The sequence below is a fragment of the Bacillus sp. FJAT-22090 genome, from assembly GCF_007676755.1.
Classification (GTDB): Bacteria; Bacillota; Bacilli; order Bacillales_A; family Planococcaceae; genus Psychrobacillus.
Genome location: NZ_VEBK01000010.1, coordinates 1 through 115,343, shown reverse-complemented (window position 1 = coordinate 115,343; position 115,343 = coordinate 1). Strand labels below are relative to the sequence as shown.

Below are 115,343 nucleotides of genomic sequence, written 5' to 3'. Positions count from 1 at the left end.
TTTTTTTGAATTCCCTTATCTGCTATAGTGTTGTACGCTTTTGTCATATCCAAAAGAGATATTTCTGGTGTTCCAAGTGCTGTTGCAGGTGTGTCTTCGATCTTCATATCAATATCAAATCGATCGATTATTTGTTGAAGTGGTTTGTAGCCGATTTGTTCTAGTGTTTTTACTGCATAAATATTATCGGAGATGGCAAGGGCTTGTGCCATTGAAATGGGATGTTCTGCAAATTCACCATTTACATTTTTCGGCTCATATTCACGACGCCCATCATCATAAGTAAAAATAGTTCGCTCACTCTTCATATATGTCAGTGGGGAAAAACCATTTTCAAGGGCAGCCGCATACAATAATGCTTTTATCGTAGAGCCTGTTTGCCTTTTTGCTTGGGTCACTCGATTAAATGGACTTTCCGTAAAACTTTTTCCACCAACCATGGCAGTAACATAACCAGTTTTCGGTTCTATACTGACAAATCCAATTTGGAGCTCTCCATCTGGCATCCATTTTTTGATTGTTTCTTCAGCAACTTGCTGATGCTTTCTATTTAAAGTAGTTTCAATTGTCCAACCGCCTTCTTCAATACGATGGCCTTTTTTCTTAACAATGTCTGTTGCCTCTTTCCAAACTTCTTCTAAAAAGTAAGGTGCTGTTTTTTGAGTTACAACGGAATCCTCCGTCTTTAATACGTATTGCTCGTCCACTGCGCGTTCCCGTTGCTCTGCAGTGATAAATTGCTCATTTTCCATTAATTTTAAAATGAGTTGTTGACGATTTACCGCCTTTTCCTCATCGACTAATGGGGAATAATAGGTAGGACCTTTTGGAATTCCCATCATTAATGCAGATTCCGCTAGCGTTAAATCCTTTGCGCTTTTTCCAAAATAAAATCGACTTGCAGCTTCTACACCGTACATACCATGACCAAAATAAACTGTATTCAAAAATCCTTCGAGCAAATCATCCTTCTCATAAAAAATCTCTAAACGATAGGCGTATAACGCTTCATTAATTTTTCGGTTCCAAGATTTTTCATGTGTTAAAAATAGATTTCGAGCGTATTGCTGTGTAATAGTACTTGCACCTTCGACTTTTCTACCTGCTTTTATATCTTTTAAAAGAGCAGAAGCAATACGAGAATAATCAAATCCGTGGTGCTCATAAAATTCTTGGTCTTCTACGGCTATAACTGCCTGTGATATGAACGGGGAAATTTCATCTAAGGAAACCCAATAACGCCTCTGCTCTTTAAAGCGATCCCCAATAACATTTCCCTGGTTATCTAAAAACACAGAAGAAATAGGCACTTGAACAATAGGTGCGCCAACGATTTGAGCATAAACTCGGAGCGTCACAAGTGCACCAATCAAAGCAAAGCTAGCAACAATACTTAATAGAAAAAACCTTTTCAACCGTTTAGATCTATTGGCTTTTTTTCGGTATTGCACACGCCCCATAATAATCTCCTCCGTTCTGTTTTATGTTTTCATTAGTATGAGAACAATAGAATCAAATTAAACGGAAAAAGAAAAAACTATTGCACTTTTGTAAAAAAGCACTATACTTTCTTTGTATTATTTTTTTTAATACATTCCATATAAATCATATTGGTAAGGGAGATAGATAAATGGCTGGATTTTGGTTTACAGAAAAGCAAACCGAGAACTTTGGCATCACAATGAAGGTAAAACGTACACTTCATACGGAGCAAACGGACTTTCAATTATTAGAAATGGCGGAAACAGAAGAGTGGGGAAATATGCTCTTTTTAGATGGAATGGTGATGACTTCTCAAAAAGATGAGTTCGTATACCATGAGATGGTTGCACATGTTCCTTTATTCACACATCCAAATCCAGAAAACGTATTAGTCGTTGGAGGCGGTGATGGTGGAGTAATCCGTGAGATTATGAAACATCCAAAAGTAAAGAAAGCAACACTTGTTGATATAGATGGAAAAGTTATTGAGTATTCGAAGAAATATTTACCGGAAATCGCATGTGAGTTAGAAAATCCACGCGTGGATGTACAAGTTGGCGACGGATTTATGCACATCGCTGAATCGGAAAACGAATATGACGTGATTATGGTTGACTCTACGGAACCAGTTGGACCTGCTGTGAATTTATTTACAAAAGGATTTTATGCTGGAATTTCAAAAGCATTGAAAGAGGATGGATTATTTGTTGCACAATCGGACAATCCTTGGTTCAAAGCAGATTTGATCCGCCAAGTGCAAAAAGATGTGAAGGAAATTTTCCCAATAACTAATATGTATTTGGCGAACATTCCGACATATCCGAGTGGTCTTTGGTGCTTCACAATCGGTTCTAAAAAATATGATCCACTTCAAGTGCCAGACGAGCATTTCCATGAAATCGATACAAAATATTATACAAAAGAACTTCACAAAGCAGCATTTGTATTGCCGAAATTTGTGAAGGACCTAGCAGGAGAGTAAGCCAATGCGATTTGATGAAGCTTATTCAGGTAATGTGTTTATTAAAAGTAAGCCAAGCTATGACAAGGCGCAAGCGGTTATCTACGGTATGCCGATGGACTGGACAGTAAGTTACCGTCCGGGTTCACGTTTTGGTCCACAGCGTATTCGCGAAGTATCAATTGGGTTAGAGGAATATAGTCCTTACCTTGACCGCGAACTGGATGATGTAAATTATTTTGATGCGGGAGATATTCCGCTTCCATTTGGTAATGCGGAAAAAAGTATTGATTTAATCGCTGGTTTTATACGCCAGCTAATGCAAGATGGAAAAATTCCTGTTGGTATGGGCGGAGAGCATTTAGTTTCTTGGCCAGTAATGAAAACAGTGGCGGACAATTATAAAGACCTTGCAATTATCCATATGGATGCGCATACAGATTTACGTGTGGAATATGAGGGAGAACCACTTTCTCACTCAACACCAATCCGTAAAATTGCCGAATATATTGGACCAAAAAACGTATACTCTTTTGGAATCCGTTCTGGAATGAAAGAAGAGTTCGATTGGGCAAAAGAAAATGGTATGCATATTTCGAAGTTCGATGTATTAGAACCTTTAAAAGAAATTCTACCAACACTTGCTGGGCGTCCTGTCTATGTAACAATCGATATTGATGTATTAGATCCGGCACATGCACCTGGTACAGGAACAGTAGATTGTGGCGGCATCACAAGCCGTGAGCTACTTGCTTCCATTCATGCCATTGCAAACTCGGGAGTAAATGTAGTTGGTTTCGATCTTGTAGAAGTTGCACCAATATATGATTCGTCGGAGCAAACAGCAAATACCGCTTCTAAGCTCTTACGCGAAATGATATTAGGCTGGGTAAAATAGAAAGCAATATTAAGGGTTACTGCGACGAGCTTTGCGCAGGAGCAAACAGCCAACACAGAATCGAAGCTACTACGTGAAATGATTTTAGGCTGGGTGAAATAATAAGCAAACGTGTTGTCCACTTCGGGCATCACGTTTTTTTAGGTTTTGTTGTAATTATCATGCTTTTAGCTTTATAATATAAAGGTTATAGCAAAAAATGCACTAAAGGATGAACGCAATGTCTCAACCGATAAAGAAATCAGTAAATGTCCGATTAATATCTACGATTCAACATCCGGACGCCGCATCAGAAACTATTCATATTCAAACAACAGGTGAGCTAACGATAAAAGGGAAGCAGCCTTATTTAGTTTACGAGGAAATGCAGAACGAAAAGTCAGTTCGAACAACGGTAAAGCTAAGCAGTGATTCTGCTTTGATATTACGCAGTGGTGGCGTGAAAATGCGGTTGCCATTCCGCTTAGGAGAGCCACAGGTAGGAAGCTACGACACTGATTATGGCACAATGATGATCACGATAAATACGAAACAGCTAAAAGTTGAAGTTGGGCAATTTCGAGTAGAGTATGAACTCTTAATAAATGAAGAAGTAGTTGGTACATATACATTAGAACTAATTTATACGGAGGCGGATTAAATGAACGCAGTAGAAAAAGTGCAACAATCCATTAAAACGGCGTTGCAGCAAGCAATAGTAAAAGCGGAACTTGTAACAGAAGAGCAGATTCCTTCTGTTCATCTAGAAACACCGAAAGATAAAGCAAATGGGGATTATGCAACTAATATTGCGATGCAATTAACTAAGATTGCAAAAAGAAATCCACGTCAAATTGCAGAAGCGATTGTAGAAAACTTAGACATGAGTGGAACAATGATGGAGAAAATCGATATCGCTGGTCCAGGATTTATGAATATCACAGTTCGTAAGGATTACTTACAGGACGTAGTAAAAGCAGTGCTTGCTGAACAAGCAGACTATGGTCGCACAGCATCAGGTGCTGGTGAAAAAATCCAAGTCGAGTTCGTTTCTGCAAATCCAACAGGTGATTTGCACCTAGGGCATGCTCGTGGTGCGTCTGTAGGCGATTCATTATGTAATGTTTTGGATTTTGCAGGATACGATGTGGAACGCGAATATTATATCAATGACGCTGGCAATCAAATCCACAACTTAGCAGTTTCGATTGAAGTTCGCTATTTTGAGGCGTTAGGATTAGAAAAAGAAATGCCGGAAGATGGATACCGCGGCCAAGATATTATCGATATCGCAGCTAAACTTGTAAAAGAGCATGGAGATAAGTTTGTTCAAATGTCAGATGAGGAACGTTATAAAGCATTCCGTTCACATGGCTTAAAAGTAGAGCTTGCTAAATTACAAAAAGACCTAGCAGATTTCCGAGTTGGTTTTGATAATTGGTTCTCTGAAACTTCTTTATATGAAGAGGGGAAAATTGAAGTAGCGTTGGATAAATTAAAAGCGAACGGTCATATTTTTGAAGAAGAGGGAGCGACCTGGTTCCGTTCTACAACATTTGGAGATGACAAAGATCGTGTATTGATTAAAAGCGATGGATCATTCACTTATTTATTGCCAGATATTGCATACCATGAAGATAAATTAGTACGTGGATTCGACCAGCTGATTAATATTTGGGGAGCAGACCACCACGGCTATATCCCACGTATGAAAGCAGCGATTGAAGCACTTGGATACGAGCGTGAAAAACTAGAAGTTTCCGTTATTCAAATGGTACAGCTGTACAAAGACGGCGAAAAAATGAAAATGAGTAAACGTACTGGAAAAGCTGTTACGATGCGTGAGTTAGTAGAAGAAGTAGGATTAGACGCAGTTCGTTATTTCTTTGGTATGCGCTCAGGCGATTCACATATGGATTTCGACTTGGATTTAGCGGTTTCCCAGTCAAATGAAAACCCAGTGTATTATGCACAATATGCACATGCACGTATTTGCTCGATTTTGCGTTCCGCGGAGACACAAGGCTTGAACGCTTCTATAGATTCACTTGAATTATTGCAAAGTGAAAAAGAAATGGACTTATTGAAAAAAATCGGTGACTTCCCGCAAGTAGTGGCAGATGCTGCAAAACTTCGCGCACCTCACCGCGTAGCAACTTATATTCAAGAGCTTGCTGCGACTTTCCACAGTTTCTACAATGCGGATAAAGTACTGGATGCAGAAAATGTAGCACTAACAGGTGCCCGTTTAGCATTAGTAACTGCTGCACGCCAAACAATTGCCAATGCTCTACGCTTAATCGGTGTAGCTGCTCCGGAAAAAATGTAATAATATTTCTTTAAACACTTCGACTTCGGTCGAAGTGTTTTTTTGTCGTTGGGAGATGTAGAACTCGCAGAAGACATTCGTAAAAAAAATATTGATTTTATACAAACGATATATTAATATGTTAGTAACTAAATAGACAAATTAATAATATGTTTGTTTTTTTATGGAAAAGAGGTTTTTATATGAATGTAACGGAAGAGTCAAAAAGTAATACATTAAAAAAATCAATGATTTTATTTTTGATTCCGGTTATTTTTGCGAGTGTATTGCAGTCATTAGGACAGGTATTTGGAATTATTGTTGTAGGGAAAACGCTTGGAGTAGATGCACTCGCTGCTCTATCAGCATTTTTTCCGCTTTTCTTTTTTCTTGTTTCATTTGCCATCGGAATTGGTTCGGGAAGCTCGATTTTAGTGGGACAATCTTTTGGGGGAGGAAATATCCCAAAAATGAAGGAAATTGTTGGTGTCACTTTATCTTTCACCTTGATTCTTTCTGTTATTGTTGCCATCTTGGGGAGTTTTTTCACAAATTATATACTGGAACTAATGGGGACACCTAAAAATATACTTAATGAGAGTGCGGGCTATGCAAGGATATTGTTTGTAACATTACCTATTACATTTTTATATATGGTTTATACAACTTTCTTACGTGGAGTTGGAGATTCGAAGACGCCATTTTATTTTTTATTGATCAGCACTATATTAAATATTGTATTGCTTCCTCCACTACTTTTTGGTTGGTTTGGGTTACCGGAATTCGGACTGAACGGTGCAGCCTATGCAGCTGTGGTTTCAAGTTTATTGACATTTATTCTACTGCTAGGTTATTTGCAAAGAAAAAAACATGTCCTCAAATTAGATGCTACTATTTTAAAGAGTTTTAAGTGGAATGGGTCCGTATTGAAAAACTTGCTTCGCTTAGCAATTCCTACAAGTGTTAGTATGGTTGCTATTTCTTTGTCTGAAGTGGCTGTTATATCTTTTGTAAACGAGTATGGATCAAATGCGACAGCAGCATATGGTATTGTCAATCAAATAGCAAGCTATGTGCAAATCCCAGCAATAAGTATTTCTATTGCGGTGTCCGTTTTTGTTTCACAATTTATAGGCTCTGGTAAGACTTTAAATATTAAACAAGTTACAAAAACGGGTATTATACTAAATTACCTATTAGTGGGGGTACTCATACTATTAGTGTATTTGTTTTCGAATCCTATTCTTAATGTCTTTTTGGATAATACAGAGACAGTGGAAATTGCTCAAGGACTGATTCTTATCTCTTTTTGGAGTTACGTTATTTTAGGTAACACACAGACGCTATCTGCGACAATGAGAGCAACAGGCTCAGTGTTATGGCCGACATTTTTCACTATTTCAAGTATTATTCTCGTTCAAGTTCCGGTAGCATATATACTCTCGCATTTTACGGATATGGGTATTAATGGTATATGGCTGGCATATCCGATTGCATTTTTAGTCAATTTAATCGCACAGTATTTGTATTATCATTTTAATTGGAAACGAAAATCACTAAAGGCAATATTAGAATAATCTTTCTGAAAATTTGCTAGTCGACAGGTGGATGATTTCATGTATAATGAAATCGATGCATCAATAATAATTTTTAACATAAAGGTGCTTACTAATAGACTAGTAAGTTAAAAGGGAAGCTGGTTCGAATCCAGCACGGTCCCGCCACTGTAAGTGATAGAAACCTATCATAAGTCAGAAAACCTGCCTTTATGTGTCTACACATTTATGCCTACGAGGATAGGTTTCGTGTAAGTCGGCTTGGCAATTGGTTACCTTGCAGATTTATACCTATTCTATCTCTCGTTCATTGTGGACGAGAGTTTTTTATTTTGGAGAATAATGGGGGAAAAAGCACATGAAGAAACTATGGCAATTATGGATGACAACCGCGATTGCAGTACTATTGCTAGTCGGATGCGGACAAAAAGAAGAAACACCTATCGCAGATAAAGGCAACACACAAGAGGAAGTAGTTGTAGATGAAACAACATTCCCAATGACGATAACGGATGCAGTTGGCGAAGAGATCACGTTAGAGGAAGCGCCAAAAACGATTGTTTCGATGTTACCAAGCAACACGGAAATTTTATTTGCACTTGGTTTGAATGATGAAATCGTCGGCGTGAATGACTTTGATAATTATCCAGAAGAAGCACTTGAAAAAGAGAAAATTGGCGGAATGGAATTCAATGTCGAAAAAATCTTATCGATGAACCCAGATATTGTATTCGCGCATGAGTCCATGTTAGGTATGGGCGAAGCTGGATTGCAACAAATTCGTGATGCCGGTGTGAAAGTATTTGTAGTGAAAAATGCTGTGGACTTCAATGAAACATATACTACAATCGAGCAAATTGGACGTGCTACTGGTAAGTTTGAAGAAGCACAAAAAATTGTAGAAGACATGAAAGCAAAAGTAGAAGAAGTAAAAGAGAAAGTAGCAAAAGTAGAAACGAAGAAGACAGTATTCGTTGAAACTTCGGATGTCCCAGAAATTTATACACCAGGTAAAGGAACATTCATGCAAGAAATTTTAGATATGGTGAATGCAGAAAATATTGCTGCTGACCAAGAAGGCTGGTTTAAAATCGAGCCAGAAGAAATTGTTAAACGCAACCCGGATGTAATTATAGTTATGTATAGCTATGTAGAAGGAATTGTGGATAAAGTGAAAGCTCGTGACGGGTTTGATTCTATTACAGCTGTGACAAACAATGCGGTTGTACAAGTAGATGAAAACTTAACAAGTCGTACAGGCCCACGTCTAGCAGAAGGTCTAGAAGAAGTTGCGAAAGCAATTTATCCAGAGGCGTTTAGTGAGTAAAGCTATGATCGGCTACATCTTGTCGATTGCAGCTCTTTTAATAGCAATCTGGCTTGGTGTATCGGTCGGATCCGTTAAGGTACCGATCAGCACATTATGGGATACGGGAGCAGATAAAATAGCAACGAATATTGTTTGGAAAATTCGCATGCCACGTGTGGTGCTTGCAGGTTTAGTTGGTGCATCACTAGCCATTGCAGGTGCTGCATTTCAAGGGCTGTTAAAAAATCCGCTTGCCGATCCTTATACGTTAGGAGTGTCGTCCGGTGCCTCAGTAGGTGCCGTGGCTACGCTCTTTTTCGGTATTTCGGTACCATTTCTAGGAATATTCACATTACCCATTTTCAGCATGATTGGTGCATTAGTTACAATGCTACTGGTGATTACCTTTGCCAAGCTAGTTGACCGGGCAATGAAGATGGAAACGATTATTTTAACTGGTATTATTTTTAGTTCGTTTTTAGGATCTGTAATTTCGTTAATGATTGCACTAACAGGAGAAGAATTAAGGCAAATAATAGGCTGGCTGCTCGGAAGTGTTTCGATGCGCGGTTGGAGCTTTGTACAAATGGCGTTACCGTTTGTATTAATAGGTACGTTTTTATTGTGGTTAAACAGAAGAGAGTTAAATGCGATGCTCTTTGGAGAAGAACGGGCAAAGCATTTAGGGGTCAATGTGAAGCAACGAAAAATGATGATTTTAATAGGAGGCTCCATGCTGACAGGAACGGCTGTTGCAGTGTCTGGAACGATTGGCTTTGTAGGGCTTGTCGTCCCTCATATGACGAGGTTATTATTTGGTTCCGACAATCGTCACGTACTGCCGCTTAGCTTTATAAACGGAGCGGCACTATTGATCATTTGCGATTTAGTGTCTCGTACGATAATTTCACCAACGGAGCTACCAATTGGTGTAATAACTGCTTTTATTGGGGCACCCGTTTTTGCATTCATCTTCTTTAGACAACGGAAAAAAGGAGGCATCTAATTATGCTGCAAGTGGAAAACGTGTCAGGTGGCTATGATCGAAAAATGATCGTGAAAAACGTCTCCTTTGAAGTTGAAAAAGGAGAAATGCTTGGCATACTTGGTCCGAATGGTAGCGGAAAGTCAACGCTGCTAAAGGTGATAAGTGGAATATTAAATATGGAGTCTGGGGATGTCCTAGTAGACGGAAGATCGTTAAAATCGTATACCTCAAAAGAGCTTGCTAAAAAAATGGCAGTTTTACCGCAATTACATAGCCATGCATTTTCGCATACGGTGAGGGATACGATTGCACTTGGTCGTTATCCCCATCAAAGTGGATTGTTCTCTTCTTGGTCGGATGAAGATGAAACGGCAGTAGCTGAAGCGATGAAACTTACGGCAATGGAAAGATACGAGCATCAAATGCTAGACCTTTTATCGGGTGGAGAGCAGCAACGTGTATTTGTTGCCCAAGCCCTTGCGCAACAGGCACCGATACTACTACTGGATGAACCGACCAATCATCTAGACATTGCCCACCAAAAACAATTGCTTGATACGATTAAAACACAGGCAATTGAGAAGGGAATTACGATTATTAGTATATTCCATGATATTAATCTTGCATCACTATATTGTGATCGCCTGCTACTAATGGATCGAGGGGAAGTTAAAGTAATAGGTGCACCGCATGAAGTAGTACAGAAAGATCAAATTGAAACGGTGTACGAAGCAAGGATTAGCACAAATCCACATCCAGAGCGTCCGAAGCCCCAAATCACCATTCTTCCTGATGTAATTGAAAAACCGAATAATAAACGAATCACTACAGAAAACTTCCAAATTACAGGTGAGTTAGTTATTTTTGAAGCGGAAACGCAACTCAAAACATGGTCATCCGCAGTGATCAATGCTGGAAGTGGATGGTATAAAAACTTCGTCAATAGAAGAGTGGATGCCAACTACGCTTGTGATAATGTGCAAAAAGAAATGCTCGAGTATTTGGCAAAGGAAGGGTTTTCGGAAGCAGATACAGTAGGGATGATGACTGCTGTTAATACGAAGGATGCTATTATTAAAGAATATGATACACCATTTGGGAGCATCGTTATCATGGTAACGGCTGGAGTAGGGAACGCGGTGGACGTATCCAGAGCACATGAAGTAGAAATGCTCCCTGCAATTGGAACGATTAATACATGGATAGTCGTAAACGGAGAACTTTCTGACGAAGCTTTTATTCAATCGGTCATTACAGCTACTGAGGCAAAAACGAAAGCTCTTGCATTTGAGCAAGTTAAGGATCCTCGTACAGGAACAATCGCTACTGGAACATCAACCGATAGCATACTAATAGCAGCAACTCAAACAGGCACGCATATTCCATATGCAGGACCAATCACCGAAGTAGGTAAGAAAATCGGATTTGGTGTATATGAGTGTACAGTGGAAGCTATTCAAATCTATAAAAAAGCAAAAGGATGGAAATAGGAATGGGCCCACATATAATTGCTATTGCGATTGGATTGATATTGGATCGAATAATTGGCGATCCACCAAGCTGGCCCCATCCAGTAAAATTTATTGGCACCCTTATTTCTAAATTGACAGCATGGTTGAATAAAGGAAAAGCGCGGAAGGCGAAAGGTTTTTTACTCGTTTTTATCGTCATCGGGATAACATTCTCCGTTACGGTTGCTATTCTAATAGGAGCTTACGCTATTCATATATGGGTTGGAATCGCACTAGAAAGTATACTGATTGCATCTGGACTCGCTCAGAAAAGTTTAAAAGAGGCAGCACTGGATGTATATAAACCGTTGGTAGCAAAAGACTTACCTTCCGCTAGACAAAAGCTTTCCTGGATCGTTGGCCGAGATACGGAAAAATTAAATGAAAAAGAAATTACTCGTGGTGTTGTAGAGACAGTATCTGAAAACATAAGTGATGGAATAACTGCTCCTCTTTTTTATGCGTTTGTGTTCGCAGGTGCACCTGGGCTTTGGATCTATAAAGCGATAAATACACTCGATTCAATGGTTGGTTATAAAAACGAGAAATACGAAGAGTTCGGATATGCGGCAGCAAAGCTAGACGACGTAGCGAATTACATACCGAGCAGATTGACTGGCTATCTCATCATGCTCTGGGGCAAGAAGGAAAGCAACCTTCCATTCAGCAAACGGATGAAAGGCTGGTGGCAGGATGCAAAGAAACATCCAAGTCCAAATAGTGGCTATTTGGAAGCGGCAACTGCATATCAGCTAGGCATTCAGCTAGGTGGTACAAATACATATAAAGGGGTCGTTTCTAATCGAGCACTTATGGGAATCGGAGAGGTACCATTATCTCCCAACCATATATTAAGTACCATCTCTCATTTGAATACAGCTGTATTTTTATTTTGGCTATGGATGATGGTCATTGGAGGAATTTTAGTTGGCATTACCTAATCACGGAGCTAATGCTCATCACGTATATGAACGAATTGGAATCGACATGCCTCAAGTGGTTATTGACTATAGTGAAAATGTAAATCCATTAGGGCCACCAGCATTTGTGAATGAAAAATGGTCCACCTACGCACAGTTAATAACAAAATATCCAGATCCACTCGGAGAACCATTTTTATCAGCTGCAGCAAATTATCATAATGTAGCAGCGAGTAATGTGGTCGTTGGAAATGGAGCGGCGGAGATCTTCGCAAGCATTGCAAAACGATATGAGAATAAACGAGCGGTACTGATTCATCCAACTTTTTCAGAATATGAAGCAACACTAGCTCCTTACAATGTGTATATAAAAGAAATAATAGCAACTGGAAAGCTCCCCTTGGATGAAGTATTCGATGAAGTAGAGTTTGCAGAAGTGATTTATATTTGCAGACCTAATAATCCGACCGGACATTTAATCCCATTAGAAGAAATTATTCAAATAGCAAAATATGCGAAACGGTATAAATGTGAAATTATTTTAGACGAAGCGTTTCTTGATTTTATTGATGAACAAGAATCATTTATCCCGTATTTGAATGATTTTCCTAACGTTATTGTTGTACGTTCAATGACGAAAATGTACGCCATTCCCGGTATTCGACTAGGATACGCACTTGCTAGTGAACCGGTAATTAAAGATATACGTTCAAGAATGTCGCATTGGAATAGTAATGCGATTGCGACGACTATTGGAGCAGAGTGCTTGTTAGAGGAGGATTATCGTATGCAGGCTATCGCTTTTGCTAAAGAGATGCGTGAACAAATGACGCTATTTTTAAGAAAAAGGAACTGCATCGTATTACCTTCTACTACTAATTTTATTTGTTTTCAATTGCAGAATCCTGCTCGTTCGAAGGACTTTTTCGAGTATTTATTAGCAAAAGGATGTGTGCTTAGACACACAGAAAACTTCAAAGGGCTGGATGGAAAATGGTTTCGTGTGGGAATGAAAGAAAGTGTCCAAATGGAGCATTTGCAAAAGGAGATGACCGCATGGTTCGAGGAAAACTTGTCTTCATAACGGGCGGAGTGCGAAGCGGAAAAAGCAGTTTTGCTGAACATTACTTAATGGATGCGCAAGCAAAACGAAATGTATACGTCGCTTCTGGTGTTGCAGTGGATAACGAAATGAAAGAGCGCATCAACAGGCATCAAGATGACCGCGAAAACTACCCAGTCGCATGGGTGACAATTGAGCAGCCCCGCCATCTTGAACAAATCATTCCTCAAATCCAATATGGTGATGGCATCCTTTGGGATTGTGTCACCACATGGCTAGCAAACGAACTGTACGAAGGTCAAATGGAGGAAGTAGAGCGGAAACTGTATGAGACAATTGACCAGCTTTTAGAAACAGCAAAGGTTTTAGTGATCGTTTCAAATGAAGTACTCGATGAAAGCTTGTCCAAACATGAGGCAGTAAAACTGTATCAAAAATGGATTGGGACTATCCATCAAAAACTTGTGGAGAAAGCAAATCATGCATTCGAAATGGAATATAGCATTAGCTATCAATGGAAATGAGGGGTATAGATGAAAGGCTTAATGGTACAAGGAACCGCTTCAAGTGTGGGCAAAAGCCTAGTTTGTACAGCTATTTGTCGACTCCTTGCAAATGAAGGGAAGCAAGTGGCTCCTTTCAAATCGCAGAACATGTCAGGCTTAAGTATTCATACAGAAGATGGGTTGGAAATAAGTGTTTCGCAATCATTACAAGCAAAAGCAGCAAAAGTTCCTTATTTACCCGAAATGAATCCCATCTTATTGAAGCCTGCCAAAAACATGGAGACGGATATAATTATCTTAGGAAAAAAGCTAAATAGAATGAGTGGAATGCATTATCGGGAGCAATTTTTTGAGGAAGGCCAGAACCTCATCAAAAAGAGTCTAAATACGCTATCTAATGCGTACGAGTACTTAATATTAGAAGGTGCCGGCAGTCCTGTAGAAGTAAATTTACGAGACCGGGAATTAGTGAATATGCGGGTTGCCGAATTAGCAGATGTTCCGGTTGTTTTAGTTGCCAATATTGAGTATGGAGGTGTGTTTGCATCTATAGTCGGTACGTTAGCACTATTGCCGGAAGCACAAAGAGCACGAGTAAAAGGGATTATTATAAATAAGTTTCAAGGAGACGTTTCCTTATTCCAAGATGGAATCGATTTCATCGAAACGTACACAGGAATTGATGTTTTAGGAGTCATCCCTTATTTTGCAAACGAATTCGAGGAAGAAGATGGCGAAGCAAAAAGCAAGAAAAGTGCTTCAGATGCACAAATTAGTGAATGGGCAAACCATTTTAAAAAGCACATAAAATGGGAAAAAATCTTAAGCATTTTAGCTAATGATGTGGTACGAAAATGAGCAGTATCTTATTGGCTCTTCAATTTTTTACAATCATTCCAGTTAATAAAAACCTACCTATGGAAAAGCGAGCGATTACGGGGATGTACAATATTTTTCCTTGGGTTGGGGTTGGCATCGGAGCGATTGCCTGCTTAGTGCTCTACTTCGAATGGAGCACACTAATGACCGGATTTAGTATTGTACTTCTCGGCGTTGTACTTTCCGGTGGGCTGCATATGGATGGATTCATCGATACAGCAGATGCCTTTTTTTCCTATAAAGATCAATCGAAGCGATTTGAAATACTGGATGATCCGCGAGTTGGTGCATTTGGTGTGATGGCGGTTGTTTTTTTAGCAATAGGAAAAGTAATTATTGTATCTGAGGTACTTTCAAAGGAATCATTCCATTGGATTTTTGTATTGCTTATTCCTTTTTTCTCAAGAACTACACTATGTCTGCTATTTGCTTTAACGAACAGTGCTAAAACGAGCGGACTTGCATATTTTTTCAAGCAAAAAACACATGCGAATATCGTTATGATAGTTGCAGTTTGTCACTTTTTTATCGGTATAGGTGTTTTAGGCTGGATGACCAATTGGATGCTTGCCGTTACTGTTAGCGTGGTGGTAGTTGGTTTTATTTGTTTATTCCGAGGTTGGGTATTGAGAAACTTTGGGGGAATAACAGGTGATTTGCTTGGAGCAAGTGTAGAAGTTTCGGAGGTGGTGCTATGGCTAACCCTTTTGCTGTTACTCTCATAAGACATTTGCCGACTCAAGGCAATCGAGAAAAAAAGTATATTGGCTGGACCGACGAACCAATCATTACTGGAATGAAAACAAAAAAAGTGGCTTACAAAATGAAACACGTTGCAGGCAGCGATTTAATGCGCTGCAAGCAAACTGCAGCCCAGCTATTTACTGGAATTCCCTATATAGAGAATGCAAGTTTTCGAGAATGCTCCTTTGGTGATTGGGAACAAAAAACATATAATGATTTAAAGGAAAATAGTCAGTACCGAAGCTGGCTTGATAATCCAAGACAAGTAGCACCCCCTAATGGGGAGTCAATGGTAGAAATGGAAAATCGAGTACTACAAGCATTTTTAGAAACAGTAGCGAATGGAGAGAACCCTATAATTATTACGCATGGTGGGCCTATCCGTTTTTTATTAACTAAATTTGCAGATACGAATAAAGATTTTTGGGAATGGGAAGTACCTCATGGTTCCGTTTTTACATTGTATTGGACCAGCAAAGAAGCCATATTGGAGGGAAAACGATGCACGTCATTTTCGGTGGAGCATTTAATGGAAAACGAACGTATGTAGAAAAAAGAGTTCAAGGACGCGACGTGCAGTGGTTAGACGTCGAAGCGGACGCTCATGTTTTATTGCCTAATACAGAAGTAATAGTTGTCATGGGAGTGGAAAACCTGCAACAACCATACAGCAAAGAGTTACTTGAAAAATTGGAGGACTGGGATAACCTAGTGGAAGTTATTGTGATCGCTACAGAAATTGGTCGTGGAATCGTACCAATGGATGCGAGCTTGCGCAAGCTGCGGGACGATGTTGGTCGATTTTATCAACAGCTTTTTACAAAGGCAAGCAGTGTGACAAGAATTTGGTATGGGATTGCACAAACTATAAAGGGAGATGTGTGAAGATGAAAATTTATACAAAAACAGGCGACAAAGGGAAAACTGGTTTAATCGGCGGAAGAACGGATAAGGATGATATTCGCGTAGAAACTTATGGTACGATCGATGAAGTGAACTCGTTTATCGGGAAAGCAGTAACGGAGCTAGACCCAGCAATTTTTGCAGATGTATTAGAGGATCTAGAAACAATTCAACATGAACTTTTCGATTGTGGCGGTGATCTTGCAAATGTATCGAACCGCCGAATATACAAAATGTCGGATGAACTAATTGAAGCAATGGAAAAACGAATCGATGTGCTAGTAGAAGAAGGACCTGTGCTAGAACGTTTCATCTTACCTGGCGGGACACCTGCTGCAGCGACGCTTCATATCGCCCGTACCATTACAAGACGCGCAGAACGTCAAATGGTCACATTGATGAAAACAGATGAAGATGTTCCATCTGTTGTACAACGTTATTTAAATCGCCTATCGGATTATTTATTTGCAGCAGCACGAGTAGCAAATGTCCGCGCAAATGTATCGGACGTTGAGTACGTGCGCAGTGCCAAAGTATTTAAAAACGTAGGAAGCGAGAAAAAAGAGGGGGAGTAAGTAAGATGAAGCTTCGTTTACTTACGCTTGCAGCAATGTTTGCAGCTCTATCAGCGATTGGAGCTTTCGTTAAAATTCCAGTCGGCATTAATAGTGCGGCACTAGACACCGTTCCAGCACTTGTATCCGCAGCATTTTTGCCACCAATCTATGTGGGAGCAGCATCGATGATCGGTCATTTATCATCCTCTTTATATGCTGGATTTCCATTAGGACCACTGCATCTTATCATCGCTGCAGAAATGTTTTTGATTTTATTCGTATACACAAAACTACATCAAGCAGGACGAAGCATATTGAAATGGGTATTTTTCATAGTTGCGAATAGTTTGCTTGCAACACTCCCATTTTACTGGATCATCTCCCCGGCATTTTTTGTTGGGGCTTTGCCAGGAATTACAATTGCTACAGTGTTGAACGCCGGGATAGCGATAATGGTGTCTCCAGTTGTCGAGCGCGTAATGGAAAGAGTGAAAACCCATGCGTAACGCAGTTTTATTGCCAAATGGGCTCGTTTTAACAACCGATAATTCAGCTGGGATTGGTGAAAAAGAACACGATGTTGTTCAGGTGGATGATGAACTCGTTGCTTACTTTGCAGCAAGAGTCACTCTTATGGAACAATGGGCAGCGCAGGCTATTCCAGTTTCAATCGTCATGCATAACTTCTCTGGCAATAAAAGCTGGGTAAAGTATGTAACTGGAATAGAAAAATTATTTTTTGAATTAGATCAGCCTTGTCCAATTATCACAGGCAGCACCGAATCGAATATGGAAACAATGCAATCTGCAGTGGCTGTCACGATGATAGGTGAAAAGAAAGAAGTGGATGTCGAAGATTTTACATGGTGTGTGTATGGACTCCCATCCGTCGGCGAAGAAGTCCTAACAAAGACCGAGAAAATTGCAGACATGAAAAGAATCTGGGACGCACTGAATGGTGGGCTGGTTCAACGCGTTTGGCCAGTTGGTTCTTCCGGAATTGCAGAAGAGTGCAAGCGACTCGGCATACACTGCAAACTTGGTGGCGATTGGGGCCTTGAGAAATCAGCAGGCCCAGCAACTTCTGTACTACTTGGAGTAGCAAATAACCGAATCGACGAAGCAAAACTGCATTTTGGAGCGTATTTTAACAGAATAAATTGATTGGAAGGGCTATCTCGCGTGGAGATAGCCCTTTATCGTGCGGGGCTGGTTGCTTTTAGGGTCAAATTGGTTGCGTTCATCCCAGAGTTGGTTGCTCTCCGCGGTAAACTGGTTGCCTTCCCACATGGATTGGTCTCGTTAAGCCGCATTCTGGATAATAAAAACAGAAACTTCCAGCGCAAAAGCACTTTAGTTATCAAAATACGTTCAACAAATTGAATTGGTTGCGCACGTAGTCAAATTGGTTGCATTCATCCCAGAGTTGGTTGCTCTCCGCGGTAAACTGGTTGCTTTCCCACATGAATTGGTCTCGTTAAGCCATTTTTTGGTTAAAAGAGTTTTAATAATGCTGGATCTACGGCATCTTTCTGAATGCAAACTCTCCAGTTTTCCCCCAAATGAAAATTTTCAATAAATAAGTGTTGACTGAATGCTCATTCAGTTTTAATATTAAATTACTTCTTTATTAATCTATTAGCCTAATGGTATTCTATCAATAATGTCATTTTACGTCTTTAAGGGGGAGAATAAGATGAGTCCATTGTTAATCGCAAACTGGGTTCTGTTTATAGCAGTAACTTTGTATGCAATAGGATTGTTCGCATATTTGTTGAAAACAAGATATGCATATATTAAATTGGGGAAAAAAGTCGAATTTGAAGATAATGTGAAGGAAAGACTTCGCAAGATCTGGGTGTATGTGTTTGGACAAAAGAAATTGTTGAAGGATAAGAAGAGTGGAGCAATCCATGTGATGTTCTTCTACGGATTTTTACTTGTTCAATTTGGAGCAATTGATTTTATTTGGAAAGGATTAGCACCTGGATCGCATTTGCCATTAGGGCCTGTGTATCCGGCGTTTACTTTTTTCCAAGAAATCGTGACATTTGTTATTTTAATAGCAGTTGTGTGGGCATTCTACCGACGCTATATTGAAAAATTAGTTCGTTTAAAACGCGGATGGAAAAGTGGACTTGTTCTTATTTTCATCGGTGGATTAATGGTTTCTGTTTTAGTTGGTAATGGTATGGGCATGATTTGGCATGATCACGCTGCGGTTTGGTCCGAGCCGATTGCTTCATCTGTGGCAACGATTTTCGGTTTCTTGCCAGCAACTGCTGCTACAGCTATTTTCTATATCATGTGGTGGGCGCATTTATTGTTCTTACTAACGTTCTTGGTCTATGTACCACAATCTAAGCATTTCCATTTAATCACTGGTCCTGCAAATGTGTATTTCCACCGATTAGACAATGTCGGTAAACTACGTCCAATCAATTTTGAAGAGGAAGAGGACGAAGAGGCGGATGAAGAAGAAATGCCTTCGTTTGGTGTTGGAAATATTCATGATTTCACCCAAGCACAAATGATCGACTTCTACGCATGCGTAGAATGTGGACGTTGTACAAATATGTGTCCAGCAACGGGAACAGGAAAAATGCTGTCTCCGATGGACTTGATAACAAAGCTTCGTGATCATTTAACGTTTACTGGAGCTGTAGAAACGAAGTCAAAACCTTGGGTACCAGCATTAGCGTTCCAAGGAACAAAAGGAAACCAACTTGCAATGGCTGCTGGAGCAGAAGGTGCAATCATAGAAGATATTTATAGCCCATCACTTATTGGTGATGTCATCACAGAAGAAGAAATTTGGGCTTGTACTACTTGCCGTAACTGTGAAGACCAATGTCCAGTTATGAATGAGCATGTAGATAAAATTATTGACCTTCGTCGTTATTTAGTAATGACAGAAGGGAAAATGGATCCAGATGCACAGCGCGCGATGACAAACATTGAGCGTCAAGGGAACCCATGGGGATTGAACCGTAAAGAAAAAGAAAACTGGAGAGACGCTCGTCCGGACGTTCATATTCCGACAGTGAAAGAAGTATCGAAAGCTGGAGAAGAATTTGAATACTTGTTCTGGGTTGGTTCGATGGGATCATTTGATAATCGCTCACAAAAAATTGCATTAGCCTTTGCGCATTTGATGAACGAAGCTGGAGTAAAATTTGCTATTCTTGGCAATAAAGAAAAGAACTCCGGAGATACACCACGTCGTTTAGGAAATGAATTTTTATTCCAAGAGTTGGCTACTTCCAATATTTCAGAATTTGAAAAAGCTGGGGTAACAAAAATAGTAACTATCGATCCCCATGCATATAATATCTTTAAAAATGAATACAGTGATTTTGGCTGGAATGGAGAAGTGCTTCACCATACAGAAATGTTGTATGATCTAGTGCAAGCAGGTCGCTTGAAACCACAATATGCAGTGGAAGAAACAATCACATTCCATGACTCTTGTTATTTAGGAAGATACAATGATGTCTACGATGCACCACGTGAAGTATTGAAAGCAATTCCTGGTGTGAAACTAGTAGAAATGCAACGTAACCGAGAAACAGGAATGTGCTGTGGAGCTGGTGGTGGATTGATGTGGATGGAAGAACATGTAGGTAATCGAATTAACGTAGCACGAACAGAACAAGCATTAGAAGTAAATCCAACAATTATTTCTTCTGGATGTCCTTATTGCTTAACGATGTTATCGGATGGAACAAAAGCGAAGGAAGTAGAGGAAACTGTAGGCACTTATGATATTGCAGAACTTCTCGAAAAATCTATTTTCGGAGAAACTGTTATAACCGAAGATGACGATGAAGTAGCACCGACTGTTCAATAATTCGACAACTTTATATTGCAAATAATTTAATAGTTTCGTAAACTAATGATAATAGCAAGGGAGTAAATTTTTACTCCCTTTTTTCTAACAAATGATATCGAGCGAGCGTTCAGTCAACTCAATTTTTTTATTTTATTAGGGATGAAAGCGCATACAAACAAAGGGGTGGCTATGTTGACAAACACGGTAATTTTAGATGGGGCACGTACAGCGTTTGGAAAATTTGGAGGTGCACTTAGTAGTTTAACTGCTTCTGATCTTGGTGGTGCAGCGATTAAAGAGGCATTGAATCGTGCTGGTGTCGATGCAGTTGAAGTGGACGAAGTAATTATGGGGACTGTTTTACAAGCGGGTCAAGGACAAATTCCATCAAGACAAGCGGCAACAAAAGCAGGGATTCCTTGGTCGGTGAAAACAGAAACGATCAACAAAGTATGTGCTTCCGGGATGAGAAGCGTCACATTAGCAGATCAACTCATTCGCCTAGGGGATGAAGAAATAATCGTTGCTGGTGGAATGGAATCGATGTCCAATGCACCGTATTATTTACCAAAAGGACGCTTCGGACTTCGCATGGGAGATGCACAAATGGTAGATGGCATGGTTTATGACGGACTTTCATGCTCATTTCATCCAAAACATGTGCATATGGGAACTTACGGAAATTCTACTGCTCAAAGTTTTGAACTCTCTCGTGAAAAACAAGATGAATGGTCATATAGAAGTCATAGCCTTGCTCTAAAAGCAATCGATAATGGGATTTTAGCTGAAGAAATTACTCCGATCGAAATACCTCAACGAAAAGGTGACCCAGTTATTGTGAAAGAAGACGAAGCACCTCGTCGTGATACGTCAATCGATTCATTAGCTAAACTAAAACCGGCTTTTGGAAAAGAGGGAACGATTACAGCTGGAAATGCACCAGGGGTTAATGACGGTGCCTGTGCGATCGTTTTGACAAATGAGGAAAAAGCTAAAGAGCTTGGAAAAGAGCCACTTGCATATGTGTTAGGACACGCGGAAATTGCAATTGAACCAGAAAACTTTCCACAAACACCTGGTATAGTGATCAATAAATTGCTTGATAAAACAGGTAAAACTTTAGAAGATATCGATTTATTTGAAATAAATGAGGCATTTGCGGCAGTAGCTTTGGTTAGCAGCCAAATTGCAGGACTGGACGAAGAAAAAGTAAATGTAAACGGTGGAGCAGTAGCACTTGGTCATCCAATTGGTGCATCTGGTGCACGTATTATTTTAACGCTTGCTTACGAACTGAAACGTCGCGGTGGAGGTATTGGTGTCGCTGCTATTTGCTCTGGTGGCGGTCAAGGTGATGCAATTATGATTGAAGTTCTTAAAAACGGAGGCAAAAACGCATGACTATTCAAAAAGTGATGGTAATCGGTGCAGGACAAATGGGGTCAGGAATCGCTCAAGTTTGTGCTCAAGCAGGATTTGAAGTGAAGCTAAATGACCGGGAAGACCAATTTTATGAGCGTGGTATTCAGACAATTACGAAAAACTTATCTCGCAATGTCGAAAAAGGTCGTATGACTGAAGAAGAAAAACAAGTAGTACTTAATAATATTACAAAATCGCTTTCCATCGAAGACGCTAAAGATGTGGATATCGTCATTGAAGCAGCGGTAGAAAATATGGAAATCAAACAATCGATTTTTAAACAGCTAGATGAAATCACGCCAAAGCATGCGATTCTAGCAACCAATACTTCTTCACTTCCTATTACGGAAATTGCTGCAGTGACGAATCGCCCGGAGCAAGTAATTGGCATGCATTTTATGAATCCAGTGCCTGTGATGAAGCTAGTAGAAATTATTCGCGGTCTTGCAACATCAGACGAAGTTTACACAGCAATTGAAGAAATGACGAAAAAGCTGAGCAAAGTGCCAGTAGAAGTAAATGATTTCCCAGGTTTCGTTTCGAACCGTATTTTAATGCCGATGATCAACGAAGCAATTTACACTTTATATGAGGGTGTGGCATCAAAAGAAGCAATCGATGATGTGATGAAAATGGGTATGAATCACCCAATGGGTCCACTTCAACTTGCAGATTTTATCGGGTTAGATACTTGTTTGTATATTATGGAAATTTTACATGAAGGATTCGGAGATAGTAAATATCGTCCATGTCCACTTCTTCGAAAATACGTTAAAGCTGGTTGGTTAGGGAAAAAATCTGGTAGAGGCTTCTACACTTACGATTAAGGGGCATATATGATGGAGCTAAAGTTTACTGAAGAACAACTAATGATGCGCAACATGGTCAGGGATTTTGCGAAAACAGAAATCGAACCATTTATCGAACGAATGGAAAAAGGAGAATTTCCTCGAGAAATCATTCGTAAAATGGGCGAGCTCGGATTAATGGGAATTACGGTGCCTGAACAGTATGGTGGATCGGAAATGGATTTTACAAGCTACGTGATCGCGATCAATGAGCTTTCAAAAGTAAGCGCGGTTGTAGGGGTAATTCTTTCTGTACACACATCAGTTGGAACAAATCCAATCCTCTATTTTGGCAATGAAGAACAAAAAAATAAATATGTACCGAAACTAGCATCTGGAGAATACTTAGGGGCATTTTGCTTAACAGAACCTTCTGCGGGATCGGATGCAGGTGCGTTGAAAACGAAAGCAGTGAAGAAAGACGATCACTATGTGTTGAATGGTTCGAAAGTATTTATAACAAATGGTGGAGAAGCAGATGTGAATATTGTATTTGCTACCACGGACCCTTCGCTTGGCTCGAAAGGAATTTCAGCATTTATCGTAGAGAAAGATACGCCAGGTTTTATTGTCGGAAAAGATGAAGAGAAAATGGGATTACATGGCTCCCGTACAGTTCAACTGACATTTGAAGATATGAAGATTCCTGCGGCAAATCTTCTCGGTGAAGAAGGCGATGGATTTAAAATCGCGATGGCAAACTTAAATACAGGCCGTATTGGAATTGCAACTCAAGCACTTGGCATTGCAGAAGCAGCATTTGAAGCGGCAGTCGCCTACTCAAAAGAACGTATCCAATTTGGCAAGCCAATCGCTGTAAACCAAGGGGTAGGATTTAAACTTGCTGATATGGGAACTGCAGTAGAAGCTGCTAAACTGCTTGTATACAGAGCGGCGAGCCTTCGTGACCAAGGTCTTCCTTGTGGAAAAGAAGCATCGATGGCTAAGTTATTTGCTTCGAAAACAGCAGTAGATGTAGCAATTGAGGCAGTGCAAGTATTCGGCGGATATGGCTATACAGAAGATTACCCTGTAGAACGTTACTTCCGTGATGCAAAAGTGACGGAAATTTACGAGGGAACTAGTGAAATTCAGAGAATCGTTATTAGTAAGCACTTAACGAATTAAAGAATTATCCTTTAAATGGCTAAGGGATACCAAAATCATATAAAAGAGCAACCAAAACAAGCAAAACTATCAAAAAGGGCGGGAATGACAATGAATTTTCAACTTTCAGAAGAACATGAAATGATTCGTAAAATGGTACGTGATTTTGCAGAAAACGAAGTAGCACCAACTGCTGCAGAGCGTGACGAAGAAGAACGATTTGACCGTGAAATTTTCGATAAAATGGCGGAGCTTGGATTGACAGGTATTCCTTGGCCAGAAGAATACGGCGGAATCGGTTCTGACTACCTTGCATACTGTATCGCTGTGGAAGAGCTATCACGCGTTTGTGCTTCAACTGGAGTAACACTTTCTGCACATACATCACTAGCTGGATGGCCAATTTTCAAATATGGCAATGAAGAACAAAAACAAAAATACCTTCGTCCAATGGCGGAAGGCACGAAAATAGGCGGCTATGGTTTAACAGAAGCAGGTTCAGGTTCTGATGCTGGTGGCATGAAAACAACTGCTAAATTAGATGGAGACCACTATGTGTTGAACGGATCTAAGATTTTCATTACAAACGGTGGAATTGCTGATATTTATGTAGTGTTTGCCGTAACAGATCCAGAATCAAAACATAAAGGAACAAGTGCTTTTATCGTAGAAGCAGATTTCCCAGGATTCTCTGTAGGGAAAAAAGAAAAGAAATTGGGAATTCGTTCTTCGCCAACTACAGAAATCATTTTTGACAATTGCCGTGTGCCAAAAGAAAACCTGCTTGGGGAAGAAGGAGAAGGGTTCATCATTGCGATGAAAACTTTAGATGGTGGACGTAACGGGATTGCTGCTCAAGCAGTTGGGATTGCGCAAGGAGCGCTAGATGCTGCAGTAGGATATGCAAAAGAGCGCGTTCAATTCGGTAAACCAATCGTTGCAAATCAAGGGGTATCATTCAAGCTAGCGGATATGGCGACTGCAACAGAAGCATCTCGCTTACTTACGTATCAAGCAGCATGGTTAGAGTCAAACGGACTTCCTTATGGGAAAGAGTCTGCAATGGCAAAACTAATGGCAGGCGATACAGCGATGAAAGTAACGACAGAGGCAGTGCAAGTTTTCGGAGGATACGGCTATACAAAAGACTACCCAGTAGAGCGTTATATGCGTGATGCAAAAATAACTCAAATTTACGAGGGAACACAAGAAATTCAACGTCTTGTTATTTCTCGTATGCTAACGAAGTAATCGATGCCTATGGAAAAAAAGCATGAAGTTCTGACATCTGTCAAAGATGAAAGTCTCATCGAAAAAAGGCGCCATCAAATGATCCGTGCAGGTGTTACACTATTTAAGCAAAAAGGCTTTCACCGGACAACTACAAGAGAAATTGCAAAAGAAGCCGGTTTTAGTATTGGGACTCTGTACGAATACATTCGAACAAAGGAAGATGTGCTCTATTTAGTTTGCGACAGTATTTACAATGAGGTACATAGCAAGCTATCTCAAATCACATTAGAAAATGGCACAACCGAAGACTTAAAAACTGCAATACGTCACTATTATGGCGTCATTGATGATATGCAGGATGAGTTTGTTGTTATGTATCAAGAGTCAAAATCCTTACCAAAAGGTGCATTACAATATGTACTCACTAAAGAATTAGAAATGGTCGAGATTTTCAGGAAAATCCTTGTTAGCTGCAAACAAGTTGGGGAACTTGAGCTAACAGATGCACAAGTCAAACTGTATGCACATACACTCGTCGTTCAAGGGCAAATGTGGGCATTTAGAAGATGGGCATTGCGCAAAGAATTTTCACTCGAACAATTTACAGAACTACAAATAGAATTTGTACTCAGTGGGATGGGGAAATAAGAAAAGCGGAAGCGCCTATGTCTGCTCCAACAGGCAAATGTTCTTTCACCCAAGAAGTCGTCCTTTGACTTCCTGGGTGGAAGGTTATTTGACCCCGAGGAGCAAGGCGCTGCAGCTGGCCAATAAGAAAAGCGGAAGCGCCTATGTCTGCTCCAACAGGCAAATGTTCTTTCACCCAAGAAGTCGTCCTTTGACTTCCTGGGTGGAAGGTTATTTGATCCCGAGGAGCAAGGCGCTGTAGCTGGCCAATAAGAAAAGCGGAAGCGCCTATGTTAGGGGAATACAGTCTAAGTGCGCGACATCGTGTCGCAACGACTTTATGACCTGCTTCGTGCAGCCTTGGCAAGGCAGTTTCCACAGGAGTAAGGTGGCTAGCGCTGCACCATAAATGTTCAAATAAAACAAAGGGGGAACAACATGACAACCGTAGAAATATATCGTCCAAAAAATCATGTTCGTTTTGTAACTGCATCGAGTCTTTTTGACGGACATGATGCATCGATAAATATTATGCGCCGTATTTTACAGGCAAGTGGAGCAGAGGTTATTCACTTAGGCCATAATCGGTCCGTGGAAGAAGTGGTGAATGCTGCCATTCAAGAAGATGTGCAAGGTATTGCAATCTCTTCTTATCAAGGAGGGCATGTTGAGTATTTTAAGTATATGAAGGATTTGCTTGTTGAACGTGGGGCTCCTCATATTCGTATATTTGGAGGCGGCGGTGGCGTTATCATTCCAAAAGAAATTAAGGAGTTGCAGGAATACGGAATTTCGGGTATTTTTTCACCGGAGGATGGACGTAAGCTTGGCCTTCAAGGGATGATCAATCAAATGCTGATGGAATGTGATGTGCCTACAAAAGCTTCAGGTGCAACGGATGAGATTGGTACAATTTCAGCGGAAAAACCAGAACTTCTTGCGCATCTGATTACAGTGGCAGAAGAAGCACACCAAACAGGCGATGCAGAAGCAAAAGCGATGATTGAACAAGCAAAAAGTCTTTCCAAAGGCACGCCTGTACTAGGTATTACAGGTACTGGGGGAGCGGGTAAAAGTTCATTGACAGACGAATTAATTCGCCGATTCCTTCACGATCTTCCAGACAAAAAGATTGCGGTACTCTCGATAGATCCGACGAAGCAAAAAACAGGTGGAGCACTACTTGGGGACCGTATCCGTATGAATGCTATTTTCAATAAACGCGTATTTATGCGCAGCTTAGCAACTCGTGGATCGCGTACGGAAATATCTGGGGCACTTGCAGATGTGCTAGACGTTGTGAAAGTCGCTGGCTACGATTTAATTATCGTAGAGACGAGTGGTATCGGGCAAGGGGACGCGGAAATCACAAATGTATCGGATGTTTCGATGTATGTGATGACAAGCGAGTTCGGTGCACCATCTCAGCTTGAGAAAATTGACATGATTGACTATGCAGATTTAATCGTTATCAATAAATTCGAGCGAAAAGGCTCAGAAGATGCTCTTCGCCAAGTGCAAAAGCAATACCAACGTAGCCGTGAGCTTTGGCATGATGATTTAGATACAATGCCAGTTTATGGAACGATTGCAAGCCAGTTCAACGATAAAGGAACGAACTCATTGTTTGCAGCTTTAGTTGCAGTATTGAATGAAAAAACAGGTACTGACTGGGAAACATCTTACGAACAGTTTGTAAAAACACAAAAGCAAAACGTCATCATTCCAAATGATCGTCGCTACTATCTTCGTGAAATTACGGATACAGTTCGTGGTTTCCATAAAAAATCTGAAGAGCAAGTGGCTTTTGCAAGAAGGCTGTTCCAATTAGAAGGTGCTATAGAAGCAGTGAAAGAAAAAGCTTCCGAAGATGCGTTAGTGCAATCTTTAGAATCATTAGCAGCAGGGGTTCGCGACGAATTAACTTCAGAATCGAAACGTATATTAGAAAACTGGTCGACTTTAAAAGAAGCATATGCTGGCGACGAATTCATTACGAAAGTTCGTGATAAAGAAATTCGCACGATACTTCGTACAGAAAGCTTGGCAGGCCTGAAGATACCGAAAGTAGTACTGCCAAAGTTTGTCGATTACGGTGAAATTTTAAGATGGGTATATAAAGAAAATGTACCTGGTTCATTTCCTTATACAGCCGGAGTTTTCCCGTTCAAGCGAGAAGGTGAAGATCCAAAACGTCAATTTGCTGGAGAAGGAACGCCTGAACGGACGAATCGTCGCTTTCACTATTTATCGAAAGACGATGATGCAAAACGTTTATCTACTGCGTTTGACTCCGTAACGCTTTACGGGGAAGACCCAGACCACCGTCCGGATATTTACGGGAAGGTTGGAGAATCGGGTGTAAGTATTTGTACATTAGAGGATATGAAAAAGCTATACGATGGCTTTGATTTATGTGCACCATCGACTTCTGTATCCATGACGATTAACGGTCCTGCTCCGATTATTTTGGCAATGTTTATGAACACTGCAATTGATCAGCAAGTAAAAATTCGCGAAGAAGAGCTTGGACGAACGCTTACTTTGGAAGAGTTTACAGAAGTGAAGACAAAAACTTTACAAGTAGTTCGTGGCACCGTGCAAGCTGATATTTTAAAAGAGGATCAAGGGCAAAATACATGTATCTTCTCAACTGAATTTGCACTGCGTATGATGGGTGATATCCAACAATACTTTATTGATCAAAAGGTTCGTAATTATTATTCTGTGTCTATTTCTGGATACCATATCGCAGAAGCAGGAGCAAATCCGATTTCGCAGTTAGCGTTCACATTGGCAAATGGTTTCACTTATGTGGAGTACTATTTAAGCCGTGGTATGCATATAGATGATTTTGCACCAAACTTATCATTCTTCTTCTCAAATGGATTAGATCCAGAGTATACGGTAATTGGTCGTGTAGCTCGTCGCATTTGGTCTGTTGTAATGCGTGATAAATATGGTGCGAATGATCGCAGTCAGAAGCTGAAATACCATGTGCAAACATCTGGTCGAAGCTTGCATGCACAAGAGATTGATTTCAACGATATCCGAACTACCCTGCAAGCGTTGATGGCACTGCAAGACAACTGTAATTCACTTCATACAAATGCGTATGATGAAGCTATTACAACGCCAACGGAAGAATCGGTTCGTCGTGCAATGGCGATTCAAATGATTATTACAAAAGAGCATGGATTATCGAAAAACGAAAACCCACTTCAAGGTGCGTTCATTATTGAAGAAATGACAGATTTGGTAGAAGAGGCTGTTCTTTCTGAGTTTGACCGTATTAATGACCGTGGTGGTGTACTTGGAGCTATGGAAACACAATATCAACGTGGTAAAATTCAAGAAGAATCCATGTACTACGAGATGAAAAAACATACAGGTGAGCTTCCGATAATTGGAGTGAATACCTATTTAAATCCAAACCCTGCTTCTGCGGAAGACATCGATAATATGGAGCTTGCGCGTGCAACTACCGAAGAAAAAGAAACACAAATTACTAATCTACGTAATTTCCAAAAGAACCATGAGTCTGAGGCAAATGAAGCGCTTGCTCATTTGAAGCAAGTGGCAGTAACAGGCGGCAACATTTTTGAAGAGCTAATGTCGACAGTTCAAAAAGCAAGTCTGGGACAAATTACGAATGCACTTTATGAAGTGGGGGGACAATATAGAAGAAATATGTAAAAAATTCAGTGTCTCGATGTATTATCGAGACACTTTTTTGTATAATGATGGTATATTTATCATGTAGTGAAGGAGAATAGGCATGAAAAAACCGATTCATATGATGGTCATTATAATACTCCTACTACTTACGATTTTTCTGTATAATAGAAGACTGGCATCTATTCCTTTAATCCTGCTATCTTTTTATTTATTTTCATTGGCAGGAGTAAAACTTTCCCTTTTCAAAAAGAATAAATGACTGTAGCATATAACATAATTGTTTGTATATAATGGGAAGTATGCAAACGGACATAGAAAGGACGTGCACGATTTGAAATTTCGTGAAATGACAACAGCACAACTACAAGAAGAATCGCTAATTGACTTAGGATTCGCGATTTTAGAAGATAAGAAAAACGCTTTAACGTTAACCGATCTATTTGATGAGATTCAAAAACTAAATGGATTTACAGACGAAGAGATGGCTGCTCGCAAACCACAGTTCTACACAGATATGAATATTGACGGACGCTTTTTAGCCATTGCCGAAAACCAGTGGGGACTTAGAGAATGGTACCCAGTAGAACAAATTGAAGAAGAAACGGCTCCTACTGTTAAAGTACGTAAAAAGAAAACAAAAGCAGTAGAAGACGACGATTTAGAAGAACTGGATGAAGATGAAATCGTATTCGAGGAAGAATTCGATGAGTTCATTGAAGATGAAGACGAAGATGAAGATGACGAGGTAGTAGTCGACTTCGAAGAAGAAATTGATGAAGAAATTGAAGAGGATCTAATCGATGAGGACGAAGATGAATTCGAAATTATCGATGATGAAGAATTGGAAGACGAAGAAGAAGACGAAGAATAATTCTTGACTTCCCCTCCTAAACGCTATAAGATTCTATTGGGCTCTTTTTAAAGAGACATTACTCATGTGCATATGCGCTCCCCTGCCAAGACAGCAGGTGGGGCGCTTTTTGTTATTGTAGAACTATTTATTATTTCTAGAGGAGGAATAAATAATGACTAAATTTATTTTTGTGACTGGTGGAGTAGTATCTTCACTAGGTAAAGGGATTACGGCGGCATCTCTTGGCCGTTTATTGAAAAACAGAGGATTGAATGTAACAATCCAAAAATTCGATCCATATATTAACTTAGATCCAGGAACGATGAGTCCTTATCAACACGGAGAAGTTTTCGTGACAGATGATGGAGCAGAAACAGATTTAGATTTAGGCCACTACGAACGTTTTATCGATATTAATCTAAATAAATACTCGAATATCACAACAGGAAAAGTATATTCTTCTGTGTTACGAAAAGAACGCCGCGGAGACTACAACGGCGGAACTGTTCAAGTAATCCCACATATTACAAACGAGATTAAAGAACGCTTATTTTTAGCTGCAAAAGAAACACATGCCGATATCGTTATTACTGAAATCGGTGGCACTGTAGGGGATATCGAATCTCTACCTTTCCTAGAAACAATCCGTCAAATGAAGCGTGACGTTGGCAGTGATAACGTAATGTATATTCACTGTACTTTAGTGCCATTCATTAATGCTGCAGGAGAAATGAAAACAAAACCAACACAACATAGTGTAAAAGAATTACGCAGCCTAGGTATTCAACCAAACGTAATCGTGCTTCGTTCGGAAATGCCTGTTCCTCAAGATATGAAAGATAAAATTGGGCTATTCTGTGATATTAAACCAGAAGAAGTAATTGAATGTATCGATGCGGATTCATTATATGAAATTCCATTAAATCTTCAAGCGCAACATTTAGATCAAATCGTAGTTGATCATTTCAAGCTGAATACAAAAGAAGCAGATATGACAGACTGGAAAGCATTAGTCGATCAAGTAAAATCTTTATCGAAAAAAGTACGTATTGGTTTAGTAGGTAAATACGTGGAACTTCAAGATGCATACATTTCAGTAGTAGAAGCAATGAAACATGCAGGTTACGCTTTCGATGCGGATGTAGAAGTAAAATGGGTGAACGCTGAAGAAGTGAACGAGGCAAACGTTGCAGAAATTTTAGCAGATGTTGATGGAATTTTAGTTCCAGGAGGATTTGGAGACCGTGGGGTTGAAGGGAAAATCTCTGCAACTAAATTTGCTCGTGAAAACAATGTACCTTTCCTAGGTATTTGTTTAGGAATGCAACTTGCAACAGTTGAATTTGCTCGTTCTATTTTAGAATTAAAAGATGCTCATTCTTCTGAATTGGATCCAGCTACAACACATCCAATCATTGACTTATTGCCAGAACAAAAAGATATTGAAGATCTTGGTGGAACACTTCGCCTTGGATTATATCCATGTAAGCTAACTCCAGGTTCAAAAGCTTTCGAAGCATATGGCGAAGGACTTGTTTATGAGCGTCACCGTCACCGTTACGAGTTCAATAACGAATACCGTGAACAATTTGAAGCAGCAGGATTTGTATTTTCTGGTACAAGCCCAGATGGTCGTCTAATCGAAATTATCGAGCTTCCGAATCATCCATTCTTCCTAGCTTCTCAGTTCCACCCGGAATTTGTGTCACGCCCACAACGTCCACAACCATTATTCCGTGAATTCATCAAAGCATCAGTAGGTGAATAATAGAAAAAAGCAGTCCGACACCCGTCGAACTGCTTTTTTTATATGCATGATTAGGAAATAAATGGCTATACGAGACCAACTCGAGTGGGAGAGCAACCAATTTTGCATAGAGCGCAACCAATTCCCGGGCAAAAGCAACCAACTCGTATCGGAGCGCAACCAACTCGTATTCGAGAGCAACCAAATCTCAAAGAAGCAAGTATACTTCGGTTGGGACTGTGGAAATGGCGTGTTGATTTGGAGATAAATGGCTATACGAGACCAACTCAAGTGGGGGAGCAACCAGTTTTGCATGGAGCGCAACCAAATCTCAGGCGAGAGCAACCAACTCTCAAAGAAGCAAGTACACTTCGGTCGGGACTGTGGAAATGGCACGTTGAATTGGAGATAAATGGCTAAACGAGACCAACTCGATTGGAAGAGCAACCAGTTTTGCATGGAACGCAACCAAATCCCAGGCGAAAGCAACCAACTCGTATCGGAGCGCAACCAAATCTCAAAGAAGCAAGTACACTTCGGTTGATTTTGTGGAACTGGCGTGTTGAGTTGGAGATAAATGGCTATACGAGACCAAATTGATTGGGGGAGCAACCAATTTGGCATAGAGCGCAACCAAATCCCAGGCGAAAGCAACCAACTCGTATGGGAGCGCAACCAAATCTCAAAGAAGCAAGTATACTTCGGTTGGGACTGTGGAAATGGCGTGTTGATTTGGAGATAAGTGGCTAAACGAGACCAAATAGATTGGAAGAGCAACCAGTTTTGCATGGAGCGCAACCAATTCCCAGGCGAAAGCAACCAACTCGTATGGCAGAGCAACCAAACCCAGTGTGAGAACAACCAATTACACCTCGAATGCAACCAAATAAAAACGACCAATGAAATACATAATTTCCTTGGTCGTTTCTTCAAAAAATTATTCACCTAAAAGCATTTCGTCGAGTTTCATTTTCACCGCTTCGTATGCAAACATGGCACATAATGCGTATGGCAAAACAACACGAGAACCATCTTCAGCTGGAAGCAGGCCTTTCGTTAATTTCAATGAAATATATGTATAGGCAAGTTCAGATAACTTATTTTGTTCGCTAGCAGGCTCAGAAGCAAGCGCGCTAAATGGGATAAATGCCTCATTTAATTTGCGTGCTAAAGCGATGGCTGCTTCATCTTCAGAAGATCTAGTCATAATCCAAACGCGATCAGCACTTGTTAACTGAACGTTTGAAGTCCATACTTGCATGCTTGGAAAGGCTTCAGCTGCAAATTGTGCATTTACGGAGATACTTGTCATTTCTCCAAACGTTGCAAAATAAATAATCCCTTCACGGGCGGCTGCCTGAGCTAATAATCGGGCAGTTTCTTCTATATTATCCTCTTCGGAAGTTGCAACACGTTGAAGCAACCCAGTGAGTTGTGTCGTTAGCATTTTCATCTTCTAATCACCTCGTTTTCATTATATAGGAAAGCTGGAAAAACGTCTCCTTTCAATAAAATGATAAAACAGTGGGAGAAAAGTTTAGGAAAAAAGAAGGAATAAGTGGGAACGTATCGAATAGTAATTGAAAGTGGGAAATTTAAAAAGGGGTTTGTTCATCATGAAGCACATTTTAATTGTAGACGATCAACTAGGTATACGAATGCTCTTACAAGAAGTTTTTTCACAAGAAGGTTATGAAGTAAGTTTAGCAGCAAATGGTTATGAAGCATTAGAGATTGTAGAGTCGCTACAAATTGATGGGGTATTGTTGGATATGAAAATTCCAGGGATGGATGGTATTCAAATTTTAACAAAGATCAAAGAGAAATTTCCTGATTTGCCGGTAATGATGATGACCGCTTATGGAGAGTTAAACCTAATCCAAAAAGCAATGGATCTAGGTGCGTCCCTTTATTTTACAAAGCCGTTCGATATATTTGAAGTACGTGATGCGGTGAATAAGTTATTAAAATAATAGTGACTGAGCAGGCAGTGGAAAACATCGCCTGTTTTTGTTATGATGAAACAGATATATGGTAAAAACAAAAGATGAAAAAGCAAATAGAGGAGGCCCATTTAAATGGCTTTAGTATCGATGAAAGAAATGCTGGAAAAAGGGAAAAAAGAAGGCTATGCAGTAGGACAATTCAATATTAATAATTTGGAATTTACACAAGCTATTTTACAAGCTGCTGAAGAAGAAAAGTCTCCAGTTATTTTAGGCGTTTCTGAAGGTGCGGCAAAATATATGGGTGGATTTACAACAGTTGTGCATATGGTAAAAGGATTGATGGAAGATTATCAAACAACAGTACCAGTGGCAATTCACTTAGATCATGGATCTAGTTTTGATAAATGTAAAGCTGCAATTGACGCAGGTTTTACTTCTGTAATGATTGATGCATCTCATCATCCATTTGAAGAGAACGTCGAAATAACTTCTAAAGTAGTAGAATACGCGCATGCAAAAAATGTTTCCGTAGAAGCAGAACTTGGTACTGTTGGCGGACAAGAAGATGACGTAGTAGCGGATGGCGTTATTTATGCAGACCCAGCGGAATGTGCAGAACTAGTGAAACGTACTGCAATCGATTGCTTAGCCCCTGCTTTAGGTTCTGTCCATGGACCATACAAAGGGGAACCGAACTTAGGATTCAAAGAGATGGAAGAAATCTCTAAACTTGCTGAGCTTCCATTAGTGTTGCACGGAGGAACAGGTATACCTACGCATGATATTACACGTGCTATTTCCCTTGGAACTGCGAAAATCAATGTAAACACTGAAAACCAAATTGCTGCAACAAAAGCAATTCGTGCGTATTTAGCAGAAAATGAAACACAATATGATCCACGCAAATATTTGATTCCTGCTCGCGAGGCGATTAAAACAACTGTAATCGGCAAAATGCGTGAGTTCGGTAGTTCAAACAAAGCGTAATTGTATAGCATAACTAACAATAGAGGAGAAGAGTTCAGCTTAAAGGACCTTCTCCTATTGTTCATCTTGAGGAGGAAATAACGAATATGAAATTTTTTATTGATACGGCTAATTTTGAAGAAATTAAAGAAGCGCATGCATGGGGGATTCTATCGGGAGTCACAACAAATCCGTCGCTTGTTGCGAAAGAAAATATCTCTTTCCATGATCGTCTTCGTGAAATCACTGAATTAGTAGACGGTTCTGTCAGTGCAGAAGTTATTGCTTTAGATGCAGAAGGCATGATTAAAGAAGGTAGAGAACTTGCTGCAATCGCCCCAAATATCACCGTGAAGCTGCCAATGACACCAGAAGGGTTAAAAGCATGTTCCGTATTTTCAAAAGAAGGCATTAAAACAAACGTAACGCTTATTTTTAGTGCAAACCAAGCATTACTTGCTGCCCGTGCAGGTGCCACTTATGTCTCCCCATTTTTAGGTCGTCTAGATGACATTGGGCATGATGGAATGGAATTAATCGCAAAAATTGCTCAAATCTTTGACATTCACCATATTGATACAGAAATTATCGCTGCTTCCATTAGACATCCCCAACATATTACGGATGCTGCATTAAATGGGGCGCATATTTCTACAACACCATTTAAAGTATTAAAACAACTATTTCACCATCCTTTAACAGACAAAGGTATTGAAGGGTTTCTAGCGGATTGGAACAATCGTAAAAGCGAGTAACAAGTCGAAGGAGAAACGTATGGAAGTTTATAAAATTAAAGGCGGAAATCGTCTGAAAGGTACGATCAAAGTAAATGGGGCAAAAAATAGTGCAGTTGCATTAATTCCCGCCTCTTTATTAGCAAACTCACCTGTTACAATTGAAGGGTTACCAGAAATTTTAGATGTCTGGACATTGAAAGAGATTTTAGAAGAATTGGGAGCTAAAGTCACATTTGAAAACGGCACGATGACAATCGATCCGAGAAATGTGGTGGACTTGCCACTCCCAAATGGCAATATTAAAAAGTTGCGAGCTTCCTATTACTTAATGGGCGTGTTACTTGGAAGATTTAAGAAAGCTGCCATCGGTCTACCAGGTGGATGCCATCTTGGGCCACGTCCAATCGATCAGCATATTAAAGGTTTTGAAGCGTTAGGGGCTAATGTATCCAATGAGCACGGGGCTATTTATTTGCGAACGGATGAATTAGTAGGCTCTAAAATATATTTAGATGTTGTAAGCGTTGGAGCAACGATTAATATTATGCTTGCAGCGGTACTTGCCAAAGGAAGAACCATCATAGAAAATGCAGCAAAAGAACCCGAAATCATTGATGTTGCCACACTATTATCCAATATGGGTGCGAACATCAAGGGTGCCGGAACGAATGTCATCCGAATTGATGGTGTGAAAGAGTTGCATGGAACGAAGCATACAATTATCCCTGACCGCATTGAAGCCGGAACGTTTATGATTATGGCAGCGGTGGCAGGAGACGGAGTCACGATTGATAATGTGATACCTTTTCATGTGGAAGCTTTAACAGCTAAGCTGCGTGAAATGGGTGTGAAAGTAGAGGAATATGAAGAAAAAATTTACATTCCAAAATCGACAAACCTGCAGGCAGTGGATGTAAAAACACTTGTATACCCAGGTTTTCCAACCGATTTACAACAACCTTTTTCTGTATTAATGACACAAGCCACTGGCACATCGGTTATTACGGACAGCATTTATTCTGCTCGATTTAAACAAGTGGATGAACTTCGTCGTATGAATGCGAATGGACGTGTAGACGGCAGAACTGCTATCATTACTGGTCCAGTTAATTTAGAAGCGGCGATGGTGCGTGCAAGCGATTTGCGCGCAGGGGCGGCTCTTGTTATTGCAGGATTGATCGCCGATGGTGAAACCGAAATACAAGATATTTTTCATATTGAACGTGGCTACAGCTCCATAATTGAGAAGCTTCAAGGACTAGGAGCGGACATTCGACGTGTAAAAATAAAAGAAGTGGAAGTCAAAAACGAGTAATTTCCTTCTTATTTCTTTAAAAAACGTGCTACAATATAACAGGAAGAAACACAGATCGGATTTTATTTACCGTAAAACGGGAGGCATATACAAGATGGAACGTAGTTTATCAATGGAATTAGTCCGTGTAACGGAAGCGGCAGCAATCGCATCTGCTCGTTGGATGGGACGCGGATTAAAAAATGAAGCAGACGACGCAGCAACTACTGCAATGCGCACAGTTTTTGACACAATCCCAATGGAAGGTGTCGTTGTAATTGGGGAAGGGGAAATGGACGAAGCACCGATGTTATATATCGGAGAAAAGCTTGGACATGGAACTGGAGGTCCTCAAGTAGACGTGGCAGTAGATCCTTTAGAAGGCACGAATATTGTTGCTTCTGGTGGATGGAATGCACTTGCAGTACTGGCAATTGCAGATCGCGGAAATTTACTTCACGCACCAGATATGTATATGGAAAAACTTGCAGTAGGCCCAGAAGCAGTTGGTCAAGTAGATATTAATGCACCCGTTATTGACAATTTAAGAGCAGTCGCACGTGCGAAAAACAAAGATATACAAGATGTTGTTGCGACGATTTTAGGTCGTCCACGTCATCAAAAAATTATCGATGAAATTAGAGCTGCTGGAGCACGCATCAAGTTAATTACAGATGGCGATGTGGCAGGGGCTATTAATACAGCATTTGACAATACAGGTGTAGATATTTTATTCGGAATGGGTGGAGCTCCTGAAGGGGTTATCTCTGCAGTTGGTTTAAAATGTTTAGGCGGAGAAATTCAAGGGAAGCTTGTACCACAAGACGAGGCAGAACTAGCACGTTGTGTTAAAATGGGTCTAGATGTAAATAAAGTTTTACGTATGGAAGACTTAGTAAAAGGCGACGATGCAATTTTTGCAGCAACTGGAGTAACAGATGGAGAACTTCTTCGCGGAGTGCAATTTAAAGGAGCTTTTGGTTCTACACACTCGATCGTAATGCGTGCAAAATCAGGTACCATTCGATTTGTAGAAGGACGTCATAGCTTAAACAAAAAACCGAATTTAGTTCTATAAAGTGAAACTTCTCTTAATGTATACCCGGTCTTCATGTACCGGGTATCCTCTTAGTAAACTTCTTTCCTATTAAATCCAGAAAATATTTCACAACAAAATATAATAAAGAGTGGTGCGTTGCCAATGACACAAACAACAATAAATGAATTAGAGAACATGACGCTAAAAGAGCTCTATGCACTTGCGCGTAAATTCAAGGTGGCTGCCTATAGCAAGCTATCAAAGAAGGAACTTATTTTTGCTATATTAAAATCCCGTGCTGAACAAGAAGGCTTTTTCTTTATGGAAGGTGTCTTAGAAATTATTCAACAAGAAGGCTTCGGTTTCTTACGTCCGATCAACTATTCTCCAAGTTCTGAGGATATTTATATTTCTGCATCTCAAATTAGAAGATTTGACTTGCGTAATGGGGACAAAGTAACTGGAAAAGTGCGTCCTCCGAAGGAAAGTGAACGTTATTATGGACTTCTACATGTAGAATTAGTAAACGGTGAGGATCCAGAAATCGCAAAAGAACGAGTACATTTTCCAGGGCTAACACCATTATATCCAGATCGTCAAATTACATTAGAAACAGTCCCAGATAAATTATCCACTCGCATTATGGATTTAGTAGCTCCAGTTGGTTACGGACAACGTGGTCTAATCGTTGCGCCACCAAAGGCAGGTAAAACTTTATTAATAAAAGAAATTGCCAATGCTATCACTACGAATCATCCCAATGCGGAGTTGATTGTTTTATTAATAGACGAGCGTCCAGAAGAAGTAACCGATATCGAGCGTTCAGTTAAAGCGGACGTAGTAAGTTCTACTTTTGATGAAGTACCAGAAAATCATGTGAAAGTCGCAGAGCTAGTATTAGAAAGAGCAATGCGTCTAGTAGAACATAAAAGAGACGTTATTATTTTAATGGATTCGATTACAAGACTTGCTCGTGCATACAATCTAGTAATTCCTCCAAGTGGTCGTACACTTTCTGGAGGTATTGATCCTGCAGCTTTCCACCGTCCAAAACGATTTTTTGGAGCGGCACGTAATATTGAAGAAGGCGGAAGCTTAACAATTCTTGCTACAGCTTTAGTGGATACAGGTTCCCGTATGGATGAAGTAATTTACGAGGAATTCAAAGGGACAGGTAACTTGGAGCTTCATTTAGATAGAAGTCTTGCAGAGCGTCGAATTTTCCCAGCAATTGATATCCGTCGTTCTGGAACGAGAAAAGAAGAATTGCTTATTCCAAAAGATCAGTTGGATAAACTGTGGGCAATCCGCAAAACTTTTTCAGATACATCCGATTTTGCTGAGCGTTTCTTGAAAAAATTGCGTCAAACCAAAACAAATGAAGCATTTTTTGAACAATTGGCAGAAGAAATGAAAGCTCACCGCAGCGGCAAAGTTACACTATAGAATAAAATATTTGCAACTTGTCCACAGAAGTGGTACTATATTTAACGTAAGATCATACATTTCTGCTACATATGCGATTGACATCAATCGGATCGTGTAAGGTATCAGTTTCATAACCAACTCTGTTCCAGATGGTTCAGGGCGAGAGGAGAGATAGAGATGAAAGCAGGAATTCATCCCGATTACAAAGAAGCAACAGTATCATGTTCATGTGGTAACACATTCACAACAGGTTCTGTAAAATCTGACATTAAAGTCGAGTTCTGTAACGAATGTCACCCATTCTATACTGGACGTCAAAAATTCGCAGCTGCGGATGGCCGTGTTGATCGCTTCAACAAAAAATACGGAATTAAAGAAGAAAACTAATAACAAAATACCTGTAGAGCACATTGTGCTTTACAGGTATTTTTGTTTGTAGCGTCCATCGGTAAGATACATATTTAGGTTTCGGTGTACAGCACCTTATGATATAAATAGATAGTGGGAAATATATAAATATACGGTACATAAGGAGAATAGAAATGGCACAATTATTTTTTAAGCATGGTGCAATGAACAGTGGTAAATCTATAGAAATCCTAAAAGTAGCTCATAACTATGAAGAACAAAATAAACCAGTACTCATCTTTACTCCTGGAATAGATACACGCGATGAAATTGGCTATATTTCAAGCAGAATCGGTCTAAAAAGAAAAGCAACCGCTATATATGATGAAACCAATTTATACGAACTTGTTAAAGAACATTCTCCAAAACCATATTGCGTCCTCATCGATGAAGTGCAATTTTTGAAAAAAGAGCATGTACTACAACTAACCAAAATTGTAGACGAATTAAACATTCCGGTAATGGGCTTTGGACTAAAAAATGACTTTCAAAATGAACTATTTGAAGGAAGTCGCTACATGCTAATTTACGCAGATAAAATTGAAGAAATGAAAACCATTTGCTGGTTCTGCCATAAAAAAGCAATTATGAACTTACGTGTAGACGAAAACGGCAAACCTGTATACACGGGCGAGCAAATTCATATTGGCGGCAACGATTCCTACTATCCAGTATGTCGAAAATGCCACTCCAAACCACCACTATAAAACAGAAAGCACCTACCATTTTGGTAAGTGCTTTTTTAGATATGCAATACAGACAGCTATGCTTTCAATTCTAAGGGAGTTTATTTTCTACACTAGTTGCTCTCCTAGGCAAATTGGTTGCTCTCGCTCAAAAAATGGTTGCGTCCCAGTCTAATTTGGTTGCGTCCAGGGAAGAAATAGTCTCGTCAAGCCGTATTCCAACAAATGATAGAAAATAATTACAGCCCCGGCAAGTTCTTTTTTCACAAGAGAACTAATTTGCAAACTTGCCCCACTATTTGGTCGCTCTCCGTATGAGCTATTTACTTCCACTCACAAAAGCACATCTCGCAACAATAATATAGAAAAAGTAGCGGGGAGTGCTCTTTTTCTTTATAATAAGGAGATAGACTTAGACGAACGAGGTGAGGTCGATGTTTGATCGATTACAGTCGGTGGAAGATCGTTATGATAAATTAAATGAATTACTCAGTGACCCATATGTAGTGAATGATACAAACAAGCTGAGACAATATTCGAAAGAACAATCCGATTTGCAAGATACAGTTGATGCATATCGCGAGTACAAAGATGCCAAAAGTCAGCATAAAGACGCGAAGCTTATGCTAGAAGAGAAGTTAGATGCAGATATGCGTGACCTAGTGAAAGAAGAAGTGAGTGAACTGGAGTCCCAAATCGAGGAATTGGAAGAGCGTCTCCGTGTTTTATTGATACCGAAAGATCCGAATGATGATAAAAACGTTATTATGGAGATTCGTGGAGCAGCAGGCGGGGATGAGGCTGCATTGTTTGCAGGAAATCTATTCCGTATGTACAGCCGCTTTGCAGAATCGCAAGGTTGGAAGATTGATGTGATGGATTCCTCTCCAACAGGACTTGGTGGTTTCAAGGAAGTTATTTTCATGATTAATGGAAGCAGTGCCTATTCGAAAATGAAATATGAAAATGGTGCGCATCGTGTGCAACGCGTGCCAGAAACAGAGTCTGGTGGACGTATTCATACGTCAACTGCTACAGTAGCTGTACTTCCTGAAGTAGAAGAAGTAGATGTGGAAATTCATGAAAAAGATATCCGGGTCGATACATTTGCATCATCCGGAGCGGGTGGACAATCCGTAAACACAACGATGTCTGCGGTTCGTATGACCCATTTACCAACAGGAATCACCGTTTCGATGCAAGATGAAAAATCACAGATTAAAAACAGAGAAAAAGCAATGAAGATACTTCGTGCGCGTGTAGCGGATAAGTTTCTCCAAGAAGCACAAGCGGAATATGATGCGGTTCGTAAATCAGCAGTAGGTTCTGGTGATCGCTCGGAGCGAATCCGCACATACAACTATCCACAAAACCGTGTGACAGACCACCGTATCGGATTGACCATTCAAAAACTAGACCAAATTTTAGAAGGAAAAATGGATGAAATCATTAATGCATTGATTGTAGAAGATCAAGCAGAGAAATTAGAAAGAATGAATGATACGAATGTGTAAAACAAATTATGAGGCCCTAAATCGGGCTTCTTCTTTTTTAGCGGAAAATAATCGCGAAAAAGAAGTGGCTCGATATTTATTGCAGCATGTCTTAGGAAAAAGTTATTCACAGTTGATGATGGACTTACACGAGGAGATATCCACAGAGGATTTCCAGCTTTTTTGGTCATATGTAGAGGAGCATACAACCGGTCGACCATTTCAATATATAATCGGTCAAGAAGTCTTTTACGATCGGCACTTTATTGTAAATGAACATGTGCTAATCCCCCGTCCTGAAACAGAGGAACTAATAGAAGAAGTAAAAAAACGAGTAAAAGTTCTTTTTCAAGAAGAGAGAACTTTGCAAATCGCTGACATTGGAACGGGCAGTGGCGCAATCGCAGTCACGATAAAAAAAGAAATACCATTTGCAGCAGTAACTGCTACAGACATTTCACCACAAGCACTTGAAGTAGCAAGGCAAAATGCGTATCGGTTAGATGCAGATATTGAATGTAGACAAGGAGATTTAGTTGCCCCCATTGCAAGTCAAAAGTGGGATATCATTCTATCAAATCCCCCTTACATTGGACGAGCAGAGGCAGACTCACTTGCAGACACTGTAATTGACCATGAACCTCATCTTGCTTTATTCGCAGAAGAAGATGGTTTGCAACTGTACAGAAAGATGGCAGAGCAGCTTCCAGAGATGATGAATATTCCTAGTTTAATAGGTTTTGAAATAGGCTATTTGCAAGGACCAGCTGTAAAAAGTATGCTTCAAGATGCGTTCCCAAATGCAACAGTTGAGATAGTAAAAGATATCAATCAAAAAAATAGATTTGTTTTTTGCACAATGGATGAATAAGTTATGAATCTATTGGTAACAATGTTCCTAAGGGGGAATGTTACATGTTACCAGATTACGAGATAAAAAAAGCACCAGCTATCAGTCAAAAAGTAGATGCAATTATTTTCTTTATATGGATGCTGTTAGTTATTCAATTTTGTTTATTTTTCCTATTTCAACAAGGAGAAGAAGCGCAGGGTTTACGCTTCCGACTAATTGCAAATAGTAATACAATGCAAGATCAGCAAATGAAAAATGAAGTAAAAAATACAATTGAACCTATCCTAATGAAATATGAGAACAATCAGCAGCAAACATATATGGAATTAGAACAAGCTGTGGATAAGTTGTCAGAAAAGTTAGGTGAAGAAATTAATATATCCACAGGCTTAGCTTTATTTCCGCCAAAAGTATGGAAAAATGGAGTTACAGCTCAAACAAATGTAGAATCAATTGTCATTTCAATAGGAAATGCTAGGGGAGATAACTGGTGGTGTTCCTTATTTCCAAAAGTTTGTTACAAAGAAGAACCTAAAAAAGAGGAAAAACCAAAGTTTTGGGTATGGGAATGGGTAAAAAAGAAGTTTTCCACATAACTATCCACAAAAATGAAAAAGTTATCAACAAATTGTGGACAAATAGTAAGGAAAGGAGAAAAAACGATATGAAAACAGAAATTGTGAGTGTGGATAACTTATCCACAAAGGAAAAAGGTTATTCACAGGCTATGGATTTATTGAATGCTAGGGAAACAGTTGCATTTCCAACTGAAACTGTTTATGGATTGGGAGCGATTGCTACTAATGAATCAGCTGTTTCTAAAATTTTCGAAGCAAAAGGTAGACCGCAGGATAATCCACTCATTGTGCATATTGGATCAACAGAAGAATTAGACGGCTTTACAAAAAATGTACCGAGTTTAGCGAAAGTATGTATGGATGCTTTTTGGCCAGGAGCTCTTACGTTAATATTACCTTTAAAGCAAAACTCACTTGCAAGCAATGTTACAGCTGGATTGGAGACAGTAGGCGTTCGGATGCCTGACCATCCAGTAGCGCTCGAATTACTCAGAAGATTAAAACAGCCAGTTGCTGCGCCAAGTGCCAATAAAAGTGGAAAACCGAGTCCAACAAAAGCAGCGCATGTGTTTCATGATTTAAACGGTAAAATTCCGTTTATCTTAGATGGGGGAGCTACAGGAATCGGACTGGAGTCAACAGTTTTGGATTGTACTGTGGAGGTTCCGACGATACTTAGACCAGGTGGAATTACAAAAGAAATGCTCGAAAAAGTAATAGGTGAAGTTAACGAGGCAAAACCAACAGATCATGCGGAAGCTCCACGGGCACCTGGCATGAAATATGCACATTATGCACCAAATGCCCCTGTTTATTTAATCGAAGCATCTAAACAACAAGTTAAAAATGCGATAGAGAAAATACATAATGATCAGAAGAAGGTAGCGTTAATAGCTACAGATCAATTCAGTTCCAATAAAGCGGATTATTATTTTTCCTTAGGAGAAGAACATCAATTAGAGGATGCTGCACACTTACTGTATGAAGGGCTAAGAAATTGTGATGAGACAAATGTGGATATCATACTAGTTCCGACATTTTTAAAGCAAGGTGTGGGTACAGCAATTATGAACAGATTGGAAAAAGCATCAAATGGTAATTGGTATGAAATATAAGATCACCTCATAGGCGAGGTGTATTCTCTTCCATTCTTTTGCATACATTTAATTATGCAAATGGACGGAGGAGATTTTTTTGTGGAGAGAGATTTTAGCAGGCGCTTTAATGTCGGTGGATGTACTCATTTTATTTTCACTCGTGTTATATCGAAAGCAGATTTTTACGTTGGCTGCGTGGGTTGCTTCCTTACATATGCTATTTCCGTTAATCGGTTATTATGCAGGAACTATAGTGCAAACTTATTTGCAATATGCAAGCCCTTATTTATCGGGATTTTTACTTTCACTTGTTGGTTTGCAGATGGTTTTGGCGAGATCACCTAAACAAGCACCGCTTTTGTCCCCTTATTTGCTTGCGATAGTTGCGAGCATTGATACCTTTTCAGTAAGTATTTCATTTGGTATGCTAAAAGTAGAGAAGCTATTATTTATTTTAAGTTCGGGTATATTTGCCTACTTAGCAGTATTTATAGCACAGAAAGTCATTTATAAGCATGCCTTTTTGAATCGAGGGATTATTATAAAACTTGCAGGTTTAGTGCTATTAGTGATGGGAATTATAACATTGCGAAATATTTAACAATTTAATATGCTATAAAACGACTATTTAATATATACTAGAGATGAGGAAATGTTACTATGAATATTTTGTTTGTTTGTACCGGGAATACCTGTCGCAGTCCGATGGCAGAAGCAATATTGAAGGCGCGTAATATAGAGAATATCAATGTTCGATCGGCAGGTATTTATGCGATGGACGGAGGAGATATGTCACGAAATGGGCAAATAGTACTAGGAAGCAATCAAATACCGTTTACTCATATGTCTTCTTCACTGAAAGAATCATTAATCGATTGGGCAGATGTTGTGCTCACTATGACGGCTTCCCATAAACAAGCGATTATTTTTGCATTTCCACATGCGATTTCGAAAGTATATATGTACAAAGAATTTGTAACACCTGAACATGCAATGGATGTCTCGGATCCTTATGGTGGCGATTTACGTACATATGAGCACACGTTCCAAGAGCTAAACACACTTACAGACGAGCTAGTGAAAAAACTCCAGGGGGATTAGGGATGAAAGCAGAAAAGAAGAAAAGGTACGCATTTGGAATTCAAAAAAAGATTGTGTTATTCGTTACAGTTTTGGCATTAGTTACTTATACCACAAGTGCGATGTTTATTAATTTTGTACAACCACTTGTATTTGAAGAAGCGAATTCACCTGCTTTTGAAATTGCAATGTATGCGCTAGGCATTATTTGGTCGGGAATATTAGCATACTTTTTCAGCGGGCTAATTATTAAGCCGTTATTTAATTTAGAAAAGGTAGCGACATTGGCGTCTGAAGGTAAAATTGGTATAGAAGTAGAAGTACCAAGGTCAAAAGATGAAATCCAATCTGTATCTATTGCTTTCCAATCAATGCTTGTAAATTTAAGAGAAATGGTTCAAAGCATTGAAGATAATTTTGAAAAGACAAATAATACAGTTCAACAATTATCACAAGAATCATCCGTTGCTTCCGAACAAGCAGAGGCAATCGCACAAACAATCGCACAAATTTCAGAAGGAGCAGAACAATCGGCCGTCGCTGTTCAAGAAACAGTGGAGTCAGTAGAAGATGTTCGTGCACTTGCTTCTGAAGTGAATATTCGTGCAGAAAAATCATCTGTTCAATCGAAAGAAATGATTCAAGGGCTATCGCAAACAACCGAGGTCATTCAATCACTTGTAAATGGCATTCAAAAAGTTGCTTCTGGAAGTGAATCGGCCTTAGTAAATGTACAACAGCTAGAAGAAAATGCAGGGAAAGTAGAAAATATTATTCAGCTAGTAGGCGATATAGCAGCGCAGACAAATTTACTTGCTTTAAATGCATCCATAGAGGCTGCACGTGCAGGAGAGCATGGGAAAGGTTTCGCAGTTGTGGCAGAAGAAGTGCGTAAACTAGCAGATGAAAGTGGTAAAGCTGTCCAAGGTATTTCTGAATTAATAATGGCGATTCAAAAAGACGTGCAAACGGTTGTTCACCAAATGACAGACCAAGTCAATTTCGCAGTTGGAGAAGCAAAACGTGTTTCTGAAACAAATGCGGCAGTGGAAGGAATGTCTAATAAAATACACGAAATGGCTGAATCCGTAGTAGAAATATCTGCACTTATCGAAAACCAGCTTACTAATATCGAAAGTACTGCAAGACAGTCGCAAGAAGTGGCTGCCATTGCCGAAGAAACATCTGCAGGAGCAGAAGAAGTGAGAAGTGCAACAGATGAACAAGCACGATCAATTGAACAAATAGATCAGTTATCGTTCGGATTAAAGAGACAATCAGAAGAATTATTCAAGGTTATTTCGCAATTTGATAGAAATTCGTCAAATTAATCATGTCAAATACAATTCACTTCGAGTGAGTTGTATTTTTTTTGTCTGAAAAATGGTATGATGTAAGCGAGTACTAAAACAGAAAAGAGGGAACAAGTTGAAAATTGCGATTTCTTCCGATCATGGTGGTAATAACCTCCGTAAGGAAATTATTCAACAACTAGAAGAACTTGGACTTTCCTATGAGGATTTTGGTCCAGCTAATAACGACTCCGTTGATTATCCTGACTTTGCAATGCCGGTTGCAGATGGTGTAGCAAGCGGGAAATTTGATCGTGGTATTTTAATTTGTGGAACTGGCATTGGGATGTCTATTGCTGCAAATAAAGTAAAAGGCATTCGATGTGCATTGGTTCATGATGTATTTTCTGCGAAAGCGACAAGATGTCATAATGATTCCAACGTCCTTGCGATGGGGGAACGAGTAATTGGTGCAGGACTGGCAAGAGAGATTGTAGCAACATGGCTTGCACAAGACTTTGAAGGTGGACGCCATGAGCGCCGCGTTGAAAAAATTACAGCATTAGAAAACTGATCGAGAAGGTGATTTTCAGATGGAAGCAAAAAGTTTGTGGAAAAAACAAATAGACCAGCTTCTCCTGGAAGTGGAGCAGCAAATTGACTTACACGAGGATGATCTCTTTGTCATTGGCTGTTCAACCTCAGAAATAATAGGTGAGAAAATTGGAACTGCCGGTGGTTTAGAAGTGGCAGAGGCGTTATTCGAACCACTCCAAGCATTTGCACAGCGCAATAAAGTACATTTGGCTTTCCAAGGCTGCGAACATATAAATCGCGCTCTTACAATGGAAAGAAAAACGCAAAAGCTTTATCGATTACCGGAAGTTTCGGTTGTTCCAGTTGTTCGCGCAGGCGGCTCTATGTCCGCTTTTGCGTACACTCAATTTCAAGACCCAGTCGTAGTCGAGCATGTTCAAGCACATGCAGGCATTGATATAGGACAAACCCTTATTGGTATGCAGCTTCAACCTGTAGCTGTGCCGATTCGCGTGTCCATAAAACAAATTGGGGGAGCAGTCGTTACGATTGCTAGAACGCGTCCGAAGTTAATAGGCGGAGAACGTGCATTTTACGGATGATATTAGAGGAGGAACTTAAAGTGGAGAAAATTTTATCACAAGATCCAGCAGTGTACGAAGCTATGCTGGCGGAGAAAAAGCGTCAACAGGCAAATATTGAGTTAATCGCATCAGAAAACTTCGTATCAGAAGCAGTTATGGAGGCACAAGGATCCGTACTGACAAATAAATATGCTGAAGGCTATCCAGGTAAACGTTACTATGGTGGCTGTGAGTATGTAGATGTAGTAGAAAATATTGCTCGCGATCGTTTGAAAGAAATTTTTGGAGCGGAACATGCCAACGTGCAACCACACTCAGGTTCACAAGCAAATATGGCTGTTTACATGACAGCTTTACAACCTGGAGACACAATCTTAGGGATGAATTTGTCACATGGTGGGCATTTAACGCATGGTTCCCCTGTAAACTTTAGTGGTATCCAATATAATTTTATCGATTATGGAGTAGACAAAGAAAACGAGACAATCGATTATGAGGACGTTCGTGCAAAAGCATTAGAACATAAACCGAAAATGATTGTTGCTGGGGCAAGTGCATATTCTCGTACAATTGACTTCGCAAAATTCCGTGAAATCGCAGATGAAGTAGGCGCTTACCTATTTGTTGATATGGCTCATATCGCAGGTTTAGTTGCTGCAGGTCTTCATCCGAACCCGGTTCCACACGCACATTTTGTTACTTCAACGACACATAAAACGTTACGTGGACCACGTGGTGGATTGATCTTAACTACAGAAGAGTTCGCAAAGAAAATTGATAAAACCATTTTCCCAGGTATTCAAGGCGGTCCATTAATGCATGTTATCGCTGCAAAAGCAGTAGCATTTGGCGAGGCGCAACAACCTGAATTTAAAGAATACCAAGCGCAAGTGATCGCAAATGCGAAAGTCCTAGCTGATAGTTTAGTGGCAGAAGGTCTTCGCATCGTATCTGGTGGAACGGATAACCATGTGATGCTTGTTGACGTATCGGCAATTGATTTAACAGGTAAAGTTGCAGAGCATGTGTTAGATGAGGTTGGAATTACAGTAAACAAAAATACAATTCCTTTTGAAACGCAAAGTCCATTTATTACTTCTGGTGTTCGTCTAGGAACTCCAGCAGTAACTTCTCGTGGATTTAAAGAAAAAGAAATGAAAGAAATTGCCTCTATTATTGCGAAGCTTTTGAAAAACCATGAGGATGCAGAAGTGATGAAAGAAGCGAAAGAAAGAGTCGCAGCTTTAACTACTAAATATCCTTTGTATAACTAATAGAATAATTGACCGGTAAGCTACCTTTTTATTATTGAAGGTAGCTTATTTTTATATGTATGATTAAAATATAAGATAAAAGTACTTAGATTGGAGGTAGGATAGAACTATGGAAAGTTCAAAGAAAATAGATAAGGAAGACCTATTTGCATGGTTATGTCGTATCGGAATGCAATTTAACGCTGGTTTTATCATTTTAGATCCGAACAAATCAAATGAACCGATTGTTTTTGCAAATGAGGCATTTCAGCATATAACTGGTTATACGGAGAAAGAGCTACTTGGCCAAAGTATACATATATTGAAAGGAAAAGGAACTTCTTTAGAAACTGTATTGCAAGTAGAAGAAAGTTTAAAAAAAGATACAATTGCTAAAGCAGAAATACTTAATTATAAAAAGGATGGGACTCCATTTTGGAATAATATCGTCGTTCAAGCTTTGCATGATGATAACGGGCAGCATATCTACAATATAGCTATAGGCAATGACACGACAAAAGAAAAACAACAAGAAACAATTATTCATTTACACCAACAAATATATGCAGGTATTGAAAAAGGGTATCCATTACATCAACTATTACAAAAGATTTGTGATATAACAGAAACCTTTTTCCCTGAAGGTGCAATGTGCACTATATTACAACTTCTAGAAGGAAGGTTGATGGTTGGTGCGGCAAACTCACTACCGACGGAACTGAGCGAAACCGTTAACGGACTGCCAATCGGGCCGAATATGGGTTCGTGTGGAACTGCTGCCTATTTAAAGCAGAACATAGTGGTAGAAGACATAGGTCGCTCTAAATATTGGGAAGCCGAATTGGATGTGATGTATAAGCATCATATTAAAGCTTGCTGGAGCTTTCCTGTATTGGATCTAGAGCATCAAGTGGTGGCAACGTTTGGAATATATTTTACAGAAAAAAGGAAACCGAGCGAACTAGAGTTGGAATTCATACGTAAAATAACTCCATTAGTATTATTAGCATTTCAAAATGCCAAAAACCAAGAAAAAATAATGAATCTTGCATATGTCGACCAAATATCTGGACTGACAAATTTAAATTACTTTTTTGAGCAGTTTGAAGAAATAATGGACGATAAAACAACCGGATTTGTACTATTGATGCAACCCTCAGAATATGCAAATATTGTAGACTCCTTCGGGAAAAGTCAATTAGCATCTTTACTTAGCCAATTGAATAAGCGTATTCAAGAAGCATTGCCAGACATAGAAATGGTTATTTCGAAAGATTCGGAAGCGGCACTAATTATCGTTGGGAAAAGTGCAGAACATGATATTCCCCATCATATGGATAAGCTATTGCAAACGACAAAAGATCCTTTTATATTACGTGAAATGGAGTTATTTATTTCACTTAGTATAGGAGTTGTATCGCTTAGTAAATATAGTGGAAGTGTGGAGGATATAGTAAGGCTAGCAGATGTGGCGCTTAGTCGATCTAAAAGGCAAGCTGGGAATTCTGTTGTATTATATGAAGAAAAATATGGGATTGAAATTCAGCAGAAGATGAATACACAAAATGAGCTAGTACATGCTATTAATGAAGGAGAAATATACGCCTATTTACAGCCTAAAGTGAATTTGCAGACGGGCAAGATAGAAAGTTTTGAAGCATTGGCTAGATGGACCTCTCCAAAGCTAGGACAAGTTTCCCCAGACGTCTTTATCGAAGCAGCAGAGTCTATTGGTAAAATTCAAGATGTCGACATGCTCATATTGGAGCAAATACTCTGTTGGATGCAATCAAGACAAAAACAAGGATTGCCTGTATACGAGGTTTCGGTTAATATTTCCTCTATCCATTTTTATAGTCCAAATTTTGTTGAGACTTTGGCAAAGCGAGTGACGGATTTTGGAATAGAGCCAAAGTATATACGACTTGAATTGACAGAAAGCATAGGCTTGTATGATTTAAAGATTGCAAAGCAAATTTTGAATGATTTACAAAACTTAGGCTTTGAAAGTTCTGTAGATGATTTTGGTATAGGGTTCTCTTCTTTGAGTTATATACATGAGCTACCTGTCACGGAGATTAAAGTGGATAGAAGTTTCATCAACAATGTCCAAAAAAACGGAACTAATGCTGTTATTCAAACAATTATACAATTGGCGAAGAATATGGGATTGATCGTTGTAGCTGAAGGAATAGAAACAGAAGAGCAATTGGAAGTGCTAAAAGAACTTCAATGTCCAATTGGTCAAGGATTTTATTTTTACAAACCCATGGCGATAGAACAAATAGACGCAATATTAAAAACGCAGGATTGCTAGTATCCACCCTGCGTTTTTTGTTATAATTAATAGAATTGCAAATAAAACCACAAAGGAGACAAAATTATGCCAAAAATTTTTGTATTTGATCATCCCCTCATTCAACACAAACTCACATATATCCGCAATATTGAAACGGGAACAAAGGAATTCCGTGAACTTGTAGATGAAGTGGCTACCCTTATGGCGTTTGAAATTACAAGAGACTTGCCATTAGAAGATACTATAGTAGAAACTCCTGTTCAAAAAACAAAATCGAAAGTATTGGCAGGGAAGAAAATAGGGATTGTCCCTATATTACGTGCTGGAATTGGTATGATTGACGGCATTTTAAAGCTAATTCCTGCTGCAAAAGTTGGACATATCGGGCTATACAGAGATCCAGAAACGCTACAACCGATTGAATATTATGTGAAGCTTCCAGCAGATGTAGCTGAACGAGATTTCATCTTAGTGGATCCCATGCTAGCAACAGGTGGCTCTGCAATAGAAGCTGTCAACTCACTTAAAAAGCGAGGAGCAACAAGCATTAAATTCATGTGTCTAATCGCAGCTCCAGAAGGGGTAGAAGCTTTACAAAAAGCTCATCCGGACGTGGATATTTATATAGCGGCACTAGACGAAAAACTAAATGATCATGGATATATTGTTCCAGGTCTTGGTGATGCTGGGGATCGTTTATTCGGAACAAAGTAATTTATTAAGTATATTCAACTGAGGATTTGCTCAAAGGAATCGTAGAAAAATAATGATAAATTTGCGAATACTTTGAGCATTTCTATAAATTTGTCGATAAGATGTCAAATTGAATGTATTTGTGAAGAATTTCACTGTTTCCAATTGACATCATTTTGGCCCTATTGTATGCTTACAAAGGATGTAATGATAGGGTTTTCATACTCACAACACTTGTTACATCAACTTTCTACTAGATTCGCAGTTTTTACTTAATAAGGAAAACATGAGGATTCTTTTATGCGTCAGTCAAGACGTCCGTTACAAGGGATTGCATTCTATTCAGCGATTCTCTCACAGCTTGTAGGTTCTATTTTAATAGGTATATTCACAGGAATGTGGATAGATAAAACCTATGGAACCACTCCAGTTTTTTTAGTAATATGTCTACTACTCGGTCTATTGGTCGGTGTAATAGCGCTTATTGCTACCATTCGAAAATATGATTCAGGAGACTAAAGAACAATGCTAGAAATGCAACGTATTTTTACGAAGCAGAAGAAATACATATTTTTTTTGCTCGCAGTATATGCGCTGGGTTGGGGATTCACCCCCTATTCGACAATTTTCGCAGGCTTAGCACTAGGTTCTTTATTTGGTCTGTATAATTTCTGGATTTTAACGCGTAGAATGGAGAAATTTGATCGAGTGTTGTCTGGTGAAAAAGGACGAGCAGGTTTAGGTACAGCATTCCGATTTGCATCTGGTATTGCAGCCGTTGCTATTGCACTTGCCCTTCCAAAGTATATTCATCTTATCAGCACAGTTATCGGTTTAATGATTCCCTATGTTCTACTTGTTGTAGAACGTATTATGTTTCATGCAAAAAATCAGAAATGAGTACGTGAAAGAGAGGTGAACAAATCGTGGAACATGCAAATCCCACTTTTGAGCTATTCGGCATGTATGGTAACTGGTCAAACATTTTAATGCTAGCGGTTACTACACTCATTGTATTTTTGATCGCTTTTATTGCGACAAGAAACTTGAAAATGAAGCCAACTGGTATGCAGAATTTCATGGAGTGGATTATGGACTTCGTGAAAGGCATTATTAAAAGTAACTTCGACTGGAAAACTGGTGGACGATTCCATATTCTTGGGATTACCTTAATCATGTTTATCGCAGTAGCGAACGTGTTAGGTCTTCCATTTTCTATTTCGTATGATGGAGTGCTTTGGTGGAAATCCCCAACAGCAGATCCGACAGTAACAATGACACTTGCAGTAATGATTCTTCTATTAACGCACTATTACGGTATTAAAATGAAAGGTCTGAAAGAATATGGTAAGGACTTCTTGAAGCCACTTCCATTCTTGCTACCTTTGAAAATTATTGAAGAGTTCGCAAATACGTTGACACTCGGTCTTCGTCTTTACGGTAACATTTATGCAGGGGAAGTTCTACTAGGACTACTTGCAGGCTTAGCAACATCTGGTGCATTTGGCTTTATTGGGGCAATTATCCCAGCAATGGCATGGCAAGGCTTCTCCCTATTCATAGGTGGAATCCAAGCATTCATTTTCGTTATGTTAACAATGGTTTATATGTCACATAAAGTGTCATCAGACCATTAATATAACTGTTTAGATCCATAAACAGAAATAAATAAAAACAAACACATTTCAAGGAGGAAATTACACAATGGTAGGTTCAGTTGGTCTTTTAGCAGCAGCTATAGCAATCGGTTTAGGTGCACTTGGTGCAGGTATTGGTAACGGTTTAATCGTTTCAAAAACAGTAGAAGGTATCGCTCGTCAACCAGAAGCACGCGGAGCTTTACAAACAGTTATGTTCATCGGGGTAGCATTAGTTGAGGCGATTCCAATCATCGCTGCAGTTATCGCGTTCATCGTATTAAACAAATAATAAACATAGACAAGTCTATAATGGCGGAAACTTATCCGCCATTCTCTTTATGAATTAGAAAACAATGAATGATATTTACATTATAGAAGCAATATCTCTTAATAGCGTTTGAAAGGAGTGAAACAATCGTGTCTTTTGATTACCTTATCCTTGGTGCTAGTGGCCATGATGGATTAAACATTTGGGATATTATCGCTACATTATTCTTCTTCATACTACTTATGGTTCTTTTGAAGAAAGTAGCATGGGGTCCACTTATGGGGATTATGACTCAACGTGAAGAGTTGATCGCGAGTGAAATCGAAGCAGCTGAAAACAGCCGTCAGGAATCACAGCGTTTACTTGAAGAACAACGTGACTTACTTAAAGAAGCACGTACGGAAGCATTAGCGATTGTAGAAAATGCGAAGAAACAAGGCGAAGTATCTCGTGAAGAAATTATCACGACTGCACGCACGGAAGCTGCGCGTTTGAAAGAATCTGCTATCCGCGAAATCGATACAGAAAAAGAAAGAGCGATTGCAGCAGTACGAGAAGAAGTAGTTTCACTTTCAGTACTTGCAGCGTCGAAAGTTCTTGAAAAAGAAGTTTCGGAAGAAGATAATCGTGCGCTAATCGAGGCAACGATTGCGAAGGCAGGCGAAGTTAATTGAGTAACTCAACTGCAGCAAAAAGATACGCAATCGCTTTATTCGAACTAGCACAGCAAAAAAACGAACTTCAATCAGTAGAAAACGATTTACGTGAGCTTAAAGTTGTCTGGAATGGCAACAAAGACGTAAAAACATTATTTACTTCACCAAAGCTTTCATTAGCAAAGAAAAAAGAATTGATTCGTGAAATTTTCACAAACGCTAATCCAATCGTCGTTAATACGCTTTTAGTACTCATCGATAAAAAAAGATTAGATGAAGTTTCCAACATCATTTCTGAATTTATGGCACTTTCGAACGAAGCACAAGGTATAGCGGACGCGAAAGTATATACTACTCGTGAATTAACAGAACAAGAGCGTGCAAACGTCTCTACTGAATTCGCGAAAAATGTAGGCAAACAATCTTTACGTATTCAAAACATTGTAGATCCATCAATTATTGGTGGAATGCGTGTTCAAATCGGAAACCGCATTTACGATAGCAGTCTTAGCACTAAGCTAGATCGTTTAAAACGTAATTTGATCGGTTAATATTATGAATTTTGAGAGGTGACATACATGAGCATCAAAGCTGAAGAAATCAGTGTCTTGATTAAACAGCAGATTGAGAACTATGAATCTGAGATGAAAGTTAGCGATGTTGGTACAGTTATCAAAATTGGTGACGGTATTGCCCTTGCTCATGGCCTCGACAACGTCATGGCTGGAGAACTTTTAGAATTCTCAACTGGTGTACTAGGTATGGCACAAAACTTGGAAGCGAACAACGTTGGTATCGTTATCCTTGGACCATACACTGACATCAAAGAAGGCGATGAAGTACGTCGAACTGGCCGTATTATGGAAGTTCCTGTTGGTAAAGAATTGATTGGCCGCGTTGTCAATCCACTTGGCCAACCAGTTGACGGACTAGGTCCTATAGCAACTACAAAAACTCGTCCAATCGAAAGTCCTGCACAAGGGGTTATGGCACGTAAATCTGTACATGAACCACTTCAAACAGGTATTAAAGCGATTGACGCACTTGTTCCTATCGGACGTGGTCAACGTGAGTTAATCATCGGTGACCGTCAAACAGGTAAAACGACTGTTGCGATTGATACAATTCTTAACCAAGCAGACCAAGATATGATCTGTGTTTACGTTGCAATCGGTCAAAAAGAATCGACTGTGCGTAATGTTGTAGAAACACTTCGTAAAAAAGGTGCTCTAGACTATACAATCGTTGTTACTGCATCTGCATCTCAACCAGCTCCATTATTATACTTAGCTCCTTATGCGGGTGTAACAATGGCAGAAGAATTTATGTTCGAAGGCAAGCATGTCCTAATCGTTTATGATGATTTATCTAAACAAGCAGCCGCTTACCGTGAGCTTTCATTACTTCTTCGCCGTCCTCCAGGTCGTGAAGCATACCCAGGGGATGTATTCTACTTACACAGCCGTTTATTAGAGCGTGCTGCAAAGTTAAATGAAACACTTGGTGCAGGTTCAATCACTGCATTACCGTTCGTTGAAACACAAGCTGGAGATATCTCTGCTTATATTCCAACAAACGTGATTTCTATTACAGATGGTCAGATCTTCTTACAATCAGATCTATTCTTCTCGGGCGTACGTCCAGCAATCAACGCTGGTTTATCTGTATCTCGTGTAGGTGGTTCTGCTCAAATTAAAGCAATGAAAAAAGTTGCGGGTACACTTCGTCTAGACTTAGCTGCATACCGTGAACTAGAAGCATTCTCTCAATTTGGATCAGATCTTGACGCTGCAACTCAAGCAAAACTTAACCGTGGTATGAGAACAGTAGAAGTATTAAAACAAGACTTGAATAACCCGCTTAAAGTGGAAAAACAAGTTATGATTTTATATGCGCTTACTCGTGGCCATTTAGATGATATTCCAGTAAAAGATGTTACTCGCTTTGAAGCGGAGCTTAATAGCTGGTTAGATTCAAACCACACAAACGTTTTAGATCATATTCGTACGACTAAAGATCTTCCTTCAGATGAAGATATGTCAAATGCAATCAATGCATTTAAAAAGACTTTCGCTAAATCTGAATAATTCTAAAGTCTAAGTGAAAAAAAACGATAAGGTGGTGAAATACCAGTGGCATCATTACGCGACATTAAAAGTAAAATTACGTCAACAAAGAAAACAAGTCAAATTACCAAAGCTATGCAAATGGTTTCTGCTTCTAAATTAAATCGTGCGGAGGAAAATGCGAAAGCATACGTTCCTTACATGTCGAAAATTCAAGAAGTAGTTGGTGCAATTGCAACAGGAACGAGCGACGGAGCACATCCAATGTTAACTTCTCGTCCTGTGAAAAAGACAGCATATCTTGTTATTACTGCGGATCGTGGCTTAGCTGGGGCGTATAATAGTAATATTATCCGTGCAGCAGCAAATAGCATAGCAGAGCGACATTCTTCAAAAGATGAGTATGTGATCTTTGCAATTGGTCGTATGGGACGTGACTTCTTCGCAAAACGTGGTTCGAATGTAATCGGAGAAGTAATAGGTTTACCAGATCAACCTGCTTTTTCTGATATTAAAGAAATAGCGCGCAGAGCTGTTGGTATGTTCACAGATGGTACATATGATGAACTTTATATGTACTATAACCACTTTGTCAGTGCCATCTCTAGTGAAGTAACAGAGAAAAAGGTACTGCCACTTACGGATATTGCAGTAGAAACAGGCTCAACTGCTTCTTATGAATTCGATCCTTCAGCCGAAGCGATTTTAGAAGTATTGCTTCCGCAATATGCAGAAAGCCTAATTTTTGGTGCATTACTCGATGGTAAAGCAAGTGAACATGCTATGCGTATGTCTGCGATGAAATCCGCGACAGACAACGCAACTGATTTAATTGGTAACTTAACATTAGTTTATAACCGAGCACGACAAGCAGCAATTACGCAAGAAATTACGGAAATTGTTGGCGGTGCAGCGGCATTAGAATAGTCTAGGAAAGAACAGTAAGACAGGAGGGAACAGTAGTGAACAAAGGACAAGTACTACAAGTAATGGGTCCAGTTGTTGACGTTAAGTTCGACAACGGCCAATTACCAGCTATCTATAATGCATTAACTGTAGCGATTGAACGTCCAAACGAAGCGCCTACTACATTAACATTAGAAGTAGCTTTACACTTAGGAGATGACTCTGTTCGTACTATTGCTATGGCGTCTACTGACGGTCTTAAGCGTGGTACAGAAGTAATAGATGCTGGTGCAGCAATTTCTGTTCCAGTTGGTGACGTTACATTAGGACGTGTATTCAACGTTCTAGGTGAAGTTATTGACTTAGGAGAAGAAATCTCTGTAAATGATCGTCGTGATCCTATTCACCGTCAAGCACCAACGTTTGAAAATCTTTCAACAGAGGTTGAAATTCTTGAAACAGGTATCAAAGTAGTAGACTTACTAGCTCCATATATTAAAGGTGGTAAGATCGGTCTATTTGGTGGTGCCGGCGTAGGGAAAACAGTTCTTATCCAAGAACTTATTAACAATATCGCACAAGAACACGGTGGTATCTCGGTATTCGCAGGTGTTGGAGAGCGTACGCGTGAAGGAAATGACTTATTCCACGAGATGAGCGATTCTGGCGTTATTAAGAAAACAGCAATGGTATTCGGTCAAATGAATGAGCCACCTGGTGCACGTATGCGTGTAGCATTAACTGGTCTTACAATGGCAGAATATTTCCGTGATGAACAAGGTGCAGACGTACTTTTATTCATCGATAACATTTTCCGTTTCACTCAAGCAGGTTCGGAAGTATCAGCTCTTTTAGGTCGTATGCCTTCAGCTGCTGGTTACCAACCAACACTTGCTACTGAAATGGGTCAATTACAAGAGCGTATCACGTCTACTAACACTGGTTCTGTTACATCTATCCAAGCGATTTATGTACCAGCCGATGACTATACGGATCCGGCTCCAGCAACAACATTCGCTCACTTAGATGCAACAACAAACTTAGAGCGTAAATTATCTGAGATGGGTATTTACCCAGCGGTGGATCCTTTAGCTTCTTCTTCTCGTGCGCTTTCACCAGAAATCGTAGGACAAGAGCATTATGAAGTGGCACGTCAAGTGCAATACACTTTACAACGTTATAGAGAGTTACAAGATATCATTGCAATCTTAGGTATGGATGAATTAGGAGATGAAGACAAGTTAACGGTTAACCGAGCTCGTCGTATTCAGTTCTACCTATCTCAAAACTTCCATGTTGCAGAACAATTTACAGGCCAAAAAGGTTCATACGTTCCAGTTAAAGAAACGGTTCAAGGATTTAAACAAATTCTTGAAGGTCAATATGACCATCTTCCAGAAGATGCATTCCGTTTAGTTGGACGCATCGAAGAAGTTGTTGAAAAAGCGAAAAGCATGGGCGTAGAAGTATAATAAATCGGACCAGGAGGTAAAAATATGAAGACACTTACAGTCAATATTGTCACTCCCGACGGCCCGGTATACGATTCTCAAGTCGACATGATCATCGCTAAAACAGCATCCGGTGAAATCGGTATTTTACCTGGCCATATTCCCACGGTTGCTCCACTTGTTATTGGTGCAGTTAAACTGAAAAAAGATGGAAAATCCGAGTACGTAGCAGTAAACGGAGGATTTGTAGAGGTGCGTCCTGAAAAGGTTTCAATTCTTACACAATCAGCCGAAATTGCTTCAAATATCGATGTAGCTCGTGCAAAAGAATCGATGAGACGTGCAGAAGAACGTCTTCAAAGTAAAGTAGATGCAACCGACTTTAGTCGTGCTGAACTTTCTTTGAAACGTGCAATGAATCGTATCAACGTTTATGAGGGTAACATTTAATCTTATTTAGCAGATTAAGGCCTCGGGTGGATGTCACAAATTTTGTATAGTGCTTGCATAATGCAAAATCCGCCAAGGCGAATTTGATTTTTAAAGGTTATGGAACGGGCAGAATTAGTTCTGCCCGTTTTTTCTTTAACTGATGAAAATGGAGGGAAACGAAATGGGTTTATTAAATAGCCAGCAAGCAGTACTTGCGATTTTAGCAAATGTTTTTTTTATCGGAATTTCCTTTTATGCATTACAGGCACTTATGCTGGACAGAATAATTAAAAAGAATCATGTGTTTAAAGCACAGCTTTTTTATATTTTGGCAAGTATAATGATTGGTTCTTCCGTAGCAAACTTTTTCTTGAATTTAACTGCATGGTCTGATCAACTGCAATATCTATTTAATTAAATGAGATCCTATATGCTCATGCAAATAATGGACAAGTTTGTATGAGCATGTAGAATCTCCCCATATTTCCTGGGAAATATATTGTCGAAAAGGTTTATGTGAAAGTACATGGGGTACTTTAAAATTATCTACACGAAAAGACTGGGTATTACGTATAATAGAACAAGAAAATATACTGAATTAGACTTTGTGAAAATAGTGTTTTTGATGCTTGTATATAGTCGAATTACGTTGTATGATGAATATTGTTTTGAATACCTAAATATGACATCATACATATTTCTTTTATATAAAGCAAATGGATAATGAACGCGGAGGGAACGAAGTGGATAAAATCGTGGTTAAAGGTGGCCAAACGTTAAAAGGGAAAGTTCGAGTAGAAGGCGCTAAAAATGCAGTCCTACCCGTGCTTGCAGCAGCGTTACTTGCAACTAAAGGAAAAAACGTTATTAAAGATGTGCCAACACTTGCGGATGTTTTAACGATAAACGAAGTGTTGAAAAGCCTAAATACAGAAGTAGTATATTGCCCCGAAAAAAACGAAGTAATCATTGATTCACAAAAAAGACTTTCAAGCGAGGCTCAATTTGAGTATGTACGCAAAATGCGTGCTTCTATACTTGTTATGGGTCCAATTTTGGCACGCAATGGATTTGCCCGTGTTGCATTGCCTGGTGGCTGTGCAATAGGCTCACGTCCGATTGACCAGCATTTAAAAGGTTTTGAAGCTATGGGCGCAGAAATTTCCTTCGGCCACGGTTTTGTGGAAGCAAAAACTGTTGGTCGCTTGCAAGGTGCAAAAATTTACTTAGACGTACCGAGCGTTGGAGCTACCGAAAACATTATGACAGCCGCAGCTCTTGCAGAAGGTACTACAGTTATTGAAAATGCTGCTAAAGAACCAGAAATTGTCGATTTAGCTAACTTTATAAATGAAATGGGAGGAAATGTTCGAGGTGCTGGTACAGACACGATTCGTATCGAAGGGGTAACAGAACTTTATGGTACTGAACATCATATTATCCCTGACCGTATTGAAGCCGGTACTTTCATGGTAGCTGCAGCTATTACAAAAGGTGATGTAGTTATCGAAAACGCTGTACCTGAACATATGACTGCCTTAATTTCTAAATTGCAAGAAATGGGCGTTGAAATTACTGAAGAAGGAAACGGTCTGCGCATTAAATCGACAGGTGATTTGAAATCTGTTGATATTAAAACAATGCCGCACCCTGGTTTTCCAACAGATATGCAGTCACAAATGATGGCCTTAATGATGACTGCCCATGGCACAGGAATCATTACTGAAACCGTTTTTGAAAATCGTTTCATGCATGTCGAAGAATTCCGCCGCATGAATGGTAATATGAAAATCGAAGGACGTTCCGTAATCATGGAATCGCCATCCAAGCTACAAGGCGCTGAAGTGGGAGCAACTGACCTACGTGCTGCAGCCGCATTAATCATTGCTGGTCTAGTCGCTGAAGGCATAACTCGAGTTACCGAACTATATCACCTAGATCGCGGTTACGTGGACTTCGACAAGAAGCTTGCTGCCCTAGGTGCAGACATCGAACGCATCGGAACAGAGAGCTCCGAAAAAGCAATGCAATTCGTATAATACTATATGTAAAGCACTGTGCATGTATTCATCATGCACAGTGCTTTTTTACGTTAGTTGCGATTATGGCAGATTTGGTTGCTCTCATGCCTAAACTGGTCGCTCTCCCTGGAGAACTGGTTGCTTTCGGAAACGAATTGGTCGCTCTCGAAGGTAAACTGATCTCGTTCAGCCATTTACTGGTTGATTTTTGGGTTATAGTAGCGAATTTTTGCCGATTTGAAGCTGGGAAGGAGATTTGGTTGCTCTCAATAGGAAACAGGTTGCTCTCCTAGCTAAACTGGTCGCTCTCCCCGGCGAACTGGTCGCTTTCGGGAACGAATTGGTCGCTCTCAAAGGTAAACTGGTCTCGTTCAGCCATTTACTGGTTGATTTTTGGGTTATAGCGAATTTTGCTGATTTGAAGCTAGGAAGGAGAACTGGTTGCTTTCGGGAACTATTTGGTTGCTCTCATCGCTAAACTGGTCGCTCTCGCCGGAAAACTGGTTGCTTTCGGAAACGAATTGGTAGCTCTCGAAGGTGAATTGGTCTCGTACAGCCATTTACTGGTTGATTTTTGGATTATAGCAGCGAATTTAGCTGATTTGAAGCTGGGAAGGAAACTTGGTTGCTCTCGTGCCTAAACTGGTCGCTCTCCCTGGAGAACTGGTTGCTTTCGGGAACGAATTGGTCGCTCTCGAAGGTAAATTGGTCTCGTACAGCCATTTACTGGTTGATTTTTGGATTATAGTAGCGAATTTAGCTGATTTGATGCTGGGAAGGAAATTTGGTTGCTCTCAATAGGAAACAGGTTGCTCTCGAAGGTAAACTGGTCTCGTACAGCCATTTACTGGTTGATTTTTGGATTATAGTAGCGAATTTTGTCGATTTGAAGCTGGGAAGGAGATTTGGTTGCTCTCAATAGGAAACAGGTTGCTCCCCTAGCTAAACTGGTCGCTCTCGGGAACGAATTGGTTGCTCTCGAAGGTAAACTGGTCTCGTACAGCCATTTACTGGTTGATTTTATGTCTCGTAGTTGTATGGGTTCTTTATTTGTCGTTAGCCAAACCACTAACTATTTATGAAAAGGCATGCTGTATTTTCTGTTTCGAGATTGTCCAGATTTCATTAGCATGGAGTTTCTTAGTATTCTCGTAGCTTCGTGTTTATTGTTTAACTTTAAGAATTGTTGGCAATCTTGGTTGGTCATCGTGTTCTTAAATACAAGAAAGTAATCCTTTAGAGCATTTTCATGTGCGGTACGATGATAAACTTTGCATCTTGGGCAAAACCAGTTTCGACTTAATTTTTTCATACCAATTAAGCCACAATGTATGCATTCTACTCCTCCCCGAATAGAAGTAGGATCAATCCCGTAGTGTTTGGTTATAGGAAATGATTGAAAATCAGTATTTGCTTTTAGAAGAAAATCTTTGACGTGTTCGAGTTGGGTATCAGTTAGCATACGAGGACCTATTTGTATATTACGTAAATAGGATTTGATTCCTCTTCGGAATAATATCGTTTTATTTTTAGGAGGCACTTTTATAATGCTTGATGAAAAGGCGAAGACGATAGCACCATAGATAGGAAGTGGTATATTATTTGTTTGAAATACATGCTTTAATTGATATTCATAATCTTCCACTTGAAGAATTGGATTATCAAAGGAACTGATTTCTTTGGAGGGAAGTGTTCTTATTAGTTGTTGGTCTGTAAACATAATCTCCCCTTTAATATTTTTCACTTCGAAGATTAGTGCATAGTAGGGGGTGATTATGAGTATATCCATTTGGAAAAGAGATTCGTTGTAGATGGATATATTATGAAAAGCATAGAATTTATACGGCAAAGTCAGTTGTTCGACTACTTTCATCACAACTTCCTCGCCAATGTCTCCAGCAACTTTTTGATAGTGATCCTCTTGAATCGTTGAAAATTTGGAATGGTCTCTAGGTATACGTTTATATAGTGCATGCAGTGCTTCTGCGTAAAGAGACGTCGTATACTTTTTTACAATCATTTTCTCACCTCACATATAGCGTAGCATAGTTTGAGTGATACATAGAAATCGCCAAAATCATATTCTATATTCGTATTTTGCACTAAGTTCGTTTAAGATTTGTATTTTGCTACGAAATAGTAGATCAAAAATCGATTTTGCTATAATGGAAATTTTTTTGTTCGTAATTAGAAACGTTTCCGTCGCATATAGTCTTCCTATGAAACAAAATATTATCTTATTTATCCTTTGCATTGGTCTCTTGATGTTACCTTTTTTATTAATCAAAGAAAAAAATGAAGCAAAGCCTGCACCAGATGTTGAGCAATCACTCGAAATAGACTGCCCGATACTAATAGAGGTGAAAGGGGTAAAAGAAAAGATTCCTCTTGAAACATACGTATTAGGGGTTGTCGCCGCGGAAATGCCTGTTACATTTCATGAAGAAGCTTTAAAGGCGCAATCTATTGCTGCAAGGACGTATGTGCTAAGAGAAACCAATTACGGGAAAAAGTCGATCGATAAAACGGTGCAAAAGCAAGTGTACGTGACAGAAGAGGAGCGTAAGAAAAAATGGGGGGCTTCTTTTGCTCAGTATGAGGAAAAACTCCAAAAAGTTATTGCATCTACAGAGGGGCAAATTATCGTTTACAATGATCAACTGATCACTGCGATGTTCTTTTCATCGAGCAATGGACAGACAGAAAGTGCAGAAAACTATAGTGGTAACGCAATTCCTTATTTAGTTTCGGTACCAAGTCAGGCGGAAGAACTTTATGCACCAAGTATTAAAAAACAATTTGAGTTTACGAGTAAAGAATGGGCAAAAGCTTTTGGAATAAAGTGGTCTGGTAATATATCAACTAACTTTAAAGTTACGAAGACAGATACAAACCGAGTGAAGATGATTGAAATGAGTGGCAAAACGTGGACAGGCAGAGAAGTACGGACATTACTTGGACTTCCATCAACTGATTTCACCGTAACCTTCCAGAGTGATAAAGTGGTAGTAGATACAGTTGGATACGGGCATGGGGTAGGGATGAGTCAATATGGTGCAGAAGTGTTGGCAAATGATTCTGTAGGGGCTCACGATATTTTGTTGCACTACTATAAAGGGACTGAAATAAAAAGTTTTTCATCATGTTTAAAATCTCCTTGAATTGCCAACAATGCAAGTGAGGTGATGAAAATGAGAGAAGAACAATCGAACAAGCCTTCTCAGAAGAAGAATACCAATCCGAAAAAGCCATGGTTTTGGCCACTAGTATATGTTGGTTTTTCGGTAGCGTTTGTAGGAATGATTTGGGGTTACAATGTGTATGTCAACAAAGATTCAGCAGGGGATTCGGAATGGGCTGATGTTGGTGGTAAAACCGATAAAGTAAAAATCGAAACGAACGCCCAAGCAGAATCCATGAAGTATCCTTTCAAAGAGGCAATGCTAGATAATGTGGAGATCGTACAACATTATTACGACATGGAAGCGGATGAAACAACTCGCGAGAAATCATTGCTTGTATTCAATCAAACTTACGTAGCAAGCACTGGTGTATCATTATCCATGAATAGCGAACCTTTCGAAGTGGTAGCTGCAATGAGTGGAAAAGTGGAAGAAGTTAATTTAGACCCATTTGTAGGGGATGAAATCGTCTTATCCCATGCAGATGGCAAGCAAACAAAATACCGTTCTGTCACTAACATTCTAGTAAAAGTTGGAGACGAGGTAGAGCAAGGTCAGGCACTTGCGACTGCATCTGAAAATGAATGGAATCCAACTGCTGGAGTACATCTGCAATTTGAAGTTCTTGAAAACGGAGTACTTGTTAACCCGGAATCATTACTAGCTTTTTAAGTGATACTTTTTACAAATAACTATCCAGACTTTAGCGCCTAGCCGCCCGGGGTCAAATGGGAAATCACTGCAGTGGCAAAAAGAAGCTACTTCGTCATTTCCCCTTTGTCTGTCGAGGGTGATATAGGCGTTTTCTCATTTTTGGATTCATAATCGCTTTGGCATATGCATAAAGTGATGGAAAGTGTTCCTTTACTAACGAAAGGAAGAGTTAGTGCACGAAACTATTCGTCATAGATGCATACGTTTAGGTGAAATGGTTATCGAAACAAAAAAGACTGTCCGTGCCATCGCGAGCACAACCGGTCATTCCAAAAGTACCGTACACAAGGACTTAACGGAAAGACTCCATTTAGTAGATCCGCAGCTAGCAAAAGAAGTCAAAGAAATTCTTGCATACCATAAATCGGTCAGGCATTTGCGAGGTGGAGAGGCAACGAAACGAAAATGGAAGACAAAAAAGGAAGATAGAAAAGGTCGTGATTTGTAACAAATCACGCCTTTTTCTTATTTGTGGGAATCGCTCTCGATATGTAGTTGTAGTCCATTGGAGAAAGGATATTCTTGGTTAGTTCGACTCCAGATTGATCTCGTTCATCCGTTTATTTGAAAAAATCAAGCATAAAGAAGAGCTACTTCGGAATTGGTTGCTCTTATGGGAAATCTGGTTGCGCTCAGCCAGGAGTTGGTTGCGTTCACTTAGTATTTGGTTGCGCTCAATCCCAAATTGGTCTCGCCCAGCCATTTATTTGAAAAAATCAAGCATAAAGATAAGCTACTTCGGAGTTGGTTGCTCTCATGGGAAATCTGGTTGCGCTTAGCCGGGAGCTGGTTGCGTTCACCTAGCATTTGGTTGCGCTCAATCCCAAATTGGTCTCGCCCAGCCATTTATTTGAATAAATTCAGCATAAAGAAGAGCTACTTCGGAATTGGTTGCTCTCATGGGAAATCTGGTTGCGCTCAGGTAAGAACAGGTTGCGTTCACCTAGCATTTGGTTGCGTTCGACCCCAAATTGGTCTCGTTCAGCCATTTATTTGAAAAAATCAAGCATATAAAGTAGCTTCTTCAGAATTGGTTGCTCTCATGGGAAATCTGGTTGCGCTTAGCCAGGAGCTGGTTGCGTTCACCTAGTATTTGATTGCGCTCAATCACAAATTGGTCTCGTTCAGCCATTTATTTGAAAAAATCAAGCATAAAGAAGAGCTACTTCGGAATTGGTTGCTCTCATGGGAAATCTGGTTGCGCTCAGGCAAGAGTTGGTTGCGTTCACTTAGTATTTGGTTGCGCTCAATCCCAAATTGGTCTCGCTCATCCATTTATTTGAAAAAATCAAGCATATAAAGTAGCTTCTTCAGAATTGGTTGCTCTTATGGGAAATCTGATTGTTCCCAGGCAAGAACTGGTTGCGTTCACCTAGTATTTGGTTGCGCTCAATCCCAAATTGGTCTCGCCCAGCCATTTATTTGAAAAAATCAAGCATATAAAGTAGCTTCTTCAGAATTGGTTGCGTTCACCTAGTATTTGGTTGCGCTCAATCCCAAATTGGTCTCGCACAGCCATTTATTTGAAAAAATCAAGCATATAAAGTAGCTTCTTCGGAATTGGTTGCTCTCATGAGAAATCTGGTTGCGCTTAGCCAGGAGCTGGTTGCGTTCACCTAGTATTTGATTGCGCTCAATCCCAAATTGGTCTCGCACAGCCATTTATTTGAAAAAATCAAGCATATAAAGTAGCTACTTCGGAATTGGTTGCTCTCATGGGAAAACTGGTTGCGCTTAGCCAGGAGCTGGTTGCGTTCACCTAGTATTTGATTGCGCTCAATCCCAAATTGGTCTCGTTCAGCCATTTATTTGAAAAAATCAAGCATAAAGAAGAGCTACTTCGGAATTGGTTGCTCTCATGGGAAATCTGGTTGCGCTCAGCCAGGAGTTGGTTGCGTTCACTTAGTATTTGGTTGCGCTCAGCCGGGAGTTGGTTGCGTTCACCTAGTATTTGGTTGCGCTCAATCCCAAATTGGTCTCGCCCAGCCATTTATTTGAAAAAGTCAAGTATAAAGAAGAACTACTTCGGAATTGGTTGCTCTCAACTTCTCTCTACCCAAATCACCTATAGTGCGCACCAACAATTTCTGCATATTACGTTTCTAAAAAAAGTGTATTTCTGACAAAACTATGATAAAATTATAAGTTAGAGACATATCGAAAAATACATATAAAAAGGTTTTAACAGGGAAGGAGAAACACTGTTAATGTTTGCGAAGGATATAGGGATAGATTTAGGTACGGCAAACGTACTTATTCATGTAAAAGGAAAAGGGATTGTTCTAAATGAACCTTCCGTTGTAGCTATAGATAAGAGTACAAAAAAAGTGCTTGCAGTGGGCGAGGAAGCGCGTCAAATGGTTGGGAGAACTCCAGGTAATATTGTGGCAATTAGACCTCTTAAAGACGGTGTAATTGCAGATTTTGATGTGACTGAAGCAATGCTCAAGCATTTTATAAATAAATTAAACGTAAAAGGATTTTTGTCCAAGCCTCGCATATTAATTTGTTGTCCAACAAACATTACTAGTGTAGAGCAAAAAGCGATACGTGAAGCTGCAGAAAAATCTGGAGGGAAAAAAATATACTTAGAAGAAGAACCGAAAGTGGCTGCAATCGGCGCTGGTATGGATATATTCCAACCTAGCGGTAATATGGTTGTGGATATCGGTGGCGGTACTACAGATGTTGCAGTGCTTTCGATGGGAGATATAGTAACTTCCGAATCGATTAAGATTGCAGGGGATGTATTTGATAACGATATTCTTCAATATATTAAAAAAGAGTACAAGCTTTTAATAGGTGAACGTACAGCAGAAAATATTAAAATAGAGATTGGTACAGTATTCCCAGATAGCCGTAAGGAAGAAATGGATATCCGCGGACGGGACATGGTAACCGGACTTCCTAGAACTATAACTATCCATTCAGAAGAAATAGAAAAGGCACTTCGTGAATCCGTTTCGGTTATCGTTCAAGCTGCCAAAAATGTACTAGAAAAAACACCACCGGAATTATCTGCCGACATTATCGACAGAGGAGTGATTATTACGGGCGGGGGAGCACTTTTACACGGCATGGATCATCTACTGATGGAAGAATTGAAAGTACCGGTATTTATTGCGGAAGCACCTATGGATTGTGTAGCAATTGGCACGGGAATTATGTTAGATAATATCGACAAAATATCAAGAAGATAAATGACGCTGGATAGTAAAAAGTATAGCTATGGGCAACAGTGGCTATAGTTGCAAAAATAGAGTGGAGGCTTTCACATGTTTCGTGGATTTCATACAGTCGCATCAGGAATGATTGCGCAACAGCGAAGAACCGAGTTACTAACGAATAATATGGCAAATGCAAATACACCAGGATACAAGGCAGATCAATCGACGATTCGTTCTTTTCCTGATATGCTCATGTCTCGACTAGGACCTACTAAAATACCGACAGAAAATCCTATCCATGGCAAGTATGGAGCGGAAGTTGGGGCACTTAGTACGGGTGTGTATATGCAAGAAACGATTGCATTATTAACACAAGGCCAATTGCAGCAAACCGAGTTAAATACGGATATTGCTTTAGTCGATGGCACGCTTCCTGTTGATCCGGAAACTGGTCAAACAGGCGCTGTATTTTATCGTTTGGAACATCCGGTAGAAGGTGAAGCATACACGCGCAACGGTAACTTTACGCTGGATCCAGCAGGCTTTCTGACAAATCCACAAGGGCTATACGTACTGGATGCAGGAGGACAACGAATTCAATTACAGAATGATGATTTTCGAGTAGCAGAAGACGGTCAAATTTTTGTAAATGACGCTTCCGTTGCAAGAATCGGTGTTTCTTTTGCAGCACAGCCTGATACATTAAAAAAACAAGATAACGGTTTGTTTCAAACTGCCGATGGTGCAAATCTACCCTCTGCTTATAATGCGGCAAATGTCAGCTTTGCTTTTCAGCAAGGATATATTGAAGGGTCAAACGTTGATTCTGCTAGAACGATGACCGATCTTTTAACAGCATATCGTGCCTTTGAAGCAAATCAAAAAGTACTGCAAGCATACGATCAAAGTATGCAAAAAGCAGTGAATGAAGTAGGACGCGTGAACTAAAACGAAAGGAGGTCCATGTAAATGTTACGTACGATGATAACTGCAACAAACACGATGTCACAGTTGCAAAGCCAATTAGATATAATCGGAAACAATCTTTCTAACTCCAATACACATGGCTATAAAACGAAAGATGTAAAGTTTCAGGAGTTACTTTATCAACAATATAAAAACGATAAATTGGATACAGTTGAGCGACAATCCCCAACAGGAATTCGCTACGGTGTAGGTGCTTCTTTAGCACAGGCGCAAATGAACTGGAAACAAGGAAGCTTGCAATCTACTGATCGTGATCTAGATTTTGCTTTTCAAGAACCGAAGCAATATTTTAATGTCATCATGCCAGATGGTGAAAATGGTCAACAAACAGCCTATACACGCCAAGGTGCATTTTACGTATCACCACTGGAGAATGGATCACTAATGCTAGTAAATGGGGATGGCTATCCTATAGCGGATTCTTCCGGCCAAGCAATAACAATACCAGAAAATGTTTCAAGTTTTTCGGTAAATGAAACAGGAGTTCTTTCTGCGACGTATCCAGACGGCACTACTGTTCAACGAGAACTAGCGGTATCCGTTCTACAAAAGCCACAGTTGATGGAACAGATTTCGTCCACATATATCGCAATGCCTGATAATTTAGCTGAACTCGGGGTGAATGCACAAGATGTGATGAAGGACCTCCAAGGTGCAGAACGCGGGGAAGTCGCTTTGACGAACCAGGTGCTTGAAATGTCAAATGTCGATATTTCTAAGGAAATGACCGATTTGATGACTGCACAAAAGTCTTATCAATTTAATGCACGTTCAATTACCATTGCAGACCAAATGATGGGTCTCATTAATGGAATTCGATAATCATTCCCGTAAGGAGTTAAGTTTATGACAGAAGAAGTAAAAATCTCTGGCAGACGGCAGCGACGATTAGAACAAGAACAAAGTAAAACAACGGAATCTAAAAAAACATATTGGGTACAAATTCGTATGTTCCCTATTTGGCTGCGTATAATACTATGTATCGTCCTGTTCGCTGGAGCAGCTGCAGCAGGACTTATGGTAGGATACGGGGTTTTAGGGGATGGCTCTCCAAAAGATGCACTTAAATGGGAAACTTACCAACATATTTTAGATATAAAAGATGGTAAATAGGAGGATGATTCCATGTTAACAAACGAACAGGTACAAGCACTTTTACCACATCGTTATCCTTTCTTAATGATTGATCGTATTTTGGAATTAGAAGAAGGAAAACGAGCAGTAGGATTGAAAAATGTAACGATCAATGAGCAATTTTTTAATGGCCATTTCCCTGGATATCCAATAATGCCTGGCGTGTTGATTGTAGAAGCCCTTGCGCAAGTTGGAGCAGTAGCTGTGTTACAAATTCCTGAAAATAAAGGAAGACTTGCTTTCTTTACTGGAATCGATAACTGCCGCTTCAAACGCCAAGTTAAGCCAGGTGATCAACTGCGTTTAGAAGTGGAATTGACAAAATTACGAGGACCAATGGGGAAAGGGCATGGCATAGCTACAGTTGATGGAGAAATAGTTTGTGAAACAGACATCCTTTTTGCATTAGGACCAGTTGTAGAGAATGCGTAATTGATTATTAGTATTCCTTTATTCACTTAAAATTATTCTTTTATGAAATGTAAAAACAGGCAAGTTTGCCATGGGATAGTTCCTTCTTTTCTGAACAACCTATCGTAAGTCACAGAAATGTGATGAAGATAATCCAGAGAGGAGGAATTTTTTAATGCTAAAAAAAGCCGTACCAGTAGTGGCAATGTGTTCAGTTTTATTAGTCGGTTGTAATATGAACAAGGATGTACCGAATAATAACGAAACCCCAATGGGAGAAGTTCGAGACGATGTGGACAAAATTGTCCCAAATCCGGAGGTCAATACACCGTCACCATCAACCCAAAATGGTAATGATAATTACAACAATAATTTTGACAACGATGGTAATAACGGCGGGATAAATGGAACACATAACGGTATTAATGATGTGCAACCAAATGTCAAAGACGAAACTGTTCCAAATGCCAATAATGATGCATTTCCACAACCGAATACTGGCAATGAAGTGATACAAGATTCAACTACAACAAACAACGGCATTATGAATAAGGACAAAAACAACAAATAATAAAAAAGCTGATTCCAAAATGAATTATTTTGGAGTCAGCTTTTTTTATTGATCTCTTTTCAAAGTCGGTCTTGTCTTCATATCATGTTCGAACTTTGCTAGAAGTTCTTCTCCGGTTAAACCATCCTCAATTAAATCAGCGAGTAACGATTCTGCGTATTGTCTTCGAGCGCGTTGTAATGTCCCACGCAGTAATACAGATAAATGCTCTCCAATTTGCTTGACGGAATAGGTTGCTACCTCAAAGTGGGCAGGTTCGTTTTCTGGGTAAGAAATGACAACCTTTGCTTTAAATAATTCGCCGGAAGCTTTTAATTCTGTAAAAAATGCTTCATACTTTTGATCGATAAATAATTCTAAAATCCATGATCTGCTTGTATTTTCTTGGTTGATGACAATTCCATCTTCCAAGGCAATGGGTGTTTGCTTATTATCACGAATTAAATCTACGGAAATCATTTTAAATGTTTTCATCTGCAATCCACCTTTTAAGGATTAGTTAATACTAATTATAGCATAGCGATTCAATGAAAAAAATAATTGTGAAAATGCTAAAATTGAATTTTTAACTTTTGGTGCATGCGATATTAATGGACTTGTTAGGAATTATGGCTTTTAAAACATTGTTTTGGTGAATAAAAACAGCTAAAAATGAAATTGCTGACTTTTGCCAACAATTTAAGATACCAGTATGATGGTGCCAAGAGAGAGAAGGAGGTGACATGGTGAACACAGTTTCGATAATCGGACGAATGACAAAAACCCCACAGCTCAAGTATTTATCAGAAGGGAGAGTGCAAACGAGCTTCGTCGTTGCTGTAAATAAGAGTTATAAAAATGATGAAGCAGATTTTGTGTTATGTTCCATATGGGGGAAAATTGCCGAAACAACGGTCAAGTATTGTGGGAAAGGCTCACTTGTTGGGATATCAGGTAGGCTAAATACTCGATCATATGAAAATGGCGAAGGAACCAGAGTGTTTGTAACGGAAGTAGTTGTGGAGGACATCCGATTTTTAGCGACAAAGAAACGAGACGTGGAAGAAGTAAAAAAAGAAGAAACAGATTTCGAATTTCCATCAAATAAACTTCCAGTATAAATTTTGAATGACCGCAAAGTTCAAAATGAGAATCAAGAGAGGAAAACCTGACCGAAGAAGCACGGTCAGGTTTCACATGTTAAATAGACAATGTTAACAAATCTTTTAAATCAGCGTCGGACATTTCTGTAATCCACTGACTAGAGTGAATTAGTTCTTCCGATAATGCTTGTTTTTCGACAAGTAATTTGTCAATTTTTTCTTCGATTGTTCCAATCGTGATGAACTTATGCACATGCACAAAATTCGTTTGACCAATTCGATATGCACGGTCTGTTGCCTGATTTTCTACCGCTGGATTCCACCAGCGATCAGCATGCAGCACATGACTAGCAGCAGTTAAATTTAAACCAGTTCCACCAGCTTTCAATGATAAAAGGAAAACAGGAAACTCTTTTGCTTGAAAAGCTTCAACTAAATGATCACGTTGATTTTTTGGCATACTTCCAGTCAAAAAGGGTGCGTCCACATCATATAGTTCAGTTAAGCAGTGTTGCAGTAGATGGCCCATACCGATATACTGTGTGAAAATAAGACATTGCTCTCCGCGAGCTGCAATTTCACCTGCAAGTGTAACTATTTGTGCTAACTTTTCTGAGCGCTCCAGCATTTCCTCCGCATCATCAAAAGGCTCCTTCAAATAGAGAGCAGGATGATTACAAAGTTGCTTTAGCTTACTAAGCATTTTTAGAATAAGCCCCTTTTTCTCAAAACCAGTAAGCGTGTCAAGCTTGCTCACGGTTTCCTGAATAAGTGATTCATATAATGCAGCTTGTTCAGTAGTCAATGCACAGTATTCACGCTGTTCCAGTTTTTCCGGTAAGTTCAAAAGCAATTCTGGGTCTTGCTTTGTTCTTCTTAGTAGGAAAGGTTGTATTTTTATACGCAGCTTATGCTTAATTGTGTCAGAATTATCTCGTTCAATAGGTGCGATATAGTTTTCCTGAAATTTGCGGAACGATCCTAAATAACCTTTATGGATAAAATCAAAAATAGACCATAATTCAGACAATCTATTTTCCACAGGAGTACCAGTTAACGCAATGTGATGGGCTCCAGAAAGTTTGCGAATAGCGCGTGACTGTTTCGTATGCATATTCTTAATATTTTGGGCTTCATCAAGCGTTATGCTAGACCAAACAATTTCTTCAAGAGATTCTACGTCTTGCATTGCAGTTCCGAATGTAGTAATCACAACATCCGCAGTTAAATCTATTTCTTTTGTACGGGCTGATCCGTAATGTGTTTGGACCTTCAAAGATGGTGCAAACTTTGCCAGCTCTTTTTGCCAGTTCCCTAAAACAGAAGTTGGACAAATGATGAGTGATGGTGTTTGCCGCTCTTCATTTTCATGCACATGCAATAAATAAGAAATTAATTGGACTGTTTTTCCAAGTCCCATATCATCTGCCAAACATGCACCAAATTGTTCGTTTCGCATAAAAACTAACCACTCAAGGCCAAGTTGTTGATAAGGGCGAAGCGTCGTCAGCAAATTAGGAGAAACTTCGACTGCAGGAAAACCTTTCTTCTCAGAAAGTTGTTCCATCAATGTTTGAAGTGATTTTTGCATCTCAAATTGGAATAGTGGGTCTTCGTCCGACTGATCGTCATCATCCAGCATAAGAGCCATTTCTTCTGGAATCTCTCGGAATAGCAGCTCTTTCACCGTCCAATTTTCATCTTCTGATTTCTTCATTAATTCACGGATTTCATGCATCCAGGCTGCATCAATACGAAACCACTCATTCCCGGCTTGAATGTAAGAGCGGTTTTCATTCACCATTTGCTGAAAATCTTCTGAAGAAATTTCTTGCCCATTTAAAGAGAAACTCCAGTTAAATTGCAAAATTTCATTGAGACCAGCAGTAGTTTTATACGTATTAGATGTTTTAGCAACCGTTTTAACGCGCATTTTCGTTTCTTTTACAGCTTTTAGCCAAGCCGGAAGTACAATCTCAAACCCAAGCGCTTGTAATTTCACTAAGTCGTCTCGCAGAAAAACACGTACCTCTTCATCCGATAAAGTAGAAGAGAAGAACGTTGTAGGATTGTTTTGGTCAATTGAAGTAATGAGCGAAAACATTTTTGTTTGAATTTCTTCTATATAAGTGCTAAATTCACTCCATTTATCTGGTAGTGCATCTTTAATAGGTAAGGACTTTTTCCGAAATGCGGGTGTCCAGTACACACTGCTTTTTTTTCCACGAACGACTGTTTCGAGCAACCAAGTATCATCGAGTGCTTCCGGCTCCGATAGCCTTAATGCAACCAACAAACTTGGATGTTTAGTTTGCGATTTTATCGGCCACCCACCTTTTTGGAAAAATGGAATAAGCGCCGGAACATCCTCCATAGCAAGACCAGCTTGAAATAGTTTTTGTTTAACAGCGTTAGCAATAAGTGTTTTTCCTTTTTTCTCTATAGGTGCATTCACTTCAAAAGTATCCTCATTCATACTTAATAGACCCCACAAATCGGGTGTGGACCAAACGTTTGCGGCATCCTTAAAAGTTTGTAACCATTCTTTAGAATCGTCATCTACACCAGAGAATGCAATGAAAGGATGCATTTTTCCGGAAAAAAGTTCAACCATCTCTACAGGAGTTGCAATCAAAGCATTATCTTCAATTTGCGCAGTAAGTCCGAAAAAGCTTTCCCGGTGATCGATATATAGATAGGGAATCCATTGATCGGCTGGGGTGCTAAACGTTGTTAAATGGAAGTTTCCATTTCCAATAGCATCAATTTTTAAGGGAAATTCTTTTGTAATAGATAAAGGTTGTGTCATAGTGGCAAGTTTCCTTTCTCTATTTCTTGTTGCAATGCACGAAGACGGCGGTATTTTTCGCGTACGTTTTCCACATAAGCATTCCAATAATCCGTTTCATTCGACTTTTTTGCAACCTGCTTCATTTTTTTCCAAATTCGAACTGCTTGTTTGTAGCTATAACGATTTTTCTCATTAATAAATCGCATTGCATAATGATGATAAAGAGGAAGCAAAACTTCAGGGGCTTCTTCTTTCACAACGGAAAGTCCGCACGCCTCGGCATATTCAAGTGATGAATTTGCTGATTGATGAAGAGCCATCCAATCACGATAGCGTTTCTCCTTTAATAGTAAATTCGAATAGGACTGCACACCATACAGCCCGAATGATTGATATAGATTCTCTAGTTCAGCTGGATGTAACTGAATCGCAGAGAATAATAACTCTAATCTACGAATAAGCATTACACGTGATGGATTTGGAATAACTTCATTTAAATAATAGGGAATATGAGGCAGTAACTTTCTCGCAAGATTATTCACTAAATTTTTATTCCCTGAATGCAGCGCTTTTTCACATACTTCCAGCCATTCCAATAGTTGCTCAGCTTGCATTTTCTCTGCTTCATCCAACAACTGATCGGTCATCGATAATGTTAGGTAAAAATAAGGCAAAACAATATTTAAAGGAATGTCCTCTTCAGTTTTTTCTAATTGTCGCAAATACTCAACTTCTTTAAGACGTGTCGCTTTATCCGTCACTAATGCATCCCAAAACGCTAAATACACATGTTTTCGGAAACGAAGAAGTGACTCGGTCTCAAAATAGAAATGACGAACGCGTTGCATCATTTCATCATAAAAGGGATCGGCTGCAAACATTCGAGGCTTTGAGGCAAGTTGCGCCAAGTAGTCATCTAGTTCTTCCAAATATTCATGAATAAAATGATAAACACGATTGCGCATATTTGACTCTGCAAAAGGTTCCAAATACGGCCAAATTTTTATCAATATCGAAAGATTTACATATATATCATAAATAGGCTGCCATTCTCGCTCAAAAGGCCGTGATTTCCGAATTTGCGCTTTCAAATCATGCACGGCAAACTCAAGTAAATAAAAACTGGTCGGTGGATAATTGGAGATAAACTTTCGAAAAAAATTGTCCACCACAATATCCCAGCTTCTAGGACTTCGCTCATCTTTTAATAATGCCAACTGCTGCTGATCTGCATTCGACCGCCATTCTGAAATCCAAGTAGACAACGAATCATTCTGCTGATACAAATAAAAAACAGCCGCTACAATATGCCTACAAGGCTTCTGCATCGGACAAGGACAGAGAAAACTATCATGTAAAAGGTTATACGTCACCTCTATATTACTAACGTCTCGAATCGTGAAGTCGATTTTATGCTCCTGAGGATAATAATTTGTAATCGAGACTGTTCCATTCCGCACAAAAAAAGCGGCACGTCGAACAAGCTCTTCATCTTCCAAAATAGCAGGATGCAGTTTCTTTTCAATCGTAACCATCGATTGGTCTATATATTTTTTATAATGTGTTGCAAGTTTTTGATAAGAAGTAAGGTTCAAGTGAATCTCTCCTAAGAAAAAAGGCTTTCCCTTCATTATACGTATTATCGTGCACGAATAAAAGCCACACCCCCGAACCTTTTCAAAAATATGTTTTCGAGGTTGCACAAAGAGTATCCAAAAGTCTAGTAACCAGAATTAATAATTGGGTAAATCCCCGGTAGTATTAGTCAATAATTGGCTAAGCACATCCAATTATGATTCAGGAGCACCTAACTGTTTGGGAAATCAATCAACGCGCTGTGAAGCAGTAAATGAATCCGAATCGATGATAGGGTCTGCCAGTAAATGGCTAAACGCAACCAAACCAAGCCGAAGCGCAACCAATTCAATGTTGGGAGCAACTAAATGTCTGGTGAAAGCAACCAGCTGCCAACCGAGAGCAACCAAATCGACAAGGAGAGTAACCAACGCGCTGTGAAGCAGTAAATGAATCCGAATCGATGATATTACCTTCCAATAAATGGTTAAACACAACCAAACCAAGTCGCAGGGCAACCAATTCAACGTCGAGAGTAACCAAATGTCGGGAGAGAGTAACCAATTGCCACCCGAGAGCAACCAACGCGCTGTGAAGCAGTAAATGAATCCGAATCGACGATAGAATCAGCCAATAAATGGCTAAACGCAACCAAACCAAGCCGCAGAGCAACCAATTCAACGCCGAGAGCAACTAAATGTCTGGTGAGAGTAACCAATTGCCACCCGAGAGCAACCAACGCGCTGTGAAGCAGTAAATGAATCCGAATCGACGATAGCATCAGCCAATAAATGGCTAAACGCAACCAATTCAACGTCGAGAGTAACGAAATGTCGGGAGAGAGCAACCAATTGCCACCCGAGAGCAACCAAATCTCCTCCGAGAGCAACCATCGAGCAATCCTACACATGCTCTCCAAAAGAAAAAGCCTTCACTCATTTAAAACTGTAAAATATTTTCACAGTAGCATGAGTAAAAGCTTATGTTTTATTGCGTAGTTTAGCGATAAAACGTCTTCGTTCATTATCATTAGAAGAAATCGATACTATATCCATAACTAAATCTCGAAATTCCTTTAAAGGAGTAATTTCGGCAACTATTTCTTCTTGAAAGGTTTCGAGATATCTGGCTCTACTTTCCCTGGCCTCTAACCCGGGATTGTCACTTTTATGTTTTTTATCAGTTAACATTTCGAAAAACTTTTCTTGGGGAATGTTATACACAGCAATAAATTTATTTAATAACTCAATCGGAATGGAAAGGTCGCCTCGCTCATACTTAGACAAGACAGAATGGTCTATCCCCAATCTTCTAGAGGCTTCGATTTGCGTAATTTCAAGTTGTTCTCGATATTCCCGAATACGCTTATAAAAGGTCATACAATTCTCCCCCTATACAATGAAACTAGAATATCGAAATAAGGGAGAAGTATAATGAAAATCGCCAAAATGGAGATTTTGGTGAAATAAAATGAATTATATAGTATATAAGTATATAAATACATCCTGTTACAATGATGTTAATATTAGTAATTAAAAAGATAAGAAGGGAGTGGTGGTAGTGGAGAAAATACAGTTGTATATACCTAATTTATTAGATATAACAAATCATCAATCCAGGAGAAATTTAGAAGAAATAAAGTTGGTTGGTGTAAAATCAAACGATATTAAATACTTTATACGAAATTCGGGGAAAGTAGAAACACGTATTAATCAAATAGTAGCGGAAGACTTTACGGTTTATGATTTGCAATTAGATTTTGAAAGTAAAACTTTCACCTTTTACTTAGAGAACGATGGAGAGCTATCTCGTTCTGAGTTGTTACAAAAAGTATTTCAAACATTCGCAGTTAGATATAACCCTAGGAAGGTAGGATTTTTCCTTTATTCTGGAGGAAGAAACAGACCGAATCCTGTGCTAGTGAAATAACTAATCAAAAAAGCAAGTGCACAATGCATTTGCTTTTTTGAACTAATACACTACACGAAATATAAAAAATATGATAAACTAATATAAGTCAGAAAATTCTAAAAAGGAGGGGATGAAATGTTACTAGTACAGTTAATGAAGCCATTTTATACAAAGCAAGAAGGAAATCAAATTAAGTTAGTTTTTGCATATCAATACTTCTCTATTCGCAAAGATGATGAACTGTTCCACTTTATACCTGTGGAAGGGAAAGAAATCATTATAAATAGCCAAACATTACAAGTAGAAAACTTATCGGAAGTATTTGTCTTTCAAAAAGGAAACAGGTTTATTCGATTACCGCTATACCAACTATTGCTAGTTTCGGATATTCATATGCATTTACAAATAATTATTGAAACAAATGGACAATTAAATTTAAAAACGGCAACATTGGAAAGTGATGAAATCATCAAGCAGCTCGAACAAAAAAACTATGAACGCATGATTGACTACGCATTACTTCATAAAAATATTGCTTTGTTCGATAAACTACAACAAATTAAGCAATTTAACGGAGGCTCTCATTTTGAATAATATTGATAAATAAAAACACCTAACGAAAAAACTCATTTCGATAGGTGTTTTTATATTCGTAAGAAATTAAAATGATGTAAAAAAGTATAAAAACAAAACGAATCCACTTGATCCAAGCACTCCAAACAAAATGTCCCCCCAATTCAATCCTATCATTTTGTCGATTTTCATATACTATAAACTCCTTTCTTGTAAATTTCCCGGGAAATATATCGATTAAAGAATAAGTCGAAAAATAAAACTAAAAGTTACAACTATCTTCCCCAAAAATTCAACAAATTAAACTCTATTATCTTTTTTATTACAGAAATATTACGTGTGTCTGACACTCGTAACAATAATCTTGAGATATAAACTTTCCACTTTAAAAAAAGCAAGCTAAGTCGATATAAGTAGAAACATTGAAATAGTAAGGAGATGCTAGGATGCTAGGTATGTGGAATGCGGCAGGTTTATCCATTATTAGAAATATGAACTCCCAATGGGCGATTGCGAATAAGTCTATGGAACGAATTTCAACTGGATATCGTATCAATCGTGCAGCAGACGATCCGGCTGGCCTTGCTATTTCAGAAAAAATGCGTGCTCAAATTCGAGGACTTGGTCAGGCTGCCCGTAATATTCAAGACGGAATTTCACTTGTCCAAACAGCAGAAGGAGCTCTCAATGAAACGCACTCCATTTTGCAGAGAATGAGAGAATTAAGTGTACAATCTGCCAATGATACACTGACGGATAATGACCGAGAACAACTAGCACTCGAATTTGAAGAATTAAAAAAAGAAGTTACACGCATATCGACCGATACAGAATTCAACACGAAACCATTACTAGACGGTACTCAGTCGTCCATTAAAATTCAAGCGGGAGCAAACGCTGGTCAACATATTGAACTTACAATAGGCAATATGGGATCAGTTACGCTTGGTATCGAAAATCTATCCATTTCTTCTAGGGACGCGGCAGATAACGCAATCGGGGAGCTCGATAAAGCAATAACTAAAGTATCAAATGAACGTTCTCGAATGGGAGCCTACACAAATCGTTTAGAGCATGCCTATAATAATGCAGTGAACATGGAAGAAAATTTAACAGCAGCGGAATCTAGAATAAGAGATGCCGATATAGCCAAAGAAATAATGGCTCTTACAAAAGCAAATATATTAATGCAAGCGGGCCAATATGTATTGAGTATGCATATGCAACAGGCCCAATCCATCTTGCAACTTTTAAAATAGAAGATGCTTTTTAATATAACTTTTTCAAACAATCGTGCACATATACAGCTGCACGATTGTCTTATTTTTGAATCAAAATTTTAAAGAAGAAAATAAGGATAGAAATTTCTGCAGGAGAAGGATTTTTGGGGTAATATAGGTTTATAAAGGTAAGAAGGGGGAATTGGGATGAAGGGGATTTCTGCATTAGCGGCAGCTATAATGACGATTGGTATATTATTAAATCCAATTCCGACTTCAGCAGCACCTCTAGATGAAGTGAAGCAACTGGTTAGTGAAACATATAAAGGAGAGATTCCTTCCAATTTAAAAAGTCTTAAGTCGATTGATGCGATTATAGAGCAACTAGATCCTTATTCTACTTATTTTACAAAAGATGAGTTTGAAGCGTACACGAGCTCTATCAATAATACGACTACTGGAATTGGGGTCACGATTGAGGAGCATAAAAAAGGGATTCAAATTGTGAGTACGTTTGAAAAAGCGGCAGCGATGGAGGCTGGGATAGTTCCCGGCGATATTATTTTGTCGATTGATGGAACTCCTACAGAAGGTATGTCTATTCAACAGGCATCGTCGCTCATCACAGGTAAGGATGGAACTACTGTGCAACTTGTAATATTGAAGTCTACTAATCTCAAAAAAACATACAAGTTAACGCGAAAACAGTTCAGTGTTCCCACTGTGTCTAAGCAGCTTTTATATGGAAATGTCGGTTATATTGGACTGACTTCATTTTCCGATGATGGTGCAACCCTTGTACAACAGGCAAAAAATACGCTTCAAAAACAAGGGGCAACTTCGTTTATTCTAGATTTACGCAATAATGGTGGGGGCTATGTACATACTGCCGAAGAACTGATTGGTTTATTTCCAAAAAGTCCGTATGCCTATGCCCTTCATACAAGACAACAATCAGAGCTGGTTAAATCTGTGCCACAATCGTCCCTATTTCCTTCAAATACGAAAGTACTTATAAACGGCTATAGTGCTAGCGCATCGGAAATGACTGCTGGAGCACTACTAGACCAAAAATCAGCCGTACTTTATGGGCAAACTACTTATGGAAAAGGCTCTATGCAAACGTTTTACAATCTTTCTGATGGTTCCTACTTAAAACTGACTGTAGCTAATTTTACTGGACCAAAAGGAACACCAATTCATAAAACCGGCGTCAAACCACAAGTTACGACAGCACAAGGGCAAGAACTGGCAAAAGCCCATTTGGACAGCATTATTGAAGCTAATAAAACCTATAAAAAAATGCCTGCACTGCAAAAAGTGCCGACAACAAAAAAATTTACAGTTACATTTTCAAATACCGTAGTAGATACCAGGGAACAAAAAGTGGAATTGGTCAAACTAGGAGATACGGGCAGCGTTCCTATAATGCTCACAAAAAAGTCATCCAATCAGTTCGTCATTACACCAAAAGCACCACTTGAAAAAGGAGCAGCCTACTTACTACTCATCCATCCTACTTTCCAAGCGAAAACGGGAAAAGGGATGAAAACCGGTGCTTATGCGGAAGTAACTGTTCAACCATAAGAGGGGGAACAATGGAATGTTTTTTGAATTTCGATTTTGGAAATATCTTTTTAACCGAAATGAGTTAATCAGCTCACTAAAAGATTCAACGATGCGCAGTTTTGAAAAGCGTGTATGGCTCGTCGCATTTTTAGGTGTTCTTCTGTTTGCACTGCGAGATTTATGGGGAATGCATACAGAAGAACTCACATCCATTTTCGTAGGTGGATTTGAAGATACATTTGTCATTGCAAGAATAACTTCTTTAGTCGGAGCAATTATTTGGTCCATTATTTATATGGCATTTCATTTCTTCGGTCTTGCCTTCCTTATACATAAAATTACAAAGGTTGAGCTGTCCAAAGTAGCTGTGTTACAACTTTTTGTAGTAGCTTTGTTATTAATGGAAAAAGCATTTATCTTTTTCTTATACGCTGTGGTTGGCTATACGACTGAGTTTTCTATATTGTCATTTGGTCCGCTCGCAGCGACGTTTTTAGAAAATGAGTTCTTTACTTATTTTTTCAATGAGCTGACAATTATTACAGCACTAGTTATTGCTATTCAATTTCAGTTTTTACGAGCATTTACAACTATGTCCTCTCGTAATCTACTTCTTATTTTAATAGCGATTCAACTAGTTCTTGCCGTGTTAGTATCAGGAATTCAAGTACTCCCAATTGAGTCTTGGTTCGAGGGGGGGAAAACGGTATGAAGAAATTGATAACGATCGGCATTTCAATCGCTGTTTCCACTTTTATTGCTGCAAATGCCATTTTATTGTTTTCGAATAAAAGCGACATTCCAAGATCCTATTACGTACATGAATATGACCGCGTAAATGAACATACATATGCGCAAGAGCTTGAAAAAGAATCCGTTGTCGTCCCTACAAACGAGACAGTAGTTCCTATAAGTGCTGATGCAGTCAGCGATATCGTCGTATCAGAAGGGGATGAAGTGCAGCAAGGAGAGGAGCTTGCGCTACTGAACACGGAATCTGCAGATGTCCAGCGTTCGTTCTGGGAAACGGAACAACAAGCATATACACAAGAACAATCGAAATTGCATGAGATTATGGAAAATCTGGAATCCGAGCGTGCCGGAGCAGATTCCAATTCTTCTAGCAACAGTTCGGCGAGCAATGAAGAGCTCGAAGTAAATGTACAAGTCGACGTAAACGTTTCACCAAAAGGAAATTTTGCGCATGCGATTGCCGAAACAGAACAAAAAATTGCTGAATTAGATCGTAAGCTACAGATTCTAAACACGCAGTTAAACCAAGAAGCCGGAGAAGCGGCATTGCTTAGCCCGATGGATGGAAATATCGCTGAAATTGCGGAAAAGAACGGCACCTATTTTATAACTATTTATGCAAATGAAAAATCGATTGTCACCTATGCAAACGAGGTGGAATGGCATCAAATAAATGAAGGCCAACTCGTCAAAAACTATTCTGGTCACCGTGAAGAAGTAGTTGAAGGTACAATTTCTGCTAAAACACAAGTGCCAGCAAACGATTCAAAATGGCTACAAGCATACAAGCAATTTGGTAATGAAACAAAAGAACCCGTCTACGAAGTGCGAGTTCAACTAGACGATTCCCTAGAAACATTGCCATTTGCCGCAAATATAAACTCAGTCATCACTACAAAAGAAGCAGAAAACGCCGTACGCATAAGATCAAACTGGCTACTCAACCGCACAGAAGAAACTGCGGAAGTATACACTCTAACAAATGAAGGAAAAATTATTCGAGTTCCTGTTACGGTGCCATTCGACATAAAACAATATGCTATCCTGTCTGAAGGGGTAGAAAGCGAAAGCATCATATTAAACGCAGAACCAAAAAACAACGATGCGCCAGCTTTCCTGCCATTCCCTAGAGAACTCCCAACATGGAATAGCATCAAAGCAGTCAGTTGGAAAGACTACCTTAAATACCTAACCTATCAATAATCCAAACAGTTATCGCTCCCAAGCGATAGCTGTTTTTTATATTACAGAATTGTTACTGGTGCTAGGCACCAGTAACACCCCAAAGCCTGGGGTGAGTTCCCCAAAGAGTGGGACGAGTTCTCCAAAACGTGCGCTGAGTTCCCCAAAGAGTGAAGTGAGTTCCCCAAAACCAAGTGAGTTCTCCAAAGCGTGTGGTGAGTTCCCCAAAACGTGACACGAGTTCCCCAAAGTCGAGTGAGTTCCCCAAAGAGTGGAGTGAGTTCCCCAAAGCGTGACACGAGTTCCCCAAAGCGTGTGACGAGTTCCCAAAAGTCGAGTGATTTCCCCAAAGCGTGACACGAGTTCCCCAAAGAGTGGAGCGAGTTCCCCAAAGTGTGTGATGAGTTCCCCAAAGAGTGACACGAGTTCCCCAAAGAGTGGAGCGAGTTCCCCAAAACGTGACACGAGTTCCCCAAAGTCGGGTGAGTTCCCCAAAGAGTGGAGTGAGTTCCCCAAAGTGTGTGATGAGTTCCCCAAAGAGTGGATGGAGTTCCCCAAAGCGTGTGACGAGTTCCCCAAAGTCGAGTGAGTTCCCCAAAGAGTGACACGAGTTCCCCAAAGCGTGTGATGAGTTCCCCAAAGAGTGACACGAGTTCCCCAAACCATGTGCTAAGTTCCCCAAACCAAAAATTCTGCTATTAACATCCCTGTAATATAATCAGAACTTTTTATCCCCTCAGCGGAAGTTTTAACCTTTTTCCCTGTTGAAAATGTGAAAAAGGTTGGAAAGTTTAAGAGAAATGTAAGAGCGAAATTTTATGATATAAATTGAGGAAATCACGAATAATAGAAGGAATATAAGAGAGAGGTCACTAAAATTGGATAACAAAGGGATTTGGTCATGCCGTATATATAAGAAATGCTGGATGAAATTGATTTTACTTGGTGCTTTTGTCCTGACGTTAATTCCATTACATGCAAATGCTCTAGAGCTAGAGAAAAATGTTTTTTATGTATCAAGTAATGGGGATGATTCTAACGATGGCACATTAGATGCACCTTGGAGAACGATCCAGAGGGCTGCAGATAAAATGGAGGCAGGAGATACAGTATATGTTCGGGAGGGTAAATATTCGGAGTTTGTGCATATAACCGTTTCTGGTTCACAGGAGGACGGATATATTTCATTTAAAGCTTTTCCTGGGGAAGCCCCCGTGTTGGATGGGAGTAATCTTACATTAGAAGATGGGAATAGGGCTTTATTTTATTTGGAAAATGCGAGTTATATTACCGTAAAAGGGTTTGAAATTAGAAATTTAAGTACAAACGATTCCAACAAGTATCCTGCTGGTATTCTTGTTAGCGAAGGCGGAAGTGATATACAGCTAGTCGATAATAATATTCATCATATTAAAAATGAATCTAAAAAAGGTAATGCACATGGAATCCTTTTCTACGGTAATTCTACCAACACGATGAGTCGTATTAAAGTACAAAATAATGAAATCCATCATCTCATACTAGGAAGTAGTGAATCGCTAACACTAAGTGGAAATATCGATGGGTTTATCATTTCAGATAATAGCATCCATCATAACAACAATATTGGAATTGATGTCGCAGGGTTTTATGGTGCATGTCAATCGAATTGTCGGGATCAAGTGAGAAATGGAAAGATAGCAAATAATCAGGTTTACAATAACTCATCAGGAAATAATCCTGCTTATAAAGGAAGTAATTCGGCGGCTGGGATTTATGCCGATGGTTCCACAGATATAGTCATCGAAAATAACTTGGTTTATAACAATGATTTTGGGATTGAATTGGCAAGTGAAAACAATGGGAAACAAACAAGCTATATTACGGCAAAAAATAATATTATTTATAACAATAATGGTGCAGGAATAATTATCGGTGGGGCTAATCAATCAAATGGCGGGGCCTATAAAAACGTCATATCAAACAATATATTAAACTTTAATGATCAATTAGGTGAAGGATATGGGGATATAACAGTTCAATGGAACGTAGAAGAGAACCAATTTTTGAACAATATCATTTACAGTAAAAATCCAAAAAACAATATTCAATTAAATGATAAAAAAGAAAAAAGTAACTTGTTTCTAAATAACCGAATTTATACATTCATCATGCAACCATCTCTTGCTAATAGAATTACAACTAAGATAAAAGATTTGATGATTGCTAAAGATTAATAATTGCCTATGTTTATTCGCAGTAACAAAAATAATAGATAGGACGGTAATGTGAATGAAAGTATTGATAACTGGGGGATATGGTTTTATTGGGTCGCATGTTGCGGACAGGTACTTCAAGGAAGGCTACGAAGTTTTTATTATCGATAATATGTCATCTGGAAAAGAAGAGAATATTTCATTCAAACATAAAAGTTATACCCTCTCTGTAGAGGATGCAAAATGTGAGGAGATTTTCAAGTCCTACCGTTTTGATGTAGTTGTTCATTTAGCTGCGCAAGTAAGTGTAGCCAAATCAATTAAAGCTCCCAAGGAAGATTTAGAAGTTAATGTTGTAGGATTAGTAAACATTTTAACGCTTTCTCAAAAATATAAAGTAAAGAAATTTGTATTTGCTTCCTCTGCAGCTGTTTACGGTTTAAACGATCGTCTTCCTTTAAAAGAAGACGAAGCAAGAAAACCTATTTCACCTTATGGGATAAGTAAATGGATGGGCGAAGAGTATTGCCAAAAGTGGAAGGAAATACATGACTTTGAGAGTGTTTGCTTTCGATTTTCCAATGTATATGGCCCTAGACAAAATAATGAAGGAGAAGGTGGAGTTATCTCCATCTTTTTGGATAGAATCCTGAACAACAAACCTTTGGACCTATTTGGAGATGGTGAGCAGACAAGGGATTTTATCTATGTAGAAGATGTGGCGGATGCCATTTTTCGAACTTCAAATTCAACGATAGAAGGAATATATAACCTTTCTACTAATACAGAAAATAGCATTAATCACATAGTAGATATGTTAAGAAATATCCATGGAGATATTCAAACCAATCATTTGGCAGCACGAGAAGGGGATATTTATAAATCCGTATTAAGCAATCAAAAGATAAAAGACGAGCTCGATTGGAGTCCGATGTACGATATGGAAGCTGGCTTGAAACGTACGTATAACTGGGCACAGTCAAGGCAAGTAAAGAAAGAAACCGCGATAACCACTGTCCAATCTAAGAAAAAAACTTCTCCTATCTATAAAAAAGTCCAACCTTATATAGAAAACTTATTAGTATTTTCGTTTATTACTTGGCTTACGCTAACAAACCAAGTAAGTATTTTAGATACGTTAGGTGTGGGCATATTTTATATCATGGTTATCGGCGTTATATATGGTAATAGACAATCCATCATAGCTGTAGGGCTATCTGTATGGTTGCTTGTGATTGAAAAGTTATTGGAAGGTCGGGAAATGGTTTCATTACTCTACGATACATCATTCTTTTTCCAAGTTGCATTATTCCTATTTGTTGGTTTGGTGGTAGGCTACTCAACGCAAAGGAAAACCAATATGCTAAACGAGCAAAAAGTAAAAATGGAAGAATTAGATGAACGATATGATTTTTTAAATGGAATTTATTCAGAAATGCGAGAAGTAAAAGAAGAGCTACAATTACGTATGCTCAATAGCGGTGATAGTTTTGGGAAAATCCATTCCATCGTAAAAGAATTAGATGGTCTGGAGCCTGAAAAAGTATTCACAAGGACGGTTAACGTTGTACAGACCATTATGAATGTAAAAAATGTCTCCATCTATATATTCAATAAAAACAATTCATTTTTACGATTAATAGCCCATGCGAATGATTCTGAGATGCCTCGTATTAACTCCATTAAAGTGGAGGAGACGGAATACGTCGGCAGTATTTTAAGAGATGGAAAAGTATTTGTGAATAAACAACTAAATTCGAATGTACCTTTAATGGCAGCACCTATTTATCATCACAATAGAATTGCAGCGATTATAACGATCAATGATCTCGACTTTGACAGTTTCTCCTTGTATCATGAAAATCTTTTTAAAGTAGTAACAGAATTAGTAGAATCCGCTTTAGGAAGAGCGTTTAGCTATATTGAAGCAACTGAAACCGACCGTTACATTCCGAATACGACTATTTTGAAGAATAACGTGTTTGCAGAGATTTTACTGAGCAAAAAAGAAGCGAAAGAAAAGCATAACACTCCTTTCTTATTATTAGAGGGGGCTTACGAGGAGGAAATGCTTGCTGATTATTCGAGAGAAATCACGAATCTGCTTCGTGAAACAGATTATATTGGACATAGTAAAGAGAACAATTTACTCGTCCTTCTATCTAACACAACCAAAAATGACGGGGAAACTGTGCTATCCCGATTCGAGAAAAACGGGTTTAAATTGAAAATGTTAGAGGGAGAGGTATAAAATGATTTACTTTTACTTGATGTATATCGTTTTATCCGGAATTGTACTGCTATTTATATCCAATAAGAGTCGTAAAGAATGGCTCTTAAAAATGACGATTGTAACTTTTTTACCGGTAATTGGATGGGCTCTGCCGATTGTAACTGCAAATAAGTTTATCAAAAATAAAGGTGAATTATTTGGGAGTTACATTAGTCAGCAAGACGAGGATATTTCATTAGAAATACTAGCAATTCAAGAAAAAATAGATAAAGAAAAGGAACTAGATATTGTTCCTATAGAAGATGCGTTAGTAGTAAGCAACTACTCCAATAGAAGGAAAGTAATGATTGATGTATTAAAAGAGGATACATTGCAATACATGGATGTATTAAAAACTGCTGTGCTAAATGAAGATACGGAGACGTCCCATTATGCAGTAACTGCAGTGATGGAGATAAAGAGAAAACTATCTATATCTATGCAAGAGCTTTCCGTGAAGTTTGACCAACAGAGTGACGATGTTCATGTAGGATACGCCTACGCACAAGTGCTAAAAGAGTATATGGGAAGCGGTTTTTTAGATAAACAGACCATTAGGAAATATAAGTATACCTATATACATGTGCTAAGTCAGCTTATCCGCAATGGAAACGTAGATGAGGAAACGTTTCAAGAAAAAATAAAAACAGAAATGGAGATGAATGAATACTCGGCTGCAGAAGCTACCTGCAATGAGTATTTAAAGAAATATCCTAACTCGGAGAATCCATACGTTAGTTTATTGAAATTATATTATACAACTAAATCTACAATAAAAATGCAAGGTATATTGGATGAACTGAAGAAATCGACTATCAAACTTTCCAATAGGGCACTTACTATTGTTAGGTATTGGTCGGAGGGAACAGAACATGAAAGTAGAAGGGAACTTCTCTAAAAAGATATACATCATCATATTATTTGTATTGCTATTTGGTATCTTGCTACAGGTTTCCCGTTCGCAATTTGTCTTGAAGTTTCAACAAAACCAGAACTTGATCGAACGAAGAGATGAAATTCTAGCGGACATTTCCCAGGAGAATGATCTGGAGCAAAGTGGAAACAACTACTGCGTTTTATATAATCCATCCGATGAATATAGCACAAAGTTGAAAGATAATGCTTCCCACACGCTGCTATATATGAAAAAGAAATTAGCTGTAGTAGATATAACGAATGAATCAGTTGATTTATCAAACTGTCAAGTTGTAATACTTGCAACGGACAAGCTAAAGGATATTGGTAAGGCAGAAGAGATTGAACAATTTGTTTTCGAAGGGGGATATATCTTTTTTATGTCTGTCTTAGACATAGAGACAGACTATCAAATTCTATATCGTAAATTTGGGATCTCTTCTTTTGATACGGTTGTTGACGCAAGAGGAATTCATTTAACTTCCAATGTATTAATAGGGGAAAAGGAACTCTTCTTGGATGATGATTTTATCCATAACTCTGCCATTAGTGTAGATCTAGACGTAGAAGCTGAGCTGTTGGCGGAAAGTGTTAATAAAATACCGCTCTTATGGAAAAGTAATTATGGAAAAGGAGCGTTTATGACGTTCAACGGTGAAATGCTACAAGAAAAGATAAACCGGGGATTTTTTGCAGGTGCTTTAAGTTTATTGGAACCTAATTTTATATACTCTATTTTCAACTCGAAAGTATTTTTTATCGATGATTTTCCTTCACCAATAGCAAAAGGGACTAACCCAATTATTTATGAAGAGTATAAGAGAGATATAGCTTCTTTTTATCAAGAAGTATGGTGGCCAAATATGCTGGAAACTTCCAAAAAATACGATATGAAATACACAGGGGCCATTATCGAGTCATACAATGACCGAGTGCAACCCCCTTTTGATACAGCTGAAGATAAAGATAGCCATTACCTTATTTCCTTTGGTCGTGAGCTTATTAAAAGTGGGGGAGAACTAGGTTTTCACGGATATAATCATCAATCACTTGTACTTGATAAAGCAATTGCAACGGAATTTGGATATAACGAATGGCAAAAAACAGAGGATATGTCTAAGTCTATAGAAGAGCTACTTACTTATGCAAAAGACGCTTTCCCTGGTTATACAATTACCTCCTATGTCCCGCCTTCCAACGTTCTTTCGAAGGAAGGAAGAGAAGCGATGAAACAGACATGGCAGGACTTAACGGTAATTTCCTCATTGTATGGAGAAGATGAAACTGGAACAGCTTATGTTCAAGAATTTGAAGTGGCAGGAGATGGGGTTATTGAAATGCCCAGAGTCACTTCTGGTTATTTTGAGACAGCATATAATCGCTGGGCGGAGGCAAATACGATGACTGGAGTCGGCGTGTTTTCTCACTTTGTGCATCCCGATGACGTCATAAGTAGTGATAGGAGTAATAATATGGGCTGGGACGAAAATTATAAGTTATTCGACAAATACATGAAGCGTGTGAATAAGACATATCCATGGGTTCGTGCGCTGCCAGCAACGGAGGCAGCATTAGAAATGGCTGCAAACCTTCATACTAACGTAAGCTGGACAAAAGAAGAAAGCAGTATTCAAGGAAAAATAACGAATTATAAATCGGAAACATCCTATATCTTACGAACAGATAAAAAGATTGGACGATTAAAAAACTGTGCAGTTAAGAAAATAGATGACAATACTTATTTAGTAACTGCACATGACTCTAATTTCAAAATAGAATTTGGGGGCAATTAGAATGAGAATCTGTTTAATTGCAGAAGGATCATATCCTTATGTCACAGGTGGGGTATCCAGCTGGATTCATAGTCTGATCACAGAAATGCAAGAACATGAATTCATCGTGTATGCCATTGGAGCGGAAACAAAACAAAAGGGAAAATTTCGGTATGAGCTTCCACCAAACTTAATCGAAGTAAAAGAAATCTTTCTAGATGAATATTTATTCGAAGAAAAACGATGGGGAAAACGATATAACCTCACCTCAAGTGAACGGAATAATCTTGTTTCGCTTGTGAATGGGAGTAACGAAGTTAATTGGAAAGATCTATTTGATTTGATAAAAAGTAAAAAGTTCGAAAACGTCAGGGAATTTTTATCTAGTAAAGACTATTTTGATCTAGTCGAGTATTTAGGGAAAAATGAATACAGTCAAGTTCCCTTTACGGAATTATTTTGGACAGTAAACTCCATGATACTTCCCTTATTTTTAACAATTCGTCATGAAGTTCCTAAAGCGGATATCTACCATTCTGTGTCTACTGGATACGCTGGAGTAGTAGGAGCGCTTGCAAAATGCTTGTACAATAAGCCACTACTATTGACAGAGCATGGTATATATTCTCGCGAAAGAGAAGAAGAAATTATTAAAGCGGATTGGGTAAAAGGATATTTCAAAGATTTATGGATCAACTACTTCTATACACTATCTAGTTCAATTTATGAGACTTCTGACAAAGTAATAACCTTATTCAATCGAAACAAAGAAATAGAAATAGAATTAGGATGTCCAGAAGACAAAATCCTCCTTATTCCAAATGGAGTAGATGTTATAAACTATAGCAATCTATTGCAAGCTCCTGACAAGGAAATCATCCGAATAGGAGCTATCGTTCGAGTGGTGCCAATTAAGGACATTAAAACAATGATTCAAAGCTTTGCACTAGTGGAAAGTGAAATACCAAATGTAGAACTATACATTATGGGACCTGCTGATGAAGACGATGCCTATTATGAGGAATGTATGCAGATGGTGGATGCTTTGGGAATTAAGAATATTACATTTACTGGAATGGTACAAGTAAAGGACTACGTTGGCCAAATGGATATTCTCATGTTGACGAGCATCAGCGAAGGACAACCATTAGCAATTTTAGAAGGGTTGGCTAGCTCCAAGCCTTTTGTATGTACGAATGTTGGTGGATGTAAGGAATTGATTAGCGGTAGCGAAAACGATAATTACGGCAATGCAGGTTTCATCGCACCAGTGATGCACTATGAAGAAATAGCGAATTATGTTGTCCAGTTATGTAAGGATAAAAAGCTAAGAGAAAAAATGGGTGAAAACGGATATAATCGTGTGAAAAATAAATACAAACGTAGCGAATTCATCGCAAGTTATCGGAAATTGTATCAATCGGTAGGAGGGTAAACTAGCATGGCAGGTATAGGTTTTGAACTAAGAAAATTATATAGAGAAGAAGGAATTCTTCAAAATATGAAAGCTTATGCATATTCTTCTTTGACAACGATTGGTCCAATGGTCTTATGTATAATTTTAGTGTTCGTCCAACAAAATATGATGTTATCAAATGGCAGTAGATTTCTAGATAATGAATTATTCATCTCCACAATGACGTACTGCTTCATTTTTTCCATCGTTTTGACTTCTGGACTTTCCATGGTCTTAACTAGATTCATCGCAGATATGATCTATCAAAAAAAGTATGAAGAGATTATTTCCTCGTTCTACGGGGCGCTGATCATCATTTTACCTATTGGCGGAATAATTACTAGTATTTTTCTATACGGGGTGGATGAAAGTATCGGCTATAAAATAGCCGCCTATTTGTTTTTTATAGAACTTATTATCATTTGGATTCAAGGTGTATATTTATCAGCGCTTAAAGATTATAAAAGGATAGTACGTGGCTTTGCAATTGGAGTATTGGTATCTATTATCGTTAGCTATGTCCTATTCCAACTTACAACATTTAACGCTACGACAATCGCTTTAGTTGGAATGGATATGGGGTTCGCGATTATTGTAGGCTCAGCAATGTATCATTTTGAACAAGTATTTCCACGAAATGAACAGAGGAATTATTTTTCTTTTATATACTACTTCCGAAAATATCCAACCGTCTTTTTTAGCGGGTTGTTTGTCTATGCAAGCGTGTATATTCATAATTTTGTTTACTGGTTTTTCTCAGATGACCAATTACTAGTTTCAGAGAGATTTAGATTGATGCCTTTTTACGATTTACCTGTTTTTTATGCATACATTTCAGTTGTACCTTCTCTTGTTATGTTTGTCGTAATTGTTGAAACGGATTTTTATGAACGTTTTTTAAATTATTATAAGAATGTAATAGACGGTGGTACGTATAAAAGTATGAGTATAGCGAAGAAGAAAATGCAAGATGTATTATTGCATCGCATCGGTTTTTTAGTAGAGGTACAGCTTCTTTTTACAGCTTTATCTATTGCAATAGGCATTATTTTTTTACCAAAAGTCGGTTTTTCGATGGAACAATTAGATCTATTTATTTTATTATGTCTAGCTTATTTTTTCTTCATTATTATGTTTGTTATACTGCATGCGCTAATGTATTTTGACGATCAGAAAGGCGTGTTAGTTATTAGTGCATTGTTTTTTTGCTTAAATGGTATGTTGACTTTTATAAGTATGAAAATGGGGATAAACGGACTTGGAATGTTTGCTGCATCTTTTGTAGTTTTGTTACTGACAATTGGAAGATTATTATATGTTCTATCCAATATTGATTATTATACGTTCTGTTCTCAACCGTTAAGCATCCAGAAGAAACAGAAAAAAACATATTTCTCGTTTTCCAAAATCGTTACGACACTTGCTATTATCGTAACCTCCAGTATTATTTTGTCGGGCTGTTCAAACAAAGAGCCTGAACAAGTGGCAGCGGATGAGAAAGTACAGGAAACAATAGACAACGAAAAATTAGTGGAAGATAAAAGATTGTACGAACGCGATGAAGATGATTCTATCAAGTCACTGTATATCACCGTTCTACCAGATGATAAGGAGAAACTAGACTGGTATTCTCTTAATCGAATAACGGACCGATACAGTGAGGAAAAAATGGATATTATTTTTGCAGAAGGTACAGAGGATGGCAAAGGTCCCAAAGAAGGGATGTTTGGCAATGGAGCGGTAGAAGCAAATGCGAAGGTTAGTCTACGAGGAAATACTTCCCGCTATGCAGCGCAAAAGTCATACAAAATTAAGTTATTCGATACAGCGGGCTTATGGCAAAATCAGCGGACGATAAATCTAAACAAACATATTGGAGATTTAAGCCGAATGCGAAATAAGCTTAGCTTTGATTTGATGGAAAATATGGCTAATATGACAAGCTTGCGTACGCAATTTGTTCATTTGTACGTAAAAGACTTATCCAATGGAAAAAATGGAGAGTATGAAGATTACGGTTTATATACTCAAATAGAACAACCGAACGAAATGTTTTTAAAAAATCATTGGTTAGATCCAAGTGGTTATTTATACAAAGTCACTTTTTTTGAATTCCAACGATATCCAAATGAAATTAAATCCCAAACAGACCCAACATACGATAAAAAGGCATTTGAAACGATTTTAGAGATAAAGGGCAGGGAAGAACACGACAAACTCATCGCAATGCTGGACGACATCAACAATATGGCAATGCCGATTGAGGAAGTCATAGATAAGCATTTTGATTTGGATAACTTTTTAACATGGACCGCTACGAATATTCTAATGGACAATATGGATACAGACGCCAATAACTTCTATTTATATTCACCTTTGAACTCCGATAAATGGTTCATCCTGCCGTGGGACTATGATGGTGGGTGGGAACTACAAAGAAATGAAAATTCAATTAGACCCTATCAAGCAGGTATAAGTAACTTTTGGGGAAACACTTTGCATAACCGATATTTTCGAAATGAAAAGAATGTTCAACAACTAATCGACAAAGTAGAAGAACTATCTCAAACCATTAATTCCAAAACCGTGGAAACGCAGATAAATCAGTATGCTGAAATAGTGAAACCTTTCCTGTATAGAGATCCAGATATTCAATTCCTGCCTGCAGTGAATACCAATTTTGAAGCGGATCTACAACTGTTGAAGGATACACCAGAACGAGCAAAACAAAGATTTTATGAAGACATTCAAAAGCCAAAACCATTTTACACAGACGATGTGGTCGTAACAGATACAGAGCTATTGTTTTCTTGGCAAGTTTCATTTGATATACAACAAGACGATCTTTTTTATACTGTGACTGTCGCTCGTGATCCACTTTTCACAGAAGTTTTAGAAGTAAAAAAGGATATTCGTGAAAATGAATTTAAAATGGCAAAACCCGCTAGCGGACAATATTACTGGAAAGTTACGGTAGTGGATAATAAAGGAAATGAACAAACCTCCTTTGATATGCACATCGACGAGGAAGGAAACGAATTCTTTGGAATCAGGGATTTTAAGGTGGAGTAAAATGACGATACATGGTAAAAAATTTAGAAATGAACTGAAATACTATTTGCATGTGTACGACTATTTTTCACTTCGACAAAAGGTTTCATCTGTGCTGGAGCTAGATAAAAACTCCCAAACAGAAGATGGATATGGCATACGCAGCCTTTACTTTGATGGCATACACAATCACTCTATTTACGATAAAAACAATGGTGTGTTCAATAGAGAAAAATACCGTATACGTATTTATAATGGAAGCGATCAGAAAATAAGTTTAGAAAGAAAAAGCAAATATGGAGATTTTATTTCCAAAGAAGCAGCTCCTATTACACGTGCAGAATATGACGCTATTCTACGAGGGGATATAGATGTTCTGTCCGATAAAGAACATCCACTATTGAAAGACTTTTATGCAGCATTAAAATTTCGTAACTTTCTCCCTTCCGTAATTGTCGATTATATTCGGGAAGCGTATGTATATGAGCCTGGAAATGTTCGTATTACATTTGATAAGAAATTATCAGCAGGGTTAAGCACAATCGATTTATTTAATCCAAACATCATTTGGGAGGAACCCCTACTACCAGAACAGACAATTTTAGAAGTAAAATTCGACCAGTTCCTCCCGGATAATATTCGCCAATTAGTGCAACCAGAAAGACTTATGCGCTCCGCGATATCAAAGTACGTACTGTGCAGAGAAGTAAATATAAAGCATTTTAAATATTAGGTTTAGTAAGGGGTAAAAATTAATATGAATGATACATTAAACTTTCAAGATGTCATAAAAAAGAGTGTACTTCATTTGGAAGCATTTCGAAGCGTCTCCTATATTGATATTTTTCTAGGATTAGCATGCTCCTTCGGGATTGGCCTGTTTATCTATTGGATTTACAAAAGATATTTCCGCGGGGTTGTATATAGTTACAACTATAATGTTTCCTTTGTTTTAATGACGATGATCACTACATTAATCATTATGACGATTAGCACGAATATCATCCTTTCACTTGGGATGGTTGGAGCACTAAGTATTGTACGATTTAGAACGGCCGTAAAAGATCCTTTGGATATCGTCTACATGTTTTGGGCAATTGCTGCCGGAATCGCAACTGGAGCCAAAATGTACCCACTCGCCCTGATTGGGTCCCTTGTTCTCGGTGCAACGCTCGCATGGCTATCTAAAAAGAAAACAAAGCACGAAGCCTATCTTTTAATCATCCGGCACACAGACGAAGCAACAGACGAATTAAGAACACAGCTGAAAAAATTGAACACCAAACTAAAATCAAAATCAATCCGCAACAACTTTACAGAACTGACCGTCGAAATAAACCTACGCGACGACAACACAGCATTCATGTCCACCATCAACAAAATAAACGGCATAATCGAATGTTCCCTAGTCAACTACACAGGCGACTACGCCCAATAAGAATAGGAGAACCTGCCAAACAACAGAGGCAGGTTCTTTTTTAATTATAGTGAGTTCCCTAAAATGGGTGATGAGTTCCCCGAAGAGTGTGACGAGTTCCCCAAAGAGTGAGGCGAGTTATCCAAAGAGTGGAGCGAGTTCCCCAAAGAGTGGCGTGAGTCCCCCAAAGTCGAGTGAGTTCCCCAAAGTGTGTGACGAGTCCACCAAAGAAGGGAGCGAGTTCCCCAAAGAGTGACGTGAGTTCCCCAAAGCCGAGCGAGTTCCCCAAAGAGTAGCGCGAGTTCCCCAAAGTCGAGTGAGTTCCCCAAAGAGTGTGATGAGTCCACCAAAGAAGGGAGCGAGTTCCCCAAAGTCGAGTGAGTTCCCCAAAGTGTGTGACGAGTTCCCCAAAGAGTGACACGAGTTCCCCAAAGAGTGAGGCGAGTTATCCAAAGAGTGGAGCGAGTTCCCCAAAGAGTAGCGCGAGTTCCCCAAAGTCGAGCGAGTTCCCCAAAGTGTGTGATGAGTTCCCCAAAGCGTGACACGAGTTCCCCAAAGAGTGTGATGAGTCCACCAAAGAAGGGAGCGAGTTCCCCAAAGTCGAGTGAGTTCCCCAAAGAGTAGAGTGAGTTCCCCAAAGTGTGTGACGAGTTCCCCAAAGAGTGAGACGAGTTCCCCAAAGTCGAGTGAGTTCCCCAAAGAGTGTGATGAGTCCACCAAAGAAGGGAGCGAGTTCCCCAAAGAGTGACACGAGTTCCCCAAAGCGTGACGTGAGTTCCCCGAAGTCGGGCGAGTTCCCCAAACCACGACACGAATTCCCCAAACCAAAAAAATCCACTATTAACATCTGAAAATAACTTCGCTATACTAAAGGAATCATATATACATAGGAGTGGAGGAATATGGATCCTAGATTTAAAATAGCGCATCGGGAGGCCCTCATTGGCGTGGGGCTAGCGGTTGCTCACTTTATTTGGTGGTTCGGCTTTGCATATGGACTTGGTTCACGACCGGTAGAGGAGTATACGTATATTCTTGGATTTCCGGATTGGTTTTTTTATAGCTGTATTGTTGGGTTCATTCTTGTGGGAATAACGGTAATTCTTTTAGCGAAGTTTATCTTGAAGGATGTTTCCTTTGAAGAAGAGGGGGATGAGGTATGAATATTCAAGTGATCATCCCGATGATTCTGTTTCTTGGCGTTATTTTTTTCATTGGCTTTTGGTCTAGTAAAAAGATGGAGTCATCCACTGGCGGATTTTTGCAAGAATATTTCTTGGGTGGGCGAGAGCTAGGTGGTTTTGTCCTGGCGATGACCATGGTGGCGACGTATGGGAGTGCATCAAGTTTTCTCGGTGGACCGGGGACTGCTTATACAATGGGTTTCGGCTGGGTTCTGCTTGCAATGACGCAAGTCGTGACGGGCTATTTTGTGTTGCTTATTTTAGGGAAGAAGTTCGCAATATTAGCGCGCAGATACAATGCTATTACATTAATTGATTTCCTAAAAGTGCGTTATAACAGTACAGTGGTTGTGTTGCTTGCAGCGGCAAGCATGATTATCTTTTTATTCTCCGCAATGACGGCGCAATGGGTTGGCGGTGGTCGACTAATCGAGTCATTAACTGGTATGAAGTACACAACTGCTTTATTTATTTTCGCTGTATCCGTGCTCGTTTATGTAGTGATCGGCGGGTTCCGTGCAGTTGCGGTGACAGATGCTGTACAAGGCGGAGTTATGGTAATCGGGACGCTTATTTTATTGATCGCAGTCATTATTGCTGGGGGCGGGGTACCGAATATTATGCAAGATTTACTTTCGGAAAACCCCAATCTTGTGACGCCATACGGCAATGATGGAAATTTATCGGCAGCGTATGTATCCTCCTTTTGGATACTTGTTGGGGTAGGGGTTGTAGGGCTGCCGCAAATGGCAGTACGTGCAATGTCTTATAAAAACACACGCTCGATGCATCGCGCTCTAGTAATAGGAACAATTGTAACTGGTTTTATTATGTTAAATATGCATTTAATTGGTGTGTTTGCACGGCCTATTTTACCTGGTGTGGAAGTGGCGGATACCGTGATCCCGCTCGTCGCGTTGAAAATTCTTCCTGCTTGGCTTGCCGGGATTGTTCTCGCAGCACCACTTGCGGCGATAATGTCGACAGTCGACTCCCTGCTTATTTTAGTAAGTTCTTCTATTGTAAAAGATGTTTATATTAATTACATGAAACCAAATGCAAGCGAGAAATCGATTAAACGGTTAAGCTTTGGAGTGACGACCATTTTAGGGTCCATCGTCTTTTTATTGGCATTAAATCCACCAGACCTGCTCATTTTCTTAAATCTATTTGCATTCGGGGGGCTAGAAGCTGCTTTTATTTGGCCAGTAGTCCTAGGTCTTTACTGGTCTTATGGCAATAAATACGGAGCGATCGCATCGATGATCACAGGAATAGTGTCCTACATAGCATTGCATTTTTACAATGAAGCATACGGCAATCTATTCGGTGTGCACACGGTCGTGGTGCCAGTAATCTTATCACTACTTGCTTATATAGTGTTTAGCTTACTGATTAAAAAAACAAAATATATATTTTAAACAAGGAGGCTCTCAAATGAAAGAATGGAAAATTTATGCCATGCTCGTGTTCGTCATGTTCGTTTGGGGAGCCAACCTTCCCATACTAAAATATTTAGTAACAGTAGTACCGCCTGTTACACTAACTGCTTTTCGAGTTCTGAGTGCAGGACTAGTCGTGCTTTTGATATTGTGGAGAATGAAACTCCTTCGCAAGCCAACGAAGCAGGAATGGAAGTACATATTGCTAGGCGCACTGACAAATGTTGTCTTGCATCATTATTTCTTGAATATCGGATTATCGATAACAAGTGGAACCCATGGAGGACTAATTTTAGGGACCGGTCCTATGCTAACGGCAATCTCAGCAGCATTAATACTGAAGTATTTTCCAACAAAGTTTCAATGGCTAGGTTTAGTATGTGGTTTTGCAGGGCTCAGCGTGTCCATTTTAGTGGGAGGGGATACAGGGGGAGCAAATATTGGCGACTTCTTCGTTTTCCTCGCTATTTTGGCGCAAGTACTGAGCTATATGGTCATAAGTAAAGCGGCGAAAACACTTGACCCAAGACTGTTAACCGCATATATGTTGTTGGTCGGTGCATTCGCATTGATAGTAATTAGCTTTATACAGGAGCCAGGCGGATTTGTTGCATTCACCGAAACTACCCCACTTTTCTGGGGATTGTTTTTAGCTTCGGCAATTGTCTGCACAGCGGTCGGTCATCTCATGTATAACTATGCAGTCGGAAAAGCCGGCGCAACCAAATCAGCCATATTTATGAACTTAAACCCGTTATTCTCTCTCATGCTATCAGCTATTTTCCTAGGAGAAATATTGAATGTGCGTCATTTCTTAGGATTATTCCTAATCATCATAGGGGTTCTTCTTGGTTCTGGTGCAGCGGAAGACCTATGGAAAAAACGGCAAGAAAAAAGAGCTACTTCCTAAAAAGTGGCTCTTTTTTTATTTTATTACGGCTTAGGGACTTTGAACATAGCGTAGTTATCTTTAAAATATGAAATGATAAAGTCACGGAAATCTTTTACTGTAGGGGATAACAAACGATCTTTTACCCATGAAAGCCCTACTGTATAAATAGGGTCAATATCTTTAATTTGAACGTAATTTAAACCGTATTTGTTACATACCGAAATGGGAAGTAATGCTACGCCTTGATCTAGCTTAATTATTTCTGCTAATAGACTAGAGTCCACTTCGAAATTATTAATAGGAGTAAATCCTGCTCTTTCACAAAGAGTAGTTGTAAAATCCTTATATTCCTCATTATTAGCTAAAGAAATAAAAGGTTCATTGGCTACTTTGCTTAACGAGATTTCAGATTCCCCTACCAGCTTGTGGGAGGAAGGCAGAACCAGTACGATATCTTCCTCAACCAGTACACAGCTTTCTATCTCCTCATCCACAATTGGAGGTCCCGCTATTCCCAGATCAATATCCCCTTTTTTCAAACTTGTGAGTATTTCATTTTTTACTTCGATTCCCTGTTGTATTTTCGTGCCGGAATGCAGGCCGATATAATCACTGATTAGCCCTGTGAGAAATCTCGGATTAGAAATCGATATTTTGATGGCACGAGTATTTTTTTCTTGTGACTGAATTTCCATTTTTGCATTTTCAATTTCGGTAAAAATCTTATTCACATGTTTTAAAAGAATTTTTCCAGATGAACTTAACTCGATATTCCTTCCTTTTCGGTGAAATAAATTCGTGCCTAATTCACTTTCAAGTCTCTTAATTGTAAGGCTTAAAGAAGGCTGAGCAATATTAAGTTGTTGGGCAGCCTTCGTAATATGTTCTGTATAGGCGACCGTTTGAAAGTATTTTAATTGGAGGAACTCCATTTCCCGTCACTCCTTTTATTTATTAGAATAAATATATTTATATATTATTATATATTAGAATAAATGTAAATTACGGTATAAAATAATGGAAGAAGGAAAAAGTAAAGAAAGAAAATATTGAAACTTAATCGAAAGGGAAGGTGTTATTCATATGAGAAAGGATGAAGTGGTTAAGCAGTTTACAACTCCGTTGGATGCGGGGGCATTTCCGGTAGGGCCATATCGTTTTTATAATCGCGAATACTTGAACATTTTATATAGAACCGACCTTGAAAGTTTAAGAAAAATTGTTCCAGAACCATTAGAGATTAAAGATCCGCTCGTGAGGTTTGAAATAATGAAAATGCCAGATGTTACAGGACTTGGATCATACACAGAGTGCGGGCAGGTAGTACCTGTAAGCTTTGAGGGTGAAGAAGGTGATTACCTCCACGCAATGTACGTAGATAGTTTTCCGGCAATCGCATCTGGTAGAGAAATAGCAGCGTACCCTAAAAAACTGGGCAAACCTAGTTTAAATGTAGATTCCGACACCTTAGTGGGATTGTTGGATTATGGTACGTTGAGAGTAGCTACCGCAACCATGGGGTATAAGCATTTTCCGCTTGATCATTCGGAGGCACTTAAGGAGATCATTAAACCGAATTATATGTTGAAAAAGATGCCAGGATATGATGGATATCCAAGAATTTGTGAATTGGTACGCAGTCAAATTACGGATATTAAAATACTCGGTGCTTGGTCAGGTCCTGCTAGGCTAGAACTGTTCGCCCATGCTCTTGCACCGATGGCTGATTTACCTGTACTAGAAGTCGTCTCGGCTTCCCATATCATAACAGAATTAACACTGGCATCTCCAACTGTTATATACGATTATTTAGTTGAAAAATAAGGAGGATATTCAAATGCGAATTGCAATTTTAGGAGCGGGTTCTTTAGGAACTATTGCTGGGGCATATATTGCTGCTGGAGGACAAGATGTAGAGTTGATTGATGTCTATCAAGCTCATGTGGATGCATTAAATCAGTCAGGTGCAAAAATTATCGGTACAACGGATTTTCAAGCACAGGTGAAAGCAATTACTCCTGACAATATGTCAGGTATATATGACTTAGTCTTGCTTTTAACTAAGCAACTGTATAACGATTCAATCCTACGAGACTTGCTACCATTTTTAGGAAAACAAAGTGTAGTACTCTCCTTACAAAATGGTATACCTGAAGAAAAAATAGCAGCAATTGTTGGTCGGGAACGAGTGATCGCTGGGTCCGTTGAATTTGGTGCTACGTTTATGGAGCCGGGAGTTTCAAGCCTTACAACAGAATACAACCACTTTAAGAAATATGCTTTTCAAATTGGTGAATTAAACGGTGCAATAACAGAAAGAGTACAGCAGATCAAATCAATTTTGGACCTTGTAGGGGGCACAACCATTTCCGATAATCTAATTGGAACGAAGTGGTCAAAGCTTTTGATTAATAATGCATTTAGCGGTTTATCAGTTGCACTTAACACAGAATATGGAGGAGTACTTGATAGCGAGATCGGTATTGTATGTGCTGCACATATAGCAGATGAAACAATCAAAGTCGGACACGCAAACGGTGTAAAATTTGCGGAAATGAATGGCTTTGATGTTGCATCATTAGAAATAAAAAGCGAAAAGGATATTCCTGTGCATATCCAAACACTACGTACTATTATGGAACCTTCTAGACTATTAAAGGCAAGTATGCTACAGGATCTGGAAAAGAAACGGAAGACTGAAATTGATTTTATAAATGGGGTTGTTCCACAGCTTTCTGCAGAAAAAGGAATTTTGACACCTTATAATGAGATGGTTGTAAAATTAGTGAAACAGGCTGAAGAAACCCAAACAATAACGAATTTTGATTCCAATATTAAATTTTTTGAAGAACTAAATGACTAGAAAAAAAGCTTAAAAGAAGAGGTGTGTTCCATCATACGGAAACACCTCTTCTTTTCGTATATTACAGGATTGTTACTGGCACAAGAAACTTGTATCTTAACTGTAATATTTCGACCCTCTTAAACTGAAATGCTTGTACGAATAATAGAGTGTCCGAGCAAAACAACACGGACAAAATATTATACGAGGTGATTCGAGAATGCAGATGAAATGGAAAAAAACTGGGGCAGCTCTACTAGTAGCAACGATAACAGTAACAGGTGGTAGTTATGCGTGGGCAAATGAAAACTTGTTCGACACGGTTAATCTAAATGATGTACTGAAACAAAACGAAACAGTAACTGAAAAAACACCAGAAAAAACTACTGAGGTTCCAACAGGCGACTCTGTAAAAGAAGTTGTGACAACAGAAGATTCTGCTGGGCTCGACATTACAATACCTGAAGGATATACTGCTGGAAACCTAAAAGCACTTTCAAAAGCATATGAAAATGCGGGTAATGAAACTGCAAAAGCAGCCATTAAACGTAATGCTGAGCGTGCAATTGCAAAATTTGAAGCTTCTCAAAAAGAAGAGACAGAAGTGGATAAGCCAGAAGTTGAGAAACCTGTACAAGAAGAGCCAACAATTGTGGAGCCTGTAAAAGAGGAGCCAGTCAAAGTAGAAACAGTAACTGAAAAAACAGTAGTAGAAAAACCTGTTGAAGTAGCACCGGAAGAAGAGAAAGTAAAAGAAGATACTACTAAAAAAGAAGTAAAAGCTGTTGAAAAAGAAGAGAGAAAAGCGCTTCAAGCAGAGCAAAAAGAAGAACGAAAAGCTCTACAAGCAAAACAAAAAGAAGAGCGTAATGCGTTAAAAGCGGAACATAAAGCCGAAAAACAAGAAAATAAAAAGAACAAAAAAGACGAAAAATAATCATTGTTAAATTTAACCGCTTTTCATTTACCGCAATGCCTTATACAATCAAAGGCGTCCGGATGAAGTGAGAACGGAGGGTATGTATGCTTTTGTCCATTATTTATGGCGTATTCAAAACAAAAACAAATCCATCATGGAGCGAGCTTGCAAGCAAGGCAAAAGCGGGTGATGAGGAGGTTCTTAATGACCTCCTTTTTGCCTATACTCCATTTATGAAAAAAACGGCCTCCTTTATTTGCAAACGTTCAATTGATGAACATGACGAGGAATTTAGTATAGCGATGAATGCATTTCACGAAGCAGTGATGGCTTTTGATGCTGACCAGAATGCTTCCTTGCAAACGTTCGCTCACTTAATTATCAAACGACGGATCGTCGATTATATTCGAAAAGAAGCATCTAGAAAAGAAAAAGTATTACTACTACAACCGATAAAAGAGGAAGAAGCGCTGTCAGAGCAACACTTTTTATTATATGAACAATCGGTTCGTACATATACAGAAGAACAATTAACGATAGCAAGAAGAGAAGAATTACAACGTTACAGCGAAAAGTTATCTATCTATAATTTATCATTTGCAGAGTTAACAAAGTCAGCACCAAAACATGCGGATACAAGAAAGACTGCATTTCAACTAGCACAAATAATTGCTAGCTCAGAAGAATTTTATAATTATTTAATAACCAATAAAAAACTGCCTATGAAAGAAATCGAAGCACTGGTCGAGGTATCTCGAAAAACATTGGAGCGGCATAGAAAATATATTATTGCCGTCATCTTACTACTAAACAGTGATTTCATTTATATAAAAGACTATGTTAAAGGAGAAATCATATGATGCGCACGTACAAAGGAATTGTTTGTGAGAAAAGCGATAAATATATGGTTTTTCTAACGAATGAAGGTGAATTTCTTCGTGGCATTCCACTTTCTACTGACCCAGAAATGGGGGAGGAAACTGAATTTCGTTTAATAGCAGCAACTAGTCTTTATCGAAAACGATTAAAACCCTTTGTCATCGGACCAGCGCTTGTCGCTGCGGTACTTCTAGTTTTTTTGGTAGCATCATTTATTTCTCAAACAAATCCTACATATGCTTATGTTCAGCTAGAAGGGGATAGTGGAGTTAAACTAGGAGTAGACAAAGAAGGAAACATTGTTTCACTCCTTTCATTGGATGAACTGCCTATTTTGGAGAGTGATGAATGGGAAGGTCTTCCGATTGGAATCGTACTAGCAAAAGTGGTGCGGAAAATAGAACCGGAGAATGAAGAGCTTCACATTACGACTGTATACGAAAAACAAGGCAAAGAGGAACTAAAAAAACATATCGAACAAGCCGTAATCAAAGTCCAAAACGAGCATAAGAGCAAAGTAGAAGAGAGAAAGAAAGATAAACAAAAGCCCACTCCAAAAGTTGAACCACCAGCTGTGGAAAATAAAGAAAAACAGCCAAAAGCACCAGTTATAAACAAACAAATGGTTCCAAAATCAACAAGCAAACCTGATAAAGAAGAAAACAGTTCTACTAATAAAGAACAACATAAACCTAACAGTGCTGCCAATAAAAATAAAAATACAGAAAAACAACCCCAGAAGAATAACAAAGGAAAATCTCACCCTTCAGAAAATAGATCTCAAAACAGTAATAACAATAAGAACAATAATGGTAACAATAATAACCATGGCAAAAATGCAAATAAACAATAAAATGCGAAGAGAGAGCGGTCCCTAGGATCGCTCTCTTTTCTGTAATTCTTCCTCAAATTGAAAATTAGCTTCAGATAAATGGATAAGCGTAACCAGCAATCAAACCTATTAAAACAAATCTTATAATATATAAAAAAATACAATTGACTTTATATTTATGCATAGTTATACTATTTTTAATCATTAATGAAGAGGTGGATGAGTTGAAGGTTGGGATAATTGGGGCAACGGGATATGGAGGACTAGAGTTGATAAGGCTTCTGCATAACCACCCAGAAATAGAAAACATAAGTTTGTTCACCTCTTCGGAAGAGGGAATGCAGTTTTCGAATAAATATACACACCTGATGAATATGTATGATCAACCTCTACTAAAAATAGAGAAGGATAGACTAGCAGATTTTGATGTTATTTTTACAAGTACACCATCAGGAGTTTCAACTGAACTTCTCCCCGCTTTAATCGGAGTTGGACCGAAGCTCATCGATTTGTCGGGTGACTTTCGTTTAAAAGACGCGGCTCAGTATAAGCAATGGTATAAAAAAACACCTGCCCCAGAAGAAGTGATCGAAAAGAGCGTGTACGGTTTAACTGAGTGGAATGAAGCGGCCATACAACAAGCACAATTGATCGCCAACCCGGGATGTTATCCGACAGCGGTTCTTCTTTCTGTTCTGCCACTTATTAAAGAAAATCTAATAGACGCAACACAGCTAGTTATCGATGCGAAAAGTGGAATATCCGGAGCAGGCAATAAACCCACCCAAATGACACATTACAGTGAAACGAACGAAAATACAGCGATTTACAAATTACATCAACACCAACATATACCAGAAATCGAGCAAGCAATTGGTCAATTTGCCGACCAAGTTTCACCAATCACATTCACGACCCACCTAGTCCCGATGACAAGAGGGATTTTAGCAACTAGCTACGCACCTGTAACGCAAGGGGTAACGGAAAACCAGCTCACCAATGCACTAGAAGAGACCTATGATCATCACCCGTTTGTCCGAATCATAAGGGAAACAAACAAATTCGGTACAAATCAAGTGTACGGATCGAACTTTTGTGATATTCACGTGAGACTAGACCCCAGAACGAACCGAGCGACTATCGTTTCGGTCATTGATAACTTAGTAAAAGGAGCAGCCGGGCAAGCGATTCAAAACATGAACGTTCAGTTCGGTTTAGATCAAGTGTCAGGCCTCCAGCAAGTCCCACTCTTCATCTAAAAAACTAGGAGGAATTTCATTTGACAACCTTAATGACAATGAAGTCAATTTCATTTAAAAATATCGCATCACCAAAAGGATTCAAAGCAACCGGAATCCATTGTGGTCTCAAGCATAAGAAAAAAGATCTTGCTCTACTAGTGAGCGACGTCCCGGCAAGTGTCGCTGGTGTTTTTACAACTAATGCCATCCAAGGTGCACCTCTTATCGTGACAAAAGAAGTCGTACAAAGCACTGGTAAAATGCAAGCGATCATCATCAATTCTGGCATAGCTAACTCGTGCACGGGCAAGCAAGGAATTATCGATGCATACACGATGCAAGAAAAAACAGCGGAAAAACTAGGAATTTCCCCGAAACTAGTCGGCGTTGCTTCCACCGGAGTAATCGGAGAAATGATGAAAATGGAGCCATTACTTGCAGGCATACAAAAACTTCATCCAATCGATGAGCTTGAAGGAGCAATTGGATTCGCACAAGCGATTATGACAACAGATACTGTAACGAAAAACACATCATACAAAACAACAATTGACGATAAAGAAGTAATAATAGCGGGTACGGCAAAAGGTTCTGGAATGATTGAACCGAATATGGCGACGATGCTTGGTTTCATTACAACTGACGCAAACATCGAATCCAACTATCTACAAGCGGCACTCAAATCGATTACCGATAAAACATTCAATTCCATCACAGTTGACGGCGACACGTCTACGAATGACATGGTCATCGTCATGGCAAACGGACTTGCAGAAAATAATACGCTTACGCCAGAACATCCAGACTGGGAAAACTTCATCCAAACATTGCATGCAGTTTCCCAAGACTTAGCGAAAATGATTGCAAAGGATGGAGAAGGTGCGACAAAACTGATCGAGGTGGAAGTAGAAGGTGCGGCAACCGATGCAGAAGCTCGTATGATTGCCAAAACGGTTGTAGGCTCGCCACTTGTGAAAACTGCAATTTTTGGAAGCGATGCAAACTGGGGGAGAATTATCGCAGCTGTGGGATATAGTGGAGCACAGCTTGATCCAAATGCTATCACGATTAAAATAGGTGGAGCAAAAGTAGTGGAAAACGGGGAGCCAATTCCTTTCTCGGAGGAAGAGTTATTTAATTATCTAAAGCAGCACGAAGTAAAGATTAACGTCGTGCTTAACCAAGGCAACGGTCAAGGATTAGCGTGGGGGTGCGACTTAACGTATGACTACGTCCAAATCAACGCAACCTATCGCTCCTGAATGTATTGTTATTAAACTTGGTGGAAGCATGCTCGAACGGTTGAATGAAGAGCATATTGCAAACTTCAAAAAGCTGCAAGAGCAAGGAATGGACCTCATCTTTGTTCACGGTGGAGGTCCAGCAATTAATAAACAACTCGCAAAAAACGGAGTCACATCTACAACAATCAATGGATATCGTGTGACAACCGAGGAAGCAGTAGGTATCGTACAATCCACTTTAATTGGTCAAGTAAACCCGACACTTGTTCATCAATTGAATAAAAGTGGGATAACTGCAATCGGATTAAGCGGCTACGACAACCTACTTTCTTGCACATTCCTAGATAAAGAAACATACGGCTTTGTCGGTGAAATTAAAGAAGTAAACAGCGAACTAATAGTTACGCTACTTTCTAATGGTATCACACCTATCATTTCCTGCATCGGATGCACGGAAGACGGCATACCGCTCAACATCAATGGAGACACAGTAGCGGGCAAAGTCGCACTGGCAATGAAAGCAAAAAGCCTACTACTTGTCACGGACACATCAGGCATTAAAATCGATGGAAAAGTGCATCAAACAGCCACTATTTCTAATATTAACACTTGGATAGAAACAGCTCATATCTACGGTGGAATGCTTCCGAAAGTGACAGCGGCCCTAGATTGTTTGGCAGAAGGCATGCCATCCGTCCAAATTGTTGGCGAAAATCTAGAAGGAACGACTATTTTACAACAGGGGGTATTCGCATGAGTGCATTATTTCAAAACTACACGCGCAGGCCAATCCATCTCATTCAAGGAAAAGGCACCATGGTAATGGACGACAAAGGGAAAGAGTATCTCGATTTCACAAGCGGAATCGCAGTCTTAAGCCTTGGTCATGCGCATCCTGCAATCGTGTCAGCAATTCAACAGCAAAGTGAAAAACTATGGCACACATCAAACCTATTCGAAAGTCCCGAACAAGAAAAACTTGCCGCATCACTCGTTAAAGACACCCATCTTTCGCATGCATTTTTTTGTAACAGCGGAGCAGAAGCAAACGAAGCCGCGATCAAAATGGCACGTAAGCATACCGGCAAGCATGACATCATTACCTTCGAAAAATCATTTCATGGTCGTACGTTCGGAGCAATGTCCGCAACTGGTCAAGCTAAAGTGCGTCAAGGCTTCGGACCGTTGCTCGAAACATTCCGGACAATTCCATTCAATGACGTCGCGGCGTTAAAAGCAACTATAGACGACGGAGTAGCTGCAATTATGCTCGAACTCATCCAAGGGGAGGGTGGCGTTAACCAGGTAACGCTGCAATTCGCAGAAGCGATTGCGCACATTTGCGAATCGAAAGGCATCCTTCTCATCATTGACGAAGTCCAAACCGGTATCGCGCGTACAGGAACTCGCTTTGCATACGAACAAACCGTTCTAAAACCTGATATTGTGACGCTTGCAAAAGGTCTTGGTGGTGGTTTTCCGATAGGAGCCATGCTTGGCACAAACGCATTATACGACACATTTAGTCCTGGCACGCACGGCACCACTTTCGGAGGAAACCCGCTTGCAGTCGCAGTCGCGCAAACTGTTATCAGCCATGTATTCACTTCTGAATTCTTAGTGGAAGTTAATAAAAAATCCAGCTACTTTTTAGGAAGGTTAAAAGAACTACTACCCACATACGAAATAGTCGGCTCCGGGCTATTGCTCGGCATTGTATGCGAGGAAGAAGTAGCACCATACATCGAACAAGCAGAACAATCCGGTCTCTTATTAGTAGCGGCAGGCCCAAACGTCATCCGACTACTGCCTTCGCTAACCGTCACGTTCGAGGAAATCGACCAAGCCATATATATACTTTCTTCTATATTAATATAGAAGAAACACCTTGAATTAAAGCGCTCAGAGAATCGCTATTCATAACCAAGGACCGTCCTGAAAAATGGCGGTCTTTTTACTTATTTTAAAATTCAAACAAAAGTGACTAATCAGTTATTGCAATCCTCCGCTATTATGCTACACTTTAGAAAACTCACTGAATATTACCTATAGGGAAAAGGAGTGCACACATGCTAACGTGGCATAAAGAAATAACAATTCCAGCACCAATAGAAACAATATGGAATCTATTTGATTTAAATCATATTCAAAGAATCATGCCGAACATCATGGAACACAAACCTGTGGAAATAAAAGAAGGAGTCGTTGGCTCTACCTATCAGCAAACGTATAAAGAAGGTAACAGAACAGAGACTTACATCGTAACGGATTTGGAGTATGAAAACACTCCAAACAAAAAACATAATAAAATCGAATTCACCTTAGCGAAACTTTTCAACATCCAAGCTGCATTCACACTAATAAAGATAGATGACCAAACAACCCAATTTATCTATACTGGTCAAAACGCTGGTGTCAATTTTCTTGGCCGTACCTTAAGTAAGCTAGGTTCTAAAAAGCAAAATGAAAAAATAGTAAATGACTTTGTAGAACTAGTTCGCACTGAATCTTTGAAAGATATGCAGAAGGTAAGATAAGAAAAATATGCAAATAATCCTTTCTGTATTTTGAAGTTTTTTTGACTATTGCGATAAATCCGCAAAAAAAGCCTTCCGTCTAAGCGGAAAGCCTTAAAAACTATGAGTCATCGTCCAAACTGCTACAGCGTTTTCATCACCAGCATTAATAAATCGATGTGGCAGTGAGCTATCTAAGTAAATACTATCACCTTTACAAATTGTATGACTACCGCCTTCCACCTCGACACGCAAACATCCAGAAAGCATCATCCCGCATTCCTCGCCACCATGAAACAAAAAAGGAGTATCTAAATCTTCTCCAGGCTCCACAATCATTTTAAATAAACTCATTTGTTTTCCAGAAGGAGGGGATAGCACCTCATAGCTCACGTTGGGGCGTATGCGCCTAATAGTTTTAGCTTCCCCAGCACGTGAAATAATAACAGGGTTTGTCTCTTCTGTTTCGAAAAAGGAAAAAACAGGAACCTTTAAGCTGTGACTTAACTTCCAAAGTGTCTCCAAAGATGGAGATACCAGTCCCCGTTCTATTTGAGAGATCATACTTTGACTAACACCTGTAAGTTTGGCAAGCTCCTCCGACGTCAGGCTCTGAAACCTGCGCAAATATCGAATTCGCTTGCCTATTTCTTCTTTTGGAAACTCCATTCCAACACCCCTTTGAATAAACATTCAATTAACAGAATAATAAAACATATAATAATTGATTACTTGTAAACATAAACTCTATTATTAATTCTATTTTGCACCTTTTTGCAAATAGAATCAATAATAATAATATTATAACTAATTATTTTTTATGTAGACAGTTGAATAATAATAATTTATACTACTAATAATTCACTAGTTTCATAAGGGGAACTGAAGAAATAACAAATGGGGGTAAGAGAAAAATGAAAAAATGGTTAGCAGCTGTACTTATGATTACCGTTTTAATTATTGCTGGTTGTAGCAATGATTCAGGCGGTGGGGTATCAACAGAAAACTCAACAATTCAAAAAGCACTCAAAAACAAAAAATTAGTCATCGGGATGTCGACAGGATATTTCCCATTCGACATGAAAAATCCAAACGGTGATTTCGTAGGATATGACGCGGACACTGCAGAAGCACTTGCTAAGGCACTTGGAGTAGAAGTAGAATATAAACAATTTACATTTGACGGTCTAATTCCTGCGTTACAAACAGGAGAAGTAGACATGGTTTTCGCTGGTATGACAATCCGTGGTGACCGCGCACTAGCAGTAAGCTTTGCAGATCCATACTTTCAAACAGGTCAAGCTGTTATGCTTCCTGGTAAAGATACAACAACAAAAACATGGCAAGACCTTGATGTAGCAGGCAAAAAAATTGCAGTAGGTATCGGAACTACTGGTGCGTTACTTGCGAAAGATGTATTTAAAAACGCACAAGTAATGGACTTCGAAAACTTCCCAGATGCAGCAGCAGCTTTAGCAGCAGGAAAAGCGGATGGGATCGTATATGACGAGCCGGCAATCGCGATTTGGAAATTACAAAATGGAGACAAAGTAAGACAATTAGAAGGTTTAATCTCCACTGAAAACCTAGGAATCGCACTGAAAAAAAATGACTTCGAAACAATTCAATGGGTAAACTCATTCTTAAACAGCTATCTAGGAAGCCCAGCAGAGCTTGCATCTCGTGAAAAATGGTTTGAAACTTCTGACTGGTTAGATGAAGTAGTAGAAGAGTAGGACACTCTGGCAATCTAGAGGAGGAACAACAATGATATACGACTGGAGTGTTATCCCGCGTAATATGGACGTCTTTATAGACGGTGCCATAAAAACATTAGAAATTTCTTTATTAGCGATTCTTATTGCTATCCCGATAGGCGTAATTTTTGGGATGGGACGTATTTCGAAAAACAAGATTTTCAGATTGATATCTTCTATTTATGTAGAAATTATCCGCGGTGTTCCACTGCTTGTTTTACTTATTTGGATATTCTTTGTTCTCGGACAATACTTTAACCTTGGTTCCTATTGGGGTGCAATCTGGGGGCTTGCGATATTTGCTGGTGCATTCATTGCAGAAATCGTTCGTGCAGGTATTCAAGCTGTCCCAAAAGGGCAAATGGAAGCTGCACGGTCACTCGGCATGTCACATTCAAAAGCGATGACGCATATTATTCTTCCGCAAGCTTTCAGACGAGTATTACCACCGCTTGCATCGCAATTTATTATGCTCATAAAAGATTCATCTCTCGTATCAACCATTGCGGCAACTGACTTAACGCTAAATGCAAAAAACCTAGTAGCAACATCATTCCGCTCGGTAGAAGTATGGACATTCGTTGCACTAATCTATTTCATCATGACATTCAGCCTATCACTAATCATTCGATACTTCGAAAAAAGATTACTGAAAAGCGAAGCATAACGTTAAGGAGGGTGTACCCAAATGATCACTATTAAAAATGTCAATAAAAGCTTCGGTGCCCACCACGTCCTAACCGACGTTTCGCTCGAAGTACCTAAATCGAATGTAGTTGCATTAATCGGACCAAGTGGAGCAGGAAAATCCACCCTTATCCGTACGATCAATGCCTTAGAGCCTATTGATAATGGAGAAATCATCGTCGAAGGAATATCTATTCATGACAAAAAAACGGACATTAACAAAGCGCGACTTAACATTGGCTTCGTATTCCAAAGCTTTAATCTATTTCCGTTTCTAACAGCACTGGAAAACGTAACGATTTCACCAATGAAAGTAAAAGGTCTTTCAAAAGAAGCAGCCGAAAATAGAGGGAAAGAACTACTGGCATCTCTTGGACTAGCTGACAAATGCGACGCTTACCCAAGCAGACTTTCCGGTGGGCAACAACAACGTGTAGCCATCGCTCGCGCACTCGCAATGGATCCACAAGTCATGCTATTTGACGAACCAACATCCGCACTAGATCCAGAAATGGTAACCGAAGTGCTCGATGCCATCCGCAAACTAGCAAAAGACGGCATGACCATGGTAGTCGTAACACACGAAATGGGCTTCGCCAAAGAAATCTGCGATGAAATTGTCTTCATGGCAGAAGGAAAAATCGTCGAACGCGCCGCACCATCTAAATTTTTCGCCAACCCAGACACCCAGCGTGCCCAAGACTTCCTATCCAAAGTCCTAAACCACTAGAGCAATCTAGTGGTTTTCTTTTTTGGGGGGGAACTATTCATCGAGTCCCCCAAAGTCATGCCCGAGTTCCCCAAAACACCCGACGAGTTCCCCAATAACCCCCGGGTTCCCCAATAACCCCCGGGTTCCCCAAAACACCCATCGAGTTCCCCAAACTCATCTCCGAGTTCCCCAAAACATCCGACGAGTTCCCCAATAACCCCCGGGTTCCCCAAAGTACCCATCGAGTTCCCCAAACTCATCTCCGAGTTCCCCAAAACACCCGACGAATCCCCCAATAACCCCCGGGTTCCCCAAACTCATCTCCGAGTTCCCCAAAACACCCATCGAGTTCCCCAAACTCATCTCCGAGTTCCCCAAAACACCCATCGAGTTCCCCAAACTCATCTCCGAGTTCCCCAAAACACCCGACGAGTTCTCCAATAACCCCCGGGTTCCCCAAACTCATCTCCGAGTCCCCCAATAACCCCCGGGTTCCCCAAACTCATCTCCGAGTTCCCCAAAACACCCATCGAGTTCCCCAAACTCATCTCCGAGTTCCCCAAAACACCCGACGAGTTCTCCAATAACCCCCGGGTTCCCCAAACTCATCTCCGAGTCCCCCAATAACCCCCGGGTTCCCCAAACTCATCTCCGAGTTCCCCAAAACACCCATCGAGTT

At 39.3% G+C, this 115,343-nt stretch carries 111 protein-coding genes and 1 riboswitch (1 of these 112 running past the window's edge); of the genes, 102 read left to right on the top strand and 9 right to left on the bottom strand.

Annotated elements, in window-relative coordinates; all coding sequences use genetic code 11:
- On the bottom strand, positions 1 to 1,460 hold the 5' portion of the coding sequence (locus FS486_RS13365) for a transglycosylase domain-containing protein (protein WP_144512050.1). 613 nt of this gene lie to the left of the window's left edge; 1,460 of the gene's 2,073 nt are visible here — the first part of the coding sequence; the start codon lies at positions 1,458 to 1,460; its stop codon lies beyond the left edge, outside the window.
- 170 nt (positions 1,461 to 1,630) lie between these two features.
- Here FS486_RS13365 and speE point away from each other — a divergent pair, with 170 nt between their 5' ends.
- From speE to FS486_RS20310, 30 genes are all read left to right on the top strand, one after another.
- Positions 1,631 to 2,464: a spermidine synthase gene (gene speE / locus FS486_RS13360; RefSeq protein ID WP_144512049.1), complete on the top strand. Its 834-nt coding sequence runs from the start codon at positions 1,631 to 1,633 to the stop codon at positions 2,462 to 2,464.
- A 4-nt stretch (positions 2,465 to 2,468) separates the two neighbouring features.
- A complete protein-coding gene (gene speB / locus FS486_RS13355; RefSeq protein WP_144512048.1) occupies positions 2,469 to 3,341 on the top strand; it encodes an agmatinase in 873 nt (290 codons plus the stop codon).
- A gap of 220 nt (positions 3,342 to 3,561) precedes the next feature.
- Positions 3,562 to 3,981, top strand: coding sequence for a YwiB family protein (locus tag FS486_RS13350; RefSeq protein ID WP_186321449.1), 420 nt, complete (start codon positions 3,562 to 3,564; stop codon positions 3,979 to 3,981).
- On the top strand, positions 3,982 to 5,649 hold the full coding sequence (argS, locus tag FS486_RS13345) for an arginine--tRNA ligase (protein ID WP_144512046.1): 1,668 nt from the start codon (positions 3,982 to 3,984) through the stop codon (positions 5,647 to 5,649). It abuts the gene before it with no gap.
- A 182-nt stretch (positions 5,650 to 5,831) separates the two neighbouring features.
- Positions 5,832 to 7,205 carry an MATE family efflux transporter gene (locus FS486_RS13340; RefSeq protein ID WP_144512045.1) on the top strand — a complete coding sequence of 458 codons (1,374 nt, stop codon included), beginning with the start codon at positions 5,832 to 5,834 and terminating at the stop codon, positions 7,203 to 7,205.
- Positions 7,206 to 7,270: 65 nt separating this feature from the next.
- Positions 7,271 to 7,410: riboswitch (cobalamin riboswitch) on the top strand.
- A 132-nt stretch (positions 7,411 to 7,542) separates the two neighbouring features.
- Positions 7,543 to 8,511, top strand: a complete 969-nt coding sequence (locus FS486_RS13335; RefSeq protein WP_144512044.1) for an ABC transporter substrate-binding protein — start codon at positions 7,543 to 7,545, stop codon at positions 8,509 to 8,511.
- Positions 8,512 to 8,515: 4 nt separating this feature from the next.
- Positions 8,516 to 9,499, top strand: a complete 984-nt coding sequence (locus FS486_RS13330) for a FecCD family ABC transporter permease (protein ID WP_144512113.1) — start codon at positions 8,516 to 8,518, stop codon at positions 9,497 to 9,499.
- Between the two features lie 2 nt (positions 9,500 to 9,501).
- Positions 9,502 to 10,971 carry an adenosylcobinamide amidohydrolase gene (locus FS486_RS13325; protein ID WP_144512043.1) on the top strand — a complete coding sequence of 490 codons (1,470 nt, stop codon included), beginning with the start codon at positions 9,502 to 9,504 and terminating at the stop codon, positions 10,969 to 10,971.
- 2 nt (positions 10,972 to 10,973) lie between these two features.
- Positions 10,974 to 11,933, top strand: coding sequence for an adenosylcobinamide-phosphate synthase CbiB (cbiB, locus tag FS486_RS13320; RefSeq protein WP_144512042.1), 960 nt, complete (start codon positions 10,974 to 10,976; stop codon positions 11,931 to 11,933).
- Positions 11,920 to 12,996, top strand: coding sequence for a pyridoxal phosphate-dependent aminotransferase (locus FS486_RS13315; RefSeq protein ID WP_144512041.1), 1,077 nt, complete (start codon positions 11,920 to 11,922; stop codon positions 12,994 to 12,996). The genes cbiB and FS486_RS13315 overlap by 14 nt, the downstream gene beginning before the upstream one ends.
- Positions 12,969 to 13,499 carry a bifunctional adenosylcobinamide kinase/adenosylcobinamide-phosphate guanylyltransferase gene (locus FS486_RS13310; RefSeq protein WP_144512040.1) on the top strand — a complete coding sequence of 177 codons (531 nt, stop codon included), beginning with the start codon at positions 12,969 to 12,971 and terminating at the stop codon, positions 13,497 to 13,499. The genes FS486_RS13315 and FS486_RS13310 overlap by 28 nt, the downstream gene beginning before the upstream one ends.
- 9 nt (positions 13,500 to 13,508) lie before the next feature.
- Positions 13,509 to 14,339 carry a cobyric acid synthase gene (locus FS486_RS13305; RefSeq protein ID WP_144512039.1) on the top strand — a complete coding sequence of 277 codons (831 nt, stop codon included), beginning with the start codon at positions 13,509 to 13,511 and terminating at the stop codon, positions 14,337 to 14,339.
- Positions 14,336 to 15,085, top strand: coding sequence for an adenosylcobinamide-GDP ribazoletransferase (gene cobS, locus FS486_RS13300; RefSeq protein WP_144512038.1), 750 nt, complete (start codon positions 14,336 to 14,338; stop codon positions 15,083 to 15,085). Before FS486_RS13305 ends, cobS begins: the two co-directional genes overlap by 4 nt.
- Positions 15,055 to 15,654: a histidine phosphatase family protein gene (locus tag FS486_RS13295; protein ID WP_144512037.1), complete on the top strand. Its 600-nt coding sequence runs from the start codon at positions 15,055 to 15,057 to the stop codon at positions 15,652 to 15,654. Before cobS ends, FS486_RS13295 begins: the two co-directional genes overlap by 31 nt.
- Positions 15,606 to 15,989: a bifunctional adenosylcobinamide kinase/adenosylcobinamide-phosphate guanylyltransferase gene (locus tag FS486_RS13290; RefSeq protein ID WP_144512036.1), complete on the top strand. Its 384-nt coding sequence runs from the start codon at positions 15,606 to 15,608 to the stop codon at positions 15,987 to 15,989. Before FS486_RS13295 ends, FS486_RS13290 begins: the two co-directional genes overlap by 49 nt.
- Before the next feature lie 2 nt (positions 15,990 to 15,991).
- Complete coding sequence (locus tag FS486_RS13285; RefSeq protein WP_144512035.1) at positions 15,992 to 16,582, top strand: cob(I)yrinic acid a,c-diamide adenosyltransferase; 591 nt, start codon at positions 15,992 to 15,994, stop codon at positions 16,580 to 16,582.
- A gap of 5 nt (positions 16,583 to 16,587) precedes the next feature.
- Positions 16,588 to 17,070: an ECF transporter S component gene (locus FS486_RS13280; RefSeq protein WP_144512034.1), complete on the top strand. Its 483-nt coding sequence runs from the start codon at positions 16,588 to 16,590 to the stop codon at positions 17,068 to 17,070.
- Entirely contained in the window at positions 17,063 to 17,728 is a 666-nt protein-coding gene (locus tag FS486_RS13275) for a hypothetical protein (protein ID WP_144512033.1), read from the top strand. Before FS486_RS13280 ends, FS486_RS13275 begins: the two co-directional genes overlap by 8 nt.
- A gap of 532 nt (positions 17,729 to 18,260) precedes the next feature.
- Positions 18,261 to 20,414 carry a (Fe-S)-binding protein gene (locus FS486_RS13270; RefSeq protein ID WP_144512032.1) on the top strand — a complete coding sequence of 718 codons (2,154 nt, stop codon included), beginning with the start codon at positions 18,261 to 18,263 and terminating at the stop codon, positions 20,412 to 20,414.
- A 174-nt stretch (positions 20,415 to 20,588) separates the two neighbouring features.
- Positions 20,589 to 21,797, top strand: a complete 1,209-nt coding sequence (locus FS486_RS13265; RefSeq protein ID WP_144512112.1) for an acetyl-CoA C-acetyltransferase — start codon at positions 20,589 to 20,591, stop codon at positions 21,795 to 21,797.
- Positions 21,794 to 22,645: a 3-hydroxybutyryl-CoA dehydrogenase gene (locus tag FS486_RS13260; protein ID WP_144512031.1), complete on the top strand. Its 852-nt coding sequence runs from the start codon at positions 21,794 to 21,796 to the stop codon at positions 22,643 to 22,645. The genes FS486_RS13265 and FS486_RS13260 overlap by 4 nt, the downstream gene beginning before the upstream one ends.
- A 12-nt stretch (positions 22,646 to 22,657) precedes the next feature.
- Complete coding sequence (locus tag FS486_RS13255; protein WP_144512111.1) at positions 22,658 to 23,794, top strand: acyl-CoA dehydrogenase; 1,137 nt, start codon at positions 22,658 to 22,660, stop codon at positions 23,792 to 23,794.
- Between the two features lie 90 nt (positions 23,795 to 23,884).
- Positions 23,885 to 25,024, top strand: coding sequence for an acyl-CoA dehydrogenase (locus FS486_RS13250; protein ID WP_144512030.1), 1,140 nt, complete (start codon positions 23,885 to 23,887; stop codon positions 25,022 to 25,024).
- Between the two features lie 9 nt (positions 25,025 to 25,033).
- Positions 25,034 to 25,654: a TetR/AcrR family transcriptional regulator gene (locus FS486_RS13245; RefSeq protein WP_144512110.1), complete on the top strand. Its 621-nt coding sequence runs from the start codon at positions 25,034 to 25,036 to the stop codon at positions 25,652 to 25,654.
- A 417-nt stretch (positions 25,655 to 26,071) separates the two neighbouring features.
- Entirely contained in the window at positions 26,072 to 29,329 is a 3,258-nt protein-coding gene (gene icmF, locus FS486_RS13240; RefSeq protein ID WP_144512029.1) for a fused isobutyryl-CoA mutase/GTPase IcmF, read from the top strand.
- 82 nt (positions 29,330 to 29,411) lie between these two features.
- Positions 29,412 to 29,570: a hypothetical protein gene (locus tag FS486_RS20185; RefSeq protein ID WP_186321448.1), complete on the top strand. Its 159-nt coding sequence runs from the start codon at positions 29,412 to 29,414 to the stop codon at positions 29,568 to 29,570.
- 72 nt (positions 29,571 to 29,642) lie between these two features.
- Entirely contained in the window at positions 29,643 to 30,182 is a 540-nt protein-coding gene (rpoE, locus tag FS486_RS13235; protein ID WP_186321447.1) for a DNA-directed RNA polymerase subunit delta, read from the top strand.
- A 154-nt stretch (positions 30,183 to 30,336) separates the two neighbouring features.
- Complete coding sequence (locus tag FS486_RS13230) at positions 30,337 to 31,932, top strand: CTP synthase (protein ID WP_144512027.1); 1,596 nt, start codon at positions 30,337 to 30,339, stop codon at positions 31,930 to 31,932.
- Between the two features lie 102 nt (positions 31,933 to 32,034).
- Positions 32,035 to 32,331 carry a hypothetical protein gene (locus tag FS486_RS13225; protein ID WP_144512026.1) on the top strand — a complete coding sequence of 99 codons (297 nt, stop codon included), beginning with the start codon at positions 32,035 to 32,037 and terminating at the stop codon, positions 32,329 to 32,331.
- Positions 32,332 to 32,488: 157 nt separating this feature from the next.
- On the top strand, positions 32,489 to 32,653 hold the full coding sequence (locus FS486_RS20310) for a hypothetical protein (protein WP_222122596.1): 165 nt from the start codon (positions 32,489 to 32,491) through the stop codon (positions 32,651 to 32,653).
- 195 nt (positions 32,654 to 32,848) lie between these two features.
- On the opposite strand, the gene FS486_RS13220 is transcribed toward FS486_RS20310, so the two are convergent.
- A complete protein-coding gene (locus FS486_RS13220) occupies positions 32,849 to 33,364 on the bottom strand; it encodes a DUF2529 family protein (RefSeq protein WP_144512025.1) in 516 nt (171 codons plus the stop codon).
- Positions 33,365 to 33,527: 163 nt separating this feature from the next.
- Here FS486_RS13220 and FS486_RS13215 point away from each other — a divergent pair, with 163 nt between their 5' ends.
- From FS486_RS13215 to murA, 32 genes are all read left to right on the top strand, one after another.
- A complete protein-coding gene (locus tag FS486_RS13215; protein WP_144512024.1) occupies positions 33,528 to 33,884 on the top strand; it encodes a response regulator in 357 nt (118 codons plus the stop codon).
- 105 nt (positions 33,885 to 33,989) lie between these two features.
- Positions 33,990 to 34,847: a class II fructose-bisphosphate aldolase gene (locus tag FS486_RS13210; protein ID WP_144512023.1), complete on the top strand. Its 858-nt coding sequence runs from the start codon at positions 33,990 to 33,992 to the stop codon at positions 34,845 to 34,847.
- An 86-nt stretch (positions 34,848 to 34,933) separates the two neighbouring features.
- Positions 34,934 to 35,581, top strand: coding sequence for a fructose-6-phosphate aldolase (gene fsa / locus FS486_RS13205; RefSeq protein ID WP_144512022.1), 648 nt, complete (start codon positions 34,934 to 34,936; stop codon positions 35,579 to 35,581).
- Positions 35,582 to 35,600: 19 nt separating this feature from the next.
- Positions 35,601 to 36,878, top strand: a complete 1,278-nt coding sequence (locus tag FS486_RS13200) for a UDP-N-acetylglucosamine 1-carboxyvinyltransferase (protein WP_144512021.1) — start codon at positions 35,601 to 35,603, stop codon at positions 36,876 to 36,878.
- Positions 36,879 to 36,972: 94 nt separating this feature from the next.
- Complete coding sequence (gene glpX / locus FS486_RS13195; RefSeq protein WP_144512020.1) at positions 36,973 to 37,935, top strand: class II fructose-bisphosphatase; 963 nt, start codon at positions 36,973 to 36,975, stop codon at positions 37,933 to 37,935.
- Positions 37,936 to 38,058: 123 nt separating this feature from the next.
- Positions 38,059 to 39,342 (top strand): transcription termination factor Rho, encoded by a 1,284-nt coding sequence (gene rho, locus FS486_RS13190; RefSeq protein WP_144512019.1) that lies wholly within the window; start codon positions 38,059 to 38,061, stop codon positions 39,340 to 39,342.
- A 159-nt stretch (positions 39,343 to 39,501) separates the two neighbouring features.
- Positions 39,502 to 39,711 carry a 50S ribosomal protein L31 gene (gene rpmE, locus FS486_RS13185; RefSeq protein ID WP_144512018.1) on the top strand — a complete coding sequence of 70 codons (210 nt, stop codon included), beginning with the start codon at positions 39,502 to 39,504 and terminating at the stop codon, positions 39,709 to 39,711.
- Positions 39,712 to 39,866: 155 nt separating this feature from the next.
- Positions 39,867 to 40,439, top strand: a complete 573-nt coding sequence (locus FS486_RS13180) for a thymidine kinase (RefSeq protein ID WP_144512017.1) — start codon at positions 39,867 to 39,869, stop codon at positions 40,437 to 40,439.
- A gap of 413 nt (positions 40,440 to 40,852) precedes the next feature.
- A complete protein-coding gene (gene prfA, locus FS486_RS13175; RefSeq protein ID WP_144512016.1) occupies positions 40,853 to 41,932 on the top strand; it encodes a peptide chain release factor 1 in 1,080 nt (359 codons plus the stop codon).
- Positions 41,925 to 42,782: a peptide chain release factor N(5)-glutamine methyltransferase gene (prmC, locus tag FS486_RS13170; RefSeq protein ID WP_313956994.1), complete on the top strand. Its 858-nt coding sequence runs from the start codon at positions 41,925 to 41,927 to the stop codon at positions 42,780 to 42,782. The genes prfA and prmC overlap by 8 nt, the downstream gene beginning before the upstream one ends.
- Positions 42,783 to 42,826: 44 nt before the next feature.
- Positions 42,827 to 43,360, top strand: coding sequence for a stage II sporulation protein R (locus tag FS486_RS13165; protein ID WP_144512014.1), 534 nt, complete (start codon positions 42,827 to 42,829; stop codon positions 43,358 to 43,360).
- Positions 43,361 to 43,428: 68 nt separating this feature from the next.
- Entirely contained in the window at positions 43,429 to 44,457 is a 1,029-nt protein-coding gene (locus FS486_RS13160) for an L-threonylcarbamoyladenylate synthase (RefSeq protein ID WP_144512013.1), read from the top strand.
- Positions 44,458 to 44,536: 79 nt separating this feature from the next.
- Positions 44,537 to 45,040, top strand: a complete 504-nt coding sequence (locus FS486_RS13155) for a manganese efflux pump (protein ID WP_144512012.1) — start codon at positions 44,537 to 44,539, stop codon at positions 45,038 to 45,040.
- A 59-nt stretch (positions 45,041 to 45,099) separates the two neighbouring features.
- On the top strand, positions 45,100 to 45,540 hold the full coding sequence (locus FS486_RS13150; RefSeq protein ID WP_144512011.1) for a low molecular weight protein arginine phosphatase: 441 nt from the start codon (positions 45,100 to 45,102) through the stop codon (positions 45,538 to 45,540).
- Positions 45,541 to 45,542: 2 nt separating this feature from the next.
- The gene (locus FS486_RS13145; protein WP_144512010.1) at positions 45,543 to 46,850 is read left to right on the top strand and encodes a methyl-accepting chemotaxis protein; all 1,308 of its coding nucleotides are present in this window, start codon (positions 45,543 to 45,545) and stop codon (positions 46,848 to 46,850) included.
- A 97-nt stretch (positions 46,851 to 46,947) separates the two neighbouring features.
- Entirely contained in the window at positions 46,948 to 47,385 is a 438-nt protein-coding gene (rpiB, locus tag FS486_RS13140; protein ID WP_144512009.1) for a ribose 5-phosphate isomerase B, read from the top strand.
- Positions 47,386 to 47,404: 19 nt separating this feature from the next.
- The gene (locus tag FS486_RS13135) at positions 47,405 to 47,950 is read left to right on the top strand and encodes a TIGR01440 family protein (RefSeq protein ID WP_144512008.1); all 546 of its coding nucleotides are present in this window, start codon (positions 47,405 to 47,407) and stop codon (positions 47,948 to 47,950) included.
- Between the two features lie 20 nt (positions 47,951 to 47,970).
- On the top strand, positions 47,971 to 49,206 hold the full coding sequence (glyA, locus tag FS486_RS13130; RefSeq protein ID WP_144512007.1) for a serine hydroxymethyltransferase: 1,236 nt from the start codon (positions 47,971 to 47,973) through the stop codon (positions 49,204 to 49,206).
- A gap of 109 nt (positions 49,207 to 49,315) precedes the next feature.
- A complete protein-coding gene (locus FS486_RS13125) occupies positions 49,316 to 51,502 on the top strand; it encodes a bifunctional diguanylate cyclase/phosphodiesterase (protein ID WP_144512006.1) in 2,187 nt (728 codons plus the stop codon).
- 66 nt (positions 51,503 to 51,568) lie between these two features.
- On the top strand, positions 51,569 to 52,198 hold the full coding sequence (upp, locus tag FS486_RS13120; protein ID WP_144512005.1) for a uracil phosphoribosyltransferase: 630 nt from the start codon (positions 51,569 to 51,571) through the stop codon (positions 52,196 to 52,198).
- A gap of 279 nt (positions 52,199 to 52,477) precedes the next feature.
- Positions 52,478 to 52,696, top strand: a complete 219-nt coding sequence (locus FS486_RS13115; RefSeq protein ID WP_144512004.1) for an AtpZ/AtpI family protein — start codon at positions 52,478 to 52,480, stop codon at positions 52,694 to 52,696.
- A 6-nt stretch (positions 52,697 to 52,702) separates the two neighbouring features.
- Positions 52,703 to 53,077: an ATP synthase subunit I gene (locus FS486_RS13110; RefSeq protein ID WP_144512003.1), complete on the top strand. Its 375-nt coding sequence runs from the start codon at positions 52,703 to 52,705 to the stop codon at positions 53,075 to 53,077.
- Positions 53,078 to 53,103: 26 nt separating this feature from the next.
- Complete coding sequence (gene atpB, locus FS486_RS13105) at positions 53,104 to 53,814, top strand: F0F1 ATP synthase subunit A (RefSeq protein ID WP_144512002.1); 711 nt, start codon at positions 53,104 to 53,106, stop codon at positions 53,812 to 53,814.
- 67 nt (positions 53,815 to 53,881) lie between these two features.
- Positions 53,882 to 54,106 (top strand): F0F1 ATP synthase subunit C, encoded by a 225-nt coding sequence (gene atpE, locus FS486_RS13100; RefSeq protein WP_053590520.1) that lies wholly within the window; start codon positions 53,882 to 53,884, stop codon positions 54,104 to 54,106.
- A 128-nt stretch (positions 54,107 to 54,234) separates the two neighbouring features.
- Positions 54,235 to 54,759, top strand: a complete 525-nt coding sequence (gene atpF, locus FS486_RS13095; RefSeq protein ID WP_144512001.1) for a F0F1 ATP synthase subunit B — start codon at positions 54,235 to 54,237, stop codon at positions 54,757 to 54,759.
- Positions 54,756 to 55,292: a F0F1 ATP synthase subunit delta gene (locus FS486_RS13090; protein ID WP_144512000.1), complete on the top strand. Its 537-nt coding sequence runs from the start codon at positions 54,756 to 54,758 to the stop codon at positions 55,290 to 55,292. The genes atpF and FS486_RS13090 overlap by 4 nt, the downstream gene beginning before the upstream one ends.
- A gap of 27 nt (positions 55,293 to 55,319) precedes the next feature.
- Positions 55,320 to 56,828, top strand: coding sequence for a F0F1 ATP synthase subunit alpha (gene atpA, locus FS486_RS13085; RefSeq protein WP_144511999.1), 1,509 nt, complete (start codon positions 55,320 to 55,322; stop codon positions 56,826 to 56,828).
- Positions 56,829 to 56,873: 45 nt separating this feature from the next.
- On the top strand, positions 56,874 to 57,734 hold the full coding sequence (gene atpG, locus FS486_RS13080) for an ATP synthase F1 subunit gamma (RefSeq protein WP_144511998.1): 861 nt from the start codon (positions 56,874 to 56,876) through the stop codon (positions 57,732 to 57,734).
- Positions 57,735 to 57,769: 35 nt separating this feature from the next.
- Entirely contained in the window at positions 57,770 to 59,185 is a 1,416-nt protein-coding gene (gene atpD, locus FS486_RS13075; RefSeq protein ID WP_144511997.1) for a F0F1 ATP synthase subunit beta, read from the top strand.
- 24 nt (positions 59,186 to 59,209) lie between these two features.
- Positions 59,210 to 59,614 (top strand): F0F1 ATP synthase subunit epsilon, encoded by a 405-nt coding sequence (locus FS486_RS13070; RefSeq protein ID WP_144511996.1) that lies wholly within the window; start codon positions 59,210 to 59,212, stop codon positions 59,612 to 59,614.
- 163 nt (positions 59,615 to 59,777) lie between these two features.
- Positions 59,778 to 60,014 (top strand): DUF1146 family protein, encoded by a 237-nt coding sequence (locus tag FS486_RS13065; RefSeq protein ID WP_144511995.1) that lies wholly within the window; start codon positions 59,778 to 59,780, stop codon positions 60,012 to 60,014.
- Positions 60,015 to 60,339: 325 nt separating this feature from the next.
- Entirely contained in the window at positions 60,340 to 61,635 is a 1,296-nt protein-coding gene (gene murA / locus FS486_RS13060; protein WP_144511994.1) for a UDP-N-acetylglucosamine 1-carboxyvinyltransferase, read from the top strand.
- 1,054 nt (positions 61,636 to 62,689) lie between these two features.
- On the opposite strand, the gene FS486_RS13055 is transcribed toward murA, so the two are convergent.
- A complete protein-coding gene (locus FS486_RS13055) occupies positions 62,690 to 63,637 on the bottom strand; it encodes a nuclease-related domain-containing protein (protein ID WP_144511993.1) in 948 nt (315 codons plus the stop codon).
- A 199-nt stretch (positions 63,638 to 63,836) separates the two neighbouring features.
- Here FS486_RS13055 and spoIID point away from each other — a divergent pair, with 199 nt between their 5' ends.
- From spoIID to FS486_RS13010, 9 genes are all read left to right on the top strand, one after another.
- A complete protein-coding gene (gene spoIID, locus FS486_RS13050; RefSeq protein WP_144511992.1) occupies positions 63,837 to 64,778 on the top strand; it encodes a stage II sporulation protein D in 942 nt (313 codons plus the stop codon).
- A gap of 30 nt (positions 64,779 to 64,808) precedes the next feature.
- The gene (locus tag FS486_RS13045; protein ID WP_144511991.1) at positions 64,809 to 65,471 is read left to right on the top strand and encodes a M23 family metallopeptidase; all 663 of its coding nucleotides are present in this window, start codon (positions 64,809 to 64,811) and stop codon (positions 65,469 to 65,471) included.
- A 214-nt stretch (positions 65,472 to 65,685) separates the two neighbouring features.
- Positions 65,686 to 65,961 (top strand): sporulation transcriptional regulator SpoIIID, encoded by a 276-nt coding sequence (locus tag FS486_RS13040; RefSeq protein ID WP_093267914.1) that lies wholly within the window; start codon positions 65,686 to 65,688, stop codon positions 65,959 to 65,961.
- Positions 65,962 to 67,720: 1,759 nt separating this feature from the next.
- Positions 67,721 to 68,713, top strand: coding sequence for a rod shape-determining protein (gene mreB / locus FS486_RS13035; protein ID WP_144511990.1), 993 nt, complete (start codon positions 67,721 to 67,723; stop codon positions 68,711 to 68,713).
- Between the two features lie 75 nt (positions 68,714 to 68,788).
- On the top strand, positions 68,789 to 69,628 hold the full coding sequence (locus FS486_RS13030) for a flagellar hook-basal body protein (RefSeq protein ID WP_144511989.1): 840 nt from the start codon (positions 68,789 to 68,791) through the stop codon (positions 69,626 to 69,628).
- Positions 69,629 to 69,649: 21 nt separating this feature from the next.
- Entirely contained in the window at positions 69,650 to 70,489 is an 840-nt protein-coding gene (locus FS486_RS13025; RefSeq protein WP_144511988.1) for a flagellar hook-basal body protein, read from the top strand.
- Positions 70,490 to 70,513: 24 nt separating this feature from the next.
- Positions 70,514 to 70,780, top strand: coding sequence for a DNA-directed RNA polymerase subunit beta (locus tag FS486_RS13020; RefSeq protein WP_144511987.1), 267 nt, complete (start codon positions 70,514 to 70,516; stop codon positions 70,778 to 70,780).
- A gap of 12 nt (positions 70,781 to 70,792) precedes the next feature.
- Positions 70,793 to 71,233, top strand: coding sequence for a 3-hydroxyacyl-ACP dehydratase FabZ (fabZ, locus tag FS486_RS13015; RefSeq protein WP_144511986.1), 441 nt, complete (start codon positions 70,793 to 70,795; stop codon positions 71,231 to 71,233).
- 154 nt (positions 71,234 to 71,387) lie between these two features.
- Positions 71,388 to 71,783 (top strand): hypothetical protein, encoded by a 396-nt coding sequence (locus tag FS486_RS13010; RefSeq protein ID WP_144511985.1) that lies wholly within the window; start codon positions 71,388 to 71,390, stop codon positions 71,781 to 71,783.
- A gap of 45 nt (positions 71,784 to 71,828) precedes the next feature.
- On the opposite strand, the gene FS486_RS13005 is transcribed toward FS486_RS13010, so the two are convergent.
- Entirely contained in the window at positions 71,829 to 72,257 is a 429-nt protein-coding gene (locus FS486_RS13005) for a YwpF family protein (protein WP_144511984.1), read from the bottom strand.
- Positions 72,258 to 72,505: 248 nt separating this feature from the next.
- Here FS486_RS13005 and FS486_RS13000 point away from each other — a divergent pair, with 248 nt between their 5' ends.
- Positions 72,506 to 72,883, top strand: coding sequence for a single-stranded DNA-binding protein (locus FS486_RS13000; RefSeq protein WP_222122595.1), 378 nt, complete (start codon positions 72,506 to 72,508; stop codon positions 72,881 to 72,883).
- A gap of 79 nt (positions 72,884 to 72,962) precedes the next feature.
- Here FS486_RS13000 and FS486_RS12995 read toward each other — a convergent pair whose 3' ends face one another.
- From FS486_RS12995 to FS486_RS12985, 3 genes are all read right to left on the bottom strand, one after another.
- Complete coding sequence (locus FS486_RS12995) at positions 72,963 to 75,674, bottom strand: DEAD/DEAH box helicase (protein ID WP_144511983.1); 2,712 nt, start codon at positions 75,672 to 75,674, stop codon at positions 72,963 to 72,965.
- Positions 75,671 to 77,251: a hypothetical protein gene (locus FS486_RS12990; protein ID WP_144511982.1), complete on the bottom strand. Its 1,581-nt coding sequence runs from the start codon at positions 77,249 to 77,251 to the stop codon at positions 75,671 to 75,673. The genes FS486_RS12995 and FS486_RS12990 overlap by 4 nt, the downstream gene beginning before the upstream one ends.
- A gap of 960 nt (positions 77,252 to 78,211) precedes the next feature.
- Positions 78,212 to 78,610, bottom strand: coding sequence for a helix-turn-helix domain-containing protein (locus FS486_RS12985; RefSeq protein WP_144511981.1), 399 nt, complete (start codon positions 78,608 to 78,610; stop codon positions 78,212 to 78,214).
- A gap of 181 nt (positions 78,611 to 78,791) precedes the next feature.
- Between FS486_RS12985 and FS486_RS12980 the strand changes: the two genes are divergently transcribed.
- From FS486_RS12980 to FS486_RS12895, 17 genes are all read left to right on the top strand, one after another.
- A complete protein-coding gene (locus FS486_RS12980) occupies positions 78,792 to 79,160 on the top strand; it encodes a hypothetical protein (protein ID WP_144511980.1) in 369 nt (122 codons plus the stop codon).
- Positions 79,161 to 79,277: 117 nt separating this feature from the next.
- Complete coding sequence (locus FS486_RS12975; RefSeq protein ID WP_144511979.1) at positions 79,278 to 79,736, top strand: transcriptional regulator; 459 nt, start codon at positions 79,278 to 79,280, stop codon at positions 79,734 to 79,736.
- A 425-nt stretch (positions 79,737 to 80,161) separates the two neighbouring features.
- Positions 80,162 to 80,974 (top strand): flagellin N-terminal helical domain-containing protein, encoded by an 813-nt coding sequence (locus FS486_RS12970; RefSeq protein ID WP_144511978.1) that lies wholly within the window; start codon positions 80,162 to 80,164, stop codon positions 80,972 to 80,974.
- Positions 80,975 to 81,142: 168 nt separating this feature from the next.
- Positions 81,143 to 82,522 (top strand): S41 family peptidase, encoded by a 1,380-nt coding sequence (locus FS486_RS12965; RefSeq protein ID WP_144511977.1) that lies wholly within the window; start codon positions 81,143 to 81,145, stop codon positions 82,520 to 82,522.
- Between the two features lie 16 nt (positions 82,523 to 82,538).
- The gene (locus tag FS486_RS12960; protein ID WP_144511976.1) at positions 82,539 to 83,216 is read left to right on the top strand and encodes a hypothetical protein; all 678 of its coding nucleotides are present in this window, start codon (positions 82,539 to 82,541) and stop codon (positions 83,214 to 83,216) included.
- Entirely contained in the window at positions 83,213 to 84,460 is a 1,248-nt protein-coding gene (locus FS486_RS12955) for an efflux RND transporter periplasmic adaptor subunit (protein ID WP_144511975.1), read from the top strand. The genes FS486_RS12960 and FS486_RS12955 overlap by 4 nt, the downstream gene beginning before the upstream one ends.
- Positions 84,461 to 85,317: 857 nt before the next feature.
- Entirely contained in the window at positions 85,318 to 86,655 is a 1,338-nt protein-coding gene (locus FS486_RS12945) for a right-handed parallel beta-helix repeat-containing protein (RefSeq protein WP_144511973.1), read from the top strand.
- A gap of 55 nt (positions 86,656 to 86,710) precedes the next feature.
- Positions 86,711 to 88,885, top strand: coding sequence for an NAD-dependent epimerase/dehydratase family protein (locus FS486_RS12940; protein WP_144511972.1), 2,175 nt, complete (start codon positions 86,711 to 86,713; stop codon positions 88,883 to 88,885).
- A 1-nt stretch (position 88,886) separates the two neighbouring features.
- Entirely contained in the window at positions 88,887 to 89,804 is a 918-nt protein-coding gene (locus FS486_RS12935; protein WP_144511971.1) for a hypothetical protein, read from the top strand.
- Positions 89,779 to 91,614, top strand: coding sequence for a DUF2194 domain-containing protein (locus tag FS486_RS12930; RefSeq protein ID WP_144511970.1), 1,836 nt, complete (start codon positions 89,779 to 89,781; stop codon positions 91,612 to 91,614). The genes FS486_RS12935 and FS486_RS12930 overlap by 26 nt, the downstream gene beginning before the upstream one ends.
- 1 nt (position 91,615) lies before the next feature.
- Positions 91,616 to 93,028: a GT4 family glycosyltransferase PelF gene (gene pelF, locus FS486_RS12925; protein WP_144511969.1), complete on the top strand. Its 1,413-nt coding sequence runs from the start codon at positions 91,616 to 91,618 to the stop codon at positions 93,026 to 93,028.
- 6 nt (positions 93,029 to 93,034) lie between these two features.
- Positions 93,035 to 96,121, top strand: coding sequence for an exopolysaccharide Pel transporter PelG (pelG, locus tag FS486_RS12920; protein ID WP_144511968.1), 3,087 nt, complete (start codon positions 93,035 to 93,037; stop codon positions 96,119 to 96,121).
- Between the two features lies 1 nt (position 96,122).
- Entirely contained in the window at positions 96,123 to 96,833 is a 711-nt protein-coding gene (locus FS486_RS12915) for a polyphosphate polymerase domain-containing protein (RefSeq protein WP_260858111.1), read from the top strand.
- A 24-nt stretch (positions 96,834 to 96,857) separates the two neighbouring features.
- Entirely contained in the window at positions 96,858 to 97,538 is a 681-nt protein-coding gene (locus FS486_RS12910) for a DUF4956 domain-containing protein (RefSeq protein WP_260858110.1), read from the top strand.
- A gap of 881 nt (positions 97,539 to 98,419) precedes the next feature.
- Positions 98,420 to 98,680: a YhdT family protein gene (locus FS486_RS12905; RefSeq protein ID WP_144511965.1), complete on the top strand. Its 261-nt coding sequence runs from the start codon at positions 98,420 to 98,422 to the stop codon at positions 98,678 to 98,680.
- Entirely contained in the window at positions 98,677 to 100,122 is a 1,446-nt protein-coding gene (panF, locus tag FS486_RS12900; RefSeq protein ID WP_144511964.1) for a sodium/pantothenate symporter, read from the top strand. Before FS486_RS12905 ends, panF begins: the two co-directional genes overlap by 4 nt.
- A 16-nt stretch (positions 100,123 to 100,138) precedes the next feature.
- Positions 100,139 to 101,053 carry a DMT family transporter gene (locus FS486_RS12895; RefSeq protein WP_144511963.1) on the top strand — a complete coding sequence of 305 codons (915 nt, stop codon included), beginning with the start codon at positions 100,139 to 100,141 and terminating at the stop codon, positions 101,051 to 101,053.
- A gap of 23 nt (positions 101,054 to 101,076) precedes the next feature.
- Here FS486_RS12895 and FS486_RS12890 read toward each other — a convergent pair whose 3' ends face one another.
- Complete coding sequence (locus tag FS486_RS12890; protein WP_144511962.1) at positions 101,077 to 101,967, bottom strand: LysR family transcriptional regulator; 891 nt, start codon at positions 101,965 to 101,967, stop codon at positions 101,077 to 101,079.
- A gap of 151 nt (positions 101,968 to 102,118) precedes the next feature.
- On the opposite strand from FS486_RS12890, the gene FS486_RS12885 reads away from it, so the two are divergent.
- The 10 genes from FS486_RS12885 (at position 102,119) to FS486_RS12840 (ending at position 111,529) form a co-directional block, all read left to right on the top strand.
- Entirely contained in the window at positions 102,119 to 102,859 is a 741-nt protein-coding gene (locus FS486_RS12885) for an acetoacetate decarboxylase (protein ID WP_144511961.1), read from the top strand.
- Positions 102,860 to 102,872: 13 nt separating this feature from the next.
- Entirely contained in the window at positions 102,873 to 103,898 is a 1,026-nt protein-coding gene (locus tag FS486_RS12880; RefSeq protein ID WP_144511960.1) for a ketopantoate reductase family protein, read from the top strand.
- Positions 103,899 to 104,097: 199 nt separating this feature from the next.
- Positions 104,098 to 104,814 (top strand): hypothetical protein, encoded by a 717-nt coding sequence (locus FS486_RS12875; protein ID WP_144511959.1) that lies wholly within the window; start codon positions 104,098 to 104,100, stop codon positions 104,812 to 104,814.
- A gap of 86 nt (positions 104,815 to 104,900) precedes the next feature.
- Positions 104,901 to 105,656, top strand: a complete 756-nt coding sequence (gene sigI / locus FS486_RS12870; protein WP_144511958.1) for an RNA polymerase sigma-I factor — start codon at positions 104,901 to 104,903, stop codon at positions 105,654 to 105,656.
- Entirely contained in the window at positions 105,653 to 106,528 is an 876-nt protein-coding gene (locus FS486_RS12865) for an anti-sigma factor domain-containing protein (protein ID WP_144511957.1), read from the top strand. The genes sigI and FS486_RS12865 overlap by 4 nt, the downstream gene beginning before the upstream one ends.
- 203 nt (positions 106,529 to 106,731) lie before the next feature.
- Positions 106,732 to 107,766 (top strand): N-acetyl-gamma-glutamyl-phosphate reductase, encoded by a 1,035-nt coding sequence (argC, locus tag FS486_RS12860; RefSeq protein WP_186321446.1) that lies wholly within the window; start codon positions 106,732 to 106,734, stop codon positions 107,764 to 107,766.
- Between the two features lie 32 nt (positions 107,767 to 107,798).
- Positions 107,799 to 109,010 carry a bifunctional glutamate N-acetyltransferase/amino-acid acetyltransferase ArgJ gene (gene argJ, locus FS486_RS12855; RefSeq protein WP_186321451.1) on the top strand — a complete coding sequence of 404 codons (1,212 nt, stop codon included), beginning with the start codon at positions 107,799 to 107,801 and terminating at the stop codon, positions 109,008 to 109,010.
- The gene (argB, locus tag FS486_RS12850) at positions 108,973 to 109,749 is read left to right on the top strand and encodes an acetylglutamate kinase (RefSeq protein WP_144511955.1); all 777 of its coding nucleotides are present in this window, start codon (positions 108,973 to 108,975) and stop codon (positions 109,747 to 109,749) included. The genes argJ and argB overlap by 38 nt, the downstream gene beginning before the upstream one ends.
- Positions 109,746 to 110,870 carry an acetylornithine transaminase gene (locus FS486_RS12845; protein ID WP_144512107.1) on the top strand — a complete coding sequence of 375 codons (1,125 nt, stop codon included), beginning with the start codon at positions 109,746 to 109,748 and terminating at the stop codon, positions 110,868 to 110,870. Before argB ends, FS486_RS12845 begins: the two co-directional genes overlap by 4 nt.
- Before the next feature lie 191 nt (positions 110,871 to 111,061).
- Entirely contained in the window at positions 111,062 to 111,529 is a 468-nt protein-coding gene (locus tag FS486_RS12840) for an SRPBCC family protein (RefSeq protein ID WP_144511954.1), read from the top strand.
- A gap of 93 nt (positions 111,530 to 111,622) precedes the next feature.
- Here the strand turns inward: FS486_RS12840 and FS486_RS12835 are convergent, their stop codons facing one another.
- Positions 111,623 to 112,177, bottom strand: coding sequence for a helix-turn-helix domain-containing protein (locus tag FS486_RS12835; RefSeq protein ID WP_144511953.1), 555 nt, complete (start codon positions 112,175 to 112,177; stop codon positions 111,623 to 111,625).
- A 245-nt stretch (positions 112,178 to 112,422) separates the two neighbouring features.
- Between FS486_RS12835 and FS486_RS12830 the strand changes: the two genes are divergently transcribed.
- Genes FS486_RS12830 through FS486_RS12820 form a run of 3 tightly spaced genes read left to right on the top strand, consistent with a single transcriptional unit; the run spans position 112,423 to position 114,682 of the window.
- Entirely contained in the window at positions 112,423 to 113,244 is an 822-nt protein-coding gene (locus tag FS486_RS12830) for a transporter substrate-binding domain-containing protein (protein ID WP_144511952.1), read from the top strand.
- Between the two features lie 31 nt (positions 113,245 to 113,275).
- Positions 113,276 to 113,932: an amino acid ABC transporter permease gene (locus FS486_RS12825; RefSeq protein ID WP_144511951.1), complete on the top strand. Its 657-nt coding sequence runs from the start codon at positions 113,276 to 113,278 to the stop codon at positions 113,930 to 113,932.
- Positions 113,933 to 113,953: 21 nt separating this feature from the next.
- A complete protein-coding gene (locus FS486_RS12820) occupies positions 113,954 to 114,682 on the top strand; it encodes an amino acid ABC transporter ATP-binding protein (RefSeq protein WP_144511950.1) in 729 nt (242 codons plus the stop codon).
- The last annotated feature ends 661 nt before the right edge of the window (positions 114,683 to 115,343 follow it).

What these genes read in the sequence shown, in the direction of transcription:
- FS486_RS13145 (WP_144512010.1), top strand. Translation starts at nt 45,543, where the DNA reads ATGAAAGCAGAAAAGAAGAAAAGGTACGCATTTGGAATTCAAAAAAAG.
- FS486_RS13335 (WP_144512044.1), top strand. Translation starts at nt 7,543, where the DNA reads ATGAAGAAACTATGGCAATTATGGATGACAACCGCGATTGCAGTACTA.
- rpmE (WP_144512018.1), top strand. Translation starts at nt 39,502, where the DNA reads ATGAAAGCAGGAATTCATCCCGATTACAAAGAAGCAACAGTATCATGT.
- FS486_RS13070 (WP_144511996.1), top strand. Translation starts at nt 59,210, where the DNA reads ATGAAGACACTTACAGTCAATATTGTCACTCCCGACGGCCCGGTATAC.
- FS486_RS13110 (WP_144512003.1), top strand. Translation starts at nt 52,703, where the DNA reads ATGCTAGAAATGCAACGTATTTTTACGAAGCAGAAGAAATACATATTT.
- upp (WP_144512005.1), top strand. Translation starts at nt 51,569, where the DNA reads ATGCCAAAAATTTTTGTATTTGATCATCCCCTCATTCAACACAAACTC.
- FS486_RS13295 (WP_144512037.1), top strand. Translation starts at nt 15,055, where the DNA reads ATGGCTAACCCTTTTGCTGTTACTCTCATAAGACATTTGCCGACTCAA.
- FS486_RS12960 (WP_144511976.1), top strand. Translation starts at nt 82,539, where the DNA reads ATGTTTTTTGAATTTCGATTTTGGAAATATCTTTTTAACCGAAATGAG.
- speB (WP_144512048.1), top strand. Translation starts at nt 2,469, where the DNA reads ATGCGATTTGATGAAGCTTATTCAGGTAATGTGTTTATTAAAAGTAAG.
- FS486_RS12995 (WP_144511983.1), bottom strand. Translation starts at nt 75,674, where the DNA reads ATGACACAACCTTTATCTATTACAAAAGAATTTCCCTTAAAAATTGAT.
- FS486_RS12910 (WP_260858110.1), top strand. Translation starts at nt 96,858, where the DNA reads ATGAATGATACATTAAACTTTCAAGATGTCATAAAAAAGAGTGTACTT.
- FS486_RS13055 (WP_144511993.1), bottom strand. Translation starts at nt 63,637, where the DNA reads ATGATTGTAAAAAAGTATACGACGTCTCTTTACGCAGAAGCACTGCAT.
- FS486_RS12965 (WP_144511977.1), top strand. Translation starts at nt 81,143, where the DNA reads ATGAAGGGGATTTCTGCATTAGCGGCAGCTATAATGACGATTGGTATA.
- FS486_RS13305 (WP_144512039.1), top strand. Translation starts at nt 13,509, where the DNA reads ATGAAAGGCTTAATGGTACAAGGAACCGCTTCAAGTGTGGGCAAAAGC.
- prfA (WP_144512016.1), top strand. Translation starts at nt 40,853, where the DNA reads ATGTTTGATCGATTACAGTCGGTGGAAGATCGTTATGATAAATTAAAT.
- FS486_RS12880 (WP_144511960.1), top strand. Translation starts at nt 102,873, where the DNA reads ATGCGAATTGCAATTTTAGGAGCGGGTTCTTTAGGAACTATTGCTGGG.
- FS486_RS12865 (WP_144511957.1), top strand. Translation starts at nt 105,653, where the DNA reads ATGATGCGCACGTACAAAGGAATTGTTTGTGAGAAAAGCGATAAATAT.
- pelF (WP_144511969.1), top strand. Translation starts at nt 91,616, where the DNA reads ATGAGAATCTGTTTAATTGCAGAAGGATCATATCCTTATGTCACAGGT.
- fabZ (WP_144511986.1), top strand. Translation starts at nt 70,793, where the DNA reads ATGTTAACAAACGAACAGGTACAAGCACTTTTACCACATCGTTATCCT.
- FS486_RS12970 (WP_144511978.1), top strand. Translation starts at nt 80,162, where the DNA reads ATGCTAGGTATGTGGAATGCGGCAGGTTTATCCATTATTAGAAATATG.
- FS486_RS12875 (WP_144511959.1), top strand. Translation starts at nt 104,098, where the DNA reads ATGCAGATGAAATGGAAAAAAACTGGGGCAGCTCTACTAGTAGCAACG.
- FS486_RS12930 (WP_144511970.1), top strand. Translation starts at nt 89,779, where the DNA reads ATGAAAGTAGAAGGGAACTTCTCTAAAAAGATATACATCATCATATTA.
- FS486_RS13270 (WP_144512032.1), top strand. Translation starts at nt 18,261, where the DNA reads ATGAGTCCATTGTTAATCGCAAACTGGGTTCTGTTTATAGCAGTAACT.
- FS486_RS13125 (WP_144512006.1), top strand. Translation starts at nt 49,316, where the DNA reads ATGGAAAGTTCAAAGAAAATAGATAAGGAAGACCTATTTGCATGGTTA.
- cbiB (WP_144512042.1), top strand. Translation starts at nt 10,974, where the DNA reads ATGGGCCCACATATAATTGCTATTGCGATTGGATTGATATTGGATCGA.
- FS486_RS13200 (WP_144512021.1), top strand. Translation starts at nt 35,601, where the DNA reads ATGGAAGTTTATAAAATTAAAGGCGGAAATCGTCTGAAAGGTACGATC.
- FS486_RS13275 (WP_144512033.1), top strand. Translation starts at nt 17,063, where the DNA reads ATGCGTAACGCAGTTTTATTGCCAAATGGGCTCGTTTTAACAACCGAT.
- FS486_RS13260 (WP_144512031.1), top strand. Translation starts at nt 21,794, where the DNA reads ATGACTATTCAAAAAGTGATGGTAATCGGTGCAGGACAAATGGGGTCA.
- FS486_RS12955 (WP_144511975.1), top strand. Translation starts at nt 83,213, where the DNA reads ATGAAGAAATTGATAACGATCGGCATTTCAATCGCTGTTTCCACTTTT.
- FS486_RS13010 (WP_144511985.1), top strand. Translation starts at nt 71,388, where the DNA reads ATGCTAAAAAAAGCCGTACCAGTAGTGGCAATGTGTTCAGTTTTATTA.
- sigI (WP_144511958.1), top strand. Translation starts at nt 104,901, where the DNA reads ATGCTTTTGTCCATTATTTATGGCGTATTCAAAACAAAAACAAATCCA.
- argB (WP_144511955.1), top strand. Translation starts at nt 108,973, where the DNA reads ATGACTACGTCCAAATCAACGCAACCTATCGCTCCTGAATGTATTGTT.
- FS486_RS13165 (WP_144512014.1), top strand. Translation starts at nt 42,827, where the DNA reads ATGTTACCAGATTACGAGATAAAAAAAGCACCAGCTATCAGTCAAAAA.
- FS486_RS12975 (WP_144511979.1), top strand. Translation starts at nt 79,278, where the DNA reads ATGTTACTAGTACAGTTAATGAAGCCATTTTATACAAAGCAAGAAGGA.
- FS486_RS13215 (WP_144512024.1), top strand. Translation starts at nt 33,528, where the DNA reads ATGAAGCACATTTTAATTGTAGACGATCAACTAGGTATACGAATGCTC.
- FS486_RS13030 (WP_144511989.1), top strand. Translation starts at nt 68,789, where the DNA reads ATGTTTCGTGGATTTCATACAGTCGCATCAGGAATGATTGCGCAACAG.
- FS486_RS13285 (WP_144512035.1), top strand. Translation starts at nt 15,992, where the DNA reads ATGAAAATTTATACAAAAACAGGCGACAAAGGGAAAACTGGTTTAATC.
- FS486_RS13180 (WP_144512017.1), top strand. Translation starts at nt 39,867, where the DNA reads ATGGCACAATTATTTTTTAAGCATGGTGCAATGAACAGTGGTAAATCT.
- FS486_RS13220 (WP_144512025.1), bottom strand. Translation starts at nt 33,364, where the DNA reads ATGAAAATGCTAACGACACAACTCACTGGGTTGCTTCAACGTGTTGCA.
- FS486_RS12895 (WP_144511963.1), top strand. Translation starts at nt 100,139, where the DNA reads ATGAAAGAATGGAAAATTTATGCCATGCTCGTGTTCGTCATGTTCGTT.
- FS486_RS12915 (WP_260858111.1), top strand. Translation starts at nt 96,123, where the DNA reads ATGACGATACATGGTAAAAAATTTAGAAATGAACTGAAATACTATTTG.
- FS486_RS13045 (WP_144511991.1), top strand. Translation starts at nt 64,809, where the DNA reads ATGAGAGAAGAACAATCGAACAAGCCTTCTCAGAAGAAGAATACCAAT.
- FS486_RS13245 (WP_144512110.1), top strand. Translation starts at nt 25,034, where the DNA reads ATGGAAAAAAAGCATGAAGTTCTGACATCTGTCAAAGATGAAAGTCTC.
- FS486_RS13290 (WP_144512036.1), top strand. Translation starts at nt 15,606, where the DNA reads ATGCACGTCATTTTCGGTGGAGCATTTAATGGAAAACGAACGTATGTA.
- FS486_RS12940 (WP_144511972.1), top strand. Translation starts at nt 86,711, where the DNA reads ATGAAAGTATTGATAACTGGGGGATATGGTTTTATTGGGTCGCATGTT.
- FS486_RS13150 (WP_144512011.1), top strand. Translation starts at nt 45,100, where the DNA reads ATGAATATTTTGTTTGTTTGTACCGGGAATACCTGTCGCAGTCCGATG.
- speE (WP_144512049.1), top strand. Translation starts at nt 1,631, where the DNA reads ATGGCTGGATTTTGGTTTACAGAAAAGCAAACCGAGAACTTTGGCATC.
- mreB (WP_144511990.1), top strand. Translation starts at nt 67,721, where the DNA reads ATGTTTGCGAAGGATATAGGGATAGATTTAGGTACGGCAAACGTACTT.
- FS486_RS20185 (WP_186321448.1), top strand. Translation starts at nt 29,412, where the DNA reads ATGAAAAAACCGATTCATATGATGGTCATTATAATACTCCTACTACTT.
- glpX (WP_144512020.1), top strand. Translation starts at nt 36,973, where the DNA reads ATGGAACGTAGTTTATCAATGGAATTAGTCCGTGTAACGGAAGCGGCA.
- atpE (WP_053590520.1), top strand. Translation starts at nt 53,882, where the DNA reads ATGGTAGGTTCAGTTGGTCTTTTAGCAGCAGCTATAGCAATCGGTTTA.
- FS486_RS13330 (WP_144512113.1), top strand. Translation starts at nt 8,516, where the DNA reads ATGATCGGCTACATCTTGTCGATTGCAGCTCTTTTAATAGCAATCTGG.
- FS486_RS12905 (WP_144511965.1), top strand. Translation starts at nt 98,420, where the DNA reads ATGGATCCTAGATTTAAAATAGCGCATCGGGAGGCCCTCATTGGCGTG.
- FS486_RS13250 (WP_144512030.1), top strand. Translation starts at nt 23,885, where the DNA reads ATGAATTTTCAACTTTCAGAAGAACATGAAATGATTCGTAAAATGGTA.
- FS486_RS13025 (WP_144511988.1), top strand. Translation starts at nt 69,650, where the DNA reads ATGTTACGTACGATGATAACTGCAACAAACACGATGTCACAGTTGCAA.
- FS486_RS13020 (WP_144511987.1), top strand. Translation starts at nt 70,514, where the DNA reads ATGACAGAAGAAGTAAAAATCTCTGGCAGACGGCAGCGACGATTAGAA.
- FS486_RS12840 (WP_144511954.1), top strand. Translation starts at nt 111,062, where the DNA reads ATGCTAACGTGGCATAAAGAAATAACAATTCCAGCACCAATAGAAACA.
- cobS (WP_144512038.1), top strand. Translation starts at nt 14,336, where the DNA reads ATGAGCAGTATCTTATTGGCTCTTCAATTTTTTACAATCATTCCAGTT.
- fsa (WP_144512022.1), top strand. Translation starts at nt 34,934, where the DNA reads ATGAAATTTTTTATTGATACGGCTAATTTTGAAGAAATTAAAGAAGCG.
- FS486_RS13350 (WP_186321449.1), top strand. Translation starts at nt 3,562, where the DNA reads ATGTCTCAACCGATAAAGAAATCAGTAAATGTCCGATTAATATCTACG.
- FS486_RS13280 (WP_144512034.1), top strand. Translation starts at nt 16,588, where the DNA reads ATGAAGCTTCGTTTACTTACGCTTGCAGCAATGTTTGCAGCTCTATCA.
- panF (WP_144511964.1), top strand. Translation starts at nt 98,677, where the DNA reads ATGAATATTCAAGTGATCATCCCGATGATTCTGTTTCTTGGCGTTATT.
- FS486_RS13230 (WP_144512027.1), top strand. Translation starts at nt 30,337, where the DNA reads ATGACTAAATTTATTTTTGTGACTGGTGGAGTAGTATCTTCACTAGGT.
- FS486_RS20310 (WP_222122596.1), top strand. Translation starts at nt 32,489, where the DNA reads ATGGCTATACGAGACCAAATTGATTGGGGGAGCAACCAATTTGGCATA.
- FS486_RS13340 (WP_144512045.1), top strand. Translation starts at nt 5,832, where the DNA reads ATGAATGTAACGGAAGAGTCAAAAAGTAATACATTAAAAAAATCAATG.
- rho (WP_144512019.1), top strand. Translation starts at nt 38,059, where the DNA reads ATGACACAAACAACAATAAATGAATTAGAGAACATGACGCTAAAAGAG.
- FS486_RS12820 (WP_144511950.1), top strand. Translation starts at nt 113,954, where the DNA reads ATGATCACTATTAAAAATGTCAATAAAAGCTTCGGTGCCCACCACGTC.
- atpA (WP_144511999.1), top strand. Translation starts at nt 55,320, where the DNA reads ATGAGCATCAAAGCTGAAGAAATCAGTGTCTTGATTAAACAGCAGATT.
- argS (WP_144512046.1), top strand. Translation starts at nt 3,982, where the DNA reads ATGAACGCAGTAGAAAAAGTGCAACAATCCATTAAAACGGCGTTGCAG.
- FS486_RS12885 (WP_144511961.1), top strand. Translation starts at nt 102,119, where the DNA reads ATGAGAAAGGATGAAGTGGTTAAGCAGTTTACAACTCCGTTGGATGCG.
- icmF (WP_144512029.1), top strand. Translation starts at nt 26,072, where the DNA reads ATGACAACCGTAGAAATATATCGTCCAAAAAATCATGTTCGTTTTGTA.
- prmC (WP_313956994.1), top strand. Translation starts at nt 41,925, where the DNA reads ATGTGTAAAACAAATTATGAGGCCCTAAATCGGGCTTCTTCTTTTTTA.
- FS486_RS12890 (WP_144511962.1), bottom strand. Translation starts at nt 101,967, where the DNA reads ATGGAGTTCCTCCAATTAAAATACTTTCAAACGGTCGCCTATACAGAA.
- FS486_RS12845 (WP_144512107.1), top strand. Translation starts at nt 109,746, where the DNA reads ATGAGTGCATTATTTCAAAACTACACGCGCAGGCCAATCCATCTCATT.
- argJ (WP_186321451.1), top strand. Translation starts at nt 107,799, where the DNA reads ATGACAATGAAGTCAATTTCATTTAAAAATATCGCATCACCAAAAGGA.
- FS486_RS12830 (WP_144511952.1), top strand. Translation starts at nt 112,423, where the DNA reads ATGAAAAAATGGTTAGCAGCTGTACTTATGATTACCGTTTTAATTATT.
- FS486_RS13255 (WP_144512111.1), top strand. Translation starts at nt 22,658, where the DNA reads ATGGAGCTAAAGTTTACTGAAGAACAACTAATGATGCGCAACATGGTC.
- FS486_RS12935 (WP_144511971.1), top strand. Translation starts at nt 88,887, where the DNA reads ATGATTTACTTTTACTTGATGTATATCGTTTTATCCGGAATTGTACTG.
- FS486_RS13065 (WP_144511995.1), top strand. Translation starts at nt 59,778, where the DNA reads ATGGGTTTATTAAATAGCCAGCAAGCAGTACTTGCGATTTTAGCAAAT.
- FS486_RS13310 (WP_144512040.1), top strand. Translation starts at nt 12,969, where the DNA reads ATGGTTCGAGGAAAACTTGTCTTCATAACGGGCGGAGTGCGAAGCGGA.
- FS486_RS13000 (WP_222122595.1), top strand. Translation starts at nt 72,506, where the DNA reads ATGGTGAACACAGTTTCGATAATCGGACGAATGACAAAAACCCCACAG.
- spoIID (WP_144511992.1), top strand. Translation starts at nt 63,837, where the DNA reads ATGAAACAAAATATTATCTTATTTATCCTTTGCATTGGTCTCTTGATG.
- FS486_RS13005 (WP_144511984.1), bottom strand. Translation starts at nt 72,257, where the DNA reads ATGAAAACATTTAAAATGATTTCCGTAGATTTAATTCGTGATAATAAG.
- FS486_RS13325 (WP_144512043.1), top strand. Translation starts at nt 9,502, where the DNA reads ATGCTGCAAGTGGAAAACGTGTCAGGTGGCTATGATCGAAAAATGATC.
- pelG (WP_144511968.1), top strand. Translation starts at nt 93,035, where the DNA reads ATGGCAGGTATAGGTTTTGAACTAAGAAAATTATATAGAGAAGAAGGA.
- FS486_RS12985 (WP_144511981.1), bottom strand. Translation starts at nt 78,610, where the DNA reads ATGACCTTTTATAAGCGTATTCGGGAATATCGAGAACAACTTGAAATT.
- FS486_RS12835 (WP_144511953.1), bottom strand. Translation starts at nt 112,177, where the DNA reads ATGGAGTTTCCAAAAGAAGAAATAGGCAAGCGAATTCGATATTTGCGC.
- FS486_RS13210 (WP_144512023.1), top strand. Translation starts at nt 33,990, where the DNA reads ATGGCTTTAGTATCGATGAAAGAAATGCTGGAAAAAGGGAAAAAAGAA.
- FS486_RS12825 (WP_144511951.1), top strand. Translation starts at nt 113,276, where the DNA reads ATGATATACGACTGGAGTGTTATCCCGCGTAATATGGACGTCTTTATA.
- FS486_RS13160 (WP_144512013.1), top strand. Translation starts at nt 43,429, where the DNA reads ATGAAAACAGAAATTGTGAGTGTGGATAACTTATCCACAAAGGAAAAA.
- FS486_RS13115 (WP_144512004.1), top strand. Translation starts at nt 52,478, where the DNA reads ATGCGTCAGTCAAGACGTCCGTTACAAGGGATTGCATTCTATTCAGCG.
- FS486_RS13135 (WP_144512008.1), top strand. Translation starts at nt 47,405, where the DNA reads ATGGAAGCAAAAAGTTTGTGGAAAAAACAAATAGACCAGCTTCTCCTG.